This is a genomic window from Pseudomonas sp. URIL14HWK12:I5 (assembly GCF_900176445.1).
In the GTDB taxonomy this organism is placed as follows: domain Bacteria; phylum Pseudomonadota; class Gammaproteobacteria; order Pseudomonadales; family Pseudomonadaceae; genus Aquipseudomonas; species Aquipseudomonas monteilii.
This window is the reverse complement of record NZ_FWXQ01000010.1, coordinates 115,344-229,701: the sequence shown is the minus strand read 5'-3', so window position 1 is coordinate 229,701 and position 114,358 is coordinate 115,344. Positions and strand designations below refer to the sequence as shown.

105 protein-coding genes, 2 pseudogenes and 1 riboswitch (2 of these 108 only partly in view) are annotated in these 114,358 nt (G+C 62.3%); of the genes and pseudogenes, 40 read left to right on the top strand and 67 right to left on the bottom strand.

What is annotated here, in order from left to right:
* Nucleotides 1–1,181, top strand: the 3' portion of a protein-coding gene (locus B9A31_RS22375; RefSeq protein WP_084297380.1) for an SAM-dependent methyltransferase. Its footprint begins 82 nt before the window's first position; only the last 1,181 of its 1,263 coding nucleotides appear in the window; its start codon lies off the left edge, out of view; the stop codon is at nt 1,179–1,181.
* Nucleotides 1,181–1,669 carry a DUF2878 domain-containing protein gene (locus tag B9A31_RS22370; RefSeq protein WP_027615567.1) on the top strand — a complete coding sequence of 163 codons (489 nt, stop codon included), beginning with the start codon at nt 1,181–1,183 and terminating at the stop codon, nt 1,667–1,669. Before B9A31_RS22375 ends, B9A31_RS22370 begins: the two co-directional genes overlap by 1 nt.
* Here the strand turns inward: B9A31_RS22370 and B9A31_RS22365 are convergent.
* The 17 genes from B9A31_RS22365 to paaY all read right to left on the bottom strand — a co-directional run bounded on the left by B9A31_RS22365 (nt 1,607) and on the right by paaY (nt 15,282).
* Nucleotides 1,607–1,789, bottom strand: coding sequence for a DUF2256 domain-containing protein (locus B9A31_RS22365; protein WP_080587356.1), 183 nt, complete (start codon nt 1,787–1,789; stop codon nt 1,607–1,609). The two genes, B9A31_RS22370 and B9A31_RS22365, sit on opposite strands and share 63 nt — an antisense overlap.
* The gene (locus tag B9A31_RS22360; RefSeq protein ID WP_019097379.1) at nt 1,786–3,312 is read right to left on the bottom strand and encodes a cryptochrome/photolyase family protein; all 1,527 of its coding nucleotides are present in this window, start codon (nt 3,310–3,312) and stop codon (nt 1,786–1,788) included. The genes B9A31_RS22365 and B9A31_RS22360 overlap by 4 nt, the downstream gene beginning before the upstream one ends.
* Before the next feature lie 8 nt (nt 3,313–3,320).
* Nucleotides 3,321–3,626 (bottom strand): DUF6482 family protein, encoded by a 306-nt coding sequence (locus B9A31_RS22355; RefSeq protein WP_019097380.1) that lies wholly within the window; start codon nt 3,624–3,626, stop codon nt 3,321–3,323.
* Nucleotides 3,623–4,159, bottom strand: coding sequence for a DUF3833 domain-containing protein (locus tag B9A31_RS22350; protein WP_024717789.1), 537 nt, complete (start codon nt 4,157–4,159; stop codon nt 3,623–3,625). Before B9A31_RS22350 ends, B9A31_RS22355 begins: the two co-directional genes overlap by 4 nt.
* A 2-nt stretch (nt 4,160–4,161) precedes the next feature.
* Entirely contained in the window at nt 4,162–4,698 is a 537-nt protein-coding gene (locus tag B9A31_RS22345) for a chalcone isomerase family protein (protein WP_025754108.1), read from the bottom strand.
* A 265-nt stretch (nt 4,699–4,963) separates the two neighbouring features.
* Nucleotides 4,964–6,328, bottom strand: coding sequence for a sensor histidine kinase (locus B9A31_RS22340; protein ID WP_026020364.1), 1,365 nt, complete (start codon nt 6,326–6,328; stop codon nt 4,964–4,966).
* Nucleotides 6,325–6,987 carry a response regulator gene (locus tag B9A31_RS22335; protein ID WP_019097384.1) on the bottom strand — a complete coding sequence of 221 codons (663 nt, stop codon included), beginning with the start codon at nt 6,985–6,987 and terminating at the stop codon, nt 6,325–6,327. Before B9A31_RS22335 ends, B9A31_RS22340 begins: the two co-directional genes overlap by 4 nt.
* A gap of 2 nt (nt 6,988–6,989) precedes the next feature.
* On the bottom strand, nt 6,990–7,631 hold the full coding sequence (locus B9A31_RS22330; RefSeq protein ID WP_019097385.1) for a tetratricopeptide repeat protein: 642 nt from the start codon (nt 7,629–7,631) through the stop codon (nt 6,990–6,992).
* Nucleotides 7,628–8,434: an SDR family oxidoreductase gene (locus B9A31_RS22325; RefSeq protein WP_019097386.1), complete on the bottom strand. Its 807-nt coding sequence runs from the start codon at nt 8,432–8,434 to the stop codon at nt 7,628–7,630. Before B9A31_RS22325 ends, B9A31_RS22330 begins: the two co-directional genes overlap by 4 nt.
* Nucleotides 8,421–9,101: a TenA family transcriptional regulator gene (locus B9A31_RS22320; protein ID WP_019097387.1), complete on the bottom strand. Its 681-nt coding sequence runs from the start codon at nt 9,099–9,101 to the stop codon at nt 8,421–8,423. The genes B9A31_RS22325 and B9A31_RS22320 overlap by 14 nt, the downstream gene beginning before the upstream one ends.
* 8 nt (nt 9,102–9,109) lie before the next feature.
* Nucleotides 9,110–10,573 (bottom strand): AMP-binding protein, encoded by a 1,464-nt coding sequence (locus tag B9A31_RS22315; RefSeq protein WP_084297379.1) that lies wholly within the window; start codon nt 10,571–10,573, stop codon nt 9,110–9,112.
* Nucleotides 10,563–11,240 (bottom strand): thermostable hemolysin, encoded by a 678-nt coding sequence (locus B9A31_RS22310; protein ID WP_019097390.1) that lies wholly within the window; start codon nt 11,238–11,240, stop codon nt 10,563–10,565. Before B9A31_RS22310 ends, B9A31_RS22315 begins: the two co-directional genes overlap by 11 nt.
* A 349-nt stretch (nt 11,241–11,589) precedes the next feature.
* Nucleotides 11,590–12,288 (bottom strand): anti-sigma factor, encoded by a 699-nt coding sequence (locus B9A31_RS22305; protein ID WP_016715206.1) that lies wholly within the window; start codon nt 12,286–12,288, stop codon nt 11,590–11,592.
* Nucleotides 12,285–12,833, bottom strand: coding sequence for a sigma-70 family RNA polymerase sigma factor (locus tag B9A31_RS22300; protein ID WP_019097391.1), 549 nt, complete (start codon nt 12,831–12,833; stop codon nt 12,285–12,287). The genes B9A31_RS22305 and B9A31_RS22300 overlap by 4 nt, the downstream gene beginning before the upstream one ends.
* Before the next feature lie 103 nt (nt 12,834–12,936).
* Nucleotides 12,937–13,464 (bottom strand): DUF3455 domain-containing protein, encoded by a 528-nt coding sequence (locus B9A31_RS22295; RefSeq protein WP_019097392.1) that lies wholly within the window; start codon nt 13,462–13,464, stop codon nt 12,937–12,939.
* Nucleotides 13,465–13,681: 217 nt separating this feature from the next.
* Entirely contained in the window at nt 13,682–14,605 is a 924-nt protein-coding gene (paaX, locus tag B9A31_RS22290; RefSeq protein ID WP_176431016.1) for a phenylacetic acid degradation operon negative regulatory protein PaaX, read from the bottom strand.
* 77 nt (nt 14,606–14,682) lie between these two features.
* On the bottom strand, nt 14,683–15,282 hold the full coding sequence (gene paaY / locus B9A31_RS22285; RefSeq protein WP_019097394.1) for a phenylacetic acid degradation protein PaaY: 600 nt from the start codon (nt 15,280–15,282) through the stop codon (nt 14,683–14,685).
* 348 nt (nt 15,283–15,630) lie between these two features.
* On the opposite strand from paaY, the gene paaF reads away from it, so the two are divergent.
* The 15 genes and pseudogenes from paaF (at nt 15,631) to paaZ (ending at nt 31,065) form a co-directional block, all read left to right on the top strand.
* Nucleotides 15,631–16,404 carry a 2,3-dehydroadipyl-CoA hydratase PaaF gene (gene paaF, locus B9A31_RS22280; RefSeq protein ID WP_025754113.1) on the top strand — a complete coding sequence of 258 codons (774 nt, stop codon included), beginning with the start codon at nt 15,631–15,633 and terminating at the stop codon, nt 16,402–16,404.
* A 33-nt stretch (nt 16,405–16,437) separates the two neighbouring features.
* A complete protein-coding gene (gene paaG, locus B9A31_RS22275; protein WP_025754114.1) occupies nt 16,438–17,229 on the top strand; it encodes a 2-(1,2-epoxy-1,2-dihydrophenyl)acetyl-CoA isomerase PaaG in 792 nt (263 codons plus the stop codon).
* Nucleotides 17,230–17,231: 2 nt separating this feature from the next.
* Complete coding sequence (gene paaH, locus B9A31_RS22270) at nt 17,232–18,749, top strand: 3-hydroxyacyl-CoA dehydrogenase PaaH (RefSeq protein ID WP_084297378.1); 1,518 nt, start codon at nt 17,232–17,234, stop codon at nt 18,747–18,749.
* A complete protein-coding gene (gene paaI / locus B9A31_RS22265) occupies nt 18,742–19,182 on the top strand; it encodes a hydroxyphenylacetyl-CoA thioesterase PaaI (RefSeq protein WP_019097398.1) in 441 nt (146 codons plus the stop codon). The genes paaH and paaI overlap by 8 nt, the downstream gene beginning before the upstream one ends.
* A complete protein-coding gene (gene pcaF / locus B9A31_RS22260) occupies nt 19,175–20,395 on the top strand; it encodes a 3-oxoadipyl-CoA thiolase (protein WP_025754117.1) in 1,221 nt (406 codons plus the stop codon). The genes paaI and pcaF overlap by 8 nt, the downstream gene beginning before the upstream one ends.
* 121 nt (nt 20,396–20,516) lie before the next feature.
* Nucleotides 20,517–21,836, top strand: coding sequence for a phenylacetate--CoA ligase PaaK (gene paaK, locus B9A31_RS22255; RefSeq protein WP_084297377.1), 1,320 nt, complete (start codon nt 20,517–20,519; stop codon nt 21,834–21,836).
* A gap of 214 nt (nt 21,837–22,050) precedes the next feature.
* A complete protein-coding gene (gene paaA, locus B9A31_RS22250) occupies nt 22,051–23,040 on the top strand; it encodes a 1,2-phenylacetyl-CoA epoxidase subunit PaaA (protein ID WP_025754119.1) in 990 nt (329 codons plus the stop codon).
* A gap of 25 nt (nt 23,041–23,065) precedes the next feature.
* Nucleotides 23,066–23,347, top strand: a complete 282-nt coding sequence (paaB, locus tag B9A31_RS22245; protein ID WP_004374528.1) for a 1,2-phenylacetyl-CoA epoxidase subunit PaaB — start codon at nt 23,066–23,068, stop codon at nt 23,345–23,347.
* Between the two features lie 8 nt (nt 23,348–23,355).
* The gene (paaC, locus tag B9A31_RS22240; protein ID WP_019097402.1) at nt 23,356–24,114 is read left to right on the top strand and encodes a 1,2-phenylacetyl-CoA epoxidase subunit PaaC; all 759 of its coding nucleotides are present in this window, start codon (nt 23,356–23,358) and stop codon (nt 24,112–24,114) included.
* Nucleotides 24,101–24,634, top strand: a complete 534-nt coding sequence (gene paaD, locus B9A31_RS22235; RefSeq protein ID WP_016715219.1) for a 1,2-phenylacetyl-CoA epoxidase subunit PaaD — start codon at nt 24,101–24,103, stop codon at nt 24,632–24,634. Before paaC ends, paaD begins: the two co-directional genes overlap by 14 nt.
* A 15-nt stretch (nt 24,635–24,649) precedes the next feature.
* Complete coding sequence (paaE, locus tag B9A31_RS22230; RefSeq protein ID WP_019097403.1) at nt 24,650–25,726, top strand: 1,2-phenylacetyl-CoA epoxidase subunit PaaE; 1,077 nt, start codon at nt 24,650–24,652, stop codon at nt 25,724–25,726.
* Nucleotides 25,727–25,833: 107 nt separating this feature from the next.
* The gene (locus B9A31_RS22225; RefSeq protein ID WP_016715221.1) at nt 25,834–26,142 is read left to right on the top strand and encodes a DUF485 domain-containing protein; all 309 of its coding nucleotides are present in this window, start codon (nt 25,834–25,836) and stop codon (nt 26,140–26,142) included.
* Nucleotides 26,133–27,701 (top strand): annotated as a pseudogene (locus B9A31_RS22220) (cation acetate symporter); the annotation flags it as partial. The gene B9A31_RS22225 and the pseudogene B9A31_RS22220, both read left to right, overlap by 10 nt.
* A 39-nt stretch (nt 27,702–27,740) precedes the next feature.
* Complete coding sequence (locus B9A31_RS22215; protein WP_084297376.1) at nt 27,741–28,973, top strand: OprD family porin; 1,233 nt, start codon at nt 27,741–27,743, stop codon at nt 28,971–28,973.
* A gap of 37 nt (nt 28,974–29,010) precedes the next feature.
* Entirely contained in the window at nt 29,011–31,065 is a 2,055-nt protein-coding gene (paaZ, locus tag B9A31_RS22210; protein WP_016715224.1) for a phenylacetic acid degradation bifunctional protein PaaZ, read from the top strand.
* A 66-nt stretch (nt 31,066–31,131) separates the two neighbouring features.
* Here paaZ and B9A31_RS22205 read toward each other — a convergent pair whose 3' ends face one another.
* The 8 genes from B9A31_RS22205 to B9A31_RS22170 all read right to left on the bottom strand — a co-directional run bounded on the left by B9A31_RS22205 (nt 31,132) and on the right by B9A31_RS22170 (nt 36,770).
* Nucleotides 31,132–31,401 (bottom strand): DUF6555 family protein, encoded by a 270-nt coding sequence (locus tag B9A31_RS22205; protein ID WP_016715225.1) that lies wholly within the window; start codon nt 31,399–31,401, stop codon nt 31,132–31,134.
* 115 nt (nt 31,402–31,516) lie between these two features.
* Complete coding sequence (locus B9A31_RS22200) at nt 31,517–31,726, bottom strand: con-10 family general stress protein (RefSeq protein WP_016715226.1); 210 nt, start codon at nt 31,724–31,726, stop codon at nt 31,517–31,519.
* Nucleotides 31,727–31,892: 166 nt separating this feature from the next.
* Entirely contained in the window at nt 31,893–32,444 is a 552-nt protein-coding gene (locus B9A31_RS22195; RefSeq protein ID WP_016715227.1) for an ATP-dependent Clp protease proteolytic subunit, read from the bottom strand.
* A gap of 142 nt (nt 32,445–32,586) precedes the next feature.
* A complete protein-coding gene (locus B9A31_RS22190) occupies nt 32,587–33,174 on the bottom strand; it encodes a phosphorylase family protein (protein ID WP_016715228.1) in 588 nt (195 codons plus the stop codon).
* A gap of 117 nt (nt 33,175–33,291) precedes the next feature.
* Nucleotides 33,292–33,474, bottom strand: coding sequence for a con-10 family general stress protein (locus B9A31_RS22185; RefSeq protein WP_016715229.1), 183 nt, complete (start codon nt 33,472–33,474; stop codon nt 33,292–33,294).
* Nucleotides 33,475–33,621: 147 nt separating this feature from the next.
* On the bottom strand, nt 33,622–34,905 hold the full coding sequence (locus B9A31_RS22180) for an NTP/NDP exchange transporter (protein ID WP_025754121.1): 1,284 nt from the start codon (nt 34,903–34,905) through the stop codon (nt 33,622–33,624).
* Nucleotides 34,906–34,909: 4 nt separating this feature from the next.
* Nucleotides 34,910–35,818, bottom strand: a complete 909-nt coding sequence (locus B9A31_RS22175; protein WP_084297375.1) for an aldo/keto reductase — start codon at nt 35,816–35,818, stop codon at nt 34,910–34,912.
* 88 nt (nt 35,819–35,906) lie between these two features.
* The gene (locus B9A31_RS22170; protein ID WP_025754122.1) at nt 35,907–36,770 is read right to left on the bottom strand and encodes a Dyp-type peroxidase; all 864 of its coding nucleotides are present in this window, start codon (nt 36,768–36,770) and stop codon (nt 35,907–35,909) included.
* Nucleotides 36,771–36,954: 184 nt separating this feature from the next.
* On the opposite strand from B9A31_RS22170, the gene B9A31_RS22165 reads away from it, so the two are divergent.
* Nucleotides 36,955–37,848 (top strand): bile acid:sodium symporter family protein, encoded by an 894-nt coding sequence (locus B9A31_RS22165; RefSeq protein WP_019099101.1) that lies wholly within the window; start codon nt 36,955–36,957, stop codon nt 37,846–37,848.
* Between the two features lie 15 nt (nt 37,849–37,863).
* Here the strand turns inward: B9A31_RS22165 and B9A31_RS22160 are convergent, their stop codons facing one another.
* Entirely contained in the window at nt 37,864–38,331 is a 468-nt protein-coding gene (locus tag B9A31_RS22160; RefSeq protein WP_019099100.1) for a sterol desaturase family protein, read from the bottom strand.
* 396 nt (nt 38,332–38,727) lie between these two features.
* Between B9A31_RS22160 and B9A31_RS22155 the strand changes: the two genes are divergently transcribed.
* Together B9A31_RS22155 and B9A31_RS22150 are read left to right on the top strand one after the other, a co-directional pair.
* Nucleotides 38,728–39,444 carry an MgtC/SapB family protein gene (locus tag B9A31_RS22155; RefSeq protein WP_025754124.1) on the top strand — a complete coding sequence of 239 codons (717 nt, stop codon included), beginning with the start codon at nt 38,728–38,730 and terminating at the stop codon, nt 39,442–39,444.
* Between the two features lie 14 nt (nt 39,445–39,458).
* Entirely contained in the window at nt 39,459–39,968 is a 510-nt protein-coding gene (locus B9A31_RS22150) for a GNAT family N-acetyltransferase (protein ID WP_025754125.1), read from the top strand.
* A gap of 9 nt (nt 39,969–39,977) precedes the next feature.
* Here the strand turns inward: B9A31_RS22150 and B9A31_RS22145 are convergent, their stop codons facing one another.
* The 4 genes from B9A31_RS22145 to B9A31_RS22130 all read right to left on the bottom strand — a co-directional run bounded on the left by B9A31_RS22145 (nt 39,978) and on the right by B9A31_RS22130 (nt 43,782).
* Nucleotides 39,978–40,964, bottom strand: coding sequence for a DNA-binding protein (locus B9A31_RS22145; protein WP_027609254.1), 987 nt, complete (start codon nt 40,962–40,964; stop codon nt 39,978–39,980).
* Between the two features lie 229 nt (nt 40,965–41,193).
* Nucleotides 41,194–42,435: a cytosine deaminase gene (codA, locus tag B9A31_RS22140; RefSeq protein WP_019098393.1), complete on the bottom strand. Its 1,242-nt coding sequence runs from the start codon at nt 42,433–42,435 to the stop codon at nt 41,194–41,196.
* A gap of 40 nt (nt 42,436–42,475) precedes the next feature.
* Nucleotides 42,476–43,138, bottom strand: coding sequence for a thiaminase II (tenA, locus tag B9A31_RS22135; RefSeq protein WP_019098392.1), 663 nt, complete (start codon nt 43,136–43,138; stop codon nt 42,476–42,478).
* Nucleotides 43,135–43,782 carry a TenA family protein gene (locus B9A31_RS22130; protein ID WP_084297374.1) on the bottom strand — a complete coding sequence of 216 codons (648 nt, stop codon included), beginning with the start codon at nt 43,780–43,782 and terminating at the stop codon, nt 43,135–43,137. Before B9A31_RS22130 ends, tenA begins: the two co-directional genes overlap by 4 nt.
* Before the next feature lie 78 nt (nt 43,783–43,860).
* A riboswitch (TPP riboswitch) is annotated at nt 43,861–43,975 on the bottom strand.
* 250 nt (nt 43,976–44,225) lie between these two features.
* Between B9A31_RS22130 and B9A31_RS22125 the strand changes: the two genes are divergently transcribed.
* The 4 genes and pseudogenes from B9A31_RS22125 to B9A31_RS22110 all read left to right on the top strand — a co-directional run bounded on the left by B9A31_RS22125 (nt 44,226) and on the right by B9A31_RS22110 (nt 51,438).
* On the top strand, nt 44,226–47,621 hold the full coding sequence (locus B9A31_RS22125) for an Ig-like domain-containing protein (RefSeq protein WP_019098390.1): 3,396 nt from the start codon (nt 44,226–44,228) through the stop codon (nt 47,619–47,621).
* A 55-nt stretch (nt 47,622–47,676) separates the two neighbouring features.
* A complete protein-coding gene (locus B9A31_RS22120) occupies nt 47,677–48,660 on the top strand; it encodes an SCO family protein (protein ID WP_019098389.1) in 984 nt (327 codons plus the stop codon).
* A 225-nt stretch (nt 48,661–48,885) separates the two neighbouring features.
* A pseudogene (locus tag B9A31_RS22115) lies at nt 48,886–50,430 on the top strand (putative bifunctional diguanylate cyclase/phosphodiesterase); the annotation flags it as partial.
* A 57-nt stretch (nt 50,431–50,487) separates the two neighbouring features.
* Entirely contained in the window at nt 50,488–51,438 is a 951-nt protein-coding gene (locus tag B9A31_RS22110) for a site-specific integrase (RefSeq protein WP_025754128.1), read from the top strand.
* Here the strand turns inward: B9A31_RS22110 and B9A31_RS22105 are convergent.
* Nucleotides 51,428–52,336 (bottom strand): SMP-30/gluconolactonase/LRE family protein, encoded by a 909-nt coding sequence (locus tag B9A31_RS22105; protein ID WP_232062866.1) that lies wholly within the window; start codon nt 52,334–52,336, stop codon nt 51,428–51,430. The genes B9A31_RS22110 and B9A31_RS22105 overlap by 11 nt on opposite strands.
* 205 nt (nt 52,337–52,541) lie before the next feature.
* On the opposite strand from B9A31_RS22105, the gene B9A31_RS22100 reads away from it, so the two are divergent.
* Nucleotides 52,542–53,447 carry a LysR substrate-binding domain-containing protein gene (locus B9A31_RS22100; protein ID WP_019098385.1) on the top strand — a complete coding sequence of 302 codons (906 nt, stop codon included), beginning with the start codon at nt 52,542–52,544 and terminating at the stop codon, nt 53,445–53,447.
* Here the strand turns inward: B9A31_RS22100 and B9A31_RS22095 are convergent, their stop codons facing one another.
* Nucleotides 53,448–54,587 (bottom strand): glycerate kinase, encoded by a 1,140-nt coding sequence (locus B9A31_RS22095; RefSeq protein WP_025754131.1) that lies wholly within the window; start codon nt 54,585–54,587, stop codon nt 53,448–53,450.
* Between the two features lie 128 nt (nt 54,588–54,715).
* Nucleotides 54,716–55,813 (bottom strand): sugar diacid recognition domain-containing protein, encoded by a 1,098-nt coding sequence (locus tag B9A31_RS22090; protein WP_019096244.1) that lies wholly within the window; start codon nt 55,811–55,813, stop codon nt 54,716–54,718.
* A gap of 163 nt (nt 55,814–55,976) precedes the next feature.
* Between B9A31_RS22090 and B9A31_RS22085 the strand changes: the two genes are divergently transcribed.
* From B9A31_RS22085 to B9A31_RS22075, 3 genes are all read left to right on the top strand, one after another.
* On the top strand, nt 55,977–57,305 hold the full coding sequence (locus B9A31_RS22085) for an MFS transporter (protein WP_084297372.1): 1,329 nt from the start codon (nt 55,977–55,979) through the stop codon (nt 57,303–57,305).
* A 198-nt stretch (nt 57,306–57,503) separates the two neighbouring features.
* Complete coding sequence (locus B9A31_RS22080) at nt 57,504–59,024, top strand: FAD-dependent oxidoreductase (protein ID WP_084297371.1); 1,521 nt, start codon at nt 57,504–57,506, stop codon at nt 59,022–59,024.
* Nucleotides 59,025–59,095: 71 nt separating this feature from the next.
* Nucleotides 59,096–60,106: an aldo/keto reductase gene (locus B9A31_RS22075; RefSeq protein WP_027609260.1), complete on the top strand. Its 1,011-nt coding sequence runs from the start codon at nt 59,096–59,098 to the stop codon at nt 60,104–60,106.
* A 56-nt stretch (nt 60,107–60,162) separates the two neighbouring features.
* Here B9A31_RS22075 and B9A31_RS22070 read toward each other — a convergent pair whose 3' ends face one another.
* Nucleotides 60,163–60,954 (bottom strand): RHS repeat-associated core domain-containing protein, encoded by a 792-nt coding sequence (locus B9A31_RS22070; RefSeq protein WP_084297370.1) that lies wholly within the window; start codon nt 60,952–60,954, stop codon nt 60,163–60,165.
* Between the two features lie 212 nt (nt 60,955–61,166).
* On the opposite strand from B9A31_RS22070, the gene B9A31_RS22065 reads away from it, so the two are divergent.
* On the top strand, nt 61,167–62,264 hold the full coding sequence (locus B9A31_RS22065; RefSeq protein WP_019096249.1) for an alkene reductase: 1,098 nt from the start codon (nt 61,167–61,169) through the stop codon (nt 62,262–62,264).
* Nucleotides 62,265–62,541: 277 nt separating this feature from the next.
* Here the strand turns inward: B9A31_RS22065 and B9A31_RS22060 are convergent, their stop codons facing one another.
* The 13 genes from B9A31_RS22060 to hisN form a co-directional block, all read right to left on the bottom strand.
* Nucleotides 62,542–63,522, bottom strand: coding sequence for an LLM class flavin-dependent oxidoreductase (locus tag B9A31_RS22060; protein ID WP_019096250.1), 981 nt, complete (start codon nt 63,520–63,522; stop codon nt 62,542–62,544).
* 100 nt (nt 63,523–63,622) lie between these two features.
* Entirely contained in the window at nt 63,623–64,534 is a 912-nt protein-coding gene (locus B9A31_RS22055; RefSeq protein WP_019096251.1) for a LysR family transcriptional regulator, read from the bottom strand.
* A gap of 71 nt (nt 64,535–64,605) precedes the next feature.
* The gene (locus B9A31_RS22050) at nt 64,606–65,676 is read right to left on the bottom strand and encodes a metal-dependent hydrolase (RefSeq protein ID WP_084297369.1); all 1,071 of its coding nucleotides are present in this window, start codon (nt 65,674–65,676) and stop codon (nt 64,606–64,608) included.
* 74 nt (nt 65,677–65,750) lie between these two features.
* Entirely contained in the window at nt 65,751–67,001 is a 1,251-nt protein-coding gene (locus tag B9A31_RS22045; protein WP_084297368.1) for an OprD family porin, read from the bottom strand.
* A 54-nt stretch (nt 67,002–67,055) separates the two neighbouring features.
* Complete coding sequence (locus tag B9A31_RS22040) at nt 67,056–68,255, bottom strand: benzoate/H(+) symporter BenE family transporter (protein ID WP_027609263.1); 1,200 nt, start codon at nt 68,253–68,255, stop codon at nt 67,056–67,058.
* A gap of 54 nt (nt 68,256–68,309) precedes the next feature.
* The gene (locus tag B9A31_RS22035; protein ID WP_019096255.1) at nt 68,310–69,638 is read right to left on the bottom strand and encodes an MFS transporter; all 1,329 of its coding nucleotides are present in this window, start codon (nt 69,636–69,638) and stop codon (nt 68,310–68,312) included.
* A 57-nt stretch (nt 69,639–69,695) separates the two neighbouring features.
* Nucleotides 69,696–70,457, bottom strand: a complete 762-nt coding sequence (locus B9A31_RS22030; RefSeq protein ID WP_019096256.1) for a 1,6-dihydroxycyclohexa-2,4-diene-1-carboxylate dehydrogenase — start codon at nt 70,455–70,457, stop codon at nt 69,696–69,698.
* Between the two features lie 21 nt (nt 70,458–70,478).
* Nucleotides 70,479–71,489 (bottom strand): benzoate 1,2-dioxygenase electron transfer component BenC, encoded by a 1,011-nt coding sequence (gene benC, locus B9A31_RS22025; RefSeq protein ID WP_019096257.1) that lies wholly within the window; start codon nt 71,487–71,489, stop codon nt 70,479–70,481.
* Between the two features lie 72 nt (nt 71,490–71,561).
* Nucleotides 71,562–72,047 carry a benzoate 1,2-dioxygenase small subunit gene (gene benB, locus B9A31_RS22020; protein WP_084297367.1) on the bottom strand — a complete coding sequence of 162 codons (486 nt, stop codon included), beginning with the start codon at nt 72,045–72,047 and terminating at the stop codon, nt 71,562–71,564.
* Nucleotides 72,044–73,402: a benzoate 1,2-dioxygenase large subunit gene (gene benA / locus B9A31_RS22015; protein WP_019096258.1), complete on the bottom strand. Its 1,359-nt coding sequence runs from the start codon at nt 73,400–73,402 to the stop codon at nt 72,044–72,046. Before benA ends, benB begins: the two co-directional genes overlap by 4 nt.
* A 147-nt stretch (nt 73,403–73,549) precedes the next feature.
* Nucleotides 73,550–74,506 (bottom strand): helix-turn-helix transcriptional regulator, encoded by a 957-nt coding sequence (locus B9A31_RS22010; protein ID WP_025754138.1) that lies wholly within the window; start codon nt 74,504–74,506, stop codon nt 73,550–73,552.
* 329 nt (nt 74,507–74,835) lie between these two features.
* A complete protein-coding gene (locus tag B9A31_RS22005; protein WP_025754139.1) occupies nt 74,836–75,567 on the bottom strand; it encodes a hypothetical protein in 732 nt (243 codons plus the stop codon).
* A gap of 114 nt (nt 75,568–75,681) precedes the next feature.
* Nucleotides 75,682–76,473 (bottom strand): histidinol-phosphatase, encoded by a 792-nt coding sequence (gene hisN / locus B9A31_RS22000; RefSeq protein WP_084297366.1) that lies wholly within the window; start codon nt 76,471–76,473, stop codon nt 75,682–75,684.
* Between the two features lie 130 nt (nt 76,474–76,603).
* Here hisN and B9A31_RS21995 point away from each other — a divergent pair, with 130 nt between their 5' ends.
* Both B9A31_RS21995 and B9A31_RS21990 read left to right on the top strand, forming a co-directional pair.
* Entirely contained in the window at nt 76,604–77,494 is an 891-nt protein-coding gene (locus tag B9A31_RS21995; RefSeq protein WP_084297365.1) for a universal stress protein, read from the top strand.
* Between the two features lie 223 nt (nt 77,495–77,717).
* Nucleotides 77,718–79,862, top strand: coding sequence for a TonB-dependent siderophore receptor (locus tag B9A31_RS21990; protein ID WP_084297364.1), 2,145 nt, complete (start codon nt 77,718–77,720; stop codon nt 79,860–79,862).
* Nucleotides 79,863–79,894: 32 nt separating this feature from the next.
* Here the strand turns inward: B9A31_RS21990 and B9A31_RS21985 are convergent, their stop codons facing one another.
* The 3 genes from B9A31_RS21985 to B9A31_RS21975 all read right to left on the bottom strand — a co-directional run bounded on the left by B9A31_RS21985 (nt 79,895) and on the right by B9A31_RS21975 (nt 82,203).
* Entirely contained in the window at nt 79,895–80,416 is a 522-nt protein-coding gene (locus B9A31_RS21985; protein WP_019096263.1) for an acyloxyacyl hydrolase, read from the bottom strand.
* A gap of 340 nt (nt 80,417–80,756) precedes the next feature.
* The gene (locus B9A31_RS21980; protein WP_019096264.1) at nt 80,757–81,200 is read right to left on the bottom strand and encodes a hypothetical protein; all 444 of its coding nucleotides are present in this window, start codon (nt 81,198–81,200) and stop codon (nt 80,757–80,759) included.
* Nucleotides 81,201–81,333: 133 nt separating this feature from the next.
* Nucleotides 81,334–82,203, bottom strand: coding sequence for a putrescine utilization regulator PtrR (locus B9A31_RS21975; RefSeq protein WP_019096265.1), 870 nt, complete (start codon nt 82,201–82,203; stop codon nt 81,334–81,336).
* 106 nt (nt 82,204–82,309) lie between these two features.
* Between B9A31_RS21975 and B9A31_RS21970 the strand changes: the two genes are divergently transcribed.
* Nucleotides 82,310–83,695 (top strand): aldehyde dehydrogenase family protein, encoded by a 1,386-nt coding sequence (locus B9A31_RS21970; RefSeq protein WP_019096266.1) that lies wholly within the window; start codon nt 82,310–82,312, stop codon nt 83,693–83,695.
* A gap of 38 nt (nt 83,696–83,733) precedes the next feature.
* Here B9A31_RS21970 and B9A31_RS21965 read toward each other — a convergent pair whose 3' ends face one another.
* Together B9A31_RS21965 and B9A31_RS21960 are read right to left on the bottom strand one after the other, a co-directional pair.
* Nucleotides 83,734–85,644 carry an AAA family ATPase gene (locus B9A31_RS21965; protein WP_027609268.1) on the bottom strand — a complete coding sequence of 637 codons (1,911 nt, stop codon included), beginning with the start codon at nt 85,642–85,644 and terminating at the stop codon, nt 83,734–83,736.
* Nucleotides 85,645–85,703: 59 nt separating this feature from the next.
* Nucleotides 85,704–86,603: a helix-turn-helix domain-containing protein gene (locus B9A31_RS21960; protein ID WP_019096267.1), complete on the bottom strand. Its 900-nt coding sequence runs from the start codon at nt 86,601–86,603 to the stop codon at nt 85,704–85,706.
* A gap of 183 nt (nt 86,604–86,786) precedes the next feature.
* Between B9A31_RS21960 and B9A31_RS21955 the strand changes: the two genes are divergently transcribed.
* From B9A31_RS21955 to B9A31_RS21940, 4 genes are all read left to right on the top strand, one after another.
* On the top strand, nt 86,787–88,145 hold the full coding sequence (locus B9A31_RS21955) for a glutamine synthetase family protein (protein ID WP_016715275.1): 1,359 nt from the start codon (nt 86,787–86,789) through the stop codon (nt 88,143–88,145).
* 66 nt (nt 88,146–88,211) lie between these two features.
* Nucleotides 88,212–89,300 carry a polyamine ABC transporter substrate-binding protein gene (locus B9A31_RS21950; protein WP_027609269.1) on the top strand — a complete coding sequence of 363 codons (1,089 nt, stop codon included), beginning with the start codon at nt 88,212–88,214 and terminating at the stop codon, nt 89,298–89,300.
* 13 nt (nt 89,301–89,313) lie between these two features.
* Nucleotides 89,314–90,609: an NAD(P)/FAD-dependent oxidoreductase gene (locus B9A31_RS21945; RefSeq protein WP_084297363.1), complete on the top strand. Its 1,296-nt coding sequence runs from the start codon at nt 89,314–89,316 to the stop codon at nt 90,607–90,609.
* A 134-nt stretch (nt 90,610–90,743) separates the two neighbouring features.
* A complete protein-coding gene (locus B9A31_RS21940; RefSeq protein WP_019096270.1) occupies nt 90,744–91,421 on the top strand; it encodes a DUF3313 domain-containing protein in 678 nt (225 codons plus the stop codon).
* Between the two features lie 40 nt (nt 91,422–91,461).
* Here B9A31_RS21940 and B9A31_RS21935 read toward each other — a convergent pair whose 3' ends face one another.
* On the bottom strand, nt 91,462–92,838 hold the full coding sequence (locus B9A31_RS21935) for an L-serine ammonia-lyase (protein WP_084297362.1): 1,377 nt from the start codon (nt 92,836–92,838) through the stop codon (nt 91,462–91,464).
* A gap of 146 nt (nt 92,839–92,984) precedes the next feature.
* On the opposite strand from B9A31_RS21935, the gene B9A31_RS21930 reads away from it, so the two are divergent.
* Nucleotides 92,985–93,926 carry a LysR substrate-binding domain-containing protein gene (locus tag B9A31_RS21930; protein ID WP_016715280.1) on the top strand — a complete coding sequence of 314 codons (942 nt, stop codon included), beginning with the start codon at nt 92,985–92,987 and terminating at the stop codon, nt 93,924–93,926.
* A gap of 41 nt (nt 93,927–93,967) precedes the next feature.
* Here the strand turns inward: B9A31_RS21930 and B9A31_RS21925 are convergent, their stop codons facing one another.
* The 11 genes from B9A31_RS21925 to B9A31_RS21870 all read right to left on the bottom strand — a co-directional run bounded on the left by B9A31_RS21925 (nt 93,968) and on the right by B9A31_RS21870 (nt 106,010).
* On the bottom strand, nt 93,968–95,389 hold the full coding sequence (locus tag B9A31_RS21925; RefSeq protein ID WP_019096272.1) for an undecaprenyl-phosphate glucose phosphotransferase: 1,422 nt from the start codon (nt 95,387–95,389) through the stop codon (nt 93,968–93,970).
* Between the two features lie 146 nt (nt 95,390–95,535).
* On the bottom strand, nt 95,536–96,294 hold the full coding sequence (locus B9A31_RS21920) for a WecB/TagA/CpsF family glycosyltransferase (RefSeq protein WP_019096273.1): 759 nt from the start codon (nt 96,292–96,294) through the stop codon (nt 95,536–95,538).
* A complete protein-coding gene (locus B9A31_RS21915; protein ID WP_025754145.1) occupies nt 96,294–97,481 on the bottom strand; it encodes a glycosyltransferase family 2 protein in 1,188 nt (395 codons plus the stop codon). The genes B9A31_RS21920 and B9A31_RS21915 overlap by 1 nt, the downstream gene beginning before the upstream one ends.
* Nucleotides 97,478–98,680 (bottom strand): glycosyltransferase, encoded by a 1,203-nt coding sequence (locus B9A31_RS21910; RefSeq protein ID WP_084297361.1) that lies wholly within the window; start codon nt 98,678–98,680, stop codon nt 97,478–97,480. The genes B9A31_RS21915 and B9A31_RS21910 overlap by 4 nt, the downstream gene beginning before the upstream one ends.
* Before the next feature lie 49 nt (nt 98,681–98,729).
* Nucleotides 98,730–99,734 carry a VirK/YbjX family protein gene (locus tag B9A31_RS21905; RefSeq protein WP_027609271.1) on the bottom strand — a complete coding sequence of 335 codons (1,005 nt, stop codon included), beginning with the start codon at nt 99,732–99,734 and terminating at the stop codon, nt 98,730–98,732.
* A gap of 8 nt (nt 99,735–99,742) precedes the next feature.
* Entirely contained in the window at nt 99,743–100,720 is a 978-nt protein-coding gene (locus B9A31_RS21900) for a glycosyltransferase family 2 protein (RefSeq protein ID WP_084297360.1), read from the bottom strand.
* Between the two features lie 5 nt (nt 100,721–100,725).
* Nucleotides 100,726–101,250 carry a serine O-acetyltransferase gene (locus B9A31_RS21895; RefSeq protein WP_019096278.1) on the bottom strand — a complete coding sequence of 175 codons (525 nt, stop codon included), beginning with the start codon at nt 101,248–101,250 and terminating at the stop codon, nt 100,726–100,728.
* 8 nt (nt 101,251–101,258) lie between these two features.
* Nucleotides 101,259–102,215 (bottom strand): glycosyltransferase family 2 protein, encoded by a 957-nt coding sequence (locus B9A31_RS21890; RefSeq protein WP_025754149.1) that lies wholly within the window; start codon nt 102,213–102,215, stop codon nt 101,259–101,261.
* Nucleotides 102,208–102,825 (bottom strand): acyltransferase, encoded by a 618-nt coding sequence (locus tag B9A31_RS21885; protein ID WP_016715289.1) that lies wholly within the window; start codon nt 102,823–102,825, stop codon nt 102,208–102,210. The genes B9A31_RS21890 and B9A31_RS21885 overlap by 8 nt, the downstream gene beginning before the upstream one ends.
* Nucleotides 102,826–102,930: 105 nt before the next feature.
* Nucleotides 102,931–104,397, bottom strand: a complete 1,467-nt coding sequence (locus B9A31_RS21880; protein ID WP_025754150.1) for an FAD-dependent oxidoreductase — start codon at nt 104,395–104,397, stop codon at nt 102,931–102,933.
* Between the two features lie 236 nt (nt 104,398–104,633).
* On the bottom strand, nt 104,634–106,010 hold the full coding sequence (locus B9A31_RS21870; RefSeq protein ID WP_016715292.1) for an oligosaccharide flippase family protein: 1,377 nt from the start codon (nt 106,008–106,010) through the stop codon (nt 104,634–104,636).
* Nucleotides 106,011–106,105: 95 nt separating this feature from the next.
* Between B9A31_RS21870 and B9A31_RS21865 the strand changes: the two genes are divergently transcribed.
* The 3 genes from B9A31_RS21865 (at nt 106,106) to galE (ending at nt 111,319) form a co-directional block, all read left to right on the top strand.
* Nucleotides 106,106–107,632, top strand: coding sequence for an O-antigen ligase family protein (locus B9A31_RS21865; protein WP_084297359.1), 1,527 nt, complete (start codon nt 106,106–106,108; stop codon nt 107,630–107,632).
* Between the two features lie 5 nt (nt 107,633–107,637).
* Nucleotides 107,638–110,238 carry a cellulase family glycosylhydrolase gene (locus tag B9A31_RS21860; protein WP_084297391.1) on the top strand — a complete coding sequence of 867 codons (2,601 nt, stop codon included), beginning with the start codon at nt 107,638–107,640 and terminating at the stop codon, nt 110,236–110,238.
* A 106-nt stretch (nt 110,239–110,344) separates the two neighbouring features.
* On the top strand, nt 110,345–111,319 hold the full coding sequence (galE, locus tag B9A31_RS21855; RefSeq protein ID WP_019096228.1) for a UDP-glucose 4-epimerase GalE: 975 nt from the start codon (nt 110,345–110,347) through the stop codon (nt 111,317–111,319).
* A 45-nt stretch (nt 111,320–111,364) separates the two neighbouring features.
* Here the strand turns inward: galE and B9A31_RS21850 are convergent, their stop codons facing one another.
* The 3 genes in view from B9A31_RS21850 to B9A31_RS21840 are tightly spaced (at most 19 nt apart) and all read right to left on the bottom strand, a layout consistent with a single transcriptional unit that may run on beyond the window.
* Nucleotides 111,365–112,171 (bottom strand): CpsD/CapB family tyrosine-protein kinase, encoded by an 807-nt coding sequence (locus tag B9A31_RS21850; RefSeq protein ID WP_016715296.1) that lies wholly within the window; start codon nt 112,169–112,171, stop codon nt 111,365–111,367.
* Nucleotides 112,172–112,182: 11 nt separating this feature from the next.
* The gene (locus B9A31_RS21845) at nt 112,183–113,745 is read right to left on the bottom strand and encodes a GumC family protein (RefSeq protein ID WP_019096227.1); all 1,563 of its coding nucleotides are present in this window, start codon (nt 113,743–113,745) and stop codon (nt 112,183–112,185) included.
* Between the two features lie 19 nt (nt 113,746–113,764).
* Nucleotides 113,765–114,358 carry the 3' portion of a hypothetical protein gene (locus B9A31_RS21840; protein ID WP_019096226.1) on the bottom strand. 522 nt of this gene lie beyond the right edge of the window, so 594 of the gene's 1,116 nt are visible here — the last part of the coding sequence; its start codon lies beyond the right edge, outside the window — the gene reads right to left on this strand; it ends in the stop codon at nt 113,765–113,767.

Here is a 114,358-nt window from a genome sequence, read left to right as displayed (position 1 = left end):
CCCAGCTGCGCAAGCTGCGCCACGGCCATCTGCGTCTGCTCAGCCACGGGCAGCAGTGGAGTTTCGGTGATGTCGACAGCCCGTTGCAGGCCGAGGTGGAGATCCTCGATGACGCCTCCTGGAGCCTGATCGTCGGCAATGGCTCGATCGGTGCTGGCGAGGCCTACATCCACGGATATTGGCGAAGCCCCGACCTGGCGCTGGTGACCCGCCTGTTCGTCGCCAACCTTGAAGTGCTCGACGCGCTGGAGGGGGGGCTGGCCCGTTTCGGTCGCCCTGCCCTGCGACTTCTGCACCGGTTCAACCGCAATAACAAACGCGGTGCACGGCGCAATATTCTGGCGCATTACGATCTGGGGAATGCTCTGTTCGAGCGGCTGCTGGACCCCACCATGATGTATTCGGCGGCCCAATTCGAACATCCCGGGCAAACACTGGAGCAAGCCCAGTTGTACAAGCTGGAGCGCATCTGCCAGAAGCTTGAACTGCACCCTGACGATCACCTGCTGGAAATTGGCAGCGGCTGGGGCAGCCTGGCGATCCACGCAGCCACCCGATACGGCTGCAGGGTCACCACCACGACGATCTCCGAGGCGCAGTACAGCCATACCCTGGCGCGCGTTCAGGCCCTCGGGCTGGAGCAGCGCGTCCAGGTACTTCGCGAAGACTACCGCGACCTTCAAGGCACCTTCGACAAACTGGTTTCGATCGAAATGATCGAAGCAGTCGGCCATCGTTACCTGCCCGTGTATTTCCGCCAGTGTGCCTCGCTACTCAAGCCCGACGGCCTGATGCTGCTGCAGGCGATCACCATCCGCGACCAGCGCTACGCCCAGGCGCGGAGCTCGGTCGACTTCATCCAGCGCTACATTTTCCCCGGTGGCGCTCTGCCTTCGCTGAGCGTATTGCTCGACACCGCCAGCCGGCATACCGCACTCAACCTCGTGCACATGGAAGACTTCGGCCGGGACTATGCCCGCACCCTGCAGCACTGGCGTGAAAACCTGCGCCAGGCGCGCACAGCACTGACGGACCTGGGCTACGACGACATGTTCCAGCGCCTGTGGGAGTTTTACCTGTGTTACTGCCAGGGCGGTTTCGAGGAGCGCACCATCGGCGTTGCGCACCTGCTGTGGGCAGCGCCACTGGCACGGCGCGCCCCATTACCTTACGGTGCCTGATGCCCGGGCGGTGGCTGGTCGCCAATGCCGTCTGGTTACAGGCTGGCTGGTGGATCTGCGTGCTGGGCGCAGAGCGCCCTTGGCTACTGCTGCTGGTGATTGTAGGTGTGGTGGTGCACCTGCGCCTGTGTCCGGATGTTAACGCCGAGGTCAAGGCGCTGTTGCGCGTCACCTTGGCCGGGTGTGTGCTCGATAGTTCGCTGGGGGCACTGGGCATGTTCGGTTTCGACGCCTGGCCGCTGCCCCTGTGGCTGGCGCTGCTGTGGGTGGTGCTGGCCAGCGGCATGCGCCACAGCCTGGCATGGGCCGGCAGGCACTGGCAGCTCGGTGCGCTGCTTGGCGCAGTGGGTGGCCCCTTAGCCTATGTAGGCGGCGCAAGGTTTGCGGATGTCGCCCTGCCGCTTGGCGCGCTGCAAACCGGCCTGCTACTGATGCCGATTTGGGCCTTGGCCCTGCCACTGCTCGCGCGCCTCGCGGCGCGGCGCTGACCGGCGGCATCGCTCGGAGCAATAGCGCACCTGCTCCCAACAGCGGGCCCAGCGCTTCCGCCAGTTGAACGGCCGACCACACACCACGCAGACCTTGCTGGGCAAAAGGCTCTTTTTCATAACGCCTGCTGCGCATCAAGCTGCGCCAACAGTGCCTGGCCACGCTGCCACACGGCGTCGCGGCGGCTAGCCGTCATGCCATCAAGGCTGCGATAGACCAGAGCTAAACGCGGGTTCGTCGATAGCAGGGGGCGATGGCGGATGAGAAAATGCCAGTACAGGGCATTGAACGGGCAGCCATCGTCCTCGATCACATGATCGACCTTGTAACTGCAAGCCTTGCAATGATCGGACATGCGCTGGATGTAACGACCACTAGCGCAGTATGGCTTGGACCCCAGGTAGCCGCCGTCGGCGTGCATCACCATGCCAAGCGTGTTCGGCAGCTCGACCCAGTCGAAGGCATCCATATAGACCGCCAGGTACCATTCGCAAATCGCGGTGGGCACGATTCCGGCCAGCAAGGCGAAGTTGCCGGTCACCATCAGCCGCTGGATATGGTGCGCGTAGCCCAACCGCAGGGTCTGCCCGATGGCTTGCTCCATGCAGCGCATGCGGGTGCGCCCGGTCCAATAGAATTCAGGTAACGCTCGGTCGTTGCCTAGGTGATTGAGCCCGGCATACTCCGGCATGCGCAGCCAGTAGATGCCGCGCACATACTCTCGCCAGCCGATCAACTGGCGAATGAAGCCTTCAGCTGCATTAAGCGGTACCCGCCCCTCTCGCCAGGCCTTGTCGACCTCCTCACACAAACCTCTGACATCCAGAAGCCCGATATTGAGCGCCGCACTGATGCGCGCATGGAACAGGTACGGCTCGCCTTCGGCCATCGCGTCCTGGTAGTCGCCAAAAGCCGCCAGGCCAAAATCCAGAAAATGCTGCCACAGCTGCTGTGCCTCGGCATGGGTCACAGGGTAGTCGAAGCCGTCGATGTCCCCGTAGTGGTCGCTGAAGCGCCGACGTACCAGGGCGACCACCGCTGCCGTGATCCCGTCCTGCGCGAAATGCGCAGCGAACGGCCCACGCAAGTGGCGAGGTAATGACTTACGGTTATCACCATCAAAATTCCAGGCCCCGCCTGCCGGACTGCCGTCGGGCTCCAAAAGCAGGCCGGTTCGTTTGCGCATGCCACGGTAGAAGTGCTCCATACGCAGCTGGCTACGCTCATGGGCCCAGCGCGCGAAGGCTTCGCGAGAGCACAGAAAACGCGTGTCGCGATGCCACACGAGGGGCAATGCGGTATCCCGCAAAGCCTGCTCCAGGCGCCACTCTCCGCACTCGGTCAGGTGAATGTGCGTGGCGCCCAGGGCGTGTTGCCAGCGATGCACTTCGCCAACGATGCTGCCGCTGTTGCCGTCAGCATCGAGCTCGACATAATGCACCTGCCAACCCCGCTCACGCAGGGCCTGGGCAAAGTGCCGCATGGCGCTGAAGATGAGAACGATCTTGAGCGGATGATGCGGCACGTAGCGGGCCTCACCCTCCACTTCCGCCATCAGAACAGCATCGCGGGCGGGGTCAAGGGCAGCCAGGCTCGCCAGGTCGAACGACAGTTGGTCACCCAGTACAAGGCCAAGGCGCATCGTTCAGGCTACCACTGACTAGTGAGCGTTACAGGCACGCGCAGCGGCGCAACGGGGCCGTCACGTTGCCCGCACATCTCATCATGTACCACCTGCTGTACCAGCATGCAGGGCACGGGTGGCAGGTCGGCCAACAGCTGCCGCAGCTCGGTAGTGGAGCGCACGCGAACGGGCTGCCCATGGGCATCGCTCAATGTCACGGGGCCGGCGTCGGTCAAGGCGCGCAGGAGGTAGAAGCCGCCCTCCAGCGACAGCAGTTCAAGTTCCTTTGCTTCGCCGGTCGAGACCAGCTGGGTAAGCGCGATCAGGTTCATGGTGTGCCCTCTGGCAGGCGGCGGAAGAACAGGGTGATCTGGCCAATCTCAACGCCCAGCTTACTCATGCTCGAACGGTTGATCAGGGTGTCGTCATCCATGAGGTACATCCAGTCGTCCAGGTCTACCTGCCAGTGCCGCCCGTCAACCGGCAGGTCCAGCTGGTAACGCCATCGCAGCGCGTTACCCGCGACTTCGCCGCGCGCTTCGCCGATCACGTCCCCCGCGGTACCGCGCCAGCGGCCAGGGCCGTCCGGCACCAGTGTCCAGGTACGCTGCTGGCGAGTGCCATCGCTGTACAGAAAATGTTCGTCGAGGATCAACCGCTCACCTTCGCGGCGGCTGTCGATACGCACGTGGAAGCGCTTGACCACTTCCCCTGAACGCTTCTGGAACATCCCCCAAGCCTGCACCGGTCGCGAAAAAAATGCAGCCAGGTCCAATTTCGGCTGCTCCTGGGCATAGTGCTCGACACCGACATTGCCACAGCTGCCCAGAAGCAGGCAGGAAACCAGCAACAGTACTTTGTACATGTTCATGTTCCTCGATCGTTGCCAGCCAGCCCAAGCAGGCGCTGACGCAGCTGTGTATCCCTGGCTCGGGGGTCGAGCCAGATGGCAAAGAACGCCCTGGCAAAGGTCGGGTCGGCGATTTCGCGGCTGAGTTTACCGTCGACGTAAAAGCGGCAGCCCTGCCCCGGCAGGTACAAGCCAGTAATGCGCATGCCGGGGCGTACGTCCACGAATGCCTGTTCAATCGCATGGGCCCACGCCGTGTGTTGGTGCGGCGTTATACTGCGGGCGTTGAGACGGTGCATTTCCTTGAGGCTGGCCTGTACCAAGGTTTCCCTGGACAGCGATCGGTGGTAGAGGAGCTCAAGGGCGAAAGGCTGGTTCCAGTCATGAACTGGCCCTGTTGTCCATAATTGGGCTGTGTAAAGACGCAGGCCAAACCAAGTGAACTCACCGCCCCCCAGCCGTTGCGCCCCAGGCAGCTCCGCTCGCCAGCCCGCCACCGCCGAAAAGGCAGCCAGTAGCAGACAAAGGAAGGTCCAACGAGCACGGTGCGCCATACTGACCTCCAGCACGCCCAAATACTGTACAATAATAGCACTGTGTACAGATATTTAATTGCCTTGCATAGATTTTAATACGACAGGAACAGCAGGGCGTAGCGGCCATCCTGCTCGAAATGCGCGCGAAGCCCTTCGAGCTCGTCGCCTTGATGGCCCTGATGTTCTGGAAGTGGCCTGAAGGGTTGGCTGTCCTGAGCTGCGGCGTGCTCGGTTGGCTGCTGAGCAGCACCTTCTAGAGGGCTTTGAGGCAGTATCGGGCAGTTCACTGCAAGGGAAGCGACACGATGGCAGCAAGTCCACCATTGGCCCTGTTTTCCAAGCGCACCTGGCCCCCCAGCCGATCGACAATAGTGGCCACGATGGATAACCCCAGCCCTGCGCCATTGGGGCTATTGCGGCTATAGAAACGCTCGAATACCCGCACAAGATTCGCATCGTCTATACCTGGGCCTTCATCTTCGACAACCAGTTCGAAGCGATTGGCCAGGCGCCTCAGTGATACAGTGATGCGCCCGCCAGGCGGTGAATGCTCCACCGCATTGGAAACCAGGTTCTGCAAGGCGATGCCCAACGCTCCGGCATCGATCATCAGGCCATGGTCACCTTCGCTGAGATCCAGCGAGGGCTCAAGGCCGCGATCCAGTATCCAGGGGGTGAGATCCACCAGCACATCGGTGACCACTTCGCCCAGGTCGACACGGGTGGTGGCGCGCTGGCCAAGGCGCGGCTCGACCCGGGCGAGGGTCAGCAACTGGTTGACCACCCGGGTCAGCCGGTCCACGCCGCCAATCAGAAAACCCAGGGCTTTCTGGCGCTCGGCATCGGTACTGGCGGCCTGTGCGTTCTGCGCATGCAGACGCAGGATCGCCAGCGGTGTGCGCATCTCATGGGCGGCGTCGGCAATGAAGCGATGCTCACGCCGCAGCAGATCATCGATCTGCGCCAGCAGGCGGTTGATGGCGGCTTGCATAGGCTCAAGCTCGGTCGGCAACGGCACCAGTTGCAGGGGTTCGAGGGAGTCGGCATGGCGCCCACGAATCACATCGGCCATGTTCTGCAACGGGCGCAACCCCCAGCCGATGGCCGCCCAGACCAACAGCGCCAGGCCCAGGCTGCCGAGCAGGAACGGGAAAAGGGTATGGCGTACGATGCGGTCGATCAGGTCGTAACGCACATCGTCGCGCTCACCCACCCAGATTACCCACTGTTTTTCGGGCACCGGTAATACAAAGCCGCGCCACTGTTCGCCACCACTGTCAAAATCGTAGAAGCCCGCCGCCGCAGGCGGTGCGTCGAGCGTCGGTGCACTGGGGGTGTGCACCAGCAACCGTGCTCCCTCACCCCACACCTGGAATGCCAGCTTGCTCTCATAGGGGTGGCCCACGCGGTGGCGCCCGGCCTTGCCCAGCGCCTCGTTAAATGCCTGATACAGCTTTTCGCGGTTGCCATCCTGCACCGGCAGGTTCATCACCCCCTGCAACAGCCGGGCATTCTGAGCCATGTGAGCATCGTAGACTTCATTGATCTCGCGTCGGCTGTCGTGATAGTTGTACAACGCCAACAAGCCGGTGCCGAGCAGCATCAGCGCCATCACCCGCCACAATGTGCGCTGGCGCAACGAGCTCACAGCTTGGCCTCGACCAGATAACCGATACCGCGCACCGTGCGGATCAGGCCGTTGAACAGTTTCTTGCGCAAGTGATAGATGTTCACCTCCAGCGTGTTGCTCTCAGGCTCCTCGTCCCAGCCATACAGCAGCTGGGTCAACCGCTCACGGGTGAACACCTTGCCCGGTTGCGCCAGCAATTCGTGCAGCAGGCGATACTCCTTGGGCGTCAGTATCACAGGCACGCCGTTGTAGCACACCTGCTGGGTAGCAGGGTCCAGGCTTACACCGGCGTGCTCGATCACCACCTTGGCCCGCCCGGCGCTGCGCCTGAGCAAGGCGCGCAGGCGGGCCTTGAGCTCATTGAGGTCGAAAGGTTTGACCAGGTAGTCGTCGGCACCGGCATCCAGGCCAGAGATACGGTCCTCGGTCGCATCACGCGCGGTGAGGATCAGTACCGGCAAGCTGTTGCCCCCTGCCCTCACCCGTCGCAGCAGCTCGATGCCGTCCAACCGCGGCAGCCCGAGGTCGAGGATCACCAGGTCGAATACTTCGTGTTGCAGGGCATGTAGCCCGCTCAGGCCATCGCGCAGCCAGTCGAGGGTGTAGCCCTCTTGGCGCAACCCGTCGCAGATCCCCTCGCCCAAGGCGGTATCATCCTCAACCAGCAGCAGCCGCATGTTCAGTCCTGTTTGTCCTTGATGGCCTTGAGTAAAGCATCGATATCGCCACGCCGGCCCTGATCGGCCAGTTCGCGGCCTGGCCGTGGCGGCGCCTGGCGTGCTTTTTCCAGGGCAGCGGTGGCTTCAGCGTAGCGTTTCTGCCGGAAGAGATGATCGGCCCAGAAGTAATTGCTGTCGATACCATTGGGGTTTATTTGCAACGCCTTGCGCAACAAGGCGTCAGCTTTGTCGCTGTCCCCAAAACCGATGGGCCAGCCGGGTACCTGGTCGTACAAGGTCCCCAGGCTGGTGTAAGCGGACCCTTGCAAGGCGGTGGGGTCCATTTCCATCGCCTGTTCCAGGCTCGCCTTGGCCGACTTGACCTTACCCAGCGCCCCCAGGCCGCCTGTGGCACCCGCCCAACTGCTGTTGATGATGCCCTCCCAGATCAGGGGTTCGGCCGAGCCCGGGTGCTGATGGACCAGCGTAGAAGCATCAGCTGCGAGTTTCTCGAACGCATCGGCGCGTTTGTCTTTAGGCGTCTGGTACTGGATCTGCGCCCAGCGCTGCTGCAAGTTAGCCAATTGTTGGCTGCCGGCCTGGTCCAGCGCCCAGGTGAGCGGTGCGAACGCAAGCAGGCTAGCGATGAACAGACGTTTCATTTGATCGACTCCTTGGAATGGCTAGCGAGGTAACGACGGATCAACGGCAATTGCTTGCGCAGTGCACGGTCGACCACGCCGGGCAACATGCCGTTGATGCGCACGAAGAGCTTTTCTGGCCAGCCCAGGTAAAGCTCGCTGCGTTCTGACTGCACGGCCTTGAGCACAGCACGGGCCACGTCTGCCGGGTCGTCCATGCCAACCTTCAGCGCCTCGTTGAGCGCCGTGGCAGCGCTGCTGTTCATTGCGGTGCGGGTCGCCCGGGGTGCGGCGTACATGACATTAATCGAGGTATCGGCCAGCTCGCGGCGCAGCGCCTCCGAGAAGCCGCGTAGGGCGAACTTGCTGGCGCAGTAGGTGGCATAGCCGGGGTAGCCGATCGAGCCGTAGGTGGAGCCGACGTTGACCACCAGTGCTCTGGGTTGTGCGCGCAGCAGCGGCAGACACACACGCGTCAGTTGCAGGGCGGCTTTGAGGTTAATGTCCAGCAACTCGTTCAGCGCCAGCTCGTCGACCTGGTCGAACAGGGCAAAACGGTTCACGCCCGCGGCATTGATCAGGACGTTGACCCCGCCCATCTCCCGGGCACGGGCAAGCACCTGCTCACGCCCCTCATGGCTGCGCAGATCGGCCGACTGCCAGAGCAGCCTGTCGTGATAACGGTTCATCAAACCGGCGAGCTTGCCCATCTGCCGGCTCACCGCCAGTACCCGGGCACCGGCTGCACACAACTGTTCGGCCAGCTCCAGGCCGATGCCTCCGCTGGCGCCGGTGAGTATGACTACACACTCAGACAAGCGCATGACGCACCTCTTGCAGGCCCGCACGCGGCAGCCCCTGGAACATGTCGGTATACAGCCGGTAAACCACTTTGGCCGCATGGATCACAGCCCGCTGGTCGTCAGCATCATCAAGGCGGTCCATCAACTGCCGGTAGGTGACCATGTGGTCTTGGTCCAGCGCGCCATGGGAGCTGAGGTAGCTGAAGGCCCTGTCGGGCAACGCCAGCGTGCGCTGGATTGTGCCGGCGGCCTGGGTGGCCAGGGCAATGCTGGTGCCTTCGAGCACATTGACCATGCCAAACAGCCCGACCGGGTTGCCACGGGCAATCAAGTCGTAAAGGTAAGCGACCATCAGCTCGATCGGCAGCGCCGGGCGACCGTCACGCACCGCCTCCCAATCGGCACCACAGGCATTGATGTCATTGAGGATCCACTGCTCGTGGCCGTACTCCTCCTCGATGTATTCACACACGGCGCCGCGCAGCCATTCCAGGCGCGAAGGCAGGCGCGCCCCGCACGCCATCATCAGCGGCACGGTATGGCGTACATGGTGGTATGCCTGAGTCAGGAAGGCCACATAGCTGTCGATGCTGACGTGCCCCGCCAGCGCATCGCGTATAACCGGCACGGCAAATAGGGCCTGACGCTCCTGGGTGGTTTGCATTTGCAGGGTATCGAAAAAGGACATGGCAGACCTCACAAAGGGATGTCGGATAACAGGGAGTGGTAACGCCGCAGGATGGCCTCGCGGCGCGGGCGGCCATTGGCGGTCAGTGTGTCTTCGGTACTGGACAGGGGGCACGGCAGGCGACGCCAGGCATGGACCCTGGCGTAGTCCGGCAGCAAGGCATTGCACTGCTGCACAGCCTGGTCGATGAGGGTGTCGGGGGTAGCGGGGTCCAGCGGCCAGAGCAATGCCAGGTTCTTTGGCAGGGCCTCGCCATGTACGAACGCCTGGGCGATCACGCCGCTCTGGGTCAGTTCGGCCTCCACCCATTCCGGGTTGACGTTGCGCCCGAAGCTGGTGATGAACTGGTGTTTCTTGCGACCATCGAGGTACAGGTAGCCCTCCTCGTCGAAATGGCCTAGGTCGCCGGTGGCCCACCAGATATCGCAGACGGGTGGTTCCTCCAGATAGCCGAGCAGCACCGAGCCCGCCACCAATACCTCCCCGTCCTCGGCGATCCGCACCTGCACATGGGGCAGCGGCTTGCCGACACTGCCGCGGCGGGTTGCGCCCGGCCGGTTCAAGGCCACCACTGAAGCGCACTCAGACAAGCCATAGCCCTCGAACACCGGCAGGCCGATCGCTTCGGCGCGGGCCAGCAAGCTGGGTGCCACACGGGCACCGCCGACCGCAACGAACCGTAGCGCCCCCACCCGCATCAGCCCACGCTCGATAGCAGTGATCAGCCCCATCAACAGCTGCGGCACCAGAATCAGGCTCTGCGCGCCGCTCAGGGCGATGGCCCCCAGCAAGCGCTTGAAATCGACCTGGCTTGCACCGCCCATGCCCAGTTGCGCCTGGGGGTAAAGCAGCACACTCGCCCCGGCCATCAATGCGGCGTAGACACCAAGGTTTTCCAGCAGCACGCCCAGCGGCAGCACCGCCAAGTAACGCTGAGGTTCACTGGGCCGGCTGGCCACCTCCAGTTCCCGGGCGACACGCAACAGGGCCGCTGCAGAAAGGCACACGCCTTTGGGCTTGCCCGTGCTGCCGGAGGTGTAGGTGATCTTGGCGGTACCTTCAGGCAGCGCTGCAGCGGGCTCTGCCTCGCGAACCCAGAACACGTCCTGCTGAACGAACCCCAGTTCGGCGAGCGTACCGTGCCATTGCGGGTCGCACAGCACATGGCTGGCGCCACTCTGCTCGATGCAATGGCTGAACTGGGCAACACTGAAGAACGACGGCACGATTACACAAGGACGCTCGGCAAACAGCGCCGCCAAATCCCAGAACACCAACTGCGGGCTGCTATCCAGCGCCAGTACCAGAGGGCCTGGCGAACACGTACGCAAGCCGTGGGTGCGCAACCCCACCTCTGCCAGTAGCTGCCTGTAGGTGAAGCGCTCAGTCGCCCCTTGCACGGCAATGGCGTCACCGTGATCGCGGGAAAACGTGACCAGCAGTTGATGGAAGCGCGCCAGTTCATGCGGCATGACCAGTCTCCTGGAAGGCGGTTGGCAACCCTAGGCGCTGGAACACCCCAGCCTTGCTCAAGGCATCGAAGCCATGACCAATGCTGCCGGCAAAGACTTGCGGATGCTGAGCGTAGTAGGTACCCCATTGGTCCACCTGCCCATTCAGCCGAGCCGGGTCGGCCGCCGCCAGTACCGATGGCACCAACCCCAGGCGCTGGAAGCTGTTGATCAGTGTCGTCGCGCCGGTGAATGCCACCCACTTCAGGCCCCGTGTAGCCAATAGCCAGGTCACCGCTATGATCATGATTCGCGCGCTACCGGCACTGAGCGAGGCCAGGTTGCCGACTTCGACCATGCACTCACGCTCAATGGGGTAGCCCGCTACGCGTGAAACTGCAGCTTCCAGCGGCTCATCCAGGTAGTGTTCGAGAAACAGCGGCCCGCTGCTGGCCGGGCGCAAGCCTGCGGCAGCAATCAGCCGACCATGGCTGTCATGCAGCGCCAGCAGTTCTGGCAGGTAATGCTGCACATCAGCGTGGTGCACGCTGGCAAAACACTGATGAATGAAGTGCTCCAGCTCATCGCGGCCAGGGTCCTTGTGCAGATGCAGCGACAAGTGGGCCTGATGGTCGACGTGGCTGCCGATAGGCAATGGGAGCAGGCCGCTCCACTGAGACTGGGTCATGAAACTCCCCCCGTTGGCTTGATGGGGGGAGTATCAGTGGTCAATCTGAAGGGAATCTGAAGTCACCGATTCGACCTTGGTCGCAGGGCGCGTGCTGATCGTTGGAGACAGCAGTCAGCGCGATAAGAGCGGCCTTTCCTTGGTCACAATGGGGTCAGCATTGCTGCTTTATAATCAGTCGGAACGCTCCGAATGTTGAGGTCCAGACGTCGATAGCGCATAAACAGGCTTATACGCGAATGCGCCTGGGCAAGAATGCGTATTCGACGGGGAGCAAAATTCCCCTGCTTGGGAGCTATCGCCAAAGGCTGCTATCGACCCATAGCGGTCAGTGGTTGCAGACCTTTGGTCAGATCACTTTTACCGCGCGGCCAATGAACTTCACTGGGCCAGTAGGCAGCCCGGTAGGCGAACCGCCAGATTTCTCCAGTGTCAGTTCGAACAATTGGTTGGCCTCTAGCGGTGGCAGGCTCTGTAGCGGAACACGATAGGGCTCCCCGGGTTTGACTAGGCCCAGTGAAACCGGTGCTTGCCATTGTTCGCCCTTGGTCCAGAACTGAAGGGCCATGCCTTCGGGGACAGCATCCTGGCCAAGCGGGATCAGCTCTATCATGCGGCTATCGCTGGTCTGCACCACCCAGCCGGCAGTTTGGCTGTTCGGCGCCACCAATACCACCACGAATTGGGTGGTCGGCGGGGGCGCAGTAAGCAATGTAAACGCCAGGACCGCGCTTGCAGCCAGCCCCGCAGCACTCAGCCCATGCCACAGGCCGAGGCGTCGCCACCATTTAACTTGCTGTTGTGTGGCAGGTGCGGCCATTTCATTCAGGCTGCGCTGGATGCGGCCCCACAGGCGTGCGCTTGGAGGTTGCGGCGCCGCCAGCGCGGTCAGCTCCAGCAAACGTGCTTCCCAGGCATTCACTGCGGCGCGCAAAGCCGTGTCGTTGACTAGACGCTCGGCCACTGTGGCGTGTTGCTGTGGCGACAGGGTTCCCAGCACGAACTCGCCGGCGAGGCTGTCCAGTTCCTCGGCAGTATCCGGCTTCATTCCAGGCATTCCCGCAATGCCTTGAGGCTGCGCTTGATCCAGGCTTTGACGGTGCCCAATGGCGCTCCCAGCAGCCCGGCGATTTCGGCGTGGCTGCAGCCGTCCACATAAGCGTGCAGGATGCAACGCTGTGGTGCAGGCTGCAGTTTTTCAAGGCAACGGTAGATCTTCGCCGACCCTGACCAGAGGTCAACGTCATCGAATCCCCCGTGCAATGTGGGCGTCGTATCCATATCGGCTTCGTCCAGCACGGTTTCACGGCGTGAATCGCGGATCGAATTCAGTGCCAGGTGTCGGGTGATGCTGTAGATCCAGCCGCGCGCAGAGCCGCGTGCGGGGTCGAAGCTGGCGGAGCGGGTCCAGATACGGATAAAGGCATCGTGGACGATGTCTTCTGCGCTGGCGTCGTCACGCGCGATGCGCCGGGCAACGCCCAGCAGGCGCGCGCCTTCGTGGTCGTAAAGCGCCTGCAGGGCACGCCGGTCACCCTGTGCGCAGGCCTCCAGGCAGCGGTGGAAGTCGAAGGGGGCGACAGGCGAGTTCAACGTGTGCAGCTTCCTTGTGTCATGCAAGGTACCCCGGCCATCCAGCCGGGGGCTTGCCAACGAGCATAGATGAACGATTGCAAGGCGTCTGCTCAAGTGCGTCTTAATTGGCTGTCCAGAACACATAGTCGGCCTGGTACATGACGACCTGCCTAGCACCTTTGTTCTGCGCCGTACAGTCACTTGCCGGCGCCACGCCGCCGCGGGTGGCCAGGCGCTGGATGTAGCTGACGCCCTGCATGGCGCCTTTGCCTTCGGCCAGGTTGGCCTTGACCAGTTGATAAGGTATAGCGCCCTTGTCTGCAGGTGCCACCGCCACCTGGGTGCCGGTGACTTTTGATCCGTCCTTGGCCTGCCAGGTGGCGGGTGGGCCGAAGTAGTCGCCCACCTGTCTGCCGGCACGGTCATTGAGCGCGGCCTTGGGGCCTACGAAGGTCCATTCGGTCTGGCCAGGGGTGTTGGCCTTGTCGCGGCACTCGTAGGTGATCTCGCCGACGCCGACGGTCTCGAGCAAGACGCGATGACCATCGGGGACCTTGACCGCATCTGGCAGCGCGGTTTGGGCGTGAGCGGGTTGCAGCGCCAGGGCGAGGCAGCAGGCGAGCAGGCAGACGGAGGGTTTGAGGCTCATGGGTAGTGCTCCTGACAGGTCATTTGGCTGGGCAGTCACAGGCCGCCCATAAGCAATACCCGCCAACGGCCGGACTGGATGCACTGAATGGGTAAAAAACGGGTTTCGCCCATCAGCACCGACAGCTAACGACCCCTCTGGATACAGATGAGTGATCTCATCTGTATTCATTTAGCGTAGTTATATAAAAGGACGGATAACTGCCCACTCTTTGCCCTTACGCCAATCCACCAAACCGCTTGTAGAAGCTCTCGTTAACATCGGGCAATGGACCGTCAGCCGTCTCCAGTGCTGCGTTCAGCCATTCCTCTGCCCTGGCAAACACCAACCGATAGAGGTTACGGCACAGCTGTCGTGCGGCCCTTCCCTCCCAGTCCCCTGGCAGTAACTCCTCTGGCAGTTGCGGGTCGCGTAACAGCAAGCGGCGGTACTCGTGAATCAGCAGCGTGCGTGCCAGGAAGCAATCTTGCGCATCAAGCACCGTCTGCTCTTTCAGCCCCTGCCACAGCGGTCTGAACAGCTGGATGAACTCGCTGTACTGCTGTCCCAGCTCGTCGATACGCCAGCTCTCCCGCACCTGGGCGCGCATGGCTTTTGACGCAAGTACTTCCTGTGTGTGGGTTTCAAAGACGATGCTGTCGTCGCTGGCTTCAAGTTCGCGCAACGTGGCAGCCAGGTCTGCACGGTCTGCCCGCGGGCAACCCAACAGGTTCGGCGCCATTACACCAAACCCCTGCCACTCCAGCTCTTCACGCAAGGCCTTGCGTTTCCCTGCCTCCAGTTGCGACAGCAGCACCAGCGTCCACGCCCCGTCCCAAGCGGGTTGGCTTGGGCTGTAGACGCGTTTGAAGGCTTTCTCGAAGCGCCTTCGGCCCGTGCCCGTCAGGCTGTAGTAACTGCGCCTGCCAACCTTTTCAGCCGTGAGCCAGCCTTCTTTGGTCAGGCGAAAGATCGATGTGCGAATCAGCCGTTCATTGATGCCGATTGGCTCCAGCAGGTTGATCAGGCTACCTAGCCAAACGGTACCTCCGTGGGGCTCGATGGCATCGCCGTACAAGGTGATGATCAGGGAGCTGGCGCGGATCGGCGTCTGCTCCTGGAAGCGAGTGATCAAGTTGTTCAGTGGGGCAAGATTGCTCATGGGCGAACTGTGCGCGGATAAAGCACCGACTATACCTGTGCGGCGGGCCGCCTGGCCATTGCGTGACGCAAGCAGGCTCATGCTGTCGCCTGGCCTTTGGGCCTGATGCCTGTGTCTTCCATACGCAGCCGCCCCGCTTCAACCTCGGCCAGTGGCGAGCATTCGACCATGGTGTTCATGCAGCGCTGCGCCAACTGCTGGTATTGCCCAGTGCCGCGCTGCTTCCAGGCCAGCTCCTGCTCGCTCAGGCGCCGTTTCATCTGGGCTGGCGAGCCCATTACAAGGCTTTGAGCTTCGCACTCGAAGCCGGCTTTGACGAAGCTGGCAGCCGCTACGATGCAGCGTGGTGCGATATGGGCACCATCCATCACCACCGCATTCATCCCGATCAAGGCGTCCTCGCCCACTCGGCACCCGTGCAACACGGCGCCATGTCCGATATGCCCGTTGCGTTCTACCACGGTATCGCCGCCCGGAAAACCGTGCATTACGCAGGTGTCCTGCAGGTTGGCACCCTCCTCCAGCACGATACGGCCGAAATCACCCCGCAGCGATGCCAATGGGCCTATGTAGCAACCAGGGCCGACGATGACATCGCCGATCAGCACTGCACTGGGGTGTACGTAGGCTGATGGATGCACCACGGGCGTCACGCCGTCCAGTCGATAACAAGGCATGGCAAAACTCCTGAAATGATTTGAAATGCGGTTAGAGCTTGTATCATAAGTAGCTTGGCCGTCAATCGTGTATCGCTTCTGAGGTGAGTGGAAAATCGGGAAGGATCCAGGCAATACCACTGAATAATGGCTTGGTGAACCGTTTTATCGAAATGTCATCGATGCCTGTTTTTGAGGTTTATAAGCAAGTGAAGAGATACACGAAACATTTTATACGTTGCATAACGGTATCGCATGGTGCATATACTGGCTGCACTTGGTCGTGATCCTGCATCACGCCTTACAAAAAACAATTCCAAGAAATGCCGGCGCCACGATGTGCCGTGCGTGTAGCCAGAGGAACCCGAGATGCCGCGATATCTCGATGTGCAGGCGCCCGAACTTGGCGTTCAGCTCATCACCTTGCAACGGCCTGAGGCCCTGAATGCCTTGTGTACCGAGCTACTGGCAGAGCTGGCTGCGGCCTTGAAGCTTGCCGAGGGCGACGAGCAGATACGCGCCGTAGTGATTACCGGCAGCCCCAAGGCATTTGCCGCAGGTGCCGACATCCGTGAGATGGCCGAGCGCGATCTGGTCGGGATTCTCAGCGACCCTCGTGTAGCCCATTGGCAAGCGATCGCTGCATTCGCCAAGCCGCTGATTGCCGCCGTGAACGGCTACGCACTGGGTGGTGGTTGCGAGCTGGTGATGTGTGCCGACATCGTCATTGCCGGTACCGACGCCCGTTTCGGTCAGCCGGAAATCAACCTCGGCATCATCCCCGGCGCCGGCGGCACCCAGCGCCTGTTGCGCGCCGTCGGCAAGCCGTTGGCCATGCAGATGGTGTTGACAGGTGAAGCGATCACCGCCCGCCACGCCCTGCAGGCCGGCCTGGTCAGCGAAACCACTCAACCCGAACTCACCGTGGAACGCGCCCTGCAGGTTGCCCGCAGCATTGCCGCCAAGGCGCCCCTGGCTGTGCGCCTGGGCAAGGAAGCGTTACTGAAAGCCGGCGACACCGACCTGGCCAGCGGCCTGCGTTTCGAACGGCATGCGTTCACCCTGCTTGCCGGTACCGCCGACCGCGATGAAGGCATCCGGGCATTCCAGGAAAAGCGCCAGGCCCGCTTCCAGGGCCGCTGACCATTTTCCCTCGACTGATGGAGCGAGTCTGTCATGACTTTCCAGCACATCCTGTTTTCCATCGAGGACGGCGTCGCCCTCCTCTCGCTTAACCGCCCCGAGCAACTGAACAGCTTCAATACCGCCATGCACCTGGAAGTGCGCGAGGCACTCAAGCAAGTACGCCAGAGCAGTGACGCGCGGGTGCTTCTGCTGACCGGCGAAGGTCGTGGCTTCTGCGCCGGCCAGGACCTGTCCGACCGCAACGTTGCCCCAGGTGCCGAAATGCCAGACCTTGGCGAGTCCATCGACAGGTTTTACAACCCGCTGGTGCGCACACTGCGCGACCTGCCGCTGCCGGTGATCTGTGCGGTCAACGGCGTGGCTGCTGGCGCCGGTGCCAACATACCGCTGGCCTGCGACCTGGTACTGGCTGCCCGCTCTGCAAGCTTCATTCAGGCGTTCTGCAAGATCGGCCTGGTGCCGGACTCGGGTGGTACCTGGCTACTGCCGCGCCTGGTCGGCATGGCAAGGGCCAAGGCCCTGGCGATGCTGGGCGAGCGCCTTGGCGCGGAGCAGGCCCAGCAGTGGGGACTGATCCATCGCGTAGTGGACGATGCCGCGCTGCGTGACGAGGCCCTCACCCTGGCCCGCCAGCTTGCCACCCAGCCCACTTACGGTCTGGCCCTGATCAAGCGCGGCCTCAATGCCAGCTTCGACAATGGGTTCGATGAGCAGCTGGAGCTGGAACGCGATCTGCAGCGCCTGGCAGGGCGCAGCGAGGACTACCGCGAAGGCGTGAGCGCCTTCATGAACAAGCGCACGCCAGATTTCAAGGGGTGCTGACCATGAGTGCACTCGCAAGCGATGTGCAGGTGGCGGTGATCGGTGCGGGTGCCATGGGGGCCGGCATCGCCCAGGTCGCGGCCCAGGCCGGTCACCCGGTGAAGCTGTACGACAACCGCCCAGGGGCTGCTGCCCAGGCTGTGGCCGGTATTGATCGGCAACTCACCCGGCTGGTGGAAAAAGGCAAGTTGCAGGCAGCCGAACACGAAATGATCCGCCTGCGGCTATGCCCGGTCGACACCCTTGAAGCATTGGCTGATGCCGGCTTGGTGATCGAAGCCATTGTCGAGAACCTGCAGGTCAAGCAGGCGCTATTGCGTCAGCTCGAAGCCCTGTGCGCCGACGATTGCATACTGGCCAGCAACACCTCGTCGTTGTCCATCACCAGCTTGGCCGCCGGCCTTGCACGCCCGCAACAGGTCGTTGGCATGCACTTCTTCAACCCGGCGCCGCTGATGGCATTAGTCGAAGTGGTGTCGGGTCTGGCAACCGAACCGGCAGTGGCCTCTTGCATCTACGCTACCGCCCAGGCCTGGGGTAAACAGCCAGTGCACACGCGCTCGACACCGGGCTTTATCGTCAACCGTGTGGCGCGGCCTTTCTATGCCGAAAGCCTGCGCCTGTTGCAGGAAGGTGCAGCCGACTGCGCCAGCCTCGATGCACTGTTACGCGATGCGGGTGGTTTCCGGATGGGGGCGTTCGAACTCACCGACCTGATAGGCCACGACGTCAACTACGCCGTCACCTGCTCGGTGTTCGATGCGTTCTATGGAGATTTCCGCTTCCAGCCTTCACTGGTGCAGAAAGAGCTGGTGGATGCCGGACGCCTTGGCCGCAAGACTGGTCAAGGCTTTTATAGCTACGCCGAAGGCGCCGAACGGCCAACACCTGCTGAACTGTGCAGCCTCACCAGCGCCGAAGCCTGCGTCATCGAGGGGCACCTGGGTGTAATGCAGCCACTGGTAGAGCGCCTGAGCCTCAACGGCATCGCTGTCACCCGGCGTGCAGGTAGCGGTGTGATCCTGGTCGGCGATGCCACCCTGGCACTGTCCGATGGCCGCCTCGCCAGCCAGCGCGCCCGTGAAGACGGCCTGCGCAACCTGGTGCTGCTCGACCTCGCACTGGACTACAGCACGGCCACGCGAATAGCCATCAGTTGGTCGGCGGACATCACCGAAAACGCACGCGACCACGCCGTGGCCCTGCTGCAGCGCGCCGGGCTCAAGGTCACGGCGGTCGCCGACCTGCCTGGCCTGGTGGTACTGCGCACCGTGGCAATGCTTGCAAACGAAGCCGCCGATGCCGTGCTGCAAGGTGTCGGCAGCGCCGCCGACATCGACTTGGCCATGCGCGCCGGCGTCAATTACCCCTGCGGCCCGCTGGCTTGGGCCGGGAATATAGGTATTGCCCACACCCTGCGCGTGCTCGACAACCTGCAGCGCAGCTACGGCGAGAGCCGTTACCGCCCTTCCCTGTTGTTACGCCGCTGCGAAGCCAAAGGAGGCACCCTGCATGACTGAAGTGGAACTGGCACACGCCTGTGCCGACGCCATGTACGCCCGCGACCAAGCCACCCAGAGCCTGGGTATCACCCTGCTGGATGCCGGCCCAGGCAGGGCCAGCCTGCGCATGCCGGTTCGTGCCGACATGATCCAGGGTCATGGCACCTGCCATGGCGGCTTCCTGTTCGCGCTGGCCGACTCGGCATTTGCCTTCGCCTGTAACAGCTACGATGAGGCCACCGTGGCGCTGGGCTGCACCATCGACTACCTGGCCCCGGCGTTGCGCGATGACGTGCTCACCGCCCGCGCCAGCGAGGTCAGCCGCAAGGGCCGTACCGGCCTGTACGACGTGCGCATCGATAACCAGCGCGGTGAGCTGGTGGCGATGTTCCATGGCAAATCCTACAAAGTGCGCGGCACCGTGCTGGCGCAGGAGACGCAAGATGAATGACCACACGCTGCCCGATGCCTTGATCATCGACGCCGTGCGCACCCCTATTGGCCGCTACGCCGGCGCCTTGAGCGGCGTGCGGGCCGATGACCTCGCCGCAATCCCGCTCAAAGCGCTGATCGATCGTCACCCCGAACTGGACTGGAAAGCCGTCGATGACGTCATGCTCGGCTGTGCCAACCAGGCCGGTGAAGACAACCGCAACGTGGCGCACATGGCCAGCCTGTTGGCCGGGCTGCCACTCGAAGTGCCTGGGACCACCATCAACCGCCTGTGCGGCTCCGGCCTGGATGCCATCGGCAATGCAGCCCGCGCCCTGCGCTGTGGGGAAGCTGGGCTGATGCTGGCGGGTGGCGTGGAATCAATGTCCCGTGCGCCATTTGTAATGGGCAAGTCAGAGCAGGCATTCGGTCGTGCCGCCGAGCTGTTCGACACCACCATCGGCTGGCGTTTCGTCAACCCGCTCATGAAAGCTGCCTACGGTACCGATTCGATGCCGGAAACGGCCGAGAATGTGGCGCAACAGTTCGGTATTTCGCGCACCGACCAGGATGCATTCGCCCTGCGTAGCCAGCACAAGGCAGCGCTGGCTCAGGCCCGCGGCCGCCTGGCCCGGGAAATCGTGCCGGTCGAAATCCCGCAGCGCAAAGGCCCGCCCAAAGTCATCGAGCACGACGAGCACCCACGCGCCGATACCACGCTCGAGCAACTGGCCCGGCTTGGGACGCCTTTCCGTGAAGGCGGCAGCGTAACAGCGGGCAACGCCTCGGGGATCAATGACGGTGCCTGCGCCCTGCTGCTGGCCAGTAGCGCGGCTGCCCGCCAACACGGCCTCAAGGCGCGCGGCCGTATCGTCGGCATGGCCGTGGCCGGGGTCGAGCCCCGGCTGATGGGCATCGGCCCGGTACCGGCAACCCGCAAGGTGCTGGAATTGACAGGTTTGTCGCTGGCCGACCTCGACGTCATCGAGCTTAACGAGGCCTTTGCGGCCCAGGGCCTGGCGGTGTTGCGCGAACTGGGCCTGGCCGATGACGACCCGAGGGTGAACCGCAACGGCGGTGCCATTGCCCTGGGTCACCCACTGGGCATGAGCGGTGCACGCCTGGTAACCACTGCCTTGCATGAGCTGGAAGAAACCGCCGGCCGCTACGCCCTGTGCACCATGTGCATCGGCGTTGGCCAAGGCATTGCGATGATCATCGAGCGCCTCTGAGCGGATCAGACCATCTGCCTGTTACCCAACCGAACGCAGCCATATATGCTGCGCTCATGACACTCACCGCGCGGCCTGCAACCGGTCCCGCGCGGCGTACAAGAACAATTCGAGTGAAGCCATGAACATGTACCATGATGCCGATCGTGCCCTGCTGGACCCGATGGAAACCGCCAGCGTCGATGCCCTGCGTCAGCACCAGCTGGAGCGGCTGCGCTGGAGCCTGAAGCACGCTTACGACAATGTGCCGCTGTACCGCAAGCGCTTTGCCGAGACCGGCGCCCACCCCGACGACCTCAATAGCCTTGAAGACCTGGCAAAGTTCCCCTTCACCGGCAAGAACGACCTGCGTGACAACTACCCCTACGGAATGTTTGCCGTGCCTCAGGAAGAGGTGGTGCGCCTGCACGCCTCAAGCGGCACTACAGGCAAGCCGACGGTGGTTGGCTATACGCAGAATGACATCGACACCTGGGCCAATGTCGTCGCCCGCTCGATCCGCGCGGCCGGAGGGCGTAAAGGTGACAAGGTGCACGTTTCTTACGGCTATGGGCTTTTCACGGGCGGCCTTGGCGCGCATTACGGCGCCGAGCGCCTGGGCTGTACGGTAATCCCGATGTCCGGCGGCCAGACCGAGAAGCAGGTGCAGCTGATTCGCGACTTCCAGCCTGACATCATCATGGTCACCCCCTCCTACATGCTCAACCTGGCTGACGAGATCGAGCGCCAGGGCATCGACCCGCACGACCTCAAGCTGCGGCTGGGCATTTTCGGTGCTGAACCCTGGACCGACGAGCTGCGCCGCTCGATCGAAGGGCGACTGGGCATCAATGCCCTCGACATCTATGGCCTGTCGGAAATCATGGGCCCTGGGGTGGCGATGGAGTGCATCGAAACCAAGGACGGCCCGACCATCTGGGAAGACCACTTCTACCCCGAGATCATCGACCCCGTCACCGGCGCGGTGCTGCCAGACGGTCAGCTCGGCGAGCTGGTGTTCACCTCGCTGAGCAAAGAGGCGTTGCCGATGGTGCGCTACCGCACCCGCGACCTCACCCGGCTGCTACCGGGCACCGCTCGCCCTATGCGGCGGATCGGCAAGATTACCGGCCGTAGCGACGACATGCTGATCATTCGCGGGGTCAACGTGTTCCCGACCCAAATCGAGGAACAGGTACTTAAAATAAAACAACTCTCAGAACTTTATGAGATTCATCTGTATCGCAACGGAAACCTGGACAGTGTTGAGGTGCACGTGGAGTTGCGTGGGGAGTGCCAGCACCTCGATGAAGGCCAGCGCAAACAGGTGGTCGGTGAGCTGAGCAGGCAGATCAAGACCTACATTGGCATCAGCACCCAGGTGCACCTGCAGGCTTGCGGCACGCTGAAGCGCTCCGAGGGCAAGGCCTGCCACGTGTTTGACAAACGGTTGGCCAGCTGATTCATTCGGCTGCCTTTTCGGCCCCGGCTCAGTCCGGGGCTTTTTTTTGCGTTTTACACGCCCTGACAGGGCTGCGCGATCCCTGCGGGGGCGGGTTTGCCCGCGAAGAGGCCTGAAAGCGATACATAAATCTTATTTGATACACACAAAACAGTTTGACGTTATGTTTTGTATCGCTTACAAATGACTCATGCCTTAGCAGGAGTCGCAGCACATGTACGCACAGCTAGTGGAAACCGGAGTCAAGCGCGTCAAGTCGCTGGAAGAGATGTCGCCCGAGGAGCGCAACTTCCAGGAAAAGATCGACGCTGAAATCAAGATCGAAGCCAAGAACTGGATGCCCGAGGCCTACCGCCAGACCTTGATCCGGCAGATCTCCCAGCACGCCCATTCGGAAATCGTCGGCATGTTGCCCGAAGGCAACTGGGTCACCCGCGCCCCCAGCCTCAAGCGCAAGCTGCAACTGATGGCCAAGATCCAGGACGAAGCCGGCCACGGCCTCTACCTGTACAGCGCCATGGAAACCCTGGGCGCCGATCGCGACGAAGAAATCGCCAAGCTGCACAGCGGCAAGGCCAAGTATTCGAGCATCTTCAACTACCCCACGCTCAGCTGGGCCGATATGGGTGCCGTGGGCTGGCTGGTGGATGGCGCCGCCATCGTCAACCAGGTGGTCTTGCAGCGCACCTCCTACGGCCCCTACTCCCGCGCGATGATCCGTATCTGCAAGGAAGAAAGCTTCCATCAGCGCCAGGGCTACGAAATCCTCCTGACCATGATGCGCCACGGCACCCAGGCACAGCGCGACATGGTGCAGGACGCCATCAACCGCCTGTGGTGGCCCTCGCTGATGATGTTCGGCCCCAGCGACGAACATTCCCCCAACAGCGCCCAGTCCATGGCCTGGAAAATCAAGCGTCAGACCAACGATGAGCTGCGCCAGCGCTTCATCGACCAGACCGTGCCGCAGCTCGAACTGCTCGGCTGCACTGCCCCCGACCCCGAGCTGAAGTGGAACGCCGAACGCGGTCACTACGACTTTGGCGAAATCCAATGGGACGAGTTCTACGAAGTGATCAAGGGCAATGGCCCGTGCAACCAGGAACGTGTCGCCACCCGGCGCAAGGCCATCGAGGACGGTGCCTGGGTACGCGAGGCCGCCGTGGCCTACGCGCGCAAGCAACAGAACAAGAACGCCGCCTGAGCGGCGATTGATGCGGAGATCGAAAATGTCTGTCTGGACCCTCTACGAAGTGTTCGTGCGCAGCAAGCACGGCCTTAACCACAAGCACGTCGGCAGCGTCCACGCCGCCGATGCCGCCATGGCCATCGAGAACGCCCGCGAGCTGTACACCCGCCGCAGCGAAGGCGTCAGCCTGTGGGTGGTGCCCTCGGCGCTGATCACCGCGTCGTCCCCTGACGAGAAAGACCCGCTGTTCGCCCCTTCGGACGACAAGGTCTACCGCCATGCCAGCTTCTACGAACTGCCCGACGAAGTCGGACACATGTGAGGTTGGCCATGCACAACGAAGCCCTTATCCCCTACCTGCTGTTGCTCGGCGACAGTGCCCTGGTACAAGGCCAGCGCCTTTGCGAGTGGTGTGGCCATGCCCCGGCCATCGAAGAAGAACTGGCCTTGATGAACGTCGGCCTCGATCTGGTAGGCCAGGCGCGCAATTGGCTGGAGTACGCCGCCGAGCTGCTGGATGACGGCCGCGACGCCGATGCCCTGGCCTTCCGCCGTGACGAGCGAGCCTACCGCAACCTGCTGCTGGTCGAGCAACCTAACGGCGATTACGCCGTGACCATGACCAAGCAGTTCCTCTACGACGCCTGGCACCTCGCCGTGCTGCAGGGGTTAGCTGGCTCCAGCGATGAACGTATCGCCGGTATCGCCGCCAAGGCATTGAAAGAAGTCACCTACCACCTGCGCCGTTCCAGTGAGTGGGTACAGCGCTTGGGTGGCGGCACCGCAGAGAGCCGCCAGCGCATACTTGCCGCCATTGCGTCACTGTGGCGCTTCACGGTCGAGCTGACGGCTGGCAGCGACAATGAAGTACAGCTCGCCAAAGCGGGTATCGCTGCCGACCCCGGTGCCGTGGGTGCTGCCTGGCTCAAGCAGGTAAGCGAAACCTTCGCCTCGGTCGAACTGCCGCTGCCAAAGGCTGCCAGCCACTTCTACCTGGACGGTCGCAAAGGCTTGCACACCGAACACCTGGGCCTGCTGCTGGCCGAAATGCAGTTCCTGCCAAGGGCCTACCCCGATGCAACCTGGTGAGCTGATTGCCGGCGACCGGGGTGCGCGGGCGCTGCAAGGTGACGACCTGGCCCGGGCATGGGCGGTGCTTGGCCAGGTCATGGACCCGGAAGTGCCCGTGGTCAGCGTGGTCGACCTGGGTATCGTTCGCGACCTCGACTGGCGCGCCGGCCACCTGCACCTGGTGGTTACCCCGACCTACTCCGGTTGCCCCGCCACCGAGGTGATCGAAGGTGATATCCGCCAGGCGCTGGAACAGGCCGGTTTTGCCGCGCCAGACCTTGAACGCCGGCTGACCCCGGCATGGAGCACTGACTGGATCAGCGAACTGGGCCGCGAGCGCCTGCGGGCTTACGGCATCGCGCCGCCTCAAGGCAGCGCCAGCAAGCGCAGCCTGCTCGGCGAAGTGCCCCAAGTGTGCTGCCCACAATGCGGCAGCGCCCATACCGAATTGCTCAGCCAGTTCGGCTCCACCGCGTGCAAGGCGCTGTACCGCTGCCGCGAGTGCCTGGAGCCGTTCGACTATTTCAAATGCATTTGAGCCGTGGAGAACGCCATGAGCCAGTTTTACAGCCTGACCATCAAGCAAGTGCGCAACGAGACCCGTGACGCGGTGTCGATTGCCTTCGACGTGCCCGAGCACCTGCAAGCGCAGTTCCGTTTCACCCAGGGGCAGTACCTGGTCATGCGTACCCAGCTGGACAACGAAGAAGTCCGCCGCTCCTACTCCATCTGCAGCGCCGTACAGGACGGTGAGCTGCGCGTGGCCGTAAAGCGCGTGCCCGGCGGGCGTTTCTCGGCGTTTGCCAATGATAGGCTCAAAGCTGGCCAGCAACTGGACGTGATGCCGCCATCGGGCAGCTTCTTCGTACCGCTGGACCCTGCCCGCCAGGGTAATTACCTGGGCGTGGCCGCCGGCAGCGGCATAACCCCGATCCTGTCGATCATTGGCACCACCCTGGCCAGCGAGCCACACAGCCGCTTCACCTTGCTGTACGGCAACCGCTCCAGCTCTGGCGCGCTGTTCCGCGACAAGCTCGAAGACCTGAAAAACCGGTACCTCGACCGCCTGAACCTGATTTTTGTATTTAGCCGCGAGCAGCAGGATGTCGACCTGTACAACGGTCGCATCGACGCTGACAAGTGCGGCCAGCTGTTTTCGCGCTGGCTGGACGTTCCAGGCCTGGACGCGGCCTTCATCTGCGGCCCCCAGGCGATGACTGAGACCGTACGCGACAGCTTGCAGGCCAACGGCCTGGGCAAGGAGCGCATCCATTTCGAGCTGTTCGCCGCTGCCGGTAACGAAGCACGACGTGAGGCCCGCGAAGCCGCGCGCCAGGTGGACGCGGCGCTCAGCCACATCACCGTGATCAGCGACGGACGCGCGCTCACCTTCGACTTGCCACGCAACACCCAGAACGTGCTGGACGCCGGCAACGCCATCGGCGCCGAGCTGCCCTACTCCTGCAAGGCCGGCGTGTGCTCTACCTGCAAGTGCCGGGTGATCGAAGGCGAAGTGGAAATGGACAGCAACCACGCACTGGAAGACTACGAAGTGGCGGCCGGGTATGTGCTGTCGTGTCAGACCTACCCGGTGAGCGACAAAGTGGTCCTCGATTTCGACCAACTCTGAGACCGAGTCGCCTGCTTCGCGGGCGCACCCGCGAAGAGGCCATCAGCGACACCGCAACACCCGCGTGACCTCAACAAAACAATTACAACACCAAGAGATCGCTTGCCATGACACCCGAACGCATAGAAAGCATCGCCAAACACCCCGACTTCCAGCACCTTGTACGGCGCAAACGCCGCCTCAACGGCAGCCTGACCCTGGCCATGCTGGTGATCTACTACGGCTTCGTCCTGCTGGTGGCGTTTTCGCCCAGCACCCTCGGCCAGTCCCTCAGCGGCGGCGTGACCACCGTGGGCATGCTGGTGGGTGTGCTGATGGTGCTGCTGTCCTTCGCCCTGACCGGCATCTACGTGCACCGCGCCAACAACGTGCTCGACCCGCTCAACGACAAGGTCAAGCAGGAGTGCGCACAATGAACTGGACTGCCATCTCGATGTTCATGGTGTTCGTCTGCTTCACCCTGCTGGTTACCCGCTGGGCTGCCCTGCGCACCCGCTCGGCCAGCGACTTCTATACCGCCGGCGGGGGGCTGACCGGCATGCAGAACGGCCTGGCGATCGCCGGCGACATGATCAGTGCCGCTTCCTTCCTGGGCATCTCGGCCATGATGTTCATGAACGGCTACGACGGCCTGCTGTATGCCCTTGGCGTGCTGGCCGGCTGGCCGATCATCCTGTTCCTCATCGCCGAGCGCCTGCGTAACCTGGGCAAGTACACGTTCGCCGACGTGGTCAGCTACCGCCTGGCACAAACGCCGGTGCGCCTCACATCGGCATTCGGCACATTGGTCGTCGCATTGATGTATCTGGTCGCGCAGATGGTCGGCGCCGGCAAGCTGATCGAGCTGCTGTTCGGCATCAGCTACCTGTACGCGGTCATGCTGGTCGGTGTGTTGATGGTTGCCTACGTCACCTTCGGCGGTATGCTTGCCACCACCTGGGTGCAGATCATCAAGGCAGTCATGCTGCTGTCGGGCACCAGCTTCATGGCCTTCATGGTGCTCAAGCATTTTGGCTTCAGCACCGAAGCCATGTTCGCCAGCGCCGTGGCCGTGCATGCCAAGGGGCAGGCAATCATGGCCCCGGGTGGCTTGCTGTCCAACCCGATTGATGCCATTTCCCTTGGCTTGGGCATGATGTTCGGCACCGCTGGCCTGCCGCATATCCTAATGCGCTTCTTCACCGTCAGCGACGCCAAGGAAGCACGCAAGAGCGTGTTCTATGCCACCGGCTTCATCGGCTACTTCTACCTGCTGCTGATCGTCATTGGCTTTGGCGCCATCGTCATGGTTGGCACCGAGCCGTCCTACCGCGATGCCACCGGCGCCATCATCGGCGGCGGCAACATGGTCGCCGTGCACCTGGCCCAGGCCGTGGGCGGCAACCTGTTCCTTGGTTTCATCTCCGCCGTGGCCTTCGCCACCATCCTGGCCGTGGTGGCTGGCCTGGCGCTGTCTGGCGCGTCGGCCGTGTCCCACGATCTGTACGCTTGCGTGTTCCGTCAAGGCAAGGCCACCGAGCAGGAAGAAATGCGTGTGTCGCGTATCGCCACCCTGCTGATAGGCCTGCTGGCGGTGATCCTTGGCCTGCTGTTCGAGTCGCAGAACATCGCCTTCCTCTCCGGCCTGGTACTGGCAGTGGCTGCCTCGGTGAATTTCCCGGTGCTGCTGCTCTCGATGTTCTGGAAGGGGCTGACCACCCGTGGCGCGGTATGCGGCAGCATGGCTGGCCTGGTTACGGCAGTGCTGCTGGTGGTGCTTGGCCCGGCGGTGTGGGTCAACGTGCTGCACAACGAAAAAGCTTTGTTCCCTTACAGCAACCCGGCGTTGTTCTCCATGAGCCTGGCGTTCCTCAGTGCCTGGGTGTTCTCGGTCACCGACAGCTCTGAGCGTGCCACTGAAGAGCGCGGCCGCTACCTGGCCCAGTTCATCCGCTCCATGACCGGTATCGGCGCCGCCGGCGCCAGCAAGCACTGACTTCAAGGACGAACAATCATGTCGGGTAAAACAACAACAATGAACCGCACGCACTTCATGTCAGCTGCCTGGCTGGCCACCCTCGCATTGCCATTGCCAGCGATGGCAGACTTCATCAGCGACAGCCACGCACGGCTGGAGCTGCGTAACCACTACATCAACCGCGACTTCCGCCAAAGCAATGCCCCGCAGGCCAAGTCCGAGGAATGGGGCCAGGGCTTTACCGCCAAGCTGGAGTCGGGCTTTACCGAAGGCCCGGTCGGTTTTGGCGTCGATGCCATGGGCCAGCTGGGTATCAAGCTCGACTCCAGTCGCGACCGCCGCAACACCGGCTTGCTGCCCTTTGGACCAAACAGCCATGAACCGGTCGATGACTACAGCGAACTGGGCCTGACCGGCAAGGTGCGCGTGTCCAAAAGCACATTGCGCCTGGGCACGCTGCAACCCATCTTGCCGGTGGTGGTCTACAACGACACCCGCCTGCTGGCGTCCACCTTCCAGGGTGGCCTGTTGACCAGCCAGGACCTTGATGGCTTCACCTTCAACGCCGGCCGCCTGACCAAGGCCAACCTGCGCGATTCCTCGGGCCGGGACGACATCGGCTATGGCGCTGCGACCAGCGACCACCTGGACTTCGGCGGTGCCAGCTATGCCATCACCCCGCAAACCAGCGTCAGCTACTACTACGCCAAACTCGAAGACATCTACCGCCAGCAGTTCGTGGGCCTGATCGATACCCGTCCGTTGAGCGAAGGTGTGAGCCTGCGCAGCGACCTGCGCTACTTCGACAGCCGCAACGACGGCGCCGAGCGTGCCGGCAACATCGACAACCGCAACTTCAACGCCATGTTCACGCTCGGCGTGCGGGCGCACAAGTTCACCGCCACCTGGCAGCAGATGTCCGGCGACAGCGCCTTCCCGTTCGTCAACGGCGGCGACCCGTTCACGGTCAACCTGGTCACCTACAACACCTTCACCCGTGCCGGGCTGGACTCATGGCAAGTGCGCTATGACTACGACTTTGTGGCGATGGGCATCCCCGGCCTGAGTTTGATGACCCGCTACACCGACGGCCGCCACGCCGAAACCGCCACCGTCAGCAATGGCCGCGAGCGCGAACGCGACACCGACATCACCTACGTCATCCAGAGCGGCCCGTTCAAAGACGTGAGCCTGCGCTGGCGCAATGTCACTTTCCGTTCCGGCAATGGCCTGACCAATGCCGTGGACGAAAACCGACTGATCATCGGCTACACCCTGGCGCTGTGGTAACAGCGCGCCCCTACATTTGAACAGCATGGAGAACAGCATGTCTGCCGCCCCTACCCTGCAAAGCTTCATTGCCGGCCGTTGGCTGGGCCAGCATGGCGCTCAGGCCCTGCGCAGTGCCCTCGACGGCCACGTGCTTGCCTACAGCCATGAAGAGCGCCCGGACTTCGCCGAAGCCGTGGACTACGCCCGAGCCCGTGGCCTTGCCAGCTTGATGGCCATGGACTTCCAGCAGCGCGCCCAGCGCCTCAAAGCCCTGGCCTTGTACCTGGCCGAACGCAAGGAACAGCTTTACGCCTTGTCGCACCACAGCGGCGCTACCCGTGCCGACAGCTGGATCGACATCGAGGGTGGTAACGCCACGTTGTTCTCGTACGCGGGCATTGGCAGCCGTGAGTTGCCGTCGGGCAACCTGGTTCACGAAGGCCCTGCCATTGCGCTGGGCAAACAAGGCCATTTCGCCGGCAGCCACATCCTGGTGCCGCGTGCAGGCGTTGCGGTGCACATCAACGCGTTCAACTTCCCCATCTGGGGCATGCTGGAAAAATTCGCGCCGACTTTCCTGGCCGGCATGCCTTGTATCGTCAAGCCTGCGACCTCCACCAGCTACCTGACCGAAGCCGTCGTGCGCCTGATGAACGCCTCCGGCTTGCTGCCGGAAGGTAGCCTGCAATTGGTGATCGGCAGCACAGGCGACTTGCTCGACCGCCTGCAGGGTCAGGATGTCGTGACCTTCACCGGCTCCGCCGATACCGCTGCCAAATTGCGCGTCACGCCGAACCTGATACGTAATTCGGTACCTTTCACCGCAGAGGCGGATTCGCTGAACTGTGCCATCCTCGGGCCGGACGTGAGCCCGGACAGCGAAGAGTTCGATCTGTATATCAAGGAGGTGGTGCGTGAAATGACCACCAAGGCCGGGCAGAAATGCACCGCCATCCGCCGGGCCATTGTGCCGGCCAGGCACATCGATGCCGTTGCCACACGCTTGCGCGAGCGCCTGAGCAAAGTCGTGGTTGGCGACCCCTCGCTGGAAGGCGTGCGCATGGGTGCACTGGCCTCCCACGACCAGCAGCACGACGTGGCCGAGCGGGTACGCAGCCTGCTGCAAAGTTGTGACCAGCTGTTCGGCGCCAGCGATGGCTTTGCGCCGCGCGGCGAGGGTGTGGCCGAAGGGGCGTTCTTCGCCCCGACCCTGCTGCAAGCCCGCGACCCGCACGCCGAAGGCGGCGCCCACGACATCGAGGCGTTCGGCCCGGTCAGCACGCTGATGGCCTACGATGATCTTGACGAAGCCTTGGCGCTGGCCGCGCGGGGCAAAGGCAGCCTGGTGGCAACCCTGGTCACCGCCGACCGTAGCGTGGCGGCCAAGGCCATTCCGGTGGCGGCTGCCTGGCATGGCCGCCTGCTGGTGCTCGACAGCGAGGCCGCGAAGGAGTCCACCGGTCATGGCTCGCCATTGCCGCAACTCAAGCACGGCGGCCCTGGCCGGGCCGGTGGTGGTGAAGAGCTGGGTGGCCTGCGTGCGGTCAAGCACTACCTGCAGCGTGCCGCTGTCCAGGGTTCGCCGAGCATGCTCACGGCAGTCACCGGCGAATACGTGCGCGGTGGCGAAGTGATCGAAACCGAAGTGCACCCGTTCCGCCGCTACTTCCAGCAGCTGCGCATTGGCGAGTCGCTGCTGACCCACCGCCGCACGGTGACCGAAGCCGACCTGGTCAACTTCGGCTGCCTGTCGGGTGACCACTTCTACATGCATTTCGACGAAATCGCAGCCAAGGAATCGCAGTTTGGCAAGCGCATTGCCCATGGCTACTTCGTGCTGTCGGCGGCAGCCGGCCTGTTCGTGTCGCCGGGTGCCGGGCCGGTGTTGGCCAACTATGGCCTGGATACTCTGCGTTTCATCAACCCGGTGGGCATTGGCGACACCATCCAAGCGCGTTTGACCTGCAAGCGCAAAATCGACCAAGGCAAGACCAGCCCGTTGGGCCAGCCGCAGGGTGTGGTGGCGTGGGATGTCGAAGTCACTAACCAACTGGGGGAGCTGGTGGCCAGCTATGACATCCTGACCTTGGTGTTGAAGCAGCCGGAGTGATGGTTTGACCTCGCCGGCCACTTCACGGGTTCAACCGCGAAGTGGCCGGCAGCTTCAGGTGTGGCATCAACGCATTGCCGCCGGATCCACCGCCGACTGGTTCGGCTTGCTCCCCGAAATTCGCCAGGTCACTTCGGTAATCCCGTAGCGCTCGGCCATGGGCCGGCTGATCTTCCGAATTTTTTCGCGCCCGAACTTGGGAATGATGCCGATGCCCGCATCGCAACTTGCCCAATGCCAGGCCTCGGCATTGTCCAACCGCTCCAGACGAATGATGAAACTGCGCGGCTGGCCATGCAGTTGGTAATCGATGATGTACAGTTGTGGGCTAGGCATCGCAAGGGGCCTCCTCTTCTCCATGGATGACAACCTGATTGATCCGGGCATGGCCAGATAATTCAAAAAAATGTCGAACAATTAGAACCCGTTACCCTAAGGTGGGGATGTTCAGTCACTGGCTGCGGCTGCGCCCGTGGCTATTCTGCCCCCCTTTGCGGCCCGCTTCCGATGCCCGCTGGCGGTCATTGGCAAAATTGCCGCCAGAAGCCTGCCCTCCCTTTTGCCCGGCGCGGGAGGCGCGCTCTCTGTCGTTGGCGAAGTTGCCTGGGTTGGTTTCCTTGGTGCCACCACGTTGGCCGGTTTGCGCTTGATCCTGTGCCATGTCGTTACTCCTTGCGAGGATTTGGCGGGTTGCATGGCCATTACCATGCCCTAATTCCGAGCCGCCAATTGCAAGGTCTGCTCAATCGTTTTGCCCGCAGGTGACGAGCGGCACGAAACTGTTACGGGCAAAATGTTTGCGCGGCAAAGCTGCCGGCCTTGGACCGTCAAGCGTGAACACTCCACTGAACCGCATCCACGTCGATCGGCATTTCATCAATGGCATGGATCATCCCGTTCTCCAGCGCCTCCCGTGGCCCCAATATGCGCGGATAGGCCATCAGATACCGCGGCACATCCAGTACCTCAGCGGCGCCTTTGGTGCGTTCGGCGACGATCTGCGCATACAAGCGCAAATCGTAATCCAGGCTCATGGCGTACTCGGCCATCCTTGAATGGTCCACCGAGCCATGCAAGGTCCAATGAAACGGGTGGAACAGGAACTTGCTGTAACTGCATGCCGTACGCCGCTCCCCGGCCAGAAACAGAATATTACCCATGGACTCCACCGTGCCCAGGTTGTGCGTCTGCACCTGAATCGGTAACGCACGCAGGAAGTTGTACAGGGTAAACCCGTAGCTGCACTCGCCCCCCATGGTGGCGATGTTCAGTTGCAGTACCTCGGCCCCCTGCTGCAACGCCCGTGAACAGGTATTGACCAGGTTGCCGCAGGTTGACGAGTTGATAGGCCCGGTGAAATGGATGATATGTCGTGCCATGTTTGCCTCCAGGGTTGGCAGGTCACTCCTTGGACTTGGCGTGTATGCGGTGGAAACGTCAACCGCCGCAAAGTTCAACCCGGCCTCACCCTGTTGGCGCAACGCCATGCAGAGGCCGTCTGGCCTGGCATTACGACACAGGTTACACGTGGCTGAACAACACCCGTTTGAACGCTTCGGCCGCCAAGTGAACCTGCACCGCCCAGTCATCCGCTGCATCGCTGCCGGCATCGTCGGAAATGTACTTGAGGCAAACAAAAGGTATGTTTTCGTCGCGTGCGATCAAAGCCAGCACATAGGCTTCCATGTCGACCACGTCATAAGGCGCGTCGCCATGGTTGATCTCGAAGTTGTCGCCACTGCCACAGGTTTCCTGCGCCAGCCCGGGGATAGCGGTGCCGTGCTCCAGTACCACCGGTATGTCCGACAGCGGCGTTTCATACCGGGCAAAGCCCAATGGCGTCACATCCATGTCGCGTTGCACGAAGCGGCTACAACACACCACCTCGCCCTTGCCATGGCGCTGGCTGCCCGCCGAGCCCAGGTTCACGATCAGCTTCGGGCGGTGCGCCGCAATGGCTTTGGTCAGGGCGATGGCAGCATTCACCTTGCCAATACCCGTGAACACGGTGCGCACCTCGGTGAATACATCGCCCGCCTCGGCCTCGAGGGCGAAGACGAATAGCGTGTCATCCAGGGAAATGTCAGGGAATTGCTTGATCAGCATCATAGAGCAGATGATTCCGGGTGGCTGCAAAGGGCGCCGCCATTGTCGGCCAACCCTGGCTAATTGCAAACCCCCGGTTCATTGCAGTGCCAGGTCGCCCCGGCACTGCCATCAGGTCACTTACGAGCGGCCGCCCTTACGGCCCGACTCGCTATCGTGGGGCATGTTGCCGCCCGAAGACTGGCCGCCCTTGCGTCCGGCTTCGGAGGCCTTTTCACGATCGTTGGCGAAGTTGCCCGGGTTCTTGCTACCACCCTGGCTGCCTTGTTGATTGCCGGTGCGGCTGTTTTCTTTGTTGGCCATGGTCTTGAAACCTCGTATGACTTGGGTGTGCACGGCACGTTGCCGTACATAGGTTGTGAGTACGGCTCCCTCGGGGGATTCGGTTTATTGCGAAGGGTTCGGACCGGTGGCGTTAAATAAGCGACAACGCCATATTTGGGGCGCCTGTCAGTCGTGCGGCGGGCTATCCAGGCGAGCTTGTCGGCGGCCCAGCCAGCCACCGGTCACTGCCCAGCCCAAGGCAATCAATGCGCCGATGAGCATCGCCAGTTGCGGGTGCTCGCCCATCACGTCCAGTGCCCGCTTGACCCAGCCGCTCAAGGCATCGCCACCCCGGTAGACCACCGTGTCGATGAAGTTCTTGGCCTTGTACTTGTCCTCGGCCGGCAGTACCGTGAACAGCATTTCCCGCCCAGGCCGCACCAGTGCGTATTCGCCAGCTCGGCGCACCACCATGACCCCCACGAACACGGCGAACACCGGGGCCAGCGCCAGCCACACAAAGCCCACAGCCATCACCAGCGGCACCGCTACCAGCAACACCCCCACGCCCAACCGACGCGCCAGGCGGCCCGTGAGGAATACCTGGGTAAGGATGGCCAATGCCTGCACGACGGTGTCGATCAGGCCGAACACCTGGGTTTGCCGGGTGCGATCGGCAAAGGTTTCGCTGACGATGCGTGCCTGCTCGAAATACAAGAAGGTGCTGACGCTGGCCAGCAACACGACGAACAGCGCGATCCCCAGCAGATACGGCGAGCACAGTACGGCGGTGGCACCGGCAAACGGGTTGCCGCCCAAAGGTCGCGATCCCGAGCGTTGGGCTTGTGCCGGCAGAGGTTCGCGTGCTCGCCAGCGTTGCAGGAACAGGGCCGCGCTACTGCTGCCCAGCAACAATACCGCCGCCAGCACCAGCAGCCCGGCATGGCCCAGCGGCGCCACCAGCAAGGTGCCTAGCAGGGGGCCACTTAGCCCGCCCAGGCTAGCCCCAGCTGCCAGCAGGCCGAACAAACGCTTGCCCTGGGCGGTGGAAAACAGATCTGCAAGCACGCTCCAGGCCAGGGAGATGGTCAGCAGGTTGAATACCGACAGCCAGATGTAGAAGGCCCGGGCCGCCCACACGTCGTCAGGGGCTACTGCGAACAGGGCGGCGAACAGCAGCAGGTTGCTGGCAAAGAAGCCATAGGTCCACGGCAGGATGAGCCTGCGTTGCACCCTGGACGCCAGCCAGCCGAACAGCGGCAGGCACGCCAGGGTGGCAATGAAGGTGCCGGTGAACAGCCATTGCAGGTTGTCCACCCCACCGGCAATACCCATGGTTTCGCGCACCGGGCGCAGCATGAAGTAACCGGTGAACAGCAGGAAGAACAGCAGCAAGCCAGCGATGACCGCCGGCCCCTCGCCGGGCTTGATGTTCAGCCCTTGATCGAGACGCTGCCGCCACGCTTGCATGGTGTCAGGCAAACTGCTTGATCAGCGCCTGTTGCTGCGCCTGACTAAGCAGGGGTTCATGCCCGGCCTTCAGCTGGTCGAGCTGGCGTTCGGGCCGGCCGGTGGCGGGGATGACCGTGGTCACCGCCGGATGGCTGATGGCGAACTTCAGAAACAGCTGCGCCCAGCTGCCGATGCCTGCTTCTGCGGCCCAGCCGGGCAACGCCTGGTCCTTGACCCGCGTAAACAGGCGGCCATCGTCGAAAGCACGGTTGATCAGCACCGCAACACCTTTGTCCTGGCAAAGCGGCAGCAGTGCGCGGGCGGCGTCGGGGGCGTTGACCGAGTAGTTGATCTGGATGAAGTCCAGCGGCTCGCTGCGCACGATTCGGGCGACTTCGTCCTGGCCACTGTTCAGGTAATGGGTGATGCCGACGTAACGGGCCTTGCCCTGATGCTTCAGCACACGGGCATAGGGCAGCTGGGTCTGCCACTCACGCAGATTGTGAATTTGCAGCAAGTCGACTTTGTCGGTACGCAGGCTCTTCAGGCTGCCGGCCCACTGTGCTTCGGCCTCGGCCCGGCTGTTGGCAGCGATCTTGGTGGCTATGAAGCACTGCCGATGCCAGCCACCCTCCTCGAGCAACTGGCCGAGTATGCTGTCGGCGCCACCATAATTGGGCGACGTATCGATCACCCGGCCACCGCCTTCGAAAAAGGCCTTGAGCACGATTTTCAGCTGCTCGTACTGAGCCGAACCAGCGTCCACTTCGAAGCTGCCCGAGGTACCGGCACCGATAACCGGCAACGCTTCACCGGTGGACGGCACTTTACGGGTCAGCAGGCCGGCCGGGCTGGCGGCATGCAGCCAAGGGGCCGCCGCCAGCAAGCTCAAAGCGGCACTGGCGCGTAGGACATCACGACGTGCGTACATGGAAAGCTCCCGTCATGAATCGGAAACTTTCAAGGCTAGTCGCTCTGCTCCGCGCCAGCAGGTGTTTCTGTATCTGGATGTTTAGTGATCAGGCCTGCAGCAGCTGGCGCAGGTCGACCCCCGCGTCACCCATCGGCGGGCACCAGTAATAGCCACCGGTGAGTGGCCGGCTGAAGCGGTACAGGCCATCGATGATACCGTCCTCCAGTCCGCTCATACGCCGCAGTTGCACCTCGAATGCATCGAAGCTGTGGCCCAGGGCGACAAAGGCCAGGCCGGCACCGCGCTGGTCGGCCCAGGCCACCGAGCGACGCACCATGAACGCCTCGGGTTCGAAGCTTTCCTGGGCGGTGCGCTTGACGTGTGCGGACTCGGGCGCGTCGTCGAGCTCTTCGTTGTCGCTCAGGCGACGGCCGATAATGTTGTCCTGATCGGCCTGGGGCAGCGACTTGAAGTATTCCAGGTCGTGCTTCCACAGCTGGAACGCGGCAAAGCTGGAACCGTCGCTGGCAATGGCCGCTTGCACCGCATCTTCGTCCACCGGGTTTTCGGTGCCGTCTTCGTAGCCTGTCAGGTCATGGCCGCCACGGTGCAGGAAGCCATCAACGCTGTCCGCCAGGCGCAAGGCCGGTGCCAGCACCTGTTCCAGGGCGTGGGCGCGCAGCAGCAGGTCGCCGCGCTCGTTCCCGCGCAACCACAGCCACAGGGCGTGCTGAGTGCTCGGGTTTTCTACGGCTGCATCTAGCAGCGGGAAGGCGCGCAGGCCGGGCACTTCGCGGCCCAGGGCCTTGGCCAGCGGGGCGCCGACACCGAGCAGCAGCTGTTCTCCATCGACCTGCGGCAGCAAGGCATCGAGCACAGCTGGCAACGCCTCGGGTGACTGCAGGGTGAAGAACAGGTGACGGGCGTGGGCCGGCACAGGGTTGGCAAGCAGACCTTGCTGGAACGGCATGACAGGCTAATCCTTGGTAAAAGCGGGAATGCTACTGCGCCTGCAGGCCTACTGCAACGCGGCATGCAGCCTGGCCAGCCGCTGCGCTTGGTAACAAATGGTTACCAATAGCTGGCCCTTTGCAATGAGCTATCAATCCGCGCCTGCCTACACTCCTCGAGATCCTTCGCCCAAGAGACCGCCCATGACAGCCTCGCCCTTGCTCACCGCCGTTCTGCCGCTAGCCTTGGGCATCATCATGCTCGGCCTTGGGCTGTCGTTGACCCTGGCGGACTTCGCTCGCGTTGTGAAATACCCCAAACCGGTGATGGTCGGCCTGGCCTGCCAGATCCTGCTGCTGCCGTTGGTGTGTTTCCTGATCGCCAACGGTTTTGGCCTGGAGTCGGCCCTTGCGGTAGGGCTGATGCTGTTGGCGGCCTCGCCAGGCGGCACCACGGCCAACCTGTTCAGCCACCTGGCCCATGGCGATGTGGCGCTGAACATCACACTCACGGCGGTCAATTCGCTGATCGCAATCCTGACCATGCCATTGCTCGTGAACCTGTCGTTGAGCTGGTTCATGGCTTCGGATCAAGCCATTGCGCTGCAGTTTGCCAAAGTGATGCAGGTGTTTGCCATTGTGCTGCTGCCGGTGGCACTGGGCATGCTGATACGCCATTTCGCCCCGGCTTTCGCCGCGCGCATGGAAAAACCGATGAAGCTGGTGGCCGCGCTTTTCCTCGCCTTCACCATCGTCCTGGCCTTGGCCAAGGACTGGCAGACCGTGGTCGAGTATGCGCCGGTGGTGGGCCTGGCGGCGCTGCTGTTCAACCTGTTGAGCCTGGCAGTGGGTTACTGGGTGCCGCGCCTGCTGAATATTCCCAAGCGCCAGGCAATTGCCATTGGCATGGAAATCGGCATCCATAACGGGACCTTGGCCATTGCCTTGGCGCTGAGCCCTTCGCTGCTGAACAACGCGACCATGGCGGTACCGGCGGCGCTGTATAGCCTGATCATGTTCTTTACGGCAGCGGGGTTTGGCTGGTGGGTGAGCCGTGGGCATGTGGCGGCGCAGCCCGAAGGCGAAGCGGCGAATTGAGGCCCGTTCAGGTTGTCACTGCTGGCTGCGCTTGCTGCGCAGCTGCTGCTTCAACACCTTCAATGGGGGCGCATAGAAGAAACCGAACGAAACACTTCCCTTGCGCCCCTTCACCGCATGGTGCAACCGATGCGCCCGGTGCAAGCGTTTGAGGTAGCGGTTGACTGGCCGAGGCTTGCGCGGCCAGTGCCGGTGAAAAAATCCGTCATGGGCCACCACATACAGCACCCCGTACCCAGCCACCCCACCGCCCACCCACTGCAAGGGCGCATAACCGCTTTTGCCAAGCGCTACCAGTGCCGTGGCGATCAGGCCAAGGGCCACGAGGTACAGGTCATTGGTTTCGAGCATGCCCAGGTGAGGCTCATGGTGCGAACGGTGCAGCCACCAGCCCCAGCCATGCATGATGTACTTGTGAGCCAGCGTGCCAACGCCCTCCATGGCCACCAGGGTGCCGAACAGTACGGCGAGATTGAACAGCATGGAACGGTCCGGGTGATGGCAAAGAGAGGCGCAAGGTTAACGGCTGCCCAGGTTTTTTTCCATGTGGGCGTGAGCGGCTGCACGCCATTCAAGGATGAAGCCATTGTCATGTTTCGCCCTTGACCTGCTCTGCCACCGGGCGTATGGTCCGCGACGCAATTTTGCCTTCCTAAACAGGAGACCTGCCTTGGACAGTAGCCCCAGTCGCTTGCGACAGGCCCGCGTGGCGCACTAGCCCGGCAGTGTCCTGCACTGTCTGGCCGCCCTGGCAAGACGGTGGTTTCTTGTAACCCCCGCTTTTCCTCCCTTCCTCGTGATCCTGCGCATTGATCTGGTTTTTCAACCACGCCAACTGATGGCGTTCATGCGGGCGTATGCCTGCGCAAGAGGTTTGCTATGGATTGGAAAGTATTTCTGCTGCGCGCCAGCATTGCCTTGCTGTTGGGGGCGTTGATCGGTGCCGAACGGCAATTGCGCCAACGCCTGACCGGGCTGCGCACCAATGCGCTGGTCAGCACCGGTGCCTGCCTGTTCGTGCTGATGACCCAGGCGGTGCCAGGCATGGCACCTGCCGATGCGTCGCGCGTCGCCGCCTATGTGGTGTCGGGCATCGGCTTTCTCGGGGGTGGTGTGATCATGCGTGACGGCTTCAACGTACGAGGCCTGAACACTGCAGCCACCTTGTGGTGTACGGCGGCAGTGGGTGTGCTGTGCAGCCTTGGGCTGCTGTTGGAGGCGGCATTGGGTAGCCTGGTGGTGCTATGTGCCAATATCCTGCTGCGTGACATCGCCCAGCGCCTGGACCGTCAGGACGTGGTGCCGGCCAGCGAGGTGGAGCAGCACTTCGAAGTGCGAATCGTCTGCCGCGCCGAGGACGAAATCCAGGTGCGCAGCCTGATGCTGCATAGCCTGGGCGATCCGCAGCTGCGGCTGCAGTCACTGCAAAGCCAGGATCTGGACAGCCCGGCGCGCCTGGAAGTACGCGCCGAGCTGTTGGGCACCGCGCAGGCACCCGCGCAACTGGAGCGGCTGGTCAGCCGGGTGAGCCTGGAGAAAGGTGTAAGCTCGGTGCGCTGGCAATTACAGCCGCAAGTACTGGCGGCGGATTACTGAAACAGGAGTGATTCATGCGTATCCGCCCTACCCTCGAGCGCGATATTCAACACCTGCCAGACCTAGAGCGTTCGGCGGCCCAGGCGTTTGCCGGCTGGCCGACGCTGGCCTGGCTGGCGCAAGGTGATGTGATGGATTGCGTTGCGCACAGGGCTTTCGTCGACGCGGGCGGTAGCTGGGTGGCCGAGGACGATAATGGGTGCCTTGCCGGTTTTGCTTGTGCCCGCCGTGAAGGGCAGGCGCTGCACCTTTATGAAATATCGGTGCGCCAGGAGGTTCAAGGGCAAGGCGTGGGGCGGCGTTTGCTGCAGCAAGTGGCTGATGCCGCGCGTGACGCGGGCCTGCGCGAGCTCACGTTGACCACCTTTGCCAATGTGCCCTGGAATGCGCCCTTCTATGCACGGTTCGGGTTCGAGGTGCTCGATGAGAGGCTGCTGAGCCCGCGGTTACGGGAAACCCTGGCCAATGAACGTGCACACGGCCTCACTGAGCGTTGTGCAATGCGCCGTTACGTCGATCATTAGACGGGCCCGTCACTCGGCATGTGCAGGCAGGTGTGCCCTGCATTGCGCCAACGCCACATCGCGTTCTTTTAGCTCTTCTTCATACCGCAGCAACTGCCGCGCCTGTTCCGCGCACACGTCGCGCCTGGTTTCCAGATGCTGCGCTTGCACATCCAGCTGCCGGCGCATTTCTTCGCTGGCACCTTGTGCCTGGGCCAGGATCGTCCGCAAGCCCTGGATCTGCGCATCGCGTTGCTCCAGCAACTCGTCCTGCGCCCGGCACGCGCTGGCGGCCTGGCGGTGCTCACCCAACAAACGCTCATTATCGCGGTGCAAGCGGGTCAGCTCGTCCTGCTTCACGATCATGCCTTGTTGCAGTTGACGTACTTCCACCTGCATCTGCTGCAGTTGTGCTTCGTGGCGGCGTTGCTCCTGCTCGCGCTGTTCACGGCTGGCATTGCGGTAATGCTCCAGGGCATCGCGGGCATGTCGGTGTTTGTCCTCCAGTGACTTCACCTGTTCGTCCTTGTCGGCCAGACGCACCTGCAATTCACCTAGCGACTGGTTGAGGCTGGCGCTGCGCAGCTGTTCGGCTTGCAGCGTGCTCTGTGTGGTCAGCCGTTTTTCCGTCTCGTCGGCCAAAGCCGCTGCATCGATCTTATGTTGCTGAAGCGCCGCCGCCAGGGCCTGCTGGGCGATGTCGAGCTGAGCCTCAAGCGCTTCTCGCTGTTGAGTGAAGGTGCTTTCGGCCTGCTCGATCTTCAGGTCGGCCTCATCTTGTAGCTGAGTGGCCAATTGCCCGACCAAGCGGCTTAGCACATCGCTCAGCGCCGCGCCCCCTTCGGAGGCCACGGGTTGCTGGCCGTTCAATTCCTTGAGGTAGCGGTGAATCGTGGTTTTCGATCCGGTATTGCCCAGCTCGATACGTATGGCATCGATGCTGGGGTTCTCGCCGCGGGCAATCAACGCCTGACGTGCCTGCTGAACCACCACCTTGTTGATACCGCCCCGGGCCATGCCTGCTCCTACGATTTTGTACTGTGTTATGTAACATGTAATTACGTACTGATTATGGCGATAACAACGCTCACCTGCAAACGTTTCCTCAGGAAGAATAATCACGGCTTATCGCATGTTACCGGCAAAAATCCGCTCCAAGCGTGCGTTTAGCCGTACGGCAAACAGCAAAACGCCCCGTCCGGCTCAAGGCCGGCGGGGCATTACGGGCTTCAAAGTGGCGGGTGTATCAGTGCGTGCGCTCAACCTGCGCGGGCGTGCGGCGCATCAACACCTTGCCGTTTCGCACCGACACCAGCGCGTGCCCTTGGCTACGCACCATTTCGTAATCGTCCGGTGCCGACAGCAGCAACAGGTTGGCCGGCCGCCCCACCTCGATGCCGTAGCGCTCCCCCAGGTTCAGGGTGCGGGCGCTGTTATCGGTGATCAGGTCCAGGCAGCGCTGCAGGTCTTCGTAGCCGAGCATGTGGCAGATGTGCAGCCCCGCTTCGAGAATGCGAAGGATGTTGCCATTACCCAGCGGGTACCAAGGGTCGACGATGGAATCCTGGCCAAAGCACACGTTCATGCCGGCGCGGTCGATCTCGGCCACGCGAGTGACGCCGCGGCGTTTCGGGTAGTTGTCGAAGCGCCCTTGCAGGTGAATGCTCTCGGTCGGGCACGACACGAAGTTGATGCCCGACAGTTTCAGCAGGCGGAACAGCTTGTAGCAGTAGGCATTGTCATACGAACCCATGGCCACGGTATGGCTGGCGGTTACCCGGGCGCCCATACCGCGCACCCTGGCTTCTTCGGCCAGCACTTCAAGGAAGCGCGATTGCGGGTCGTCGGTCTCGTCGCAGTGCACGTCCACCAGGCAGCCGGTACGTTCGGCCAGGTCCATCAGGAACTTCACCGACGAAACGCCCTGCTCACGGGTGTTCTCGAAATGCGGAATACCGCCCACCACATCGGCACCGATGGCCACCGCTTCGGTCATCAGCGCCCGCCCGTTGGCGTACGACTCGATACCCTCCTGCGGGAAGGCGACGATCTGCAGGTCGACCCGTGCGCGCACTTCGTCTCGCACCTCGACCATGGCCTTGAGCGCAGTGAGTTTCGGGTCGGTCACATCGACATGCGTGCGTACATGCTGGATACCGTGGTCCACCAGCATGCCGATGGTCTTTTTCGCGCGGGTCTTGATGTCATCGTGTGTGGTGATTTCCTTACGCTCGGCCCAACGCTCAATGCCTTCGAACAGGGTGCCGCTCATGTTCCACTTCGGCTCGCCCGCGGTCAGCGTGGCGTCCAGGTGAATGTGCGGCTCGACAAAAGGCGCCACCACCAGGTTTTGCCCGGCGTCCAGATCATCACCCGCGCACGGTGCCACTCCATCGGCCTGAGGCACAATGGCGCCGATGTACTCGCCGCTGAGTTCGATCCGGAACAGGCCAGGTTTGCCGCGCAGCCGTGCGTTGACAATGTTCATGGTGTTTCTCCTTGTCGAGGGCTTCGCTCAAAGGTGCAGATTAGCCTCCGTTTAACCCCATCTGCCAGAAGTCTGCCTCCAGGCTGGAAGCTTGCCCGAAAATCCCCACCAACTCTGCAAAGCGCTGCTCGGTCATGCTCCGCGCCGCCAGCTCATCCAGATGCTTGCGCGCTGCCGCCGCCACGCCTTGATAGCCTTCCCCGGCATATTCACCAATCCACTCGCGGTACGGGTGCTTGCTCAAATCGCCGATCCGTTCCGCCAGGGTCCGGCCGATTTCGGCATAGCCGATCACGCAAGGCGCCAGTGCCACATGCAGTTCCAGCAGATCGCCGGCGGCACCGCAATCCAGTACATAGCGGGTATAGGCCACCGTGGCCTGGTGCTCGGGCGCAGCTTCGATATCGGCCTGGGTCAGCCCCCAGCGCGCGCACAGGCGCAGGTGCAGTTCAGTTTCATCCAGGATCGCCGCCAGCCCGGCCTGCGCAGCGCGGATGTCGGCCGGGCGGCGGCTCTTGTAAGCCGCCAGCGCCCAGGCACGGGCAAACTGGATAAGGAACAGGTAATCCTGCACCAGGTAAGTCCGGAATGCTTCTTCGCTCAACGTGCCCTCGCCCATCTGCCGCACGAAGTCATGGTCGACATAGCTGTTCCATTGTAGCGAGGCTGCAGCCTTGAGGCGCTCGAAGACGTCCATGCTCATTTGCCCTCCGGGTAAACGGCATCGAAGAAGGCCAGTTCCAGCGCTACGGTGCGCTGGTAGAAGTCAGTGGCCAGTGCAGCTTCCGGCGGGCCGACGCGGTCCAGTTCGGATTGCAGGAAGGCAACGAAGGCCTGGAAGGCCGGGTTATCGTGCAAGGTGATCCACTCGGCATGGACGAAATTGTTCGGCATGGGTTTGGGCGCCTTCAGCGCCCAGTCCAGGTACAGGCCTTCGGCAACGTTGAGCACTGCCAGCGCCGCCGCATAAGAACGGGTTGCCGCCGCTTCACGCATGATCGCCTTGAAACCTGCGGTTGGCACAGTGTCGGTCGGTTCAGTGCGTTGCGCCGGGCTTACATCCAGAGCGTCGAAAGCGCGCAGGAAGTAGGTGTTCTCGTCGCTGGAAATCATCCCGGCGAAGCGGCCGAAGCGCAGGCGCGCCTCGAACGTGTCAGCGGTGGCGATGGCCGCGCCCAGCAAGGTGAGGAAGCTGTCGAGGAAACGGTGGTCCTGCACCAGGTAGTCGACCATGATCGGGTCTGGCAGGCTGCCGTCGCACAATTGGGTCACGAAACGGTGGCCCACGGCCGCCGACCAGGTCGGCTCGCTTTGGCGGCGCAGGGACTGGCTGAAACGTTCGGTCATGTTGCTGTCCTTGATGGGGGTGACAGCGAGACCTTGGCAGTGAGCATGGACGGGCCTCGCAGTGAGGCCGGCAAAAAGGCAGGTTACGAATCCCATCCCTTCGCCGGCATGATCCGGATCAGGTTCGAAGGGTCACCGCGCTGCAACGCTCAGCGGTTTCTCAGCCCGTTGCCGGGCTCCCCTTGGTGGCGCTCAGGTATACCCCAGTGAGCCAGTGCTGTCACTACCCATCCCCCCAAAGACTGGGCACTGGGTGACCCGCTAGTGGGGACATATCCCCATTTTTGACGCTCTGTTATCTAGCGCACATCAGGCGCTACAACGATTTGTTTAATAGAGCATTACCGAAATATCGGTTGGCACAGCCGTTGCTCAGGGCTTTTTACCGGGCAAAACGCCATTGATGGCTTTAAGCCATAAAGCCGCGAGCGAGGCATAAGGCAATGAAAACATCTGCCGTGATCCACCCTGCTAGGCATGCATTCCAGCTGTCCACCGTCACCGCGCTGATGCTCAGCCTCGGGCTGATCACGGTTACAGCGGCCCCCCTCGACGATAACGGCCTGCCGCCGCCAACCGATCCTTCCGCCTACACCGACCAACCGGCTGATCCGACCCCGGCCCTGCTGAACCTCAATACATTGCCCGAAGCCAACCAAGGTTCGCTGGAGCTGACCAATGGGATGTATGGCGACCGCAACACGGTGCGCACCGACAACGTACTACCGCCTGCCCTGCAAACCTCTGACAGGTACCCTACCAACGGCAAGCCCAGCCCGCTGTTCGGTGCGCAGCCGTTCACCCAACAATTGCTGCTGTTCGAAGAGTTCGGCACAGAAAAACTCGACCCCACCCTGCCACCGCCCAGCCTGACCTTCCCGGTTCCCACCCTGGGGGCCGCCCCGGCGCAGGACCCCAACGTCGTTGCCCGCAGCGGCCCCAGTGGCACCGCGCTGGAAGCTTTCCTCAAGCAACCCGGGCTTTACCCGTTCCCGACCCAGTACGCCAACGTGCTGGACCGCAACCCATGGAAGGCGCAGATCGAGATGTTCCTGAACCGCAAGCCGGTCGGCTCCCCGGCTGAAGGCCGTCCACCAGGCAAAGGCTGGTCACACCAGCGCTGGAACGAGTTTTACCCGCAGACTGCGTTCAAGACCGCGCAAGCCGGTGCACGCATCAACCAGGGCCTGCGCGACCGCAAGCAGTTGCACAACTATGCGGTCGGTGAATTCGGCCCGGGCGGGCTGTACTACCAGACCTCCGACATCCCGAATACGCTGGGCACGACCAAGGGCATCGACACCCGCTTCCACCCGAACATGCCGCTGCAGAACCACAAGTCGCTGTGGACGTTCGATGGCACGTTCCCGGTCAAGCTGCTGATGGTGCGCTATGGCCAGCCGGTGCTGATGCGCCATTACAACGCCCTGCCGATCGACCCTTCGGCCAACGGCGGTTTTGGCCTGCATACCATCTCGACCCACGAGCACAACGGCCACTCCCCCGCCGAAAGCGACGGCTATGCCAACGCCTACTTCTTCCCCGGCCAGTACTACGACTACCGTTGGCCGGTGCAGCTGGCCGGCTACGACACCATCAACACCCGCGCACAAGACCCGCGTGCCGCGTTCCCTTGCTCACCGGGTGAAACCTTGTTCGTCAATGACGGCTCGCCTGGGCTGAAAACCTGCCAGAACGGCAGCATCAAGATTCGTGGCGACTGGCGCGAAACCATGAGTACCCACTGGTTCCACGACCACATGATGGATTTCACGGCGCAGAACGTCTACAAGGGCAACGCCGTGATGATGAACTACTACAGCGCCCTGGACCGCGGCAACGAGGCCTTGCAGGATGGCGTGAACCTGCGCTTCCCCAGCGGTTCGGGCATGCCTTGGGGCAACCGCGACTACGACGTCAACCTGGTGATGGCCGACAAGGCCTGGGATGCAAACGGCCAGCTGTGGTTCAACCCGTTCAACACCGATGGCTTCCTTGGCGACCAGATGCTGGTCAACTGGCAGTACCAGCCCAAGCTCAAGGTGCGCGCGCGCAGTTATCGCTTCCGTCTGCTCAATGGCTCGGTATCCCGCTACTTCAAATTCGCAGTCGTGCGTGAAATCGCCGGGACCAGCGGCGAATTCAAGGGGCCATCCGGCTCCAACGTGTCGTATGCGCGGGTGCCGTTCCACATGATCGCCAACGACGGCAACATCATGGAGCACGCCGTGCCATTCGACGGCACCATGGACCTCAACGGTGACGGCAACCTGCAGGACAACAACGGTATCCTGCCGCTGCAAGGTATTGCCGAGCGCTACGACATCATCATCAACTTCGCCAAGAACGGCATCAAGGTGGGCGACAAGCTGTACTTCGTCAACCTGGAGGAACACCTCACCGGCAAGGGCCCGGAAGGTGCCATCTCGCTGGCCGACGTGCTGTCGGAGAAGTACAAGGCAGTGATCAAACAGACCAGCAAGGGCCCGCTGTGGGAGAACGGCGACCCGCTGGTCGGCAAGTTCCTGCAGTTGATCGTGCAGCCGTACAGCGGCCAGGACGTGAGCATGGACCCGGTGGCCTACGAACCGGCCAAACCCGGCAAGGCCGCAGGCCTGAAAATGCTCCCGCTGCCCATTGACCGCAATTCGGCCGCCGACCAGGCCAAGATCAAGGATGCCCGCCACCGCGAGTTCATCTTTGGCCGCTCTGACGGTACCGATACCAAACCCTGGACTATCAAGACTGACGGGGGCTTCGGTTACAGCATGGACCCACGGCGCATCAGTGCTGCACCACAACTGGCCCAACAGTCCACCGACGGGGGCTTCAGCGGCGACGGCACCCTGGAAGTGTGGAAAATCGTCAACGGCGGCAATGGCTGGAGCCACCCGGTGCATGTGCACTTCGAGGAAGGTGTGATTCTTAGCCGCGACGGCAAGGCGCCGCCAGAATGGGAGAAATGGGCGCGCAAGGACGTCTACCGCATCGGGCCGGATGCCGATTCGTCGGAAGAAGTGGAAATGGCTATCCGCTTCCGCGAGTTCGCCGGTACCTACATGGAGCACTGCCACAACACCCAGCATGAAGACTCTTCGATGCTGCTGCGCTGGGACATTGAACACCCAGGCCAGTTCCAGGTAATGCCGACCCCGCTGCCAGGCTGGGATGGCGTGCAATACATGGCGTCGGTGGGCCTGCCGACCTTCCGCACCAAAGGCAAGGACGACAACGATGATGCTGCCAACAAGCCACCGGTCGCGGCCAACGACAGTGCGGCAACCACTGCTGGCAAGCCGATCACCCTGAGCGTGCTGGCCAACGACACCGACCCGGAAGGTAATCTGCCATTGAATGTCGTCGGCCTCAGCCAGCCCGACTCCGGCCAGGGTAGCGTCAGCACCAATGGCACCACGGTGACCTACACCCCGCCGGCCACGGTCGCCACGCCGTTTACCGCCAGCTTCAACTACACGGCGCGGGATGCCAAAGGGGCCGAGTCGGTGAACCCGGCCACGGTCAGCATCGCGGTCAGCCCGGCGGCAGCGGTCGACCAGATCCAGGTCACCAGTGCCACGGTGCAGGTGCGCAGCGGCAACCGCTTCACCTGGGATGTGCAAGGGACGACGACAGTGGCCACGGGCAACAGCATCAGCGTGACTGCGGCGACCACTGGTGGCCCGGTCAGCCTGGGTAACGCCACGCTGACCGCCACGACCACTGGTGCGCGCTGGCGCGTGTCGGTGACCACCACCGGCTTCGGCCCGGCCACACCGGCGACGGTTACCGCGAAGTCGGCGCTGGGGCAGACCGTGACGGCGCCAGTCAGGTATCAGTGAGTGCAAGGCGGGGGCCGCTTTGCGGCCCCCACTGCCAACCGATGAGGACCGCATCATGTCCGGCTCATGGCGTTTCCTGCTGGTGCTCGCGCTGTTCGCCGCCAGCATCCCGTTCTGGCCGTTGCTGCCGCAACAACCGGTGGCCAAAGACGCTGAAAGCCCTTGGGGTGCCGACTACTTCCCCAACATCCCCCTGCTCACCCAGGACGGGGAGCAAGTGCATTTCTTCGACGACCTGATCAAAGACAAGGTTGTCGCCATCAACTTCATTTTCACCGGCTGTTCCGACTCCTGCCCGGTTGAAACCGCACGCCTGCGCCAGGTGCAGAAGATTCTTGGCGACCGCGTCGGCAACGACATTTTCCTGTACTCCATCAGCATCGACCCTTACAACGACACGCCAGCCACCCTCAAACGCTACGCTGAAAAGTTCGGCATCGGCCCCGGCTGGACGCTGCTCACCGGTGAACCTGACGACATCGAACGGTTGCGCCGTAGCCTGGGGCTGTGGATTGACGGATTGGAAAACGGCCGTTCCAAGGACCACAACCTGAGCCTGATCATCGGCAACCAGGCCACCGGCCGCTGGATGAAGGCTTCGCCCTTCGAAAGCCCGTACATCCTCGCCGATCGCCTGGGCAACAGCCTGCACAACTGGAAGCAGGCCAGCGCCAAGAACAATGACTACGCTCAAGCGCCCGAAGTACGTCCGCCAAGCAGTGGCGAGCAGATCTTCCGCACCCGTTGTTCATCCTGCCACACGCTGGGTAACACCGAGCCGGGGCAACCGGGTATAGGCCCCGACCTGCTGGGTGTGACCCGCCAGCGTGATGCCAACTGGCTGACCCGCTGGTTGAAAGAACCCGACCGCATGCTGGCAGAGAAAGACCCCCTGGCCATGCTGCTGTACGAGCAGTACAACCGCCTGGCGATGCCCAACATGCGGTTGGGTGATGCCGAAGTCAGCGCCTTGATGAGCTACATCGAAGAGGAAACCGCACGCCTGCAGGCGCCCTTGGCGGATACGGGGAACCCTTAAAGGCAATTAGCTATCAGTCATCAGTCTGTCATCTTATTGTCGTATTTTTCGAGCATCACCCAGGGTCGGGAACCATCAGCAGTGATTCGCCGTTCGCTTTCGTCCACCAGCCTTTTACGGCTGCTGATCCTGATGCTGTGCGCAGCCACCCTGGCCTTTCTTTGGGGGCTGCACATCACCTCCGTAACCGCCGCCCACCCGGCGTGCGGCCTTGGCCTGCCTACACCCTCGGCATTGCCCAATTGTCGGCAGTTCTGGTTGAACCTGAGCATGACCCTGCTGATCCTCGGCAGTTTGCTGTGCACCTTGCGTCTGCTGCGCAAGCACCAGGAGGCTTTCAATGCTCTGGAGCAGGCCCAACAGGTCAACCAGCAACTTATCGGGCGCCTTGAGGAGGAACACCGGCGCAGCAGCCATGCCGCCGCCACCGACCACCTCAGCGGGTTGCACAACCGCCGCCAGTTCGTCGAGGTGGCGGGTCAGGCGCTTACCCGGCAACGGGGCAAGCGCCGGCTGATGGCGATCCTGTTCATCGACATGGACCGCTTCAAGTCGATCAACGACTCGCTCGGGCACAAGATTGGCGACCTGCTGCTGCAGGCTGTGGCCGGGCGTATCCAGCGCCTTCTGGAGCCCGGCGACGAGGCTTCGCGCTTTGGCGGCGACGAATTCGTGGTGCTGCTGGCAGGCGAACGCAGCGAGGAACAGATCAATACCTGGGTTCGCGAACTGGTTCAGCGGTTGTCGGCCACCTATGCCCTGGATGGCCAGGAGGTCAACACCAGCCCCAGCGTGGGCGTAAGCATCTGCCCCCGCGATGGCCAGGACATCGACAGCCTGGTCCGCAGTGCCGACGCGGCGATGTATTCGGCCAAACAGGCCGGGCGCGCGCAATATCGCTTCTTCGACCCCTCGCTGAACCTGGCCGACATTCAGGCCTTCACCCTTGAACAGGCCTTCGGCAGTGCCTTGGCCGAGCGCCAGTTCGTGCTGCACTACCAGCCACAGATTCGCCTCGACACCCAGCAAGTGCTGGGCTACGAAGCGCTGGTGCGCTGGGATCACCCCGAGTTCGGCCTGCTGTACCCGGACCGCTTCATCGACCTGGCCGAACGCAGTGGTTTCATTGTCGAGCTGGGTTGGGAGGTGTTGCGCCTGGCCTGCGAGGCCCTGTCGGAGTGGGACGCCCAAGGCCGACAGACACGGCTGGCTGTCAATGTCTCCGCCCTGCAACTGCGCCAGGGCGACTTCGCTACGCGGTTGCTGAACGAACTGCAGCAGTATGCGATTGCGCCGCAGCGGCTGGAGCTGGAAATCACTGAAACCACCATCCTCGACCCGGAAAGTACCGCTGTGGCGCACCTGCACACCCTGCGCAGCGCGGGCCTGGGCATCAGCCTGGACGATTTCGGCCGCGGCTACGCTGGCTTCGCCCACCTGCATTCGCTGCCGCTGAGCAAGCTGAAAATCGACCGCTCGCTGATCGCCCCCTTGTCCAACAGCCATGACGACAGCCCGATCGTGTCCTCCACCATCATCCTGGCCAAACGCCTGGGCCTGGAAGTGGTGGCCGAAGGTGTGGAAACCCGTGAGCAAGTGGTGTGCCTGAAACTGGCGGGCTGCGATATAGCCCAGGGCTATCACTTCAGCCGGCCGCTGTCGCCGGCGCAGTTGCGCGACTACCCACACTTCAACGGCATTGAGCCCTCGCACGATACGATGGTGCTGGTGCCGGCCCTGCAGGATGGCGTTGCCCCGGTGCCGCATTAGGTGCTTGTCTTGGGATTTCGGTTTATCGTGTGCCCATCACCCACCGACAGCCGCACCATGACCGATATCGAGCGCTACCTTCGCGCCGCCACCCGTGACAACACCCGGCGCAGCTACCAGGCCGCCATCGAGCACTTCGAAAGCCACTGGGGCGGCTTTCTCCCGGCCACCGCCGAGAGTATCGCCCGCTACCTGGTCGAGCATGCCGAACACCACGCCGTCAGTACCCTGCGCCAGCGCCTGGCCGCGCTCAGTCAATGGCACGTCGCCCAAGGTTTCCCCGACCCGACCAAGGCACCGCTGGTACGCCAGGTTCTACGCGGCATCCGCACCCTGCACCCGACGCCGCCCAGGCAGGCCGCCCCGCTGTTGCTGCAACACCTGCAAACCGCCGTGGCGTGTTTTGAAGAGGAGGCTCGCCAGGCCCACGAACACCACGACCTGGCCGCCCTGCGCCGGGCACGCCGCGACACTGCGTTGCTGTTGCTGGGCTTCTGGCGAGGTTTTCGCGGTGATGAACTGGCACGCTTGCGCATCGAACATATCCAGGCCGAAGCCGGTGTCGGCATCACGCTGTTCCTGCCGCGCAGCAAGGGCGACCGCGAAGCCTTGGGCGTGCAGCACCGGACCCCTGCCCTCAAGGCCCTGTGCCCGGTAACGGCCTACCTGCAATGGCTGGAAGTTGCCGGCATTGCCCACGGGCCGGTGTTTCGCAAGCTTGACCGCTGGGGCAACCTCGGTGAAAGCGCGCTCAACAGCAACAGCCTGGTCGGCCTGCTGCGGCGCATGCTGGAACGTGCCGGGGTACCGGCGGCGCTGTATACCGGCCACTCGCTACGGCGTGGCTTTGCCACCTGGGCCACAGCCAATGGTTGGGAACTGAAATCACTGATGAGCTACGTGGGCTGGAAAGATGCCAAGTCGGCGCTGCGCTACATCGACTCGGCGCAGCGTTTTGGCGAACTGGCCGTGTTACCGGCCAGCCAAGCCCAAGCGCTTATTCCTTGAAGCTGTGCCGGGCGACACCGCCAATTGTCGGGTGGATGGCATACAGGTCGCCAGCATCCGGGTAATGGAGCAGGTCTTCAGGGCTCATGTCGAAACGCGCGGTGCTGATGAACAAGGTATTCATGCCGGGCCCGCCAAAGCAGCAACTGGTGGGGCACGGTACCGGCATCAGTACCTGATCGGTCAGGTGGCCGTGGCGGTCGTAGCGCAGCAGGCAGCTGCCATGGTACTGGCACACCCACAGCCCGCCTTCGCGGTCCAGCGCCAGGCCATCTGGCCGCCCCAGTTCGGCAGGGGTTTCGGCAAACAGCGTAACAGTGCCCAGCCGGCCCTCCATGAGGTACTCGGCACGGTAGATGGCGCGCGCCGCCGAATCGACGAAGTACATCGTCTGGCCGTCTTGCGACCAGGCAACCCCAGTGGGCAAGGCCATGTCATCGTGGATGACCTCGTCGCTCAACTGCCCGTCAAAACGGAACAGCGCCCCGGTATTGCCGCTAAGGGCATCGTCCATCAACCCGGTAACGAAGCGCCCTTGCGGGTCACAGGCGCCGTCGTTGAATCGGTAAGTGGAGCGCGGATGGACCGATGCCGAATGCTGGCATACCTTGCGCGCCGGCACATCGAAAATGGCTACGCTGGCATCTTCGGTGAAAATCAGGTTGCCCCGGTCGGTCAGCGCAAGGGCGCCAATGCGCGCGGCTGACGCGTAAAGGTTCTCGACTTCGCCGTCTGGCGTCAGGCAGTTGATGCGCCCGCCAGAAATATCGATGAAGTACAATGCGCCGTTACGCTCATCCCAGACCAGACTTTCGCCCAGGTCGGCGCGGGTATTGGCGACCTTGACTGGCACGCAGCTGCATTCCTTGATGCGGGGCGATCGTCCGGCCAGCCCCATTCCATAGGCCAAGACCAGGCCCTGTGCGGCATCGGTGACGGCCGCAACTTCGTTGTGGAAAGGCTCTGTAACGGGCATTTCTGGCTACCTTCGATTTTCCTTTTTACGATAACAACAAAAAATTCAATGACTTAATATTAAAAGCATGCAACTTTGATATCTCATGGATATCACCACCGAGTCGCCGCGCTGAAGGAATGCTTGATTGATCGAAACACGTTTGCTCAGGCAGTTCATCGCCGTGGCAGAAGAGCTTCACTTTCACAAGGCTGCCGAGCGCCTGCACATGGCACAGCCGCCGCTGAGCCAGGCGATCAGCCGCCTGGAAGAAAAGCTCGGTTTCAGCTTGTTCTTGCGCAATACGCGCGGGGTGCGTCTGACCCCGGCCGGCACAGCCTTTCGCGATACGGCTTACCGCGTGCTTGCCGAGCTGGAACAGGGTATCGAGTACGCCCGTAATGTCTCTGCGGGTGTCAGCGGGAAACTGACCATCACGGCCATTTCCATCGCCTATTACGACTCGTTGCTCACCAGCTTGCGGCGCTATCGCGAGACTTACCCGAACGTGCAGCTGACCCTGCGCGAGATGCCATCGGCGACGCAGGCCAAGGCGCTGCTGGCCGGTGAGGCGGATATCGGCTTCATGCGCAGGTTACCGCTGCCGGTGGGTACGCTGGAGTCACGGCTGCTGCTTGACGAGCAGATTGTCATGGCGCTGCCCGCCGGCCACGTGAAAGCGCAGCAAGGCGACGTCGACCTGCGCGAGTTTGCCAATGAGGATTTTGTGTTTACCCCGCAAGCGTTGGGCGGCGGCTACCATGCCCAGCTGGTCGCCCTGTGCGAGTCGGCCGGCTTCTACCCTCGGGTGGTGCAGGAAGCCGCACAGATTCATACCCTGCTGGGGCTGGTCGCCTGTGGTTTCGGTGTGGCCCTGGTGCCGGCCTCATTCGCCCGATCGACCCCACGCGAGCGCGTACAGTTCTGTGCGATCCGCCCGATAGACGAGCAAGCCACCCCAGGCATTGGCCTGTACATGAAATGGAACGCCCAGAATGCCTCGCCTGCGCTGGCCAACTTCATCGCCCTGTTCGAAGACGCAAAAACGCTTTGATCAGGCGCGCGCTGCGCAGCGCCATAACCGGCCCACGTCACAAGCCCGAGCCTGCAGCAGTTCTGCCGCGTTGGCACATGCTTGTTCCAGGCTCATCGGCCCGCTGGCCAACGCAAATGCAGCATCGACCCCATGGGCATACAACTGCTGGTAGCCCTCACCCAGTGTCCCGGCCAGCACCACCACCGGCACACCGTGGCGCCTGGCGACCCGGGCAACCCCCATCGGCGTCTTGCCGCGCAGTGTCTGGGCATCGAAACGCCCCTCACCCGTCACCACCAGGTCCGCGCCCTGCACCAAGGCGTCAAGCCCGGCCAGTTCGGCCACCACCTCTACCCCCGGGCGGAACTGTGCCCCCATGAACGCACGGGCGGCGAAGCCCATACCACCGGCAGCGCCGCACCCAGGGTAGTCGCGCACATCGTCGCCCAGCAGCTGTACGCAGTGGTCGGCAAAATGGCCCAGCGCCTGGTCCAACGCCTGCACCTGCTGCGGGTTAGCGCCCTTCTGCGGGCCGAAAATCGCCGATGCACCGTTGGCGCCGCACAGCGGGTTGTCGACGTCCGCCGCGACTTCGAATTGCACCTCCGCCAGGCGCGGGTCCAGGTGACTGGCGTCGATCCGCGCCAGCTTCGCCAGTGCCAGGCCACCTTCTTCCAGCGCTTGCCCGTCGGCATCCAGCAGGCGCAGGCCCAGCGCGCGCAGCATGCCGCTGCCCGCATCGTTGGTGGCGCTGCCACCGATGGCCAGCACCACCCGCTGTGCGCCGGCGGCCAAGGCGGCGGCAATCAGCTCGCCGGTGCCCCAGGTACTGCTGCGGCACGCATCACGCTGGTCGGTAGGCACCAGCTGCAAGCCACTGGCCTGGGCCATTTCGATAATGGCCGTACGGCTTTGCGGCAGCCACCCCCAACCGGCTTCGACGCTGTGCCCCAATGGCCCACGCACCGCTTGCCGGCGCAGTTCGCCGTGGCTGGCGGCCAGGATCGCCTCCATGGTGCCTTCGCCGCCGTCGGCCATCGGGCACTCGACCAAGGCTGCGTCCGGCCACGCCTGCCTCAGGCCAGCAGCGATGGCGCGGGCGACACCGGCAGCATCGAGGCTGTCCTTGAACGAGTCGGGGGCAATGACGATCTTCATGGGGATTCTCCTGTCCTGATGAGCGGCATGCTGACAGGTGCCCGCCAGGCTGGCCTCGGTCAAATGCACAAAACGCCGGGCGGGTTGTTTGGGCAGATGCCTTCGTGGCGGTGCCTGCAGGCGCCGCGTCAATCAGCAGGCAACAGCTGCAACCCCAGGTACAAGCTAAGCATCCCCTCCATGCGCAGCGGGTCGACCTCACCCAGTTCGGCAATCCGTTCCAGGCGATAGCGCAGGCTGTTGCGGTGGATTCCCAAGGCATCGGCACAGGCCTGGCTTTGGCCGTCATGGGCACACCACGCGCGCAGGGTGCTGAGCAACTGCCCACTGTTGTCCTTGGCGCGAATGCGCTGCAACGGCTCCAGCAGTTCATCCAGCGCGTCATCGTTGCGATGCCGCCACAGCAGTGCCGGTAGCCGGTAGCGTTGCAGGCTGAGCAAACGCTCGGCGGGCAGTACCTCGCGCCCATAGGCCAGCAAGTCTCGCACCCGGCGATAACCTCGGCGCAGTTGCTCCAGGCTTTGCGCGGTACTGCCCAAAGCCAGGCGCTCCACGCCCCAACCGTGGCGTTGCAGACGTTCGAGCAGGCGTGGCTCATCCAGCGTCACACCTGCGGGCCGACACCACAACAACGACTGCCGCGCCGGGCTGACACACCAGCTGTCCGGGTAGCGGCTGAGCAACCACGCAGCAAGTGCCTCGGCGGGTGGCCCCGAGGCCAGCTCGAACAGGCAAGGCACCCTTGGCAACTGCGGCTTCAGGCCCAGTTGCCGGGCTTCGTCGAGCAAGCGTGGCGAGTCGCCGCTGCCGCCTAGCAACAGCGCCAGCAGGTCATCACAACGCTGCCGTCGCCATTGCTGGTCGTCTTGCAAATGGCGCTGGGCCAGCAGCATCTCGGCGGTCATGCGTACCAGCTCGCCATAGGTGCGCACCTGTTGCGGGTCACCCGTCAGGCCCAGTACGCCCATCAGCCGGCCATCGAGCATCAGCGGCAGGTTCACCCCGGGCTGCACGCCCTTGAGGCATTTGGCCGCTTCAGTATCCAGTTCGACGATCCGGCCATTGGCCAGGACCAGTTGCGCGCCTTCATGGCGGGTGTTGATACGCTCCGGCTCACCACTGCCCAGGATCAACCCCTGGCTGTCCATGACATTGACGTTGCACGGCAGAATGGCCATCGCCCGGTCAACGATATCCTGAGCCAGGTCATGGTCGAGTTCGAACATTGCGGGGTCCTTTAGGAGTCAGGCTTTTGGGCTCGGGCACAGCAGCCTGGGCCGGGCACTGTGCAAAAGCACAAAGACAGGCCGGCCACAGTCCCCGAGACTCGTCAGGGCGAGCGCCGACACAGGCGACGCGGCGACAACCATAACAACAGAGAACCCGATCATGGCACACAGCCCCGCCCCTGACCAAGGCACGGACACCACCCGCAACGCGCTGTACCGGCGCATCACCCTGCGGCTGATTCCGTTCATTTTCATCTGCTACCTGTTCAACTACCTGGACCGCGTCAACGTCGGCTTTGCCAAACTGCAGATGCTCGACGCCCTGAAGTTCAGCGAAACGGTGTACGGCCTCGGCGCCGGCATCTTCTTCATCGGTTACGTACTGTGCGGTTTGCCAAGCAACCTGGCGCTCAACCGGTTTGGCCCTCGGCGCTGGATTGCACTGATGATGATCGCCTGGGGCAGCCTCTCCACCTGCCTGCTGTTCGTCACCACCCCCACCGAGTTCTACACCTTGCGCCTGCTCACCGGCGCCGCCGAAGCCGGCTTCTTCCCGGGTGTGGTGCTGTACCTTTCGCGCTGGTTCCCGGCGGCCCGTCGCGGGCGCATCATGGCCCTGTTCATGTCGGCGATCCCGGTGTCGGGCTTGCTGGGTGGGCCGTTCTCCGGCTGGATCCTGCAGCACTTCGCCGCCGGCCAACACGGCTTGGCCGGCTGGCAGTGGATGTTCCTGATCCAGGGCCTGCCAACCGTTGCCCTGGGCATACTGGCGGTGTTTCTGCTCAGTGACGGCTACCAGAAAGCACCCTGGCTGAGTACGGCGGAGCGCCAGCTGGTTGCAACCGACCTGGAAGCCGATGCTGCCAGCAAACCGAACACTACCGGCGACAGCGTACTGGCCGTTTTGACCAACCCGCTGATCTGGACCTTCGGCTTCGTCTACTTCTGCATCCAGAGCGGTGTGTACGCGATCAACTTCTGGCTGCCATCGATCATCAAGAACATGGGCTTCGACAACCCGCTGCTGATCGGCTGGCTCAGCGCCATTCCGTACCTGCTGGCAGGTGTGTTCATGATCCTCTGCGGGCGCTCGGCCGACCTGCGCAACGAGCGCCGCTGGCACCTTGTAGTGCCGATGCTGATGGGGGCTATCGGCCTGCTGATCGCGGTGAACTTCGCGGGTAACCCGACCATTGCCATTCTTGGCCTGTCGATCGCCACCATGGGCGCGCTGACCGGCCTGCCGATGTTCTGGCCAATGCCCACCGCGCTGCTCAGTGCCGGTGCCGCTGTGGCAGGTTTGGCCATCATCAACTCGGTGGGCCAGATGGCGGGGTTCCTCAGCCCGTACCTGGTGGGGTTCATCAAGGATCAGACCGGTTCAACCGATGCCGCACTGTATTCGCTGGCGGCGCTGATCGTGCTGGGTAGCCTGGCTGCCTTGCGGGTTACCCGGGCTGGTGCGCTGAGTACTGCCAGGGCCAGTTGAACCCATTCGCGGGCTCGCCCGCACCCACAGGACCGCCACAGTGTTCGAGCTTGTGGTGATCCTGTGGGAACGAGCAAGCCCGCGAACAGGCCAGCCCAGGCCACACACAATCCACACCCTCCACCGATCGTCAGCTCAACGCATCCCCTCCCCGACCCAGGCGTCAAATGGTTCCAAAGGCCCCTTTGGAGAAACCCCATGACCCAGCACGCCGTGGCCCGCCTTAGCCAGCTCGACGAACACCGTCCTCTGCGCGTTCAGGCCGGTAGCGAAGAACTTGTCCTCATCCGCCAGGGCGACCAGGTTCGGGCCTACCAAGGCAATTGCCCCCACGCAGGGGCTCCGCTCGACGAGGGTGTGGTTTGCGCTGGCCTGTTGGTCTGCCCTTGGCATAAAGCCGCCTTTGCGGTTGACGACGGGGTGGTCTGCGAGCCCCCTGCGCTGGCCGACCTGCGTCGCTACAAAACCTGGGTCAAGGGCGATGAAGTCTGGGTCGATGACCAGCCCCTGCCAGCAATCGAGCCGCCACGGCACAGCGATGCCCGCTGCTTTGTCGTGGTCGGTGCAGGCGCCGCTGGCAGCGCTGCCGTCGCCACGTTGCTGGCCCACGGTTTCGCCGGCCGGCTGGTGTGGATTGATCAGGAACGCCAGCCCGCCTACGATCGCACGGCCCTGAGCAAATTCGTGATTGCCGGGCAGATGCCGCCCGATGAAGTGCCCGCGTTGCTTGATGCCGACGCCTTGCGCAAGGGCCAGTTGCAGCGCAAGCACGGCAAGGTGCGCACACTCAACAGCCAGAAACGCCAGCTTACACTCGCCGACGGCCAACAGATCGATTACGACGCCTGCCTGCTGGCCACCGGCGGGAAAGCACTGCGCCCGGACATCCCCGGCGCCGACCTGCCCGGGGTGTTCACCCTGCGCTCACGGGAGGATGCCGCCCAGTTGCTCGATGCAGCCGAACCCGGCCAACCGGTGGTCATCATCGGTGACGGTTTCATCGGCCTCGAAGCCGCCTCGGCATTGCGCAAGTACGGCCTACAGGTGCATGTGGTCACCCGCCACGAAGTCCCCCTGGCCCGGCAGCTGGGTGAACGCATCGGCCGCAGCATCCGTGAGCTGCATGAGCGCAAGGGTGTCACCTTCCATGGCCCTACTGAAGTTCAGCGCATCGAGGGCCAGGACAAAGTCGAAGCCGTGCAACTGGCCAACGGAGAACGGCTCCAAACACCCTTGGTGCTGCTCGGCACGGGGGTAAAACCGGTCACTGCCTTCCTCCAAGGCGTGCCGCTGACCGAGGACAAGTCTGTGAGGGTCGACGCAGAAATGCGCGCTGCCGATGGCCTGTGGGCGGCGGGAGATATCGCCACCTTCCCGCTCACCGGTCGACCTGTGCGTATCGAGCACTGGCGCCTGGCCCAGCAACACGGGGTAATTGCTGCAGCCAACATGCTCGGCGAGCAGCGCCGCTATGCCGATGTGCCGTTCTTCTGGACTTACCAGCACGGCCGCACTTATGAAGTGCTTGGCCACGCCCGGGACTGGAACCGGGTCGAGTTCGTCGGTGAGCCGGAAAAAGGCGATTTCATTGCGCTGCAGTGTATGGATGATCGGGTTGAGGCCGTGGTCGCCAAGGGTTATTCCGATGCCATGGCAACGCTGTCGCAACGCATGAAACGCCCCTTGAGCCTGCAAGAGGCGTTGGCGCTAATTGGCTGAGGTCCGCCTTTCAATGCGCCCCGGTTGTGTGTAAAACAGCTGGATCAGCCGACTGAAAAGGACCCAAGCGCATGATCTACCGCCCCCTCGGCCACAGTGGCCTGCAGGTTTCCGCCCTTACCCTGGGCAGCATGATGTTCGGCGAGCAGACCAGTACCGAGAACGCCCTGCGCATCATCGACAAGGCCTGGGACCAAGGCATCAACTTCATCGACACTGCCGACGTGTACAACGCCGGGCGCTCGGAAGAAATCGTCGGTGAAGCGGTGGCACGCCATCGCCAGGACTGGATCGTCGCCAGCAAGGTCGGCTTCGGCCCGGCCGATGGCCTGCCCAACCGCAGCGGGCTGTCGCGCAAACACATCTTCAATGCCCTGGAGGCCACCCTCACCCGCATGGGCATGGACTATCTGGACATCTACTACCTGCACCGCGAAGACCACAAGGTGCCGCTGGAAGAGACCGTGCAGGCCATCGGCGACCTGCTGCGCCAGGGCAAGATCCGCTACTGGGGCGTGTCCAACTTCCGTGGCTGGCGCATTGCCGAGGTCTGCCACATTGCCGAGCGCCTCGGGGTGCCCAAGCCGGTGGTGAGCCAGCCGCTGTACAACATCGTCAACCGTCAGGCCGAGCCGGAGCAGCTTACCGCTGCTGCCGCCCATGGCCTGGGCGTCGTGCCGTTCAGCCCGTTGGCGCGTGGTGTACTCAGTGGCAAGTATGCGCCGGGGGCCGTGCCGGATGCCGGCAGCCGGGCAGGGCGCCAGGACAAGCGCATCATGGAAGTGGAGTGGCGCCAGGAGTCGCTGGCCATCGCCCGGCAGATCCAGGCTTACGTCGAGGCCAAGGGCGTGGGAATCGTTGAGTTCGCCATTGCCTGGGTGCTGAATAACCAGCTGGTGAGCTCGGCGATTGTCGGGCCGCGTACCGAAGAGCAGTGGGACACCTATGGCGGTGCATTGGCGGTGAAGGTCACGGCGGAGGATGAGGCGTTCATCGACTCACTGGTGACGCCGGGGCATGCATCCACGCCGGGGTTCAATGATGTGGCGCATTACGTGAGCGGGCGGCGTGCACGGTCTTGACAACACGGCTGGTTGCTTGAGGCTGGTAAGCGAGTGTCGGCGTAATCATCACTGACTCAGGTGCCTACAAATGCTCTCACAGCTTCATTGTTACGCGCTAGAATATCAGCTGCAATACGTTCCCCCCATGCTTTGGTTACATTGGCACCGTACCCCAACTGCCAGAGCATGCTCAGCGCCATTTTTTGTTTGATGTCTACACCATCACTCCCTAGCTCTTTTATAACCTGATGCTGCACAAGCTCGTAAACAACCTTCGCTCTCTTTTCTGACGTCATTTCCTTAATTCCAAGGGTTTCGGAAAAAGCATCCCAGTGTTTTTTGTCTGCACCGCCATCCCAAGGTTGTTCAGCAGATAGCGCCGGCGTTTTCGTTTTGACACGACGGGTCGAACTGCGTGGCTCTACCCGCGAAGTGGTTGCCAGCAAAGTCGGGTCATCGATAGACTCTACTGCGACGTGGCGAGGCAGCCGACGGGCACCAGAACGCAAATTCTGATCGCGTCGGTAGGCTGAAACCTTGGCATACGAATGACCGCTGGGGTCGACATGGTTTATGGGGTCACCCGAGCAATATCCATAACTATTTAACCCGCCTTTACCAAATGGGCTGAAACTATCCGGAGTCGTGAAGCGCATGAGAGCGCAGCAGTAAAGACGAACGCCATTGCCTAAAAGATAGCCTTGAATGAGTGGCTCAAGCGCCTGCCCGTTAAATGCCAGTAATATCGCTGCGCTTTCGCTATTTGAATGACCATAAGCACTATAAGCTCGCACTCCAGTGATGCTGGTTGACTCATGGAGGCGGTATTCATGAGGCGGCGTTGTTACCTTGGCTGATTTTTTCATAGTTTATTCCTCATAAAAATACACTATTTAACGGTTTGGCTGCTTCATGATAAGTGATGACTGCCCCCCCGGTAACTGTCAGAAATGCCAGTTCGCTTAAGTTTTCGTTCATACATGTTCATTGGGGAGCCCTGCGCCGGGCTCCCGGTCCCCCCTTTCCCCAATCACCCCGGTATCGTGCGCACCATTGGTTTTCCACCTCTGGAGCTGCAATGAAACTCTTGCAACCGCTGCAAATCGGCCCCCTCACCCTGCCCAACCGTGTCTTCATGGCGCCCCTCACCCGCCTGCGCAGCCTGGAGCCGGGCGATGTACCCACCACGCTGATGGGCGAGTACTACCGTCAGCGCGCCAGTGCGGGCCTGATCATCACTGAAGCCACGCAGATCTCCTTCCAGGCCAAGGGCTATTCTGGCTCGCCCGGCATTCATAGCGCCGAACAGATCGCTGCCTGGAAGCACATCAACGAAGGCATTCATGCCGATGGCGGCCACAGCGCCGTGCAGGTCTGGCACACCGGGCGGGTGTCACACACTTCTCTGCAACCTGGCGGCGAAGCGCCAGTGGCCCCTTCGGCACTTCCGGCAGGTGCGCGCACTACCCTGCGTGACGAGCAAGGCGACCTGATACGCGTAGAAACATCCGCGCCGCGGGCGCTCAGCGAAGCGGAAATTGCCGGTATTGTCGCCGACTTCGGCCTGGCCGCGATCAACGCCCGTGAAGCCGGGTTCGACTTCATCGAGCTGCATGCGGCCCATGGTTACCTGCTGCACCAGTTCCTTACCCCAAGTGCCAACCAGCGCGAAGACCGTTACGGCGGCAGCGTCGAAAACCGCGCACGTATTGTGCTGGAGGCGGTGGACGCGGCCGTTGCCAACTGGAGCGCCGAGCGCGTCGGCATCCGCGTGTTCCCGTTGGGTGGTTTCAATGGCGTGGACAATGGCGAAGACCAGGAAGCCGCCGGCCTGTATCTGATCCGCGAGCTGGCCAAGCGCAACCTCGCCTACCTGCACCTCTCCGAGCCTGACTGGGCCGGTGGCAAGCCATTGCGTGACGAATTCCGCCAGGCAATCCGCGCGGCTTACCCGGGCGTAATCATCGCGGCCGGTGCTTACACCGCCGAGAAAGGCGAAGACCTGATCGGGCGTGGCCTGATCGATGCCGTGGCGTTCGGGCGCAGTTACATCGCCAACCCGGACTTGGTCGAGCGGCTGCGGCTCCAGGCGCCGTTGAACGAGCACCGGGCGCAGTTCGACTATGCCAATGGGCCTGAAGGGTATACGGATTATCCGTTCCTGAAGCAGGCTTGATACAGAAACGGGAGCCCATATGGGCTAGTGCCAGTCCGGTAAGGTTTTTGGCTTGCACGTGTTCGGCTTTGGTGGTTTTTCGCCTGTGACATCGAGCGCCGCGCGGGCGGCGCTCGATGTCAGCAGCCCCACATGACTCAAGGCAGGCGCATGCAGGCCCAAAAGCCCCATTGCAGCCTAAGCGGCTTAACTGACTGGCATTAGCCCATAAGGGCTCCCGTTTTTTGTTGCCAATGCCGGCCTCCTCTCGGGCAAGCGCGCGAAGAGGCCGGTAGCTTTAACCGAGTTCCGCCAGCGCCTGCGCCGCATAGGCATGCGACCGCTGCCGCGCCAGCGGGTCATGGATGCGGCAATCGATCATCAGCTCATCCGCCCCGGTCTGCTCGATCAGCGAGCGCAGCCCTTCCCTCACTCGCTCAGGCCCACCCGCCACGGTGCAGGCCATCACCTGCTCCAGCACTGCACGCTCGTGCTCAGGCAGGCGTTGCACATAACCCTCCTGCGGCTTAGGCAACAGACCATAACGCCCCACATGCAGGTCCAGCATCCACTTGCGATGGGAGCTGGCCAGGTAATCTGCCTCGGCATCACTGGCGGCGGCGAAGAGATTCATGCCCACCATCACATAAGGTTTGGCCAACTGCGCCGAGGGCTGGAAGTTGGCCCGGTAATGGGCAATCGCCTGCAGCAGGTAACGCGGCGCAAAGTGCGAAGCGAAGGCGTACGGCAGGCCCAGCTTCGCCGCCAGGTCGGCGCCGAACAGGCTGGAGCCAAGGATCCACACCGGCACCTCGTGGCTGCCTGGCACGCCACGCACCCGGCGCTTGCCGTTGTCGGCCAGGTAGTCGCGCAGTTCGGCGATGTCCTGGCTGAAGTCACGTTCTGGCGCGGCACCGCGCAAGGCACGTACGGTCGGCCCGGAAGTGCCTGGCGCACGGCCCAGGCCCAGGTCGATACGGCCCGGGTGCAAGGTATCGAGGGTGCCGAACTGCTCGGCTATCAGCAACGGCGCATGGTTGGGCAGCATGATGCCACCCGCGCCAACACGGATGTGCCGGGTGGCGTTGGCGATTTCGTTGATCACCAGCGAAGTGGCCGCCGAGCCGATGCCTGGCATGTCATGGTGCTCGGCAATCCAGTAGCGGCTGTAGTGCTGTTGCTCGACATGCCGCGCCAGCTGGCGGGACTCTTCGATCGCGTCGGCGAAGGTCTTGCCTTCGCCGATCATGACCAGATCCAGTACGGACAGTGCAGTCATGGGGTCTCCAGGGGGATTATCAGTGGCTGCCAGTTTCCCTGCTGCGCCGCTAGCGATAAACCCAGGTTCAGGCCCGGTATAGGGGCCTGGCATTCCCCAATCAGTACTCCCAAGGCACGCCCGGTTCCCAACTGGCTACCAGCAAGTCGATGAACCCACGCACCCGTGGGGACAAGTGGCGTTTGCTCGGGTACACGATTCGGATAGGGTCTGCCGGCGGCCGATACGCCTGCAGCACTTCTACCAACGTGCCGGCGCGCAAGTCGTCACCGGTGATGTAGGTGGGCAGGTGAATCAGCCCGAAGCCTGCGCGGGCGCCGTCGAGCATGGCTTCGGAACTGTCGATGTTCAAACGGCCGGGGTCTTCGCACAGGTGCAGCCCCGCTTCGGTGTGAAAACGCCAGGGCATGGCCTTTTCACCTGCCAGGAACGCGATCTTGTCATGACCATAGAGGTCCGCTGGCACCCGGGGTACCCCGCGTGCTTCCAGGTAACACGGTGCGGCGCAGGTAACAAACTGCTGCCAAGCCACCGTGCGGGTCAACAACTGTGAGTCTTCCTTGGGTGCGCCAATACGCACCGCAACGTCTACGCCCTCCTCGACCAGGTCGACGAAGCGGTCGGTGAAACGGATGTCTGCGCGCAGTTCCGGCCACTGCTTGAGATAGCGATCCAGGATCGGAAGCACGTGACGTTGGCCGAACGAGAGCGGCGCGGTCAGGCGCAGGGTGCCTGTGGGCTTTCCGCGGCGCTGGGCCATGGTGCTTTCCACCTCATCCAGGTCATCCAGAATCTGCCGCCAGCGCTCAAAGGCCACCAAGCCTTCGTCGGTCAAGCTCAGCTTGCGCGTGGTGCGGTTAAGCAGGCGCACAGCCATGCGCGCTTCCAGGCGGGCGATGCTTTTGCCCACCGCCGAACGCGTCAGGCCAAGGCTGGCGGCGGCAGCGGTGAAGCTGCCAGCCTTGGCGGCACTGACAAAGGCGGCAATGTCGCCGAAGCGGTTGGGTTCCATGAGCGGGTTCCTGGAGTCATCGAACCGGCATAAATGGGGCCGAAGCCAGCTAATGCAAGGCCACAGGCTGGCTAGGGCGTGTTCGGGGCTGGCCTCATGTACGCGTCTGTCCAGGCGGCCAACGGCAGTGGTGGCTGCTGGTCGACAATACGCCGCCAGATCAAACGCAGGTCATTACCGTTGAACATCGAGCCAGGCCCGCTGCCTTGCCACCGCGAAGGTACGTCGGCAACCCAGTGTCCCTGGCGGTCACGGTGGGCCATGTTGAAACGGAAGGTGTAGTTGCCAGGGATGCCCATGCGCAAGTCGGTCACCACCAGCGCGTCGCCCACCTGGTCGTAGCGCAGCCAGTCATCGGTAAACCAGCGCAAACGCTGGTGCAAAGGGCTTCCTGCCAGTGCTTTCGCCAGCTGCAGATTACGCGGCAAACGCTGCATTTCAGGCGCTTGCCGGTCGAACCCGCTGCTGATGCCCTCGTAGTAATCACCCTCCGGGGTCTTGGCCAGTACTCGCCAGACCAGACTATTGAAAGCGATCGGCACGGCGCGCACTTCACTGGCGACAATGCCTTGCTGATCCAGCGCCGCCTGGAAGCGCTGCTCCGCCGCCATACGCCCGGCGAGGCCGAAACCCAGGTAAGCGGTACTGAACACCAGCGCCAGGGTCAGCAGACGTGTCGCCTTTGCGGTCACCCCCTTGAAGATGGCGTAGATAACCGCCGCCAGCAGCGGCAAGGTGTAGACCGGGTCGATGATGAACACCGCCGCCCAGCTTTGCGGGGTGACTTGCAGTGGCCAGAACAACTGCGTGCCATAAACCGTGAAGGCATCCAGCAACGGGTGAGTAACCAGTACCAGCCAGAACGCCACGAACAACCTGGACAAGGTGTAAGCCTTGCCAGGCCAGCATTTGTGGACCAGCCAGGCCAGTAGCAAGGCCAGCCCGGTAAGCACGAACAGCGAGTGGGAGAACCCGCGATGGTAGGTCATCTGCGACACCGGGTCGGCGTAGCGGATGATCACGTCCAGGTCGGGCAGCGTGCCCAGCGCAGCGCCATACAGCAACGCGCGCCGCCCCTGGATGCGGCCAAGCACGGTACCCTGCAGGGCCGCGCCGAGTACGGCTTGGGTGATGGAATCCAAGGGGCGCGCTCCTGAAAGGGATATTTGCGCAAGCTACCTTCATACGACCTCGGTGCGCAATTCCCTTGGCTGGCTCAGAACAGCTGCCAGGTGTACACCAACGTCAGGCGGTTTTCGTCGATGTCACTGCGGTAATTGGAGCGTGCCATGGCGTTCCTCACCCGAATCCCCAGCCCCTTCAGCACGCCGCTCTGCACGGCATAGCCAATGTCCAGGTCACGTTCGCGATCCCGCCCTTCGTAACCCAGCCCGGTATCGACATTGTTACCGGTTATGTACCGCGCGGTCGCCGTCAGACCGGGTACGCCCAGGGCGGCGAAGTTGTAGTCGTAGCGTACCTGGTACGAGCGCTCATCGGTGTAGGCAAACTCATACGTCGGCACCTCGTTACCCAACGGCGAAATGTTGGCGAATACCCGAGGGAACGGGCTATCGCCATAGATGCCCTGGTAGCCAGCATGGAAGCTGTGCCCGCCATGCCGGGCGGTGAACATCGAGAAGAACGCCTGGTTGTCGATATTGCCCAGCAGCGCATCGCCATCCTCACGCGCGGTGAAATAGCCCAGGTTTGCGCTAAGCACCCAGTCCCCTACTGGCTTGCTGTGCTTCAGGCCGATAAACCCTTGTTCATAGATGTCTTCCAACTGCCCGTACCATAGGCTGACGCTGCTCTGGTTGGCGTTGAACGCATAGTCCCCGCCCACATAGTTGAAGGCATCGCTTTCAGACTGGCGCATCGGCACATGGCCGAGCATGGCGTTCATCTTGCCGTCGCCGCCTTCATTACGCAGGTGAGTGCTTTTCAGGTGACCGGCCTGCAAGGTCAGCCCGTCGATTTCCGACGAACTCAAACTGGCGCCCTGGTATGTCGGCGGCAACAGGCGGATATCACTGAACGTCAGTACCGGCAGGTTGGGTTGCAGTTCACCGACGCGCAGTTCGGTCTTCGACAGGCGGGCCTTGAAGGTGGGCGCCAGGCGGCTGTACTCGTCGGCGGCACGGCCATCGCCATGCACCGGCAGCAGGCCGGTATTGGCCCGGTCGGGGCTGCTGTCGAGCTTGATACCCAGCAGGCCCAGCGCGTCCACGCCAAAACCGACGCTACCGGGGGTGTAGCCCGACTTGAAGTCGAGGATGAAGCCCTGGGCCCACTCCTCGGCCTTGGACTGCTTGTTGGCCCCGACGATGTCAGAGAAATCGCGGCTGAAATAGTAGTTGCGGGCACTCACGGTGGCCTTCGAATCCTCGAAGAAGCCGCCTTCGGCAGCCAGCAGCGGTTGGCTGAGCAAAGTCAGGCCCAGGGCGACACAAGGGGTGTGATTCATTCCGAAGCTCTCTTGATCTTGTTTTTATGGGTAAAGCGTTGGGAACACTGCAGTTCATGGGGTACGGCGCAGCACCTCCCGGGCACGTGGCCGATGCAACCTGAGCAGCGCATGGGCCAGCAGGCCGAACAGCAGCCCCCAGAACGCCGCCGACAGCCCCAGGAACGCCACCCCCGAAGCGGTGACCAGGAAGGTGAACAGCCCGGCGTCGCGCTCGGCCGGCTCTGCCAGGCTACGGGCCAGGGCCTCGCTGATGGCGCCATACAGGGCCAAGCCGGCCAGGGCAGCGATCAGTGCGGCGGGAAAGGCGGCGAACAGCGACATCAACGTGGCGCCGGCAATGCCCAGCAGCAGGTACAGCGCACTGCCAGCCACCGCCGCTACATAACGCCGCCGAGGGTTTTCATGGGCTTCATGGCCGGTGCACAGGCTGGCGGTAACCGCCGCCAGGTTCAGCCCGTGACAGCCGAACGGCGCCAGCAGCGCTCCAGCCAGGGCACTGGCGCTGATCAACGGGCTGGCGGGTGTGGCGTAGCCGGCGTTGCGCAGTACCGCCATGCCTGGCATGAACTGCCCGGTGAGCGCCACCAGCACCATTGGCAAGGCCAGGCTGAATACCGCCGAAAGGCTGAACTGCGGCGTGACCCACTGTGGCGAAGCCAGCTCCAGCACCAGTGCATCGCTGCGAAACGCCCCGCTGCCAACGGTCACCAGGGTGCCCACGCACAGCACCGCCGCCACTGCATAGCGTGGCTGTAGCCGGCGCATCAGCACGTAGGTAACGAACATCGTCAGCACCAGCAGCGGCTGCACTGGCAGGGCGCGGAACACTTCGATGCCGAAGCTGAACAGAATGCCCGCCTGCATGCCGGCAGCGATGGAGCCCGGCAGGCGGGCGATAATGCGGTCGAAGGCCCCGCTGATGCCGATCATCAGCAGCACCAGATTGGCCACCAGGTAAGCCCCCACGGCCTGCTCCAGGCCGAGCTGCGGCAAGGCGGTGACCAGCAGCGCGGAACCTGGAATCGACCAGGCGATCACCACAGGTACCCGGTAGCGCAGGCTGAGCAGTACGCCGAGCACGGCACTGCCCATGGACACGGCCCAGACCCAGGATGACAACTGTTGGTGGGACAGGCCGGCGGCTTCGGCGGCGTGGAAGATGATGACCAACGGGCCTGCGTAGGAGATCAGCGTGGCGATGCAGCCGGCGACGATGGCGGACAGCGAGCTGTCCTTGATCAGGGTTTTCATGGGACCTCTGGCAAGGCATCGGCCGGGCGCGGTGCCCGGCGCTTGTTCTTCGGGTTATGCCTGCGCCGCAAGGGCCTGAGCTTGCCGACGGCCACTGGCCAGGTGCACAGCCATGGCCAGCGCAGCGATTGCGCCAGGGATGGCGAAGGCGATGAAGTTGAGTTGCAGCGGCAGGTTGATGCCCATCAGCGCGCCGCCCAGCAGCGGGCCGACGATGGCGCCGTTACGCCCAATGCCCGAGGCCCAGCCCAGGCCGGTGGAGCGCACCGACAGCCCATACATTTGCGCAGCGCCGGCATACAGCAGGATCTGCGTGCCGATGGTGGTGGCGCCGGCAATGAAGATCAGCAGGTAAAGCACCGGCATCGGGCTGTTCACCCCCAGCAAGCTGATCGACAGCGCAGCGGCAATGAAGAATGCCACCTTCACCTTGACCAGGTTGTAGCGGTCGCCCAGCCAGCCGCCCAGAATTGCCCCGGCCATGCCGCCAAAGTTCAGCGCCAGCAGGAACGACAGGCTCGAACCCAGGCTGTAGCCCGCGTTGGCCATCAGTTTCGGCAGCCAGGAACTGAGTGCATAGACCATCAACAGGCAGCAGAAGAACGCCAGCCACAACGCCAGTGTGCGTATGGCCAGGCCATTGCGGAACAGCTCCAGTACCGATGCCCCGCTGCCTTTGCGGTCAGCGGCCTGCAACACGTCATCCGCCTGTACATCGCATTCTGGGTCCAGCCGTTTCAACAGTTTGCGAGCTTCTTCGGTACGGCCCTGGCGCACCAGGAAACCGATCGATTCAGGCAGGTAGTAGAGAATCACCGGCAACAGCAGCAATGGTACGGCAGCGGCGAAGAACATCGACTCCCAACCAAAGCGCGGCAGCATGAAGATGCCCACGCCTGCCGACAGCATGCCGCCCAGCGAGTAGCCACTGAACATGATCGCCACCAGCGTGCTGCGCAGGCGCTTGGGCGCATATTCGTTCATCAGTGCCACGGCGTTGGGCATCAGGCCGCCGCAGCCCAGGCCAGCGATGAAACGGTAGATGCCGAACTCGCTCGGGCTGCTGGCAAAGCCATTGAGAATGGTTGCCCCCGAGAACAAGGCGAAACAGATGGCAATGCCCTTCTTGCGCCCGATACGGTCGGCCAGGCTGCCGAATGCCAAGGCGCCGAACATCATGCCGAACAGCGCGTAGCTGCCCAGCGCACCGGCCTGCAACGGGGTAAGCCCCCACTCTTTCATGATGACCGGCAGTACCACGCCGTAGATGAACAGGTCATAGCCGTCGAAGATCAGCAGCAGGCCACACCAGGCCATGACCATCCAGTGGAACGGGGTAAAGCGCGCGTTATCGATGATCGGGTGTACGTCAAGGGTTCGCATGGCATCTGTCGCTCTTGTTTTTGTTGTGAGGGAAAGCTGTTGCCTTGAGGTTGCTGCTCAGCCGAGGTCGCCGCCTCCTACCGGCAAGGTCACGCCGGTGATGTATGAGGCTTCGTCAGAGGCAAGGAACAAAATCGCGCCCACTTGCTCGTCGATGCTGCCGTAGCGGTGCATCAGGCTGCTGTCGAGGGTCTGGTCGACGATCTGCTGGTACCAGTGTTTTTCCTGTTCGCTTTGCTCGGCGCTGTTGCGTGGCACGCGTCGGGGTGGCGCCTCGGTGCCGCCGGGTGCGGTGGCGTTGACGCGGATGCCACGGCCAGCGGTTTCAAAGGCCAGGCACGCGGTGAGCGCATTGACGCCGCCTTTGGCCGCGCCATAAGGCACGCGGTTGACGCCACGGGTGGCGATGGACGAGACGTTGACGATGGCGCCGCTACCGCGTTCGAGCATGTAAGGCAGCGCGGCATGGCAGCACCACAGGGTGGGGAACAGCGAGCGGCGCACCTCGGCCTCGATCTGCTCCACCTCGTAGTGTTCGAAAGGCTTGGCCCAGATGGTGCCGCCGACGTTGTTGACCAGGATGTCGAGGCGGCCGAAGGTTTCCACTGCACTGGCCATGACACGGGCGCAGTCGGCGTGTTGTTCGAGGTCGGCGGTGAGTGTAAGCATGCCCTCGCCTGCCAGCTCGTGGACCAGTTCGGAACGGTCTACCGCCACCACTTGCGCGCCTTCGGCCTTCAGCCGCCAGCACACGCCACGGCCGATGCCTTGAGCGGCACCGGTGACCAGGGCGACCTTGCCTTGGAATCGGTTGTTCATGTGTTTCTCCTGCTTGATCCGTCAGGCCGCTGCCGCGAACTTCTCGTAGTAGAAGTTGGCCGGGGTAATGCCCTGTTCGCGTACGTACTGGCTGACCGCTTCCACCATGGGTGGCGGCCCGCACAGGTACAGGTCCACATCGCCATCGTTCAGGTGGCGCGGCTCGATGTGCTGGGTCACATAGCCCTTCTGCGGGTACTGGCTGTCCGGGTTGGCTACGCAGGCGCTGAAGGTGAAGTTGGGGATACGCGCTGCAAAGTCTTGCAGACGATCCAGTTCAACCAGGTCGAAATCGTTGGTCACGCCATAGATCAGATGCAGCGGGTGTTCACTGCCCTGCTCGGCGATCTTTTCCAGCATCGCGGTGAACGGGGCCAGACCAGTGCCGCCAGCCAGCAGCAACAGCGGGCGCTGGATAGGCCGCAGGTAGAAGCTGCCCAACGGCCCCGCCAGGCTCATGCTGTCGCCGGCCTTGGCCAGGTTGGTGAGGAAACTGCTCATCAAACCACCCGGCACGTTGCGGATCAGGAAGCTGACTTCGCCATCCTTCTGCAACGAACTGAACGAATAGGCGCGGCTCTGCTCGCTGCCCGGCACCTTGAGGTTGACGTACTGCCCCGGCAGGAAGGCCAGGCGGCTGAGGGCCTCGCCCTTGATCGACAGGGCAATGGTGCTGGCCGACAGCTGGCGTACATCGCTGATGGCCGCCTCGAAGCTGGCCTGTTCGGTCTTGCACAACTGCGACGAGGCCGGAATGCGGATGACGCAGTCGCTTTCAGCGCGCATTTGGCAGGTCAGTACGTAGCCTTTGGCAATTTCGTCTTCGTTCAGGGCGTCTTCGATGAAGTTGTCGCCCAAGTCGTAGCGGCCAGATTCGGCCTTGCATTTACAGGTGCCGCAGGCGCCGTCGCGGCAGTCCAGCGGGATGTTGATGCCTTGGCGGTAGGCAGCGTCGGCCACGGTTTCATGGCCGGTGGCTTCAATGAAACGGGTAACCCCGTCTTCGAAATTCAGTGCGATCTGGTAGCTCATGTTGCACCTCGCGGGCGAGCCGGCCCACGGCGCGTCGCAGGACGCACCGGGCAATGCTCGCAAAACCCTGTATCAGATGTGGTAGATGTCGATGACCTGGCGCACGTAGTCGTTCTTCAGCACCACCTTCTTGGCCTTGATCAGCGGCTGCTCGCCGCGCAGGTCGAGGGTGTAGAAGCTGGTGCCGAAGTAACTGTCGGTGGTCTTGTAGCGGAAGATCAGGGTGTGCCAGTTGAAACGCACCTGGCAGCTGCCCTCGCCTTGCTCGACGATCTCGATGTTGCTGATGTTGTGCGAGGTGCGGGTATCCGGCACTGTCGCACTGGAGCGCTCGGTCTTGATACGGAACACGCGGTCTTCCAGGCCGCCACGGTTGCCGTACCAGATCAGCGAGATTTCGCTTTGTGGGTCTTCGGTGAGGGTGTCATCGTCATCCCAGCTCGGCATCCAGAAGCTGGCGTCGCTGGCGTACAGCTCCAGCCACTGGTCCCACTGGGCGTCATCCAGGTAGCGCGCTTCGCGGTAGAGAAAGTCGCGCACGGTTTCATACAGGCTCATTGCACGGCCTCCACAGGGATCAGCTGCTGTTCGTCCTTCAGGGCCTGGATCATGGTGTCCTGCCAGTATTTGTGTTGCAGCACGAACAGGCCTTCGTCCTCGGTGCGCACGCCAGACAGCAGCGGATGGAGCTCGATCTCTTTAGCCGCTTCATCGGCGCCTTCGACCCAGTGCTTCGCGCCACGGGACATGTCGTTCCAGCCAGTGCCGCCGCCGTAGCCGGTCTGGCAGGAGCGGAACTCTTCCAGGTCGTCCGGGGTGGCCATGCCGCTGACGTTGAAGAAGTCTTCGTACTGGCGAATGCGCTTGGCGCGGGCATCGGCGCTCTCGCCTTTGGGCGCGATGCAGTAGATGGTGATTTCGGTCTTGTTCACCGAAATCGGCCGCGCAACGCGGATCTGCGAGCTGAACTGGTCCATCAGGTACACGTTCGGGTACAGGCACAGGTTGCGCGAGTTCTCGATCATCCAGTCGGCACGGGCCTGGCCGAAGTCGGCAGCCAGCTGGTCCCGGCGCTCGTAGGCCGGGCGGTCTTCCGGGTTGGCCCAGCGGGTCCACAGCAGCAGGTGGCCATGGTCGAAGGAATAGAAGCCCCCGCCTTGCTTGGCCCAGGCGCCGGCGCTCATGGTCTTGATCTCGTCACCGGCTTCACGCTGCTTGCGCTGGTTCTGGGTAGCGGCGTAGTTCCAGTGCACGGAGCTGACGTGGTAGCCATCGGCGCCGTTTTCGGCGGTGAGCTTCCAGTTGCCTTCGTAGATGTACGAGCTGGCACCGCGCAGCACTTCCAGGCCTTCTGGCGACTGGTCGACGATCATGTCGATGATCTTGGCCGATTCACCCAAATGTTCTACCAGCGGTTTTACATCGGCATTCAGGCTGCCGAACAAAAAGCCCCGGTACGACTCGAAGCGCGCCACCTTGGTCAAGTCGTGGGAGCCGTCGCAGTTGAAGCTGTCGGGGTAGCCGGCGTTGCTGGGGTCTTTCACCTTCAGCAGTTTGCCGCTGTTATTGAACGTCCAGCCGTGGAACGGGCAGGTGTAGCTGGAGCGGTTGCCGCGCTTGTGCCGGCACAACATGGCGCCGCGGTGGCTGCAGGCGTTGAGGAAGGCATTGAGCTCACCGTCCTTGTTGCGCGCGATGAAAATCGGCTGGCGCCCCATGGTCAGGGTGAGGAAGTCGTTCTTTTCGGGGATCTGGCTTTCATGGGCCAGGTAGATCCAGTTGCCCTCGAAGATGTGTTTCATCTCCAGGTCGAACAGGCGTGGGTCGGTGAACATCTCGCGCTTGCAGCGGTAGATGCCCTTTTCACGGTCGTCCTCGAGCATGGCATTGAGGTAGTCGAATCCCAGGGACATGGCCAGGGTCTCCCTTGTTATTGTTTAGACCTGGTCAGTTTGGGCGCTGGTATTAGGCGGGAGTATCCGGTTTGTGCGCAGTGATATCCGTTTTGTGCAGGTTAACGGACCTCCTCGCGGGCGAACCCCATGAAGAGACCCGCGAGTTCAGCGCCGCTTGCGTAAGGTTTCCGAGGGCAGCTCGCCAAATTGCTGCCGATACACTTCGGAGAACCGCCCCAAGTGCAGGAAGCCATAGTCCATGGCCAGCTCGGTCACGCTGCGTACCGAGCAAGTGGCATCGCCCAGGCAGGCACGCACCTGCTCCAGTTTGCGCTGGCGTACGTACTGCTTGGGTGTAGTGCCCAGTTGCCGGTCAAACAACGCATACAACGAGCGCAAGCTCATGCACGCCTGCTCCGCCAGCGCCTCGGCTGTCAGCTCAAGCTTCAGATTACGGTCGATGTGGTCGATGATTCGCTCAAGGCTAGCCCCTGGCGAACCCAGGCTTTCGCGGCGGATATTGGTGCTCATCAGGGTTAGCAACTTGCTGGCGACAATCTGGCTGTAGTGCCCCTGCACGCGCGGCAGCGAATCGGTCACTTCCGCTTCGTGGCAAACCATGGCCAGCAGGTTCACGAACCCGTCCAGCTCATCCAGCCGGTAATGGTTGCGCAAGAACCGAACACCGCCTTCTGGCCGATGCCAACGCTGTTCGTCGCAGATCGAATCCAGTAGCCGGGTGGGCACCTTGAGGATGAACTTCTCGCAGTCTTCCGAATAGGTCAGGTCAACCGGGTCGTCGGGGTTGATCAGCAACAGCTCGCCCGGCACGAGGTGATGCTCGCGCTTGTGCCCGCGCCACAGGCAGTTGCCGTTGAGCAGCACTTGCAGGTGGTAGATGGTTTCCAGCGCGGGCGAGGTAACGCGCACGCTGCCGCCGTAGCTGATGCGGCACAGGTCGAGTTCGGCGAACTTGCGGTGGCTGAGGCTGGCTTGAGGGTGGGTGGTGCGCGACAGACCGATGCAATGCTGGCCTACGTGCTGGTTCACATAATCGGACACAGCATAAGGGTCGGCGTGATGAAACACGCTACTGCGCTCGCTCAGCAGGCGGCTTTCCATAGGCAAGGCACTCGGTATCGTTATTGTTCTGGTCGCCGCCTCCTACCGCCTTGTGGGCAGTGGTCGCGGTCGTCACGGTCATTCTATCGGGCCGGTTGCGGGTCGCGGGGGCAGGCGACAACCGGCGGATAGCCACACTACAGCAAAAAGGTGGGGGTTGGGCAATGTGGAGAAGGGATTGGATGGGCGGATAGCGGACATGCCGAGGGAAACCAGTGTTCGTTTATCGAACGGTAATTACAACGTCCTGAGCATGGAATACCACATAGCAATGGCACACCAAGATAATTGTGTAACTAGCAAAAATATCAATATGATTTGACGATCTTTCACTGCACCGGCAGAAAATTCATCAACAGCAGGCTTTGCGCGTAATTCAGGCCAATCCGCCGATAACGCTCATCCAGCAACTCCGCCAGCAGATCCAGCCGCGCAACGATTTTGCCAAACTCCACGGCAAAACTCAGGTTACTGCCCTCTTCGGAGATCTCGTTGGAGAACAGCAGCAGCACCCCATTCGCGTCCTGCCGCTGGCTGAGCATCCAGGTCGCCTTCTCGATATTGCGCGCCGCGTTGTTGACGAACAGCGGGTCGATGGTATCGGTCATGTAGAACTCGGTACGCCCACCATGCGCGGTAATCAGCATGCTGCCGATGGCGTAAATGAAGGCGCCAACACGATCACCGCGAAACTCCGGGCTCAGGGCGTAGCTCAATGCCGCCAGGTCGCGGCGGTTGCCCAGTTGCGGCAATGGCTGGCGTTGCTCGATGGCGATGCGGATCTGTCGCTCGGCGGTGGCGGCGTCGATGTAGCCAGACATCTTCCACTGGTTGGGATTGCGCTGGTACAGCTTGTTCATCAGCAGGTACAGGCTTTGCAGGTTGTCACGCATGGACAGCGTGGCCATGCGGTCGACGCTGGTCTGGAACAGCTCGCTGGGCTTGCCGTTGCCGAACTGATTAACGATGTCACGGCCTTGCTCCTGGGTGCAGGCGCACAGGCATGTGAGGGCGCCTGCCAGCAACAGGCGGGAGAAGAAACTTGGGTAGCTTGCAACCATCGGCACCGGGTCGATATTCGGCGGCTGCCTTGGGGGTCAAGGCAGCCTGGCCAAGCATAGAGCCTCGAAAACGGAAAAAGTGCAGTGGTTGGGGATTTGCGTGCGACGCTTCAACTACATGGCGTGGCGCAACATCTCCACGACCTGCGCATGCAACGCCGGGTCACCACACGCCACCACGCAACCACCATGCTGCGCCGAGCTACCATCCCAAGCCGTAATCACCCCACCTGCTCCCTCGATGATCGGCATCAATGCCTGCACGTCATACGGCTGCAGGCTGGCCTCTACGATCACATCGACAAAGCCCGAAGCCAGCATGCAGTAGGCATAGCAATCACCGCCATAACGCATCAACCGCGCCCGGCCGGCAACGCCCTCGAACGCAGCCTTGCGCTCGACGGTATCGAACATGTCGGGGGTGGTGCACATCAGCGTGGCCGAGGCCAGGTCGGCGCAGGCACGGGTTTTCAGCGGCGTACCGCTGCGCCAGGCACCTTCAGGGGTGCCGACAAAGCGTTCGCCGGTGAACGGCTGGTTCATCACGCCAACCACCGGGCGCACGCCATCGTTCAGAGCAATCAACGTCCCCCACAACGGCAGGCCGGTGATGAAAGCACGCGTGCCATCAATCGGGTCAAGCACCCAGGTCAGCGGGCTGCTGCCGACGGCGACACCCGCTTCCTCACCCAGAATACCGTGGTCGGGGTAACGGGCCTGGATCAGCTCGCGCATGGCGTCTTCCGCCGCCTTGTCGGCTACGGTGACAGGGTCGTACAAACGCCCGCCCTTGTCCTCGACAGCCAGGCTGGCACGGAAATAAGGCTGGATCGCCACAGCGGCAGCATCGGCCAACTGCTCGGCAAAGGTGCGCAATTCACCGATCTGTTCAGCACTCAGGGACATGGGACGGCCTCAGGACAATGATTAGGGGCAGCATCATACTCGATCGCCAGCCTGCTGCTCATGCAGCCTGAAGCGAACTAGACTGAACAAGACCAGAGCACCGGGGGGCTGCCACACGTGGAGGTGTGAGATGAGCCAGTTCAAGCGTTTGTTCGTCATGCTCGGCCCGCAAATGCGCCATACGCCCGCGCTGCAACGCGCAGCGGCGCTGGCGGAGTCCAGCGGCGCACTGCTGGATATCAACGTTTTCGTCGATGATGTCGACACCTTTGGCTTGATGAGCGATGGTCGCGAACGTGAGCGGCTGCTCAGCGACAACCGCCAGTGGCTGGCGGACGAGGCCGAACAGTTGGGCGATGCAGGCCTGGACGTGTCCACCGAGCTGTTATTGACCCGCGACCCGCTGGGCAGTGTGCTGGAGCGGGTCGAGCGGCTGGGTTGCGACCTGCTGGTCAAGGACGTGCAGCACGAACCGATTCTCAAACGCCTGCTGGTCACGCCCCTGGACTGGCAACTGCTCAAGGACAGCCCGGTCGCCGTGCACCTGGTGAGCGACATCCGCCTGCCCCTGCCCCGGCAGATTGCCGCAGCGGTGGACCTGAACAGCCACGGCGCAGGTGAATACCTGGATGAACAGGTCATACAGACTGCCCATGCCTTGGCGCTGCAATGCAACGGCGAGCTCCATCTGCTGCATGTGTGCGATGCAGCCAAGACCCATATCGCCGATTTTGGTGCGGGTACGGTAACCATGCCTGGCTTCGACAGCAGCGTGCGTACCGCGCAGCGGGCAGCGTTCAACCGCCTGGGTGACCATCATCAGATTCCGCTGGAGCGCAGGCACTTCCTGGAAGGAGCAGCGATCAGGGCGATTGCCCAGTTTGTCGGCCACAGCCGGGCCGATGTGATTGTCATGGGCAGCCACCGGCATGACGCGATGCAGACGTTCCTGGGCGGGACCACGGCCCATGTACTGGAGCATCCGTTGTGTAATGTGCTGGGGATCAAGGCCGTTCACTGAGTTCTGGCATATCTGAACCGGCCGCTTCCCGGGAAAACCCGCTCCCTTAGGGATATTAAAGGTGGGAGCGGTTTACCCGCGTAGAGACCGGCGTGTATTTCACCGGTTGGTATTTGGTACACCAGTGCCACACAAAAAGAATGCATTTGATAATGATTCGTAGTAATTTCGCGGCGCTTCCCTACCCTTTCCCTCAGCGCCCCACTCCAGGATCGTACCGTCGATGCGTCGCACGTTCGTTTCGCTTTGTGTGCTTCATGCTGTCTCCCCGCTGGCCTTTGCCGAGCCCGAACCGCTCAGCGACCCTGCCCAGATTGAACTCCAGGCTTTGAACATCACCAGCAACGCCGACAGCGAACGCGCCGACGGCCCGGTCTTTGGCTACAAGGCCACCCGCTCGGCCAGCGCCACCCGCACCGACACGGCGCTGCACGAAACGCCGCAGTCGGTCAGCGTGGTGCCCAAGGATGTGCTGACCGATACGGCCAGCACCCGCCTGCAAGACGCCCTGGACTATGCCGGTGGCGTGGGCCGCGCCAACAACTTTGGCGGGCAGGGCCTGACCACGGTCACTGTCCGTGGTTTCACCACTGGCGAGTACTACCGCAACGGCTTCCCGATGAACCGCGGTTACCCGAATGCGCCTGATGCCAACAGCGTCGAGCGTCTGGAAGTGATCCGTGGCCCGGCCAGCAGCCTGTACGGCCGTGGCGACCCCGGCGGCACCTTCAATGTGGTTACCAAGCAGCCGCAGGCTGAACAGCAGGTAACCCTGGGCAGCCAGCTCGACGATCAGGGCATGCACCGCGCCACCCTCGACGCCACCGGTGCCTTGAACCAGGACGGCAGCCTGGCCTATCGCCTGAATGTGTTGGGCGAAGGTGGCGACAGCTTCCGCGACAACGTCGAAAGCGAACGCTACGACGTCGCGCCGGTGCTTAGCTGGCAGGTGAACGATGCGACCAAAATCGTCTTTGAAGGCGACTTCATGCGTAACAACCACCCGCTTGACCGCGGCCTGACGCATTACACCAACCAGGCTGGCAGCGCCTCGCGCGATACCAACATCTGGGGCAAAGGCAGCGACAACATGCTGCACAACGATAACAACATGGCGCAGTTGCGTTTCGAGCATGCGCTCAATGATGACTGGACCCTGGGCGGCGGCATGCAGTGGCTGGACGGTACCCTCAAGGGCAACGCCATCGAGGCCAACCGCTTGCAGGCCGATGGCCGGACCCTGGGGCGTAACTTCAACTACCGCAAGCTGGAATGGCGCGACCGCGACTACCAGCTCAACCTGACCGGGCATTTTGACACCGGTGGTCTCAGCCATACGTTGCTTACAGGTGTCGAGTACGAAGACTACGACTACAACTCGATCATCCAGCGTTCGGCTACCACTCCAACGTCCTATCCAATCGACCTTTTCGATCCGGTATATGACCAGTCGCGCCCAGCCCTATTGAGTACACCCACCACCCATGACAAGGAAAACCTCAAAACCTGGGCATTTTTCGTTCAGGACCAGGTTGCCCTGACCGAGCGCCTTAAAGCTTTGGCAGGTGTGCGCTTTGAACGCTTTGAACATGACTATGTCAACAAGCTCAACAGTGCGGGTAACTTCGATAAAGGCGAGAACGGTGTAACCCCGCGGTTCGGCCTGCTGTTTGACCTGACCGATACCGTCGCGGTCTATGCCAACACCGCACGCTCATTCAAGCCCAATAGTGGCGCGCCTGCCGGTGCAACAGGGCGTGGTTTCGACCCCGAGAAAGGCAAGTCCTACGAACTGGGTGTGAAATGGGAGGCACTTGATCGCCAGTTGAGCGTTGACGCGGCGATCTACCACATCGTCAAGGAAAACGTGCTGGCCAACGATCCCAGCGACCCTACCGGCACCTACAAAATCGCAGCCGGCGAGGTGCGCAGCCGTGGCCTGGACATCAACGTTGCCGGCAACATCACGCCTGAGTGGCGGGTGATTGGTGGCTATTCGTACGTGGATGCCCAAGTCACAAAGGACACCAGCCTGCCGACCGGCACGCGCCTGGCAAACATCCCGCGCAACAGCTTCAGCCTGCTCAACACGTATGAATTCCAGGATGGCGTGGCCAAGGGGCTGGGCCTGGGCGTTGGCGTAAAGTATGTGGATGATCGTCAAGGCCAGACCGCCGCGACGACCTACACCATGGAGCAATACACCGTGGTCGACTTGCTGAGCTTCTACCAGGTCAACGAACACGTCCGTCTGAACCTGGATGTGAAGAACGTGTTCAACAAAGGCTATGACGAAGGGGCGTTCAACAGCTATGTGTACCCGGGGGCGCCTCGGACAGTGCAGGCTGGGGTTTCGTATAGCTTCTGACGGGTGTGGGGCCGCCTGGCGGCCCCAAACTGCTAGAAACCCTTGCTGTAGAACAGCGAGTACGACTCGATCCCGTCGTTGGGCTGCTTGATGCCCGCGTTGGAGTAATGCATCGCGCGGATGCCCACCTTCTGTTCCCCCGGCAACTTCAAGCCAAAACCGATGCGGTCTTCGAAGTTGACTGAGGAACCCAGACGCTGATCGCCCACGTCGGTCTTGGAGAACGCCGCCAGGCCAATGCCGGCCTCGATGTACGGCGTGTAGGTGAAACCGCTGAATTCATAGGTGAACACCGGGCTGAACGACAGCGAATGTGCGCCACTGGCGTCCCCGCCCTCCCAGTAGGTGTACGCAGCGTCCCAGTATCCGCTCAAATACCCGGTGCTGCTTTCCAGCCATTTCTTGTCCCAGTCGAACGACATGCCAATACGGTAGGTCATGTCGCCTTGGCCGGTGGCGCCAACGGCACCGGACACCTGCGCGGCCTGGGCCAGGTTGGCCCCTGCAAAGGCCAGCACTGCAGCGGCCAGCGATGCTGCTAGACGGGTTTTCATCAACGACTCTCCTGATGGTCTACACGGCAAGCGGGGGCTTGAGCCCCTCGATCTTATGCGGTGCCCGGCCCTTCCAGGCCGGTCACACGAAGTAATATTTTTTTTATTATTGTCCAAATAATCAGAAAGTTGAAAGTGAATTGCCACTATTGGCTAATTCGCTTCTTCAAGATGTGCCTCGCCGTGCGCAGGGCTGCAGTTGTATTCCGCCTCAGGGGTTCGAGCACATCCGGGATCAATACATACCCCCGCTCGTCCACCATCTCCAGTTGAAGGCTCAGGCTCATGGCGATATGCTCCGACCCGGCAGGAGTACACATGTACTCCTGCCCGTTATCCCTTAACGCCAGTTAAGGCTCACGGTCGTAGGGGCCTTGCCGTTAACAGTCACCATTTGCTGCACCGTCTGCCCTTGAGCGTTACCGGTGACTTTGTATTTGCCAGGCGGCAACTGCACATACAGCAGCGGCCCGGCATCCATGACGCTGAGCACGGGCTGCCCCTGGGCGTTCTGGATATCGATATTGGCCCCGCTCTGGAACTTGCCTTCCGGCCCCGTGGAAAGCTCTACGTGCAAGTCGTAACCTGGGGTTTTGCGCAGGGCGTTGGCCTCATCCTGGCCGATGCCTCCCTGCAGAAAGCGCACGCCGTTCTGTTCCTGTGGTTGTAACTGAACGGCCTGCATATCGATGGGGGCATTGAGGTTGGCGGCGGCTGCCAAGGTCCATGGCATGGCAAAAGCGACCAGCAGTGCCGCACCGAGGGCATAGTGATGGTTACGCATGGTACGACCCTCCTTCAGAGGATGGCTTACCTAGTATCTGATCCTTCAGGCGTATCGGTGTTCGTGCCGATGTGTGGTTACCCTCGTGATATTCGGCACTAACGCATGAAGCGAACGTAAATTTATATAAATATCAGGATGTTGTACGCGCTTCTTCAAGAAGTTTTACAAACATGCTCAAGCTGCGCGATACCGTGCCCCGCCGCCACACCAGCCAGGTTTTCAGGTAGCGGAAATCCTCCGACATCGGCCACGCACTGACGGTGCTGCACCCGGGCATATTGTCGAGCATGCTGCGCGGCATCATGGCCAGGCCTGCGCCAGCGCTGACGCAGGCCAGCATGCCGTGGTAAGACTCCATCTCGTGGATCTTGCCCGGCACCGCCTGGTCCTGCACGAACCAGTTTTCAAAGTGATGGCGGTAGGAGCAGTTGGCACGGAAGGCGTAGATGCTCTCCCCGTTCACGTCCTGTGCACGGGTAACCGGGGCATGGTTGAGCGGCGCGATCACCATCATCTCTTCCTCGAACACAGGCATGCCCTCCAGTGTCGGGTGCAGCACCGGGCCATCGACGAACGCCGCCACCAGGCGACCAGACAACACGCCTTCCAGCATCGTGCCCGAAGGGCCGGTAGACAGGTCCAGGTCGACCTTGGGATAGCGCTGGTTGTAGGCCGCCAGCAGCGCCGGGATGCGCACGGCCGCGGTGCTTTCCAGTGAGCCCAGGGCGAAGGTGCCCTGCGGGTCTTCACCGGCCACGGTCAAACGCGCCTCGTGAACCAGGTCGAGAATGCGCCGTGTGTATTCGAGAAAATTCCAACCGGCAGGCGACAGGCGCAGGCGGCTCTTTTCGCGAATGAACAGTTCAACGCCGAGGTCTTCCTCCAGCTGCTTGATGCGTGTGGTCAGGTTCGACGGCACCCGATGGATGTGCTGCGCGGCGGCACTGATGCTGCCTTGCTCTGCCACGGCCTTGAACATCTCCAGTTGCACCAGGTCCACAGTCTTTCTCCAAACGTGAATGTTTCACTCATTATTATTCAGTTTTCATTAAAGCCATAGCCCACTAGTCTGGCGTCACTGATTAACAACAAAGAGAGTGTCCGCCATGAGCGCGATCAGCAGCCTGACCCACGCCATCTCCCTCGACCCGTACAGCGGCGAGCAGATCGGCGCCTACCCGTTCGACACCGACGCCGCACTGGAAGCGGCGCTGCAGCGTGCCAAGGTTGGCTACCGCCAGTGGCGCCAAGTGTCGCTGGGTCAGCGCAGCGAGTACCTGCTCGCCCTGGCCAGCACCCTCGAAGCCAAAGCCGAAGCCTTCGCCCAGATGATCAGCCGCGAAATCGGCAAGCCAGTCGCCCAGGCCCGTGGCGAAGTCAGCAAGTGCGTTGGCCTGTGCCGTTGGTACGCCGAGCACGGCCCGGCCATGCTCGCGCCTGAGCCTACCCAGGTTGAAAAAGCCCGTATCGAATACCGTCCACTTGGCCCGATCCTGGCCGTGATGCCCTGGAACTTCCCGGTCTGGCAGGTATTGCGCGGCGCCGTGCCGGCGATCCTGGCGGGTAACACGTATGTACTCAAGCATGCGCCGAACGTGATGGGCAGCGCCTACCTGCTGGGCGAGCTGTTCAAGGATGCCGGGCTGCCAGAGGGCGTGTTCGAAGTGCTGAACGTGACCCCGGATGGCGTCACCCGCGCCATCAACGACACGCGCATTGCCGCCGTGACCCTGACCGGCAGCGTACGTGCCGGCATGGCGATCGGTGCCCAGGCCGGTGCCGCGCTGAAGAAGTGCGTGCTGGAGCTGGGTGGTTCCGACCCGTTCATCGTGTTGGCCGACGCCGACCTGGATGCCGCCGTCAAGGCTGCGGTCATCGGCCGCTACCAGAACACCGGCCAGGTCTGCGCCGCGGCCAAGCGTCTGATCGTCGAAGAAAGCATCGTTGACGAATTCACCCGCAAGTTCGTTGAAGCCACCCGTGAACTGAAAGTGGGCAACCCACTGGACGACGACACCTACATTGGCCCTATGGCCCGTTACGACCTGCGCGATGAGCTGGACGGCCAGGTGCAAGCGACCCTCGCCGAAGGCGCCACCCTGCTGCTGGGCGGCAACAAAGTCGAGGGCGTGGCCAACTTCTACGCGCCGACCGTGTTCGCCAACGTCACGCCGGGCATGACGGCGTTCAAGCAGGAGCTGTTCGGGCCGGTGGCCGCGATCATCACTGCCCGTGATGCCGACCATGCGGTGGAGCTGGCAAACGATAGCGAGTTCGGCCTGGCCGCAACCATCTACACCGCCGATTATGCGCTGGCTGAGCGCATGACCGCAGCACTGGATACCGGTGGCGTGTTCATCAACGGTTACTGCGCTTCGGACCCCCGCGTGGCGTTTGGCGGTGTGAAGAAGAGCGGTTTCGGGCGTGAGCTTTCGCACTTTGGTGTGCGTGAGTTCACCAATGCCCAGACTGTCTGGCTGGACCGTAACTGATTGTGTAAATGGGGGCCGCTTTGCGGCCCCCAACAATCTCAATCGCGAACCTGGTCCTTGACCCAGTCCAGCATCCCTCCCGGCACGATCAACTCATGCCGCGCCCGCGAACAGGCGGTGTACAACCCCGCCAGCATCCGCGCCCGCTCATTGCGGTTACCCGCCACCTGAGGCGCCACCATCAGCTCCGGCGACACCATCACCCGGGCGAATTCCATGTTCTTCACATCCCTTACCCGCCCCAGGAACAACTTGGGTGCCTTGTCCCAACGGTAACGGCTCTTGGCCTTGGCAAAGTGCTCAGGCGTGTAGCCCTTGCGCAGCATGTTGGCCACGGCAACGAAGGCCTTGTCATCGCCCTTGTCCTGCTCCAACGCCTGCCAGCTGGCATAGCGGAACAGCATCGGGTGCCGGGGCCGCGTGCCGTAACGGTACAACTCGATGCAGTCTTCGACGAACAATTCGAAGTCCTTGCGCGCGCTTTTGAGCAGCACGAACGGCACGCCCTGGTGTGTCAGACGCTGGAACCAGCCAAACAGGCCCCATTCGTCATCGACGATCAGCGCCGTGGGCTGTTCCGGCACCGTCACGGCATCGAAGAAGCTGACCCGGGTGTAGTGCTCGGCGCTGCCACTGAAAGCGGCCTGAATCGAGGCCGGGTGCGCCTGAATCAGCGGGTTCAGCACGTTGTCCATCGCCGGCCCGGCACGCAGCGAATGGTCGATGCAGCGCTGGCGAATAAAACCGCCATGGTGCGGACTCAGACCGTTGAGGTTCTGCAGCTCGTCCCCCAGGGCAATGATCGACTGCGGGCTGCGATCAAGCACGGCAAGCATCGGTGCGGACAGCTCGTGGGATTCGTCGACGATGACGTGGGTATAACGGCTGTCGATCACATAGTCGGTCAGTGACAGCAGCTTTACCCGGTGGTAGTCGCGCACCGGTAGCTGGATTTCTCGTGCCGACGGGCGAATCAGTTCCTGCCAGTACGACCTCGCCTTTTCCAGCAGCACCTCTTGGTCCAGCGGCGAGGTGCCCGGCCCGGCCCATGGCAAATGGTGCAATTGCAGCTGGGTGTCGGCGCTGTGGCAGAACGTGCGCACGGCGCGCACGCACAAGGCAACCACATCGCGTGCAGCAACTGGGCCGATGTCGGGAATGGCCAGCCAGCGCACCACCTGTGCGTCCTGCGGGCGCCACGACAGCTTGGTACGGTACGGGTCGCGCAAACGCCAGCCATTGCTGGTGAGGTCGCGGTTCAGCAGCTCGTCTGCCAGCTGGCCGAAGGTCATCGCGGTGTAGGCGGCAGCGTCCTTCACCCGCGCCTGCAGGGCGCGCAACTGGCCCTCGGTCAGTGCCAGCAGCAACGTGCGCTGTGGCTCCAGCAGCCGGGCGAACTGGTGAATCAGGAAGGTTTTGCCGGTGCCGGCGAAGCCTTGCACGGCCACCGACTCGTCTATGCCACTGAGAAACTCGCGCAGCAGGCGGTTTTGCTGATCGCTGAGCATCAGGTCACTGGCCAGGGACGGCAAGTACACCGGGTGCAGCGGTGTGGCCCGCTGGCGGTAGGTGTCGGCGAACTGGAAGCTCCACTGGCCTTCGGCATCCAGCAGCTCGTCTGCGGTGTACTCCACCTCGGCCGACAACAGGGCAATGCCGTTTTCACCCAGCATGCCAAGGCCCATGGCAAAAGCTTCGCGATCGAAGTGCTGCGCCACCTGGCCCTGGAAACGCCCGGGCGCGACGCTTTCGACTTCGTTGGCGATGCGCACGATTCCGGCGAAACGGCGCTCTTGCGCGTCCGCCGATGCGGTGCCGGGCTGGCGTGGGAGGTTTTGCACGAACAGCACTGCGGCGGCGTCGAGCACGCTGGCAGTGGTGAAAAAGTCAGTGTTGGGTTCGCTGGCGAGGCGATCGGCCTGGTCGCTGGGCAAAGGCAGGTAAAACATCGGCACCTCGGGTGGAAACAGGGCGGCACGATAGCAACTTTCGGTAGGGAATGCTGGGTTTAACCCCTGCGCCGCTTCAACGTCTCGCTGGGAAACTCCTTGAACAACTGTTTGTAACTCTCTGAAAACCTTCCCAAATGCCAAAATGACCAGCGCATCGCTACTTCGGCGACCGTTACGCCACCACCGCGCAACAAGTCGCGCCGCGCACCGTTCAGCCTGCGCAACCGCAGCCACTGCGCCGGCGGCATGCCGGTAAATGCCTTGAACGCCTGCTGCAACTGACGCAGGGAAACCCCGGCAACCCCCGCCAACTCCATCAGGTTTAGCGTCTCTTCCGGGCAGTCGGCCGCCCATTCGCTGACCCGGCGCATGATCGCGCGCTCTTCGTCACGGCGCCCCAACGCCACACCCTGCAAGCGCTGACAGGCATTGTCGAGAATGAACAGGCAGTCCTCCAGCAATTGCTCGGCCAAGGCCTGCCCCTGCAGCCGGCAATCCGCGTCGCCCAGGCGCGTCAGCGTGGCGCTCAGCCAGCTACCGAACAAGGCATTCTGCCCGCTGCCCAATGGCACCATGAATAAACCTTCGAGGCGCTGCGGGTCCAGCCCATGGCGGGCCAGAAAGGCCTGATCGAACACCACCGCCACCTCCTGGTAGTTCTCCGGCGTGATCCAGATATTGCGGCTTTGCTCGTTCAGCAGGTACAGGCTGTTCTCGCTACGGTCGAAGCAGAACGCCAGCGAACCGCTCGGCGCGCGGAAAAACTGCTCCACCCGGGTATTCAGCCGCTCTTCGTACACCTCCACGCCATCGAGCCCCAGGCAACGCAGTTCACCGCTGAAATGCCCGGGTGACATCTGCCGATACTGTTGCTGCCAGCCAGGGGTGGCGCGCACTTGCTCGGTAACGTCGGTGGTATGAAAAGCCTGGACCTGCAACGCATTGGCGGTTGTCACGCATTGTCCTGTATGCACTCTTTTGGTGCATTCATTGCTGAAGAAAGTGGATAGATTGCCTCGGGGGGCTGCGACCAAGATAGTCTCCAGCGCGTCACCTGGGAAGCGTGATGCCCCGGAAACCCTGAGACGGCTTTCTCGGGCTTACGCGTTCCCACACTAAAACCCAACCAAGAGGTCTGTATGAACGCCCCCTTCGATCAGCTGTACACCTGGCTGAAAGAACACCGCATCACCGAAGTCGAATGCGTGATCAGCGACTTGACCGGCATCGCCCGTGGCAAGATCGCGCCCACCGCCAAGTTCCTCCATGAACGTGGCATGCGCCTGCCAGAAAGCGTGCTGCTGCAGACGGTCACCGGCGACTACGTTGACGATGACATCTACTACAACCTGCTCGACGCCGCCGACATCGACATGGTCTGCCGCCCCGACCCAAGCGCTGTGTACCAGATCCCGTGGGCGATCGAGCCGACTGCGATCGTGATCCACGACACCTTCGACAAACAAGGCAACCCCATTGAGCTGTCGCCGCGCAACGTGCTGAAGAAGGTGCTCAAGCTGTACGCCGACAAAGGCTGGCAGCCGATCGTCGCGCCGGAAATGGAGTTTTACCTGACCAAGCGCTGCGAAGACCCGGACTTGCCACTGCAGGTCCCGCTGGGGCGCTCTGGCCGTGCCGAAAGCGGCCGTCAGTCGTTCTCGATCGATGCCGCCAACGAATTCGACCCGCTGTTCGAAGACGTCTACGACTGGTGCGAGATCCAGGGCCTGGACCTGGATACGCTGATTCACGAAGACGGCCCGGCGCAGATGGAGATCAACTTCCGCCACGGAGACGCGCTGGACCTGGCCGACCAGATCACCGTGTTCAAGCGCACCATGCGTGAGGCAGCCCTCAAGCACAACGTCGCCGCTACCTTCATGGCCAAGCCGATCACCGACGAGCCGGGCAGCGCCATGCACCTGCACCAAAGCGTGGTGGACATCGCCACCGGCAAGCCGATTTTCGCCAATGAAGACGGCAGCATGAGCCCGCTGTTCCTGCACCACATCGGCGGCTTGCAGAAGTACATCCCCAAGCTGCTGCCGATGTTCGCGCCCAACGTCAACTCGTTCCGCCGCTTCCTGCCGGACACCTCGGCACCGGTCAACGTCGAGTGGGGCGAAGAAAACCGCACCGCGGGCTTGCGTGTGCCCACGTCCAGCCCCGAGGCGATGCGCGTGGAAAACCGCCTGCCGGGTGCGGATGCCAACCCGTACCTGGCGATTGCCGCCAGCCTGCTGTGCGGCTATCTGGGCATGGTCGAGCAAATCGACCCCAGCGCGCCGGTACAAGGCCGTGCCTACGAACGGCGCAACCTGCGCTTGCCGATCACCATCGAGGATGCGCTGCAGCACATGGAAGACTGCGAAACCGTGCAGCAGTACCTGGGCAAGCAGTTCGTCCAGGGCTACGTGGCGGTCAAGCGGGCCGAGCACGAGAACTACAAGCGCGTGATCAGCTCGTGGGAGCGCGAGTTCCTGATGCTCAGCGTTTGACCCACACAGGGGGGGCTTGAAGCCCCCTGCACCGAATTCGAAGAACAAGACCAACGAGGTGTCCCCATGCGTCATCTGCAAGCCCTGATACCCGCTGCATTCACCCTGCTGTTCGCCACCACCACCCACGCCACCCCTTCGGTCAGCGTGTACAACTGGACCGACTACATTGGTGACACCACCCTGGCCGACTTCCAGGCCAGCAGCGGGATCAAGGTGGTGTATGACGTGTTCGACTCCAACGAAACCCTCGAAGGCAAACTGCTGGCCGGGCGCACCGGTTATGACGTGGTGGTGCCGTCGAACCACTTCCTCGCCCGCCAGGCCCAGGCCGGTGCTTTCTTGCCGCTGGACCGCAGCAAACTGCCGAACTGGCAGCACCTGGACCCCAAGCTGCTCAAACAGCTTGAACAGAACGACCCAGGTAACCAGTACGCGGTGCCTTACCTGTGGGGTACCAATGGCATCGGCTACAACGTCGATAAGGTCAAGGCGGCTCTAGGCGTGGACCATATCGACTCGTGGGCGGTGCTGTTCGAGCCGGAAAACCTCAAAAAGCTCAAACAGTGCGGCGTGGCCTTCATGGACTCGCCCGATGAACTGTTCCCGGCTGTCCTCAACTACCTGGGCATGGACCCGCGCAGCGAAAAACCGGCCGACTACGCCAAGGCCGAAGCCCGCCTGCTGGAGCTGCGCCCCTACATCACGTACTTCCATTCATCCAAATACGTCTCCGACCTGGCCAATGGCGATGTCTGCGTGGCCTTCGGCTACTCCGGCGACGTGTTCCAGGCCGCCAACCGTGCCGTGGAAGCGAAGAACGGCGTGAAAGTGGCCTACAGCATTCCCAAGGAAGGCAGCAACCTGTGGTTCGACCTGCTGGCCATCCCCAAGGACGCCAGCAACCCCGAGCAGGCCCTGGCATTCATCAACTACCTGCTCGACCCCAAAGTGATCGCCAAGGTCAGCGCAACCGTCGGCTATGCCAATGCCAACCCGGACGCCAAGGCCTACATGGATGCATCGCTGGTCGGCAATCCCGAAATCTACCCACCCCAGGACGTGCTGGACAAACTGTACATCTCCAGCACCCCGAGCCCGAAGATCATGCGCGTCATGACCCGCTCCTGGAGCAAGATCAAGTCCAACCGCTGAGTCGAGAACGCCCATGTCTTTCACTACTCAACACGCCGCTTCGTACTACGCCGCCACGGCGCGCGATGCGGCCCCCTACCCCAGCCTGGACGGCGAACTGACGGCTGACGTATGCGTGGTCGGCGGCGGGCTGACCGGGGTCAATACCGCCCTGGAGCTCGCCGAGCGTGGCCTTTCGGTGGTGCTGCTGGAAGGCCGGCGCATCGGCTGGGGCGCCAGTGGGCGCAATGGCGGCCAGCTGATTCGCGGTATTGGCCACGATGTCAGCGGTTTCGCCCGGCATGTTGGCCAGGACGGCGTGCGTTACCTGAAGCAGGCCGGCATCGATTCGGTGGCGCTGGTGGCCGAGCGTATCGCCCGCTACGGTATTGCCTGCGACCTGCGGTGGGGTTTCTGCGAGCTGGCCAATACACCTGCCCAGTTCGCTGCCTTCAAGGATGAACAGGACGACCTCGCGGCGCTGGGCTATCGCCATGCAACACGCCTGGTCGGTGCGGGGCAGTTGAACGAGATTGTCGCCAGCGACCAGTACGCCGGCGGCCTGGTCGACATGGGCTCGGGCCACTTGCACCCCCTCGACTTGGTCCAGGGCGAAGCCCGTGCCGCGCACGGCCTGGGTGTGCGCATTTTCGAGCAGAGCCCGGTATTGCGCATCGAACACGGACCTTGCGTCACCCTGCACACGGCTCGCGGCAAGGTGCGGGCCAGTAGCCTGGTACTCGGCTGTAACGCCCACCTCGACGAGCTGGAGCCGCGACTGAGCGGCAAGGTGCTGCCAGCCGGCAGTTACGTGGTGGCCACCGAACCATTGCCCGAAGCACTGGCCCGCAGCCTGATTCCGCAGAACATGGCACTGTGCGACCAGAAGGTCGGCCTGGACTACTACCGCCTCACCGCCGACCGCCGCCTGCTGTTTGGCGGCGCCTGCCACTACTCCGGGCGCGACCCCAAGGACATCGCGGCCTATATGCGGCCCAAGGTGCTGAAAGTGTTCCCCCAGCTGGCCAATGTGCGCATCGATTTTCAGTGGGGCGGCATGATCGGCATCACCGCCAACCGCTTCCCCCAGGTTGGGCGCCTGAGCCACCACCCGAACGTATACTACGCCCAAGGCTACTCCGGGCATGGGCTGAACGTGACGCACTGGACGGCGAAACTGCTGGCCGAAAGTATCGCCCTCGGCCATAGCCATGGCCTGGATGTGTTCAGCGCCGTGCCACACCTGACCTTCCCCGGCGGCAAGGCACTGCGCTCGCCGCTACTGGCACTGGGCATGTTGTGGTACCGGTTGCGCGAAGCGTTGGGGTGAGTCCAGCACATGAATTGCGGCGCCAGACAGACCAGGCACCGCAATTCATTGTCCAGATTGAACGCCCCCACTGGCCAACTGCCGCGCACCTGCTAGCGTTGTTCTGGCCGACCTCTCATGGATGCACCTCCATCATGAAATCACTGCCTCGCATTACCCTGTTGTGCGCCGCGCTGCTTGCCGTGGCCGCCTGCTCCAGCAAAAGCGTGGACCCCAAGGACTATTCCGGCTTCCTCAAGGATTACAGCCGCCTGCAGGAAGCCAAGAGCCCTTCGGGTGACCCGGTGATGCGCTGGATCGACCCCAACGTTAACGTCAACCAGTACAGCCAGGTGTTCATCGAGCCCAGCCAGTTCTACCCCAAGCCACAGCCAACGGCGGTGATTTCGCAGCAGACGCTGCAAGAAATCACGCGTTACTTCAATGAAGCCTTGCGCCGTGAAATGGGCAGCGTGATACCGCTGGCCAAGGGGCCAGGCCCGGGAGTGATCGTGGTGCGCCCCGCCATTACAGCGGTGTCGACCAGCAACGAAGGCCTGAAGCCTTACGAAGTCATCCCTATCGCACTGATTTCGGCGGGCGTGAACACGGCCATGGGTGGCCGTGATCAGGAAGTGGATGTCGGCGTGGAGGCAGCGTTCCTTGATGGTGCCAGCCAGAAGGTGCTGGCCCAGGTGGTGCGCAAAGGCACGGGGCAGGAACTGGAGAACGATACCCAGAAGCTGACCTTGAATGACGTAAAGCCAGTGCTGGATGGTTGGGCGAAGGACATGCGTGCCAGCTTCCTGGCAGCGAAGCAGAAGGCTCGTTAAGTTTAGGGCCGCTTTGCGGCCCTAAACCTGATCTAGCCTGTTAGCACTCTACGAATGCAACCGCCAAACCGCCACGCGAAGTTTCCTTGTAATTGGCATGCATATCCGCCCCGGTATCCCGCATGGTGCGGATCACCCGGTCAAGCGAGATGAAGTGCTCGCCATCCCCACGCAACGCCATCTGTACGGCGTTGATCGCCTTTACCGCAGCAATCGCATTGCGCTCGATGCACGGCACCTGCACCAGGCCACCGACCGGATCGCAGGTCAGCCCGAGGTTGTGCTCCAGCGCAATTTCGGCGGCGTTCTCAAGTTGTGGCGGGGTCGCACCCAGCACCTGGGCCAGGCCGGCAGCGGCCATCGAACACGCTGAGCCCACCTCGCCCTGGCAACCGACTTCGGCGCCGGAGATCGACGCGTTTTTCTTGCACAGAATACCAACTGCTGCGGCGCCGAGCAGGAAGTCCACCACATCCGCGTCATTGGCACTGGGGTTGAACTTCATATAATAGTGCAGCACCGCCGGGATAATGCCCGCCGCACCGTTGGTTGGTGCAGTGACCATGCGCCCACCGGCAGCATTCTCTTCATTGACCGCCAGGGCGAACAGGTTCACCCACTCCATGGCGCTGAGGGTCGAGCCAATCACGTTGGGCTTGCCCAGTTCCTGCAAGCTACGATGCAAACGCGCGGCGCGGCGCTTGACATGCAGCCCACCCGGCAGAATGCCTTCGTTGCGCAGGCCGTTCTGAACACACTCCTGCATGGCCGCCCAGATACGCAGCAAGCCTTCACGCACTTCGGCTTCCGGGCGCCAGGCACGTTCGTTGGCCATCATCAGTTGCGCAACGCTCAAACCGTGGGTTTTACACAAGGTCAGCAGCTGGGCCGCACTGTCGAACTCATACGGCAAGATCACTGCGTTGCTTTCGGCGGCAGGGGCATCGATTTCGGCCTGCTCGACGATAAACCCACCGCCCACTGAATAGTAGGTCTGGCACAGCAGGCTGCCCTGCCCGTCCAGCGCCTCCAGGCTCATGGCATTGGGGTGATAAGGCAGGTTTTCGTCGAGCAGCAACATGTCACGGCCATACTCGAAGACCAGCGGGTGGCTGCCATCCAATATCAGGCAACGCTCCTGCAGCACCTGGCTGATACGCGAATCGATGGTGGCCGGGTCGATCCGGTCTGGCCATTGGCCCATCAGGCCCAGCAAGCAGGCGCGGTCGGTGGCATGGCCAACCCCGGTAGCCGACAGCGAGCCATACAACCGCACTTCAACGCGCGTCACCCGCGTCAGCACCCCCTGCTCACGCAGGGCCTGGGCGAACGTCGCTGCTGCCCGCATCGGGCCGACGGTGTGAGAGCTGGACGGCCCGATGCCGATTTTGAAAAGGTCGAAAACACTGATAGCCATGCTAATGCCTGACCGTACCCTGAGATGAATCCACGGCACGGTTATCTGAAGAAATTGAGCGGTATTGCGATTTTGCGCGATACTGACGCGCTCATTCACGAATGACCAACGAATCTTTCTAAGCAAGGCTTTAGTGGTACTAAACGATGCGACGACAACTCAATGGTCAGGTGTTCGTCTGGCTGCATGTATTCGCCTGCGCAGCCCGGCACCTGTCCTTCACCCGCTGCGCCGAAGAGCTGCACATCACCCCAGGTGCTGTCAGCCAGCAGATGCGCCAGCTGGAAGAACGCCTGGGTTACCGGCTGTTCCTGCGTCGGGCACGCGGTGTGGAGCTGAGCGCCGAAGGGCAACGCCTGGCCCAGACAGTGGCAGAAGCCTACGGCAGCATCGAGGCCGAATTGTTGCGCCTGGATGCCGGAGAAATCCGCGGCACCTTGCGGGTGCGCTCGATCCCGTCTTTTTTGGCCAAATGGCTTACCCCGCGCCTGCCGCGCTTTCAGCAGCGTTACCCGGACATCGAGCTGCGCCTGGTGGCCGAGGACAGTGCCCAGGCATTGACCCCAGGCGATTTCGACCTGGCTATCGACCTGAACGATGGCAGCTACCCTGGCATGCTCTCGACACCGCTGCTGGACGAGCAGATCTTTCCGGTGTGCTCACCTACCCTGCTACGCGGGCGCCCGCCGCTGCATGGGCCGGCAGACCTGGCGCACTACCCACTGCTGCACGACATCACGGCGTGGCGTGGCAGTTCGGAGTATGCGGAGTGGGAGTTCTACCTGGAGGGTATTGGCGCCGCTGGCCTGGATGTGCGGCGTGGGCACACTTTCAACCGCAACCACCTGACCATCGAAGCGGCCATCGCCGGTATCGGCGTAGCGATCGCCCGTCGCACACTGTTGAATGACGAGCTGGAGCGCGGCGCATTGATCGTGCCGTTCGGCGTTCCGATCGCCAACCACAAACGCTACGTGGTGCATTACCCGCCAGGCGGGCTGAACCAGCCTGGGGCGCGGGCGGTGCATGACTGGCTGGTGGAGGAAGCGCGAGGATTCCGGGAATTGCACCCGCTAAACAAGGAATAGCCAGCCTGTACGCTCCTACAAGGGTCTCGCCAGCTTTATGACTAGTAAGCCTGCTTGCCGGTAAAGGCGTTCAGGGTACGCACCAGAATCACGAAGTCCAGCCACAGCGACCAGTTGTTGATGTACTCGATGTCCGAGTCCACCCGCTGGATCATCTGCTCGATATCCTTGGTCTCTCCCCTGAAGCCACGTACTTGGGCCAAGCCGGTCATGCCTGGTTTGATGTTGTGGCGGGCGAAGTAATCAACGATGTCCTGCGAATACAAGGTGTCATGCTGCAACGCATGCGGTCGCGGCCCGACCAGCGACATTTCCCCGGTCAGTACATTGAACAACTGCGGCAATTCATCCAGGCTGGTGCGTCGAATGAAGGCGCCAATCTTGGTGAGCCGCGGGTCATCCTTCTGTGCCTGCTTGACCACACCACCTTCGGGCTGGTGGACATGCATGCTCCTGAATTTCCAGATCCGGAACGATTCCCCGGTCCAGCCCGTGCGTTCCTGGCGGAAGAACACCGGCCCGGGGCTGGTGAGTTTGATGGCCAGTGCAACCGTCAGCAACACAGGCGAAGCGCACAGTAGAATCACCGCTGCCAGCACCCTGTCCTCAAGGTTTTTCAGGAAAAGGCTCATGCCCGTCAGGGGCGTTTCCGACAAGGTCAGCACAGGAATCCCGGCAATTTCCCGCACACTGTGGTTGATCAGGCGCAACGAAAAGATATCCGGCACCCAGTTCACCGCGATGCACTTGTCGAGCAACTTGAAGTACACATCGTTGATGACCTCGGAGCCACCGAGCGGCGTGACCAGGTAAACGGTGCGTATGCCATGCTGGGCGACGATTTCATCCAGGTCTGCAATGTGCCCCAGCACAGGCAGGCGCTGCTTGCCCTCGCCGTTGTCACGCCCCTGGCCGTCGCCCTTGTCGAGCAGTACGCACCCCAATACCCGTTCACCAAACCAGGGGTTGTTGCTGATTTTCTGATAAAGAAAATTCGCCAGGTCGCCGTCGCCGATAATCAGCGCGTTATCCAGGCGTGCATGGGCGGTAAAACGCTTTTGCAGTTCACGAACGGCAAAGTGCAGGAATAACTGCGCGATGTAGCCAATGATGAACAACTGCACCACCAACAAACGCGAGTACGTTTCACTCTGCTTGGTCAGGAAGGCCATGACCACGAGAAAACAGAACGTTGCCGACCAGGCCTTGAACAGGCGGAAGGCTTTGATCGAAAGCCCGACATTGGTGCGGTAGATCGCATAATGGTCGTAAATGACGGCCAGTGCGCCAATCAGCAACAGCAGCATGATTACATAATCGGAGGTAATGTAACCAAACTGGTCGTAGATGAGATACCAGGCAATACCGGTGACTGCAATGCCATCGAGCCCTGCCTGAATGGCGTTACTTACGCTGCTTCTTCTTTGGAGTAAGGAACGACTGCTTCTGGGTTCGAAAACCATTTCAGACCTCATCTGTGTCAGCGTAGCCAGTGCCTTCCATCAAGCATCAAGTCTTGAAAACAGCGTGTACAACGCCAGATAAGCAGCCCCCAAGCCACTGCTCTCACTGTAGCAGCCACCCGCCATCAGCGCGGATTTTGGCCGATTCATACAGTGCCCCTGGCCGAATCGGCTGCCTTGCGGTAAAGCAGCGTGCGCAGCAAGAACAGCGGGTTGCCCACTACATAACGCATGAACAGACGTTTTGGCTCGCGCAACAGCCGGTAGGCCCACTCTCCCCCCAGCCGCCTTAGCCAAGGCGGTGCCCGGCTGACCTTGCCGCCGAGAAAGTCCAGAATTGCCCCACCACACACGATCAGGCACGGCCCGCCAACGGCTGCCAGCCTGGCCGCCACCGCCTCCTGTTTGGGCATGCCCATGCCCAGAACGATCAGCTCGGGTTGTTGCTCACGGGCCAGCTGCAGGTAGGTTTCGAGGCTGGCGAAGCCGTCATGTACCGACACGGGTACTACACCAAAATCGGTTTCACACCGCTGCACAGCCTGATTCAGGTAGGGTTGTCGGGTGCCCCAGAATGCGACCTTGCGCCCACGGTATGCGGCCATGAGCCTGGGAATGAAGTCAGTCCCGTTCATGTTAAGCCCGGGTGCCAGGCCCAGACGCCGATACAGGATGGCCATGCCGGAGCCGTCGCGCAGCAACACGTCGGCTGCCGACAGTGCCTGGCAGTAGGCGCCGTCACGGACCACCAGGTTCATCGCATGGGCATTGACGAAGCCCAGCACGGTCGCGGCTTGCGGGGCTGCCAGCCTGTCGAGCAGGCGCTGTGCCGCGCCGCTGTCGGGCACCACCTCGAGCGCATCGATTATGCGTTGCCAGCGATTCTGCCATTGCCACAGTGCCATCAGTCATCATCCCGTTTTGAGCGCACCCACTCAACCTGGCGCTTGATCAGGAACCCAAGGTACAAAGGGATTTTCTTTGCCGCGTAGAACGGTGCGTAAAGCAAGACGGAAAACGGGATCAGCTCACGGCAGAAGCGCGCCCAAGCCAGCAAAACCGCAAGGCTGAGCATGGCCAAGGCTATCAGGGCGATCCACGCTGGCGCGGCAACATCGAACAGCAAGTACGCCAGCCAGGCCACCAGATTGAGCCCCAGCAGGGTCAGTACCAACAACGCCAAAGGCGGTACCAGCAAGTCGAGGGTCATCGCCAGCAGGCTACCATTGCCTTGGGTCACGGCGGCCAACGCACGCTTGGGCGCATCGGCCAGCATCAAGCCCAGGTGGCCATGCTCCCAGCGGGTGCGCTGGCTGTTCAGGCCTTGCTGGCTGGCAGGAAACTGACTGGTGACCAATGCCTCAGGGCAGAACACGGGAGGCTTGCCCTGCTGACACAGGTCCAGGCCCAGTTTCACGTCCTCTACCAGGTGCCCATTGGCAAGGTTGATCAAGGTCAGGTCGTGCCAACCGAATGCCATGCCCGCCCCCATCAGTTGACAGGGCAAGCCCAGCCGCGCCCAGCCACGCGGGCGCACCAGGTTTTTTACCCGCCAGGCAAACTCGGCGACTTGCACTTTCAGCCCGGTACCCACGGGCGCACGCATCAGGTACAGCGCCTGTACCGGCCGCCGGGTCTGGTGATAACGACGCGCCAGGCAGTCAATTGCCCCCTCACCCACCTGGCAATCGGCATCCACCACAATCACCACCTCGGGTGGCTGTTCGGCCAGGTGACGCACGCCGAAGTCCAGCGCATAGCCTTTGCCACGCAACACCGCGTCGAAGCGTTCCACCACCTCGGCGCCGGCGTCGCGGGCCAGCTGCGCCGTATCATCGGTGCAGTTGTCTGCCACCACCAGCAAGCGGTCACCGTCAAGCAATTGCGGGGCAATGCTCGCCAGCGTTGCACGAATGATCGCAGCCTCATCGTGGGCAGGTACCAGCACCGCCACCCGGGGGCGCAGACTATGGCCCAGGTACTGCGAGCGTGGTGGCAGACACGCCAGCAGCATCTGTACAAAAAAAATCGACACAGGCACAAGGACGATGAACGTCAGCAGGCCCAGCGACCAACTCAATACACTTATCATGCGGATGCCTTGAAGTAAGCGGCCAGCCGGGCCGCTTCGGTGTCGATATCATGCCGCTGCAGCACACGCTGGTAGGCTGCCTCGCCCATGCGCTGCAATACGTCGGCCGGTTGGCACAGGCAATCCGCCATGGCTTCAGCCAGCTCGTCGACGGCGCCAGCGGGGAAAAGCCAGCCGTTCTCACCCGGGCGCACCAGCTCGGGGATGCCCGCCACATAGGTAGTCAGCACGGGCCGGCGCAATGCCATGGCCTCCATGATCACCACCGGCAGGCCTTCGGCGAAGCTGGGCAATACCAGCGCACGGGCGGCGAGGATTTCTTCGCGCACCTGTGCACTGCTGATCCAGCCAGTGATGCGCACGTGCTGCTGCAGGCCATGCCGGGCAATCAGGGCCTCGATCTGCTGGCGCATTTCACCGTCACCCGCCAACACCAGTTCGAAGTCAATCGACTGTGCAGCAAGCTGACGCGCCGCCTCAAGCAACAGCAGCTGGCCTTTCTGCTCACACAGGCGCCCCACGCAAACAAACCGTGCTACTGACGGTACATCGACCGGCGCCACCTCATGGAAACCCCGCTCCAGGCCGCAATGCACCACCTTTACCTTGGGCCAATGCTCGTGCGCCACCCAGCGGAACAGCTGGCTGCGCCCGTAGGAACTGACCGCTGCGACAAAGGCGGCTCGCCGCACCTTTTCGCCCATGTGCAGGAACTGCGGTTTGTCGAACTCTTCCGGTCCATGCACGGTAAAACTGTAGGCCGGTCCGCCCAGTTGGTTGGTCAGCATGACCACCTCGGTGGAGTTGGTGCCGAAATGGGCATGCACGTGTTTCGCCTCACTGGCCTGTAGCCACTGCAGCACCAGGCAAGCTTCGGCCAGGTAGACCAAGTGGTAGGGCCAGGCGCGGTCGGCGCGCAGGCCAAGGCGCATGGCCAGCCACAGGGCCTGGAAGAACCGCCCGGGTTGTGCTCGCAGCACCTGTAACGTGGGCCTCAGCAAGCCCTTTACACCAGCCCGCAGCACATAGCGGGTCTTGTCGCGCTCGGCCGTATCCTCGGCATCCTGCAACTCGGCGTCCCATCCCCGCAGGGCGATGCGTTGCACCTCTACGCCCTGACGCTCCAGCGCCAGGATCTCGCGGCGGATGAAACTGTGGCTGACCTTCGGGTACTGATTGATGAAGTAAGCAATGCGCATACGAATCCAGATCCCAACCCGCTTGATGACCGGCCTGCCCTGGCAACCTTCACTTCAGGCTGTCGACTACCGGTGGTCTGTCTACTGCCGATGCACTCAAAGCAAATGCATCCCCCTGTTTTCCTTGTAGTCCAAGGTTGTGACCGCTGCCCGGCAATGCGGCCTGCAGGCGAATAAAAACATCGTCGAGCAGCGCCTGGCGGCGGCGGTACATCGCGCGCTTTTTGGCCGGGATGTCCTGCTCGGCCCGTTGTGCCGGTGCCAAGGGGATAGTGAAGAAGTCGTCGCGGTTCGACGCCGTAGCGCCATTTTCCTGCCAGATGACGTCGTAATTGGCCGCCAGATCCTGGGCCTTGTCGCTGCCAAAGTACGGGTGGCGATGGTGCCGGCAGGCATCGCTGACGGCATACAGGTGCGCAACGCCCAGCATGCGTGCCAGGCACTTCAACGCTTCGAGCAGCAGGCTGCGCGGGCGCAGCCCCTCGAAGTCCTTGGTCAGGTCACGGTAGATGGCCAGCGAGGTGTCACTGTCGATGCCCTTGTGAATGCCTTGGACGGCACCGATGAACATCGACAGCCCCCCCTGATCACGGCACAGGCTAAACGCCAACGACGCCACGCGCAGGTCGCCCTGGAACAGGTTCAGTACCAGTTCACCTTCGCGCTTGAACCAGATCGGCCGGTCCAGCACCAGGCGGCAGCCCGGCGAATAACTGGCCAGCTCGCACAGCGTCAGGCTTTCGTCCCGCCCCAGTAGCAACAGCGCCGGAAACTGCCCGGCCAGCACTTCAAAGTGCGAAGCCACCACCTCCAGGCGCTGCGGGGCCTCCCAGCATTTGCTGAGGTAAGGCCACTGCACCACGCCGATGCAATCCACACCCAGCCGCTGCAGCCCCTGCTGGCCCAGCGCCGCCGTCATGCGCTGCATGAAGGCATTCAGCTCAGGCCATTGCCTGACAATCTCTCGGGTCAACTTGTACTTGTTGTTCAATGCCCGCAACGAGTAGCCCGGTTGCAGGGTAAACACGCTTTTGACGAGGGCGCCGAGCATCATGGGGTTTCTCACTTGTACTCGATCAAAGCCGATTTGCCGGCCGCGAAGCGGTGGCGCATGAATTTCAGCTGGCCGAGCATTTCCGGGAACTTGCCCAGCACCAGGAACACCGCCTGCAGCCAGTTCTCGCGCGCCGATTTGGCACCACGACGGGCCAGGCGCACAGCCTGAAGCGGATAAACCAATAGCAGTAACAGGCCCCAGCCACCCAGCAGCAGGCAAGCCAGCACAATCACAACAGGAATGCCCAAACCCCACAGCCAGGCCCGGCGTGACTCGCGTATCCAGTGCTGCTCTGGCGGCTGCCCATGCAGGTAAGCCCCCTCGGCATAGGCATGGCCGGCCCGCAGGCTGCGCCGCCACCATTGGCTGAAGCGGGTCATGGCCGCGTCGTGCAGGGTCATCTCGGCGTCCAGGCGCCAGACTTTCCAGCCATTGCCTCGCAAGCGCACGCACAGCTCGGGCTCCTCGCCAGCGATCAGGTCAGCGCGGAAGCCGCCAGCGCCAGCGAAGGCGTCTGCGCGCATCAACGCATCGCCGCCACAAGCCTTGGCTTCACCGATGGGGGTGTCCCATTCCAGATCGCACAACAGGTTGTACACCGATCGTTCCGGGAAGCGCTCACGGCGGCGGCCGCACACCACTGCCACCTCGGGATGGTGGTCGAGAAATGCCTGCGCCGTAGCCAGCCAGCGGGCATCCACCTCGCAGTCACCATCGACGAACTGCACCAGCTGCATCGACGGCAACAGCCGCTGCAAGGCGCTAAAGCCTTCGTTGCGGGCGCGCGCGGCAGTGAACGGAACACGCATGTCCAACGCCAGAACCTCCACCCCCAGGCTGCGGGCCAGCTGCGGCGAACCGTCGGTGGAGCCCGAGTCGACGTACATGACCTTGCCCACACCCTGCATCAGCGAACGCAGGCAACGCTCCAGGCGTGTGCCTTCATTGCGGCCGATGACCACCACACCGATTACCGTTGCCATAAGCCTCACTCAACGGGCGCGGTGCTAGCCGGCTGCCTGGTCTTGATGGTGGCCGGCACCCCTACCGCCAACGAGTTGTCCGGCACATCCACCAGTACCACGGCATTGGCGCCGATGATCACGTTGTTGCCTATACGAATACTCCCCAGCACCTTGGCGCCGGTGCCGACATCGACGTTGTTGCCGAACACCGGGGCAATCGGCTCGTCGACATTTTTCAAGCCCACCACCACGCCGTTGCGGATGCGGCAATCATCGCCAAAGCGGGCATAGCCGCTGACAACGATGCCGCCAAAATGGTCGATGACGAAGTTGCGGCCAATCACCACTTCGCACGGCAGTTCGATGCCGGTGATGATTTGCACGAATTTGAACAGCACCTTGTAGATCAACGAGCACAGCTTGCGCAGCAGCGCCGGGCGCACGGTATAGCGCCAGCGGCCAAAGCGATACACCAGCAGTACCCAGAACCCCTGGGCGCCCCAGTCACCGCCGTGGGCCCGCAGGTCAGCACGAATATTCTCGAACATGGCTCCACCTACCTTGTCGCCTGGCTGGCGTACCGGGTCTTGAACAACAATGACCAGGTTGCCTGGCAATGACGCCAGCAGGCCTGTATCGCGCCCCAGCCGCGTCGTTTCAACAGCGCCTTGAGTGCCAGCACCAGGTCACCCAAGGTGACCAGCAGCATGTGCAGGGCTAGCCCCGCCAGCCCGTGGTGCTTGCGGAAGTACAGCAACTCGCTTTCGATCTGGTACGCCGAGATCTGCCGGCTTGCCGCCTCCAGCTCGGCCACCGATTTGGAGCTTTCACCCCCGATGTGCACCACGGTTGTATGCGGATAGAACACCACTTTCCAGCCCGCCTCCTTCACCCGCTTGCAGTGGTCCACCTCTTCGTAATAAAGGAAGTAGCGAGGGTCGAACAGGCCTACCTTGTCCAGCACTTCGCGGCGTACCAGGTAGAAGCAGCCGGGCAACCAGTCACACTCGCGAACCGATGCGTGGTCCCAGTTCATTTCGTCGACCATTTTCAGCCCGGGGAAAAACCGCCCCAACCCGGTACGCGCGACAAAAACGTTGAGCGGTGTGGGGAAGTAGCGGCAACTGGGCTGCAGGTCACCGTCTCGGCCCTCAAGGCGCACCCCCAGCACACCGCACTCCGGGTGGGCCTCCATGTAGTCGAGGGTTTTCTGCAAGGAGTCGGCGGCGACAAAGGCATCGGTATTGAGTAGCAAGGCGTACTTGCCCTTCAGGTGTGCCAGCAGCTGGTTGTTGGCCCGGCCGAAGCCCACATTCTGTTTGTTGCTCAACAGCAGTGCTTCGGGACACACCTGGGCCATGCGCTGCACCGAGTCATCGCGTGATGCATTGTCCACCACCAGGTAGCTGGCCAGCCGCTCGCCGTCGGCGCGGCGCAGGGCGTCGAACATCGGCTGTAGCAGCCCGGCGGTATTGAAGTTGACCACCATGACATCCACAGGTTTGCTAGCCATTTTTGCTGTCCCCGAAGAAATACTGACGCCTTTGCGCCATCAACAGCGGCTCCACTTCCGGGTCGTAGGCGCCATTGCGCTGCTTGACCAGGTCGATCCACGGGTACGCTTCGCAACGCGCCTCGACCCGTTTGATCAGCTGTTCGGTGGTACAGATGAATTCAGCCGGGTTGCCACCGTAGACTGTGCCAGGCGGTACATCCTTGGTCACTACCGCGCCGGCAGCCACGATCGATTCCGGCCCGATGGTCACACGGGGCATGATGATCGCACCGTGGCCGATGAAGCAGTTGTCCTTGATATCGATGAACCCGACTGAATCCAGGTGCTTGCCGAAGCGATGCTCGATCAGCAATACCACCCCGTCATGACCGATCAGCGTGCAGTCGGAAAGGCCCACACTGTTGCCAATGCGCACCAGCGACGGGTCGAGGAACTTGCAGCCTGTATTGACAAAGAAGTTGGTGCCGACCGAGTGAAAGTTGCCCCAACGGGTGAGGTAGGCGCCCCATTCAAGCCCTGAAGGCCTGCAGAACCGCCTGTAGAACGTGCCGCCCCGCCCGGTTGCATGTGCATAATGCGCCACTGCCTTGCGTATCCATCCCTTCATACTGCCTGGCCTCGCAATCAAATCCGTCTGGAATGTTCCTGAGGCGTTCCGGTCTCGTTCTTCTGGTTGCTGACCGCAGCGCACTCAACCCATGTACAACAAGCGTCACGCCACGGCGCCCCTGGCCGCCGTCATCTTGGCATTGAGGTGGTCGGCCAGCCGCACGGCAAACTGCAGCAGCGGCATGGTCGGGTTGGAGGCGCCGCCCTTGGCGAAAATACTGCTGCCGGCGATGTACAGGTTTTCGGTACCAAACACCTTGCAGTTGGTATCGACCACGCCGTACTGCGGCGAGGCGGCCATGCGCGTGGTGCCCATGTGATGGGCATGCGGGGCCATCTTCAGCGGGATCGACGTGTCGTAGACAAAGTCGTTGAGCTTGACGAAGCCCAGGTCCATGTTGGCGAACTGCTTGGCCAGCTCGCTGCCAATGCACTTGATGGTGTGCCGGTCATCGGCAGTCAGTGCCCAGTTGACATTGACCTTGGCAACGCCCAGTGCGTCCTTCTCGTCCAGCAGCGAAATACGGCTGTGCAGGTTCGGGAATTGCTCGATCATCGTACTGATCACGCCATCACCGGGGCAGCTGAACTTGGCAACGAACGCTACCTTGCTGGCGAAGCCCCAATCACAGGCCAGGTTTTCGAGAAAATGTTTGACCTCGGCGGTACGACCATAAGTTTGCACATCGGCCAGCAAGGCGGCGGTGACGTTGCCTTTGCCGGCCTTGTACTCATCGACGAAGGCATCGGTGGTGTAGTACTGGCGTGGCTCCGGGTCCTGCCCGGACTTGAGGATGAAGGTCCCCAGGTCGATGTTCAGGTGTTCCATGAAGCACCCGCCAACCAGCCCGTCCTTGTTCACCACGCCCGCGCCCACCAAGGTCTCACTGTTGAGCAATTGCCGGGCATTCTCGATGGCACCGGTGGCCAGAATGAAGTTGCCTGCCACCAGGCGCTGCCGATTGCGTTCGTAGTCGGACAGGATCACGGCGGCCAGGTGCCCGGACGCCTTGTCGAACTCCAGGTCCACGCAGTTGCAATTGATGAACACGTCCAGGCCTTTGGTCTGTTCGAGGGCCGTGGCGTATTTCTGCGCAAAGCGCGTGGGTGTGCTCAGCAGGAAACGATCGGGTTCGAAATCGCCGCCTTTGAGGCCGGTATTCATCGCACGAAAATCCGACCCGGCCGGCAGGTCTACGATCTCCATGGCTGCAGGCAGGTAACCCTCGATCTCCGAATAGGCGATGGGCCAGCCAGGCAGGTCGCCTGGCGGGGAGATAGAAAAGTCGGAGGGCGTGAAGGGGCGACAACGGCCGGCCCAATGGTTGGAAGTGCCGCCCAGGTAACGCAGGCGGGTTTCCTCGGCGTACAGTTCAAGGCCCGTGGACGCGCAAGCATACAAGCCTTGCGAGTGCGGCGCATACTCACGCCCGCCGCCCTCGGCGAGCAACACGCTCCAGCCCGCAGCGGCCAAGCGCAGGCCCAGGGTAATACCTGCCGGGCCGGCGCCAATGATGCAAAAATCGTAATGATCGCGCAGCGCCTTCTGCTGCTGATAGTCCTTGATCATGCTGGCTCGTTCCGGAAGTAACGGGACGGCAATACCCAGCCGTTGATCACCACGAACCCGGGCTTTTCGACAGGTTTGCCAGCAACGGGGGCAAAAGCGCCGAATACAGCGCCACCGACGCCCAGCAAGACACAACTCTGGAGAAAGCCCCTACGCCCCAGCTGCGCACTACAAAAAGTAAGCTTCCCCATGATCCCGTGACCTGTACCCGTTGAATTTACACCCAGCACGCTGCATCACAGCCAGTTGAAAAAGGCCGTCAACAGCGCCCCGCACAGCGCCCCGACCAGTAGCATCGGTAGCACCACCAGCTCACGTTTAAGGCTGAAGATACCTAGCTTGCAATTCACGTACACAACCAGCACCAGCGTGGGCACGGTATGCAGGGCAACACCCCAGATGGCCCATTCCACACCGCCAATCGCCAACAGCAGCGGTAGCAGCCCCCACAGCGAGACCAGGCGGATGATGTTGTCCATGGCTTGATACTTGGTCAGGCCCAAGGCGATCCACACCTGATGAGCCAAGGTATAGCGCAATACGATGAACGACAGCGAAAGAATCGCCAGCATCGAGCCTGCCTCACTGTATCGCTCGTCGTACATCCAGCCGATCAGCAGAGGGCTGGCGGTCAGGAAGCCACCGCAGATGAACAGCACCAGCAGGTCGACCAGCAGGCGGAAACGGTGATACAGCGCTTTCAGCCGCGCCTTGTCGTCGGCGCGGGCCGCTTCGCTGAAAGCAGGAAGCGCCACGGCGCCCACAATCTTCATCAGTGCGGTCTGCACCGCGCCCAGGATCAGCACGGCAATCGAATACACCCCCAGCTGCGCCGCCGACATGCTGGCACCGAACAGGATGCGGTCGCCGTACATGGCCAGCACGCCCACCATCGACGACAGCAGGATCCAGCGGCCAAACACGATCAGTTCGGTAAGCGCCGTACGGTCCCAGCGCAGGTGGTTGCGCGGCCCCTCCAACGCCGTGTGGCCCAGCACAGTCCAGGCCACGGCAGACACCAGGCCGGCAATGACCAAGGCCCAGATGGAATGGGTCAGCAAGCCCAGCACCAGCATCACCACCAGGCCGGCCGCTTGTGACGCCAGGTCCACCAGTACCACACGCTTCTGTTGGAAAGTGCGTACCGCCACGTCTATCTTGGTGGACTGGAACCCCCAGATGACCGCCGACAGCCCGGTAACCGCCAGCACCATCGGCAATATGGGCGCGGCATAGGTGGAGTCTGCCGGCCACAGTTCTTCGAACTGCGCCACCCAGGCACACAAAGCCAGCAACAGGGTCAGGCCGAACAGCACGAAGCCGCGGATGATCTGCACGGTCCAAGCGGTATTGAGAAAGTCCGGGTCGTCACCCCGTTGGCTCTGGATGATGTTCTGGCGCAGGCCGACATCGGACAGCAGGTGCAGCAGTACCGAAACGGTAGTGGCAATGACCATCACCCCGAACATTTCCGGCAGCAACAAGCGGGCCATGATCAGGTTGCCACCAAGGCGCATGACCTGTGACGCCACCTGCGACACCAGGTTCCAGGACCCGGCCCTCATGGCCCGCTGGCGCAGGCTTGCGGTGGCTGACACATCAATCGACGGCATGACTTCAATCTCTGACTGATTGGCTAAAAGTCACTATAGTTTCAATTAGCCACGATGCTAGCCGTTGCCCACCGAGGGAAAGGTGTACATAGCCGATGCCTGAACATTTTCGTGCGTTGATCGTCATCCTGTTTTTGGCGAGCGTGGTCTTCCTGCTTGCGCGGCGCCCTGCCACCGAGCTGATTCCGCTCGCTGACTTCAAGCGCCGGCGCAACTTGTGGTTCCTGCTGACTGTGCTGGCTTTCGTCTCGCACAGCTTCTGGCTGTATCTGGGTGCGGGCGCGGTCATCCTGCTGATTGCCGGGCGCCGCGAACACAACCCCATGGCACTGTTCTACATGCTGTTGTTCCTCATCCCGCCTGCGTCGGTGCAGGTGCCCGGATTTGGCGTGGTCAATTACCTGGTCGACCTGAACCATATCCGCCTGCTCACCCTGTGCGTGCTGCTGCCCGCCGCGCTCCAGCTAAGCCGCCAGGCAGGCACCTTGCGCTTTGGCCGCACCTGGGCCGACAAGCTACTGGCGGCCGGCCTGATGCTGATGAGTGTGCTGTACTTGCGCGAAACCACCCCCACCGACACCCTGCGCCAGGCGCTGTACTTGTATGTCGACGTCTTCCTGCCGTATTACGTGGCCAGCCGCGGCCTGCGCCAGATAAGCGACTTCAAAGATGCCATGCTGGCCTTCGTGCTCACCGCCTTCGTCATGGCACTGATCGCCGTGGCCGAATATGTACGCCACTGGCTGCTGTACAGCGCCCTGGTCGATGCCATGGGCGTGCCTTGGAGCATGTCGGGTTACCTCAGCCGCGGCGGCGCGCTGCGGGCTAGCGTCACCACCGGCCAGGCAATTGCCCTGGGCTATGTGATGAGCGTGGCCATCGGCCTGTTCCTGTTCGTCCAGGGCTATGTGCAACGCCCGCTGCACAAAGCCCTGGGCGCCCTGCTACTGGCCGCCGGGCTGTTCGCACCGTTGTCACGCGGCCCGTGGATCGGCGTCGTGGTCATCGTGGTGGTGTTCATTGCCCTGGGCAAAGGAGCCGTCAAGCGCCTGGCGCTACTGGGGGCAGCCGGCATGCTGGCCCTGCCCTTGCTCACGATCGTGCCCGGCGGTGAAAAGGTACTGGACCTGCTGCCCTTCATTGGCAACCTGGAAAAAGAGAACATCACCTACCGCGAGCGGCTGATGGACAACGCCTGGATCGTCATCCAGCGCAACCCGCTGTTCGGCTCATTCGACTTCCGCAACACACCTGAAATGCAGTCGATGATCCAGGGCGAAGGCATCATCGACATCGTCAACACCTACATCAACCTGGCGCTGCGGGTCGGGCTGGTGGGGCTCGGGCTGTTTGTGGCGTTCTTTGCCGTGGTGCTGCACGGGATCCGCAGGGCCATGCTCAGCTTCGCTGACAAGGATGATGAACGACGACAACTCGGCCGGGTGTTGCTGGCGACACTGATGGGCATTCTGGTGATCATCTTCACCGTCAGCAGCATCACCTTCATCCCGGTGGTCTACTGGTCCATCGCGGGGCTGGGTGTGGCCTACATCCAGATGGTTCGCCGGCTGCACGACAGCCAGGCCATGGAACTGGCCGAACCCGGCCTACAACCCAGGTAATGTACATGAACGTGCTATCCCTGCGTCCTTTCGTACGACTTTGGGCCATTGCCGGCCTGGCCTTGCTGCCCTTGGCCGGCTGGGGCTCCGGCTGGCAGGTCAGTGTCGATGAACAGAATGGGCTGCCCACCGTGACACACGGCGGTGGCCCGGTGATGAAGGCCAAGTTCGACTTCTGGGCTGCCAACTGGAGCTGGACCGGCTTCTATACCGACTTCAAGGTCAATGGCCCCTATCAGTACACACTGCGGGGCAAGAACAAAGAGCTGGACTTCGACCTGGCGGCTGATATCCGCAAAGCGCAAGCACAAACCCTGAGCTGGGCCTTCGACCTGGACGCCCATAGCCGCCAGACCGGGGTGATGGGTGGCGGCATGGTGTTCCAGTTCGACCCGGCGCAAATCGCCGGCGATATGGGTGCGCCACAACTGCTGGCCGACAATCGCGGTTGGTCCTGGGGCAAGGCTGACCAAGGCCGGCGCATCGAAATGCGCTTCGACCCGCCACTGGCCAAGGTGTATTTCGAGCGTGGCAACCCGTCCGAATTGCGTGCGTTCCTGTACAAAGACCCGATCAACGCCGGCAAGCAACAACTCAAGGCTGTACTCAACGTGACCGGCGACATCGAGCTGGGGCCCACGCCCACTGAGCGCTTCGGCCTGGCCGATCCCGCCAGCTGGCCCGATGATCAGCTCGACTGGCGCACTTCACCGGTGGACCTGTCGTTCCTCAACGCGGCGGAAAAGCCCGCCGGCAAACGTGGGTTCGTCAAGGCGGTCGGTGAACAGCTGATGTTCGAAGACAACACCCCCGTGCGTTTCTGGGGCACCAACCTGTCTGCCTATTCGCTGTTCAAAAGCCCAGACGACGAAATTCGCCAACAGGCCAAGCGCCTGTCCGCACTGGGGTTCAACCTGGTGCGCCTGCACCACCACGACTCGCCCTGGGTCAGCCCGAACGTGTTCGGCGACGGTACCCTGGTGCGCGACACCCAGCAGCTCAGTGCCGAGTCCCTGCGCAAGCTCGACCTGTGGATCAAGGCGCTCAAGGACGAAGGCATCTACATCTGGCTGGACATGCACGTACAGCGCGCACTTACCGCCAACGACAACATAGACGATTTCGATGAGCTGCCCAAGAAGGATGACCGCGTCGACCTGAAGGGCTATGCCTATGTGAACAACAGTATTCAGGCGGCGATGAAGCGCTTTGCCGAGCAGTACCTGACCCATGTGAACAAGTACACGGGCCTTGCCTACAAGGACGACCCGGCCATCGCCGCCGTGCTGATCACCAACGAGAACGACCTTACCCAGCATTACGGCAACGCCCTGATGCCGAACAAGGATGTACCGCGCCACAGTGAGCGCTACATGGCAGCGGCCAAAGCCTTCGCCAGGCAGTACAACCTGCCCGTCGACCAAACCTGGCGTGCGTGGGAGCACGGCCCGTCGAAGCTGCTCCTCAACGACCTGGAACAGCGCTTCAACGTCGACATGATCACTCACCTGCGCAGCGTGGGGGTAAAGGTGCCGATCGCCACCACCAGCACCTGGGGCGGCAATGGCCTGAGCGCATTGCCGGCCCTGACCGCAGGCGACGTCGTCGATGCCCACAGCTACGGCGCCATCGGCCAACTGGAGAAGAACCCGTTGACCAGCGACGGCATGATCGACTGGATCGCCGCCGCCCAGGTCGTGGGCAAACCGCTGACCGTCACCGAATGGAACGCCGAGCCTTTCCCACTGCCCGACCGCCACTCGCTGCCGCTGTACGTGGCCGGCACTGCCAGCCACCAGGGCTGGGACGCACTGATGCAATATGCCTACAGCCAGCAGGCCTTCAACCCCGGCTGGCGCACGGCGGACAACTGGCACGCCTACAACGACCCCGCGATGATCGCCACGCTGCCCGCTGCTGCCCTGCTCTATCGCCGTGCCGATGTGAAGCCTGCAACCACCCATTACGTTTTCGCACCGACGCCCACCACCCTTTACAACCAAGAGATCACCCCACGAAATTCGCCTTTGTTGCGCACAGCCATGGAGAAGGGCCAACTGCAGATTGCCCTGCCGCAAACACCGGAGTTGCCGTGGTTGAAACCGGCCGCCATTCCCGCAGGTGCGCAAGTGCTGCAAGACCCAGGGCAATCGCTGCTGGCCACCGATGCTACCGAATCGGTGACCGACACCGGCGAGCTCAAGCGCAACTGGCAACAAGGCATCTACACCATCGATACACCGCTGAGCCAGGCCGCCACCGGCTGGCTGGGAGGTCGTTCGATCAGCCTGGGGGCCATTCAGCTGCAAACGAAAACGCCTTACGCCAGCGTCGCAGTACAGAGCCTGGACGGCAAACCGCTGGGCCAGTCACGGGAGCTGTTGCTGTCACTGGGTACCCGCGCCATGCCCAAGGCCGATGACAAGACGCCATTCAATGTCGAACCCTTCGAGGGCAGCCTGACCATCGAGGCACCTGCCGGGCTGAAGCTGTTCGCACACGATGCGCAGATCCAACTCAAGCCCCTGCCGGCAACGTACAAGGACGGGCATTACGTGATTACGTTCGACGGCAACTACATGTCCAACTGGCTGTTCTTGAAATAGGGCATCTGGCCATCTACGCTCAAGTCACCTGTAGCTGGCCAATTCACCTGAACTTTTCAGGGACGGTTCACCGCGTTTGTAAAACAGCAGGTCACAGGAGGTGCGGATGAAGTTCCTGGTTGTCGGTGGCGCCGGCTACATCGGCTCGCATATGGTCAAGCACTTGATCGCTGCAGGCCACGAGGTGGTGGTGGCTGACCTGGTTGCACCTGCACCTGGCGTCCAATGGGCCAAGCTGGATATCGCCGACGAGGCCGCACTGGATGTGTTGTTTGGTGTGTGCCGCTTTGATGCCGTCTTTCACTTTGCCTCGTTCATTCAGGTAGGCGAGTCGGTCAGCGCGCCTGGCAAGTACTACCAGAATAATGTCGCGGCCACCCTTAGCCTGCTGCAGGCCATGGTGAATGCCGGCATCAAGCATCTGGTGTTTTCTTCCAGCGCGGCCGTTTACGGTAATCCGCTCTATATTCCAATCGATGAAGCGCATGCCAAAGGACCAATCAACCCGTATGGGCTGAGCAAGTGGATGGTCGAGCAGATTCTCGAGGACTTCGACCGGGCCTATGGCTTGAAATCGGTTTGCCTGCGCTATTTCAATGCAGCAGGCGCTGACCCGGAAGGCCAGCTGGGAGAGCGCCACGAGCCCGAAACCCACCTGATCCCGCTGATCCTGCAGGCTGCCGCGGGCCGACGTGAGGCGGTGACGGTGTTTGGCCGGGATTACGACACGCCGGATGGCACCTGTATACGCGACTACATCCATGTGGCCGACCTGGCGACGGCGCACGCGCTGGCTGTGGACTATCTGCTGGCGGGTGGGGAACGTACGGCATTCAACCTGGGCAACGGCCATGGGTTTTCAGTGCAGCAGGTGATCGATACTGCACGCGCAGTGACCGGGCGGCAGATTCACGTACTCGACGCACCACGCCGCGCCGGCGACCCGCCCCGCCTGGTGGCTGATGCCGGCAAGGCGCTGAGTGTGTTGAGCTGGCGGCCGGAGTTTGTATCGCTGGAGCAGATTGTGAGGCATGCGTGGCATTGGGAGTTGCAGTATCCCTGGACTACGCGGCAAGGCTGACATCTTCGGGGCTGCGTAGCAGCCCCAATGGTTGGATTTCAGGCCTCAATAATAGGTCCGCGGTTGCTCGTCAGCCTTGTTCAGCACGGTCCCGATCAGGTTCACCTGCCCCAGGTGATGCAGGCAATCCTCGATTTCCTTCTTGTTGTTCATCCCGTTGGCCACCACCAGCAATACACAGTCGAACTTGGGTATCACGGTGATCGCATCATCAGAGCTAAGCAACGGAGGCAAATCGAAAATACAGATGCGCGACTCGTAGCGGTTGCGCAAATCGCTGATCAGGTTGTTCACCTTGGGCGACGACAGCATCTCGGTCGACAACGGCACAGGTACCCGCGTAGGCAACACTACAAAACGCGGCAGGGTCGGGTTGACCAGGCACTCCTGCAGTTCGGCCTTGTCCGTCAAAAACTCGTTCAGCGCCTGTTCCATGGGCAGGCCCAGGCTGCTGCCGACCTTGGGCCGGCGCAAGTCGAAGTCCACCAGCAGCGCAGTCTTGGTGGTGTGGTGGGCGATGCTCATGGCCAGGTTGATCGCCAGCACCGTCTTGCCCGCTTCAGGTGTGGGTGAGGTGATGGCCAAGGTGCGCCAGCCGTTTTCGTCCATAAGCCTGAGTACCTGCGTGCGCAGCAGGTCGATCGGCCCGTTCATGCTGGAGTTCTTGTTGTAGGCCACGATGCGGTGACGTTCAAGGTGCTCCGCGCGAAGCGGCACTACCTTGGTGTTCACGTAGTCGAACTGGCCAGGCACTTCCGCCAGTGCCGTCCCCGGGGCAGGTGACAAGGCCTGGGGAGTTCCCGGTGTCACCGGGTGAACGTTATTGCCAATAGCCGGCTTGATCCTGTCCATCACTGCTTTCCCTATGCAAACCGAGACATGACTTTGAACAACAGCACATCCAGTGGCATGTAGAACACGTGCACCAGCACTACCATGATAGCCGCCAGTGCCAGTGCCGCCAGGATCAACCCGTTCCGCCAGCGTTTACGCCTGGCCACATCCGCTTTGGTATCGATGTACGGCACCGCCACCAACACGCGTTTGCCCAGCAGGTTTTCCAGGGCACCGACGCCGCGCACACGCTGGTTGAGCATTTCCAGCAGCATCACCAGCGCACCACCGCCTGCCGGCGCCAGCACCAGCCCCAGAGCCGCGATTTTCTTGCGGTTGGGCTTGATCGGCTTCTCTGGCATCAACGGTGGCTCCAGCAGCACGAAGCGCTCGGCCTTGTTTTCCTGTTCCAGGCTTTCGGTAATCTTCGCGCCCATTTCCTTGGCGCGGATTTCTTCGTACTTCTTGCGCGCGTTGTCGTGGTCGCGCATCAAGGTCACCAGGCCACGTTCGACCTGCGGTGCTTCGAGGATCTCGGCCTCATAGCCTTCCATCTTTTTGGTCAGTTCGCGCTTCTGCTCGGCCAGCGAACTGATACGTTCCTGGGCTGCACTCATCTTGGCGCGCACGCGGGCAACATCGAGGCCCACCGTGGAAGCCGCTGCCGTGCGACCGCCCGTGGCTTCGAGCGCCTGAATCTTGCGTTTGATCGCCACCACATCCGGGTGAGCGTCTTTGTAGCGAGTCAGCAAGCGGGCGTATTCAGCCTTCAGGCTCGGCAGGTCCTCGGGCTGGTCGGCGCTCGCTGATTTGCTGCCTTCGGTTGCCTTGGTGGCCAGGCCAGCATTGGCGGCGGACAATTCCAGCTCAAGGTAGCGCAGCTCTTCCTGGGCAGCCTTGTAGTCACGGTCGACTTCACGGAATTCCAGCTCCGAGCGCGACAGCATGTTCATGCGCAGGGTCTGGTGCTCGGGCAAGGCGTTGGCATGGGCTTGCTTGAAGTCGGCCAGCTGGTTTTCCAGGCTGGCCAACTCGGCGCCCAGCTTGTTGGCCTCCTGGGTGAGAAATTCGGTGGTTTCGTTGGCCCGTTCGGTGCGCTGCTTGAGGTTCTCGTTGAGGAACAGCGTCACCAGTTCGTCAGCCACTTCCTTGGCCACTTGCGCCTGCTTGTGCTCGAAGGACACATTGAACGCCACGGTGGCTTCACCCCGCCCGCGCACGAAGGTGGTGAGGGTTTCGACCACGATGGCATTGCGCATCTGGTCGATCTTGTCGCTTTCGCTGAGGCGCTTGTCGGCGAACAGGTCGTACTTGCCGATGATGCGCAGCAGGTTCCCACGGGTCATCACCCGCTGGCGGATCACTTCGATGCGCTCATCGGCAAAGCTGGTGTTGTTGGTAGACACCAGCTCGGGCGAAATCTGCTGCGACTCCACCAGGATAGTGCCGGTCGACTGGTAGATCGGCGGCACCATCAACGCGACGGCCACGGTCGCGGCAAGAATGACTGCGGCACTCACCCCTAACACCAGGGCCCTGTCCTTGATAATGGCGATGTAATCCCTGAGGGAGAGTTCGTAGTCAGACTTCATGGGGCCACCTGCCTGAAGTTCAGATGTCGGGGTACCTGTACGTCAACGTCAAACCAACGATCGTCGCGGTTGCATCCGCTACATGGTCCTGCTGCCGTTCCTTGTACATCAGCGACAGGCGCAGGTCCCAGTACGGCGAAAACTGGCGGCTGGCCCATACGCTGTAAGTCTGTAACGTGTTGGGGCTCTGCCCCTTGCTGTCTTGCCAGGCCGCGTCCGCGCCCACCCGGTTCAGCTCGCTGACCGCATAACTCCACACACCGCGCACCTGGTCCAACTCGGCGAAGCCACCTTCGGCGCTGGCCACCGTGCTGCGTTCGGCAGTAAAACTGGCATCTGCGCGCACACCGGTGTAAAGCAGCGACACGCCACCCTCCCCGCGCCGGCCGCCTTCATCACCGGATACTTCGTTGACGCCTACGTGCGCGTCGGCGCTCAGGCGATCCGAAAGCTGGTACTTGATCCCCACCGCCGGGGTGTAGCTGTTGGAGGCTGTCGCGGTAAGGTCTTGCTCGGGCTCATACCGCCGCGCGCCGAAACGGGTGTACAGGTCGGCCCGCTCGCTCCAGGCGTAGGTCCAGGTAAAGACGTTCGCCAATTCGTCGTAACCCGT

Coding starts and splice junctions, on each gene's coding strand:
- B9A31_RS21950 (WP_027609269.1), top strand. CDS start 88,212: ATGCGTCATCTGCAAGCCCTGATACCCGCTGCATTCACCCTGCTGTTC.
- B9A31_RS22305 (WP_016715206.1), bottom strand. CDS start 12,288: ATGAAGCCGGATACTGCCGAGGAACTGGACAGCCTCGCCGGCGAGTTC.
- B9A31_RS22370 (WP_027615567.1), top strand. CDS start 1,181: ATGCCCGGGCGGTGGCTGGTCGCCAATGCCGTCTGGTTACAGGCTGGC.
- B9A31_RS22125 (WP_019098390.1), top strand. CDS start 44,226: ATGAAAACATCTGCCGTGATCCACCCTGCTAGGCATGCATTCCAGCTG.
- B9A31_RS22155 (WP_025754124.1), top strand. CDS start 38,728: ATGGATTGGAAAGTATTTCTGCTGCGCGCCAGCATTGCCTTGCTGTTG.
- B9A31_RS21935 (WP_084297362.1), bottom strand. CDS start 92,838: ATGGCTATCAGTGTTTTCGACCTTTTCAAAATCGGCATCGGGCCGTCC.
- B9A31_RS22160 (WP_019099100.1), bottom strand. CDS start 38,331: ATGCTGTTCAATCTCGCCGTACTGTTCGGCACCCTGGTGGCCATGGAG.
- B9A31_RS21865 (WP_084297359.1), top strand. CDS start 106,106: ATGCCTGAACATTTTCGTGCGTTGATCGTCATCCTGTTTTTGGCGAGC.
- B9A31_RS22185 (WP_016715229.1), bottom strand. CDS start 33,474: ATGGCCAACAAAGAAAACAGCCGCACCGGCAATCAACAAGGCAGCCAG.
- B9A31_RS22225 (WP_016715221.1), top strand. CDS start 25,834: ATGACACCCGAACGCATAGAAAGCATCGCCAAACACCCCGACTTCCAG.
- paaX (WP_176431016.1), bottom strand. CDS start 14,605: ATGAGCAATCTTGCCCCACTGAACAACTTGATCACTCGCTTCCAGGAG.
- B9A31_RS21910 (WP_084297361.1), bottom strand. CDS start 98,680: ATGCGCATTGCTTACTTCATCAATCAGTACCCGAAGGTCAGCCACAGT.
- paaF (WP_025754113.1), top strand. CDS start 15,631: ATGCCGCGATATCTCGATGTGCAGGCGCCCGAACTTGGCGTTCAGCTC.
- paaG (WP_025754114.1), top strand. CDS start 16,438: ATGACTTTCCAGCACATCCTGTTTTCCATCGAGGACGGCGTCGCCCTC.
- B9A31_RS22105 (WP_232062866.1), bottom strand. CDS start 52,336: ATGGGGCTGGCCGGACGATCGCCCCGCATCAAGGAATGCAGCTGCGTG.
- B9A31_RS22190 (WP_016715228.1), bottom strand. CDS start 33,174: ATGATGCTGATCAAGCAATTCCCTGACATTTCCCTGGATGACACGCTA.
- B9A31_RS21995 (WP_084297365.1), top strand. CDS start 76,604: ATGAGCCAGTTCAAGCGTTTGTTCGTCATGCTCGGCCCGCAAATGCGC.
- B9A31_RS22150 (WP_025754125.1), top strand. CDS start 39,459: ATGCGTATCCGCCCTACCCTCGAGCGCGATATTCAACACCTGCCAGAC.
- B9A31_RS22075 (WP_027609260.1), top strand. CDS start 59,096: ATGATCTACCGCCCCCTCGGCCACAGTGGCCTGCAGGTTTCCGCCCTT.
- B9A31_RS21940 (WP_019096270.1), top strand. CDS start 90,744: ATGAAATCACTGCCTCGCATTACCCTGTTGTGCGCCGCGCTGCTTGCC.
- B9A31_RS21850 (WP_016715296.1), bottom strand. CDS start 112,171: ATGGACAGGATCAAGCCGGCTATTGGCAATAACGTTCACCCGGTGACA.
- paaC (WP_019097402.1), top strand. CDS start 23,356: ATGCACAACGAAGCCCTTATCCCCTACCTGCTGTTGCTCGGCGACAGT.
- benB (WP_084297367.1), bottom strand. CDS start 72,047: ATGAGCCTGTATGAAACCGTGCGCGACTTTCTCTACCGCGAAGCGCGC.
- B9A31_RS21990 (WP_084297364.1), top strand. CDS start 77,718: ATGCGTCGCACGTTCGTTTCGCTTTGTGTGCTTCATGCTGTCTCCCCG.
- B9A31_RS22065 (WP_019096249.1), top strand. CDS start 61,167: ATGAAACTCTTGCAACCGCTGCAAATCGGCCCCCTCACCCTGCCCAAC.
- B9A31_RS21945 (WP_084297363.1), top strand. CDS start 89,314: ATGTCTTTCACTACTCAACACGCCGCTTCGTACTACGCCGCCACGGCG.
- B9A31_RS21885 (WP_016715289.1), bottom strand. CDS start 102,825: ATGAAGGGATGGATACGCAAGGCAGTGGCGCATTATGCACATGCAACC.
- B9A31_RS22195 (WP_016715227.1), bottom strand. CDS start 32,444: ATGGCACGACATATCATCCATTTCACCGGGCCTATCAACTCGTCAACC.
- paaD (WP_016715219.1), top strand. CDS start 24,101: ATGCAACCTGGTGAGCTGATTGCCGGCGACCGGGGTGCGCGGGCGCTG.
- B9A31_RS22130 (WP_084297374.1), bottom strand. CDS start 43,782: ATGACCGAACGTTTCAGCCAGTCCCTGCGCCGCCAAAGCGAGCCGACC.
- B9A31_RS21880 (WP_025754150.1), bottom strand. CDS start 104,397: ATGATCAAGGACTATCAGCAGCAGAAGGCGCTGCGCGATCATTACGAT.
- B9A31_RS21920 (WP_019096273.1), bottom strand. CDS start 96,294: ATGGCACTGTGGCAATGGCAGAATCGCTGGCAACGCATAATCGATGCG.
- B9A31_RS22145 (WP_027609254.1), bottom strand. CDS start 40,964: ATGGCCCGGGGCGGTATCAACAAGGTGGTGGTTCAGCAGGCACGTCAG.
- B9A31_RS21900 (WP_084297360.1), bottom strand. CDS start 100,720: ATGGCAACGGTAATCGGTGTGGTGGTCATCGGCCGCAATGAAGGCACA.
- B9A31_RS22330 (WP_019097385.1), bottom strand. CDS start 7,631: ATGAAACGTCTGTTCATCGCTAGCCTGCTTGCGTTCGCACCGCTCACC.
- B9A31_RS22215 (WP_084297376.1), top strand. CDS start 27,741: ATGAACCGCACGCACTTCATGTCAGCTGCCTGGCTGGCCACCCTCGCA.
- B9A31_RS22035 (WP_019096255.1), bottom strand. CDS start 69,638: ATGCGAACCCTTGACGTACACCCGATCATCGATAACGCGCGCTTTACC.
- B9A31_RS21905 (WP_027609271.1), bottom strand. CDS start 99,734: ATGATGCTCGGCGCCCTCGTCAAAAGCGTGTTTACCCTGCAACCGGGC.
- B9A31_RS22315 (WP_084297379.1), bottom strand. CDS start 10,573: ATGCCGCATGAACTGGCGCGCTTCCATCAACTGCTGGTCACGTTTTCC.
- B9A31_RS22095 (WP_025754131.1), bottom strand. CDS start 54,587: ATGAAGATCGTCATTGCCCCCGACTCGTTCAAGGACAGCCTCGATGCT.
- B9A31_RS21860 (WP_084297391.1), top strand. CDS start 107,638: ATGAACGTGCTATCCCTGCGTCCTTTCGTACGACTTTGGGCCATTGCC.
- B9A31_RS22365 (WP_080587356.1), bottom strand. CDS start 1,789: ATGAAAAAGAGCCTTTTGCCCAGCAAGGTCTGCGTGGTGTGTGGTCGG.
- paaA (WP_025754119.1), top strand. CDS start 22,051: ATGTACGCACAGCTAGTGGAAACCGGAGTCAAGCGCGTCAAGTCGCTG.
- B9A31_RS22310 (WP_019097390.1), bottom strand. CDS start 11,240: ATGACCCAGTCTCAGTGGAGCGGCCTGCTCCCATTGCCTATCGGCAGC.
- B9A31_RS22005 (WP_025754139.1), bottom strand. CDS start 75,567: ATGGTTGCAAGCTACCCAAGTTTCTTCTCCCGCCTGTTGCTGGCAGGC.
- B9A31_RS22045 (WP_084297368.1), bottom strand. CDS start 67,001: ATGAATCACACCCCTTGTGTCGCCCTGGGCCTGACTTTGCTCAGCCAA.
- paaH (WP_084297378.1), top strand. CDS start 17,232: ATGAGTGCACTCGCAAGCGATGTGCAGGTGGCGGTGATCGGTGCGGGT.
- B9A31_RS21915 (WP_025754145.1), bottom strand. CDS start 97,481: ATGATAAGTGTATTGAGTTGGTCGCTGGGCCTGCTGACGTTCATCGTC.
- B9A31_RS21955 (WP_016715275.1), top strand. CDS start 86,787: ATGAACGCCCCCTTCGATCAGCTGTACACCTGGCTGAAAGAACACCGC.
- B9A31_RS21965 (WP_027609268.1), bottom strand. CDS start 85,644: ATGTTTTACCTGCCTTTGCCCAGCGACCAGGCCGATCGCCTCGCCAGC.
- B9A31_RS22320 (WP_019097387.1), bottom strand. CDS start 9,101: ATGTCCTTTTTCGATACCCTGCAAATGCAAACCACCCAGGAGCGTCAG.
- B9A31_RS22055 (WP_019096251.1), bottom strand. CDS start 64,534: ATGGAACCCAACCGCTTCGGCGACATTGCCGCCTTTGTCAGTGCCGCC.
- B9A31_RS22175 (WP_084297375.1), bottom strand. CDS start 35,818: ATGTACGCACGTCGTGATGTCCTACGCGCCAGTGCCGCTTTGAGCTTG.
- B9A31_RS21845 (WP_019096227.1), bottom strand. CDS start 113,745: ATGAAGTCTGACTACGAACTCTCCCTCAGGGATTACATCGCCATTATC.
- B9A31_RS21890 (WP_025754149.1), bottom strand. CDS start 102,215: ATGGCTAGCAAACCTGTGGATGTCATGGTGGTCAACTTCAATACCGCC.
- B9A31_RS22040 (WP_027609263.1), bottom strand. CDS start 68,255: ATGAAAACCCTGATCAAGGACAGCTCGCTGTCCGCCATCGTCGCCGGC.
- tenA (WP_019098392.1), bottom strand. CDS start 43,138: ATGAGCATGGACGTCTTCGAGCGCCTCAAGGCTGCAGCCTCGCTACAA.
- B9A31_RS22010 (WP_025754138.1), bottom strand. CDS start 74,506: ATGGAAAGCCGCCTGCTGAGCGAGCGCAGTAGCGTGTTTCATCACGCC.
- benC (WP_019096257.1), bottom strand. CDS start 71,489: ATGAGCTACCAGATCGCACTGAATTTCGAAGACGGGGTTACCCGTTTC.
- paaE (WP_019097403.1), top strand. CDS start 24,650: ATGAGCCAGTTTTACAGCCTGACCATCAAGCAAGTGCGCAACGAGACC.
- paaZ (WP_016715224.1), top strand. CDS start 29,011: ATGTCTGCCGCCCCTACCCTGCAAAGCTTCATTGCCGGCCGTTGGCTG.
- codA (WP_019098393.1), bottom strand. CDS start 42,435: ATGAACATTGTCAACGCACGGCTGCGCGGCAAACCTGGCCTGTTCCGG.
- B9A31_RS22090 (WP_019096244.1), bottom strand. CDS start 55,813: ATGTTCGAACTCGACCATGACCTGGCTCAGGATATCGTTGACCGGGCG.
- paaY (WP_019097394.1), bottom strand. CDS start 15,282: ATGCCTTGTTATCGACTGGACGGCGTGACGCCCGTGGTGCATCCATCA.
- B9A31_RS22060 (WP_019096250.1), bottom strand. CDS start 63,522: ATGACTGCACTGTCCGTACTGGATCTGGTCATGATCGGCGAAGGCAAG.
- B9A31_RS21980 (WP_019096264.1), bottom strand. CDS start 81,200: ATGCGTAACCATCACTATGCCCTCGGTGCGGCACTGCTGGTCGCTTTT.
- B9A31_RS21930 (WP_016715280.1), top strand. CDS start 92,985: ATGCGACGACAACTCAATGGTCAGGTGTTCGTCTGGCTGCATGTATTC.
- hisN (WP_084297366.1), bottom strand. CDS start 76,473: ATGTCCCTGAGTGCTGAACAGATCGGTGAATTGCGCACCTTTGCCGAG.
- B9A31_RS22345 (WP_025754108.1), bottom strand. CDS start 4,698: ATGGCGCACCGTGCTCGTTGGACCTTCCTTTGTCTGCTACTGGCTGCC.
- B9A31_RS22085 (WP_084297372.1), top strand. CDS start 55,977: ATGGCACACAGCCCCGCCCCTGACCAAGGCACGGACACCACCCGCAAC.
- B9A31_RS22165 (WP_019099101.1), top strand. CDS start 36,955: ATGACAGCCTCGCCCTTGCTCACCGCCGTTCTGCCGCTAGCCTTGGGC.
- B9A31_RS22335 (WP_019097384.1), bottom strand. CDS start 6,987: ATGCGGCTGCTGCTGGTTGAGGATGATACCGCCTTGGGCGAGGGGATC.
- B9A31_RS22325 (WP_019097386.1), bottom strand. CDS start 8,434: ATGCGCTTGTCTGAGTGTGTAGTCATACTCACCGGCGCCAGCGGAGGC.
- B9A31_RS22120 (WP_019098389.1), top strand. CDS start 47,677: ATGTCCGGCTCATGGCGTTTCCTGCTGGTGCTCGCGCTGTTCGCCGCC.
- pcaF (WP_025754117.1), top strand. CDS start 19,175: ATGAATGACCACACGCTGCCCGATGCCTTGATCATCGACGCCGTGCGC.
- B9A31_RS22200 (WP_016715226.1), bottom strand. CDS start 31,726: ATGGCACAGGATCAAGCGCAAACCGGCCAACGTGGTGGCACCAAGGAA.
- B9A31_RS22205 (WP_016715225.1), bottom strand. CDS start 31,401: ATGCCTAGCCCACAACTGTACATCATCGATTACCAACTGCATGGCCAG.
- B9A31_RS22070 (WP_084297370.1), bottom strand. CDS start 60,954: ATGAAAAAATCAGCCAAGGTAACAACGCCGCCTCATGAATACCGCCTC.
- paaI (WP_019097398.1), top strand. CDS start 18,742: ATGACTGAAGTGGAACTGGCACACGCCTGTGCCGACGCCATGTACGCC.
- B9A31_RS21985 (WP_019096263.1), bottom strand. CDS start 80,416: ATGAAAACCCGTCTAGCAGCATCGCTGGCCGCTGCAGTGCTGGCCTTT.
- B9A31_RS22080 (WP_084297371.1), top strand. CDS start 57,504: ATGACCCAGCACGCCGTGGCCCGCCTTAGCCAGCTCGACGAACACCGT.
- B9A31_RS21970 (WP_019096266.1), top strand. CDS start 82,310: ATGAGCGCGATCAGCAGCCTGACCCACGCCATCTCCCTCGACCCGTAC.
- B9A31_RS22360 (WP_019097379.1), bottom strand. CDS start 3,312: ATGCGCCTTGGCCTTGTACTGGGTGACCAACTGTCGTTCGACCTGGCG.
- B9A31_RS22170 (WP_025754122.1), bottom strand. CDS start 36,770: ATGCCGTTCCAGCAAGGTCTGCTTGCCAACCCTGTGCCGGCCCACGCC.
- B9A31_RS22350 (WP_024717789.1), bottom strand. CDS start 4,159: ATGTACAAAGTACTGTTGCTGGTTTCCTGCCTGCTTCTGGGCAGCTGT.
- B9A31_RS22355 (WP_019097380.1), bottom strand. CDS start 3,626: ATGAACCTGATCGCGCTTACCCAGCTGGTCTCGACCGGCGAAGCAAAG.
- B9A31_RS21870 (WP_016715292.1), bottom strand. CDS start 106,010: ATGCCGTCGATTGATGTGTCAGCCACCGCAAGCCTGCGCCAGCGGGCC.
- paaK (WP_084297377.1), top strand. CDS start 20,517: ATGAACATGTACCATGATGCCGATCGTGCCCTGCTGGACCCGATGGAA.
- paaB (WP_004374528.1), top strand. CDS start 23,066: ATGTCTGTCTGGACCCTCTACGAAGTGTTCGTGCGCAGCAAGCACGGC.
- benA (WP_019096258.1), bottom strand. CDS start 73,402: ATGTCCCTGGGATTCGACTACCTCAATGCCATGCTCGAGGACGACCGT.
- B9A31_RS21895 (WP_019096278.1), bottom strand. CDS start 101,250: ATGTTCGAGAATATTCGTGCTGACCTGCGGGCCCACGGCGGTGACTGG.
- B9A31_RS21925 (WP_019096272.1), bottom strand. CDS start 95,389: ATGGTTTTCGAACCCAGAAGCAGTCGTTCCTTACTCCAAAGAAGAAGC.
- galE (WP_019096228.1), top strand. CDS start 110,345: ATGAAGTTCCTGGTTGTCGGTGGCGCCGGCTACATCGGCTCGCATATG.
- B9A31_RS22110 (WP_025754128.1), top strand. CDS start 50,488: ATGACCGATATCGAGCGCTACCTTCGCGCCGCCACCCGTGACAACACC.
- B9A31_RS22295 (WP_019097392.1), bottom strand. CDS start 13,464: ATGAGCCTCAAACCCTCCGTCTGCCTGCTCGCCTGCTGCCTCGCCCTG.
- B9A31_RS22030 (WP_019096256.1), bottom strand. CDS start 70,457: ATGAACAACCGATTCCAAGGCAAGGTCGCCCTGGTCACCGGTGCCGCT.
- B9A31_RS22180 (WP_025754121.1), bottom strand. CDS start 34,905: ATGCAAGCGTGGCGGCAGCGTCTCGATCAAGGGCTGAACATCAAGCCC.